Annotated in this window: 102 protein-coding genes, 5 tRNA genes, 2 rRNA genes, 2 pseudogenes and 1 riboswitch (1 of these 112 running past the window's edge); of the genes and pseudogenes, 59 read left to right on the forward strand and 52 right to left on the reverse strand. The window is 42.4% G+C overall.

Features of this window, described 5'->3' with window-relative positions; translation table 11 throughout:
- The 6 genes from FTU64_RS01610 to FTU64_RS01635 form a co-directional block, all read left to right on the forward strand.
- Positions 1 to 106: ribosomal RNA gene (locus tag FTU64_RS01610) — 23S ribosomal RNA — on the forward strand; the annotation flags it as partial.
- Between the two features lie 254 nt (positions 107 to 360).
- A 5S ribosomal RNA gene (gene rrf, locus FTU64_RS01615) occupies positions 361 to 475 on the forward strand.
- Positions 476 to 630: 155 nt separating this feature from the next.
- Positions 631 to 1,830 carry an MFS transporter gene (locus FTU64_RS01620; protein WP_180055483.1) on the forward strand — a complete coding sequence of 400 codons (1,200 nt, stop codon included), beginning with the start codon at positions 631 to 633 and terminating at the stop codon, positions 1,828 to 1,830.
- A gap of 315 nt (positions 1,831 to 2,145) precedes the next feature.
- A complete protein-coding gene (locus tag FTU64_RS01625) occupies positions 2,146 to 2,958 on the forward strand; it encodes a M48 family metallopeptidase (RefSeq protein WP_180055482.1) in 813 nt (270 codons plus the stop codon).
- A gap of 247 nt (positions 2,959 to 3,205) precedes the next feature.
- Complete coding sequence (locus tag FTU64_RS01630) at positions 3,206 to 5,617, forward strand: YgiQ family radical SAM protein (RefSeq protein WP_180055481.1); 2,412 nt, start codon at positions 3,206 to 3,208, stop codon at positions 5,615 to 5,617.
- Between the two features lie 434 nt (positions 5,618 to 6,051).
- Positions 6,052 to 6,594, forward strand: a complete 543-nt coding sequence (locus tag FTU64_RS01635) for a DUF2726 domain-containing protein (protein WP_078189487.1) — start codon at positions 6,052 to 6,054, stop codon at positions 6,592 to 6,594.
- 81 nt (positions 6,595 to 6,675) lie between these two features.
- Here FTU64_RS01635 and FTU64_RS01640 read toward each other — a convergent pair whose 3' ends face one another.
- From FTU64_RS01640 to mdtD, 6 genes are all read right to left on the reverse strand, one after another.
- Positions 6,676 to 7,032: a RidA family protein gene (locus FTU64_RS01640; protein WP_180055480.1), complete on the reverse strand. Its 357-nt coding sequence runs from the start codon at positions 7,030 to 7,032 to the stop codon at positions 6,676 to 6,678.
- A 29-nt stretch (positions 7,033 to 7,061) separates the two neighbouring features.
- Positions 7,062 to 8,378: a shikimate transporter gene (gene shiA / locus FTU64_RS01645; protein WP_180055491.1), complete on the reverse strand. Its 1,317-nt coding sequence runs from the start codon at positions 8,376 to 8,378 to the stop codon at positions 7,062 to 7,064.
- A 235-nt stretch (positions 8,379 to 8,613) separates the two neighbouring features.
- The gene (dinB, locus tag FTU64_RS01650) at positions 8,614 to 9,669 is read right to left on the reverse strand and encodes a DNA polymerase IV (RefSeq protein ID WP_180055479.1); all 1,056 of its coding nucleotides are present in this window, start codon (positions 9,667 to 9,669) and stop codon (positions 8,614 to 8,616) included.
- A gap of 63 nt (positions 9,670 to 9,732) precedes the next feature.
- Positions 9,733 to 10,746, reverse strand: coding sequence for an MBL fold metallo-hydrolase (locus FTU64_RS01655; protein WP_180059108.1), 1,014 nt, complete (start codon positions 10,744 to 10,746; stop codon positions 9,733 to 9,735).
- A 59-nt stretch (positions 10,747 to 10,805) separates the two neighbouring features.
- Positions 10,806 to 11,591, reverse strand: coding sequence for a GH25 family lysozyme (locus FTU64_RS01660; RefSeq protein ID WP_180059109.1), 786 nt, complete (start codon positions 11,589 to 11,591; stop codon positions 10,806 to 10,808).
- Between the two features lie 77 nt (positions 11,592 to 11,668).
- Positions 11,669 to 13,060, reverse strand: a complete 1,392-nt coding sequence (gene mdtD / locus FTU64_RS01665) for a multidrug transporter subunit MdtD (RefSeq protein ID WP_180059110.1) — start codon at positions 13,058 to 13,060, stop codon at positions 11,669 to 11,671.
- Positions 13,061 to 13,555: 495 nt separating this feature from the next.
- Between mdtD and FTU64_RS01670 the strand changes: the two genes are divergently transcribed.
- Positions 13,556 to 14,521: a hypothetical protein gene (locus FTU64_RS01670; RefSeq protein ID WP_180010710.1), complete on the forward strand. Its 966-nt coding sequence runs from the start codon at positions 13,556 to 13,558 to the stop codon at positions 14,519 to 14,521.
- A gap of 84 nt (positions 14,522 to 14,605) precedes the next feature.
- Here the strand turns inward: FTU64_RS01670 and FTU64_RS01675 are convergent, their stop codons facing one another.
- Positions 14,606 to 15,226 (reverse strand): TIGR00730 family Rossman fold protein, encoded by a 621-nt coding sequence (locus FTU64_RS01675; protein WP_078192607.1) that lies wholly within the window; start codon positions 15,224 to 15,226, stop codon positions 14,606 to 14,608.
- A 320-nt stretch (positions 15,227 to 15,546) separates the two neighbouring features.
- On the opposite strand from FTU64_RS01675, the gene FTU64_RS01680 reads away from it, so the two are divergent.
- The 6 genes from FTU64_RS01680 (at position 15,547) to FTU64_RS01705 (ending at position 24,354) form a co-directional block, all read left to right on the forward strand.
- Positions 15,547 to 17,118: a TerC family protein gene (locus FTU64_RS01680; RefSeq protein WP_168378245.1), complete on the forward strand. Its 1,572-nt coding sequence runs from the start codon at positions 15,547 to 15,549 to the stop codon at positions 17,116 to 17,118.
- Positions 17,119 to 17,506: 388 nt separating this feature from the next.
- On the forward strand, positions 17,507 to 17,974 hold the full coding sequence (locus FTU64_RS01685) for a YchJ family protein (RefSeq protein WP_180059111.1): 468 nt from the start codon (positions 17,507 to 17,509) through the stop codon (positions 17,972 to 17,974).
- Between the two features lie 59 nt (positions 17,975 to 18,033).
- Positions 18,034 to 18,678 (forward strand): trimeric intracellular cation channel family protein, encoded by a 645-nt coding sequence (locus tag FTU64_RS01690; protein WP_078189475.1) that lies wholly within the window; start codon positions 18,034 to 18,036, stop codon positions 18,676 to 18,678.
- A gap of 144 nt (positions 18,679 to 18,822) precedes the next feature.
- Positions 18,823 to 20,142: an MFS transporter gene (locus FTU64_RS01695; RefSeq protein WP_078189474.1), complete on the forward strand. Its 1,320-nt coding sequence runs from the start codon at positions 18,823 to 18,825 to the stop codon at positions 20,140 to 20,142.
- A gap of 163 nt (positions 20,143 to 20,305) precedes the next feature.
- On the forward strand, positions 20,306 to 22,525 hold the full coding sequence (parC, locus tag FTU64_RS01700) for a DNA topoisomerase IV subunit A (protein WP_180005204.1): 2,220 nt from the start codon (positions 20,306 to 20,308) through the stop codon (positions 22,523 to 22,525).
- A 149-nt stretch (positions 22,526 to 22,674) separates the two neighbouring features.
- Positions 22,675 to 24,354, forward strand: coding sequence for a long-chain-fatty-acid--CoA ligase (locus tag FTU64_RS01705; protein ID WP_180059112.1), 1,680 nt, complete (start codon positions 22,675 to 22,677; stop codon positions 24,352 to 24,354).
- A gap of 58 nt (positions 24,355 to 24,412) precedes the next feature.
- Here the strand turns inward: FTU64_RS01705 and FTU64_RS01710 are convergent, their stop codons facing one another.
- A complete protein-coding gene (locus FTU64_RS01710) occupies positions 24,413 to 24,802 on the reverse strand; it encodes a hypothetical protein (RefSeq protein WP_078189471.1) in 390 nt (129 codons plus the stop codon).
- Positions 24,803 to 24,910: 108 nt separating this feature from the next.
- On the opposite strand from FTU64_RS01710, the gene FTU64_RS01715 reads away from it, so the two are divergent.
- The gene (locus tag FTU64_RS01715; RefSeq protein ID WP_078189470.1) at positions 24,911 to 25,309 is read left to right on the forward strand and encodes an MAPEG family protein; all 399 of its coding nucleotides are present in this window, start codon (positions 24,911 to 24,913) and stop codon (positions 25,307 to 25,309) included.
- Positions 25,310 to 25,424: 115 nt separating this feature from the next.
- Positions 25,425 to 25,961, forward strand: coding sequence for an inorganic diphosphatase (ppa, locus tag FTU64_RS01720; protein WP_078189469.1), 537 nt, complete (start codon positions 25,425 to 25,427; stop codon positions 25,959 to 25,961).
- A 102-nt stretch (positions 25,962 to 26,063) separates the two neighbouring features.
- On the opposite strand, the gene FTU64_RS01725 is transcribed toward ppa, so the two are convergent.
- A complete protein-coding gene (locus tag FTU64_RS01725) occupies positions 26,064 to 27,359 on the reverse strand; it encodes an OprD family outer membrane porin (RefSeq protein WP_180059113.1) in 1,296 nt (431 codons plus the stop codon).
- A 716-nt stretch (positions 27,360 to 28,075) separates the two neighbouring features.
- On the opposite strand from FTU64_RS01725, the gene FTU64_RS01730 reads away from it, so the two are divergent.
- The gene (locus tag FTU64_RS01730; protein WP_180059114.1) at positions 28,076 to 28,852 is read left to right on the forward strand and encodes a TorF family putative porin; all 777 of its coding nucleotides are present in this window, start codon (positions 28,076 to 28,078) and stop codon (positions 28,850 to 28,852) included.
- A gap of 396 nt (positions 28,853 to 29,248) precedes the next feature.
- Positions 29,249 to 29,986 carry a TorF family putative porin gene (locus FTU64_RS01735; RefSeq protein WP_180059115.1) on the forward strand — a complete coding sequence of 246 codons (738 nt, stop codon included), beginning with the start codon at positions 29,249 to 29,251 and terminating at the stop codon, positions 29,984 to 29,986.
- 43 nt (positions 29,987 to 30,029) lie between these two features.
- Here the strand turns inward: FTU64_RS01735 and FTU64_RS01740 are convergent, their stop codons facing one another.
- Together FTU64_RS01740 and FTU64_RS01745 are read right to left on the reverse strand one after the other, a co-directional pair.
- The gene (locus FTU64_RS01740; RefSeq protein WP_180059116.1) at positions 30,030 to 31,520 is read right to left on the reverse strand and encodes a YifB family Mg chelatase-like AAA ATPase; all 1,491 of its coding nucleotides are present in this window, start codon (positions 31,518 to 31,520) and stop codon (positions 30,030 to 30,032) included.
- Positions 31,521 to 31,586: 66 nt separating this feature from the next.
- Positions 31,587 to 31,814 (reverse strand): accessory factor UbiK family protein, encoded by a 228-nt coding sequence (locus FTU64_RS01745; RefSeq protein ID WP_168378234.1) that lies wholly within the window; start codon positions 31,812 to 31,814, stop codon positions 31,587 to 31,589.
- A 278-nt stretch (positions 31,815 to 32,092) separates the two neighbouring features.
- On the opposite strand from FTU64_RS01745, the gene glnK reads away from it, so the two are divergent.
- The 7 genes from glnK (at position 32,093) to FTU64_RS01780 (ending at position 38,276) form a co-directional block, all read left to right on the forward strand.
- Positions 32,093 to 32,431, forward strand: a complete 339-nt coding sequence (gene glnK, locus FTU64_RS01750) for a P-II family nitrogen regulator (RefSeq protein ID WP_067763174.1) — start codon at positions 32,093 to 32,095, stop codon at positions 32,429 to 32,431.
- A 61-nt stretch (positions 32,432 to 32,492) separates the two neighbouring features.
- Positions 32,493 to 33,899 carry an ammonium transporter gene (locus FTU64_RS01755; RefSeq protein WP_180004703.1) on the forward strand — a complete coding sequence of 469 codons (1,407 nt, stop codon included), beginning with the start codon at positions 32,493 to 32,495 and terminating at the stop codon, positions 33,897 to 33,899.
- Positions 33,900 to 34,037: 138 nt separating this feature from the next.
- On the forward strand, positions 34,038 to 34,496 hold the full coding sequence (nrdR, locus tag FTU64_RS01760) for a transcriptional regulator NrdR (RefSeq protein WP_067763170.1): 459 nt from the start codon (positions 34,038 to 34,040) through the stop codon (positions 34,494 to 34,496).
- 36 nt (positions 34,497 to 34,532) lie between these two features.
- A complete protein-coding gene (ribD, locus tag FTU64_RS01765; protein WP_180059117.1) occupies positions 34,533 to 35,636 on the forward strand; it encodes a bifunctional diaminohydroxyphosphoribosylaminopyrimidine deaminase/5-amino-6-(5-phosphoribosylamino)uracil reductase RibD in 1,104 nt (367 codons plus the stop codon).
- Positions 35,633 to 36,925 carry a DNA adenine methylase gene (locus tag FTU64_RS01770; RefSeq protein ID WP_078189462.1) on the forward strand — a complete coding sequence of 431 codons (1,293 nt, stop codon included), beginning with the start codon at positions 35,633 to 35,635 and terminating at the stop codon, positions 36,923 to 36,925. The genes ribD and FTU64_RS01770 overlap by 4 nt, the downstream gene beginning before the upstream one ends.
- Before the next feature lie 33 nt (positions 36,926 to 36,958).
- Positions 36,959 to 37,618, forward strand: coding sequence for a riboflavin synthase (locus FTU64_RS01775; protein WP_078192598.1), 660 nt, complete (start codon positions 36,959 to 36,961; stop codon positions 37,616 to 37,618).
- A gap of 112 nt (positions 37,619 to 37,730) precedes the next feature.
- Positions 37,731 to 38,276, forward strand: coding sequence for a VTT domain-containing protein (locus FTU64_RS01780; protein ID WP_078189460.1), 546 nt, complete (start codon positions 37,731 to 37,733; stop codon positions 38,274 to 38,276).
- A 62-nt stretch (positions 38,277 to 38,338) separates the two neighbouring features.
- Here the strand turns inward: FTU64_RS01780 and FTU64_RS01785 are convergent, their stop codons facing one another.
- The 4 genes from FTU64_RS01785 to FTU64_RS01800 form a co-directional block, all read right to left on the reverse strand.
- The gene (locus FTU64_RS01785; RefSeq protein WP_180055472.1) at positions 38,339 to 38,557 is read right to left on the reverse strand and encodes a hypothetical protein; all 219 of its coding nucleotides are present in this window, start codon (positions 38,555 to 38,557) and stop codon (positions 38,339 to 38,341) included.
- Positions 38,558 to 38,699: 142 nt separating this feature from the next.
- Positions 38,700 to 39,338 carry a hypothetical protein gene (locus FTU64_RS01790; protein ID WP_180059118.1) on the reverse strand — a complete coding sequence of 213 codons (639 nt, stop codon included), beginning with the start codon at positions 39,336 to 39,338 and terminating at the stop codon, positions 38,700 to 38,702.
- 39 nt (positions 39,339 to 39,377) lie between these two features.
- Positions 39,378 to 39,785, reverse strand: coding sequence for a DNA polymerase III subunit chi (locus FTU64_RS01795; RefSeq protein WP_078189457.1), 408 nt, complete (start codon positions 39,783 to 39,785; stop codon positions 39,378 to 39,380).
- Positions 39,778 to 41,226 carry a leucyl aminopeptidase gene (locus FTU64_RS01800; protein WP_180055470.1) on the reverse strand — a complete coding sequence of 483 codons (1,449 nt, stop codon included), beginning with the start codon at positions 41,224 to 41,226 and terminating at the stop codon, positions 39,778 to 39,780. The genes FTU64_RS01795 and FTU64_RS01800 overlap by 8 nt, the downstream gene beginning before the upstream one ends.
- A 159-nt stretch (positions 41,227 to 41,385) precedes the next feature.
- On the opposite strand from FTU64_RS01800, the gene lptF reads away from it, so the two are divergent.
- The 4 genes from lptF to FTU64_RS01820 all read left to right on the forward strand — a co-directional run bounded on the left by lptF (position 41,386) and on the right by FTU64_RS01820 (position 46,421).
- The gene (gene lptF / locus FTU64_RS01805) at positions 41,386 to 42,486 is read left to right on the forward strand and encodes an LPS export ABC transporter permease LptF (RefSeq protein WP_180022073.1); all 1,101 of its coding nucleotides are present in this window, start codon (positions 41,386 to 41,388) and stop codon (positions 42,484 to 42,486) included.
- A 1-nt stretch (position 42,487) separates the two neighbouring features.
- Entirely contained in the window at positions 42,488 to 43,558 is a 1,071-nt protein-coding gene (gene lptG / locus FTU64_RS01810) for an LPS export ABC transporter permease LptG (RefSeq protein ID WP_180039929.1), read from the forward strand.
- Between the two features lie 122 nt (positions 43,559 to 43,680).
- Positions 43,681 to 45,228, forward strand: a complete 1,548-nt coding sequence (gene gpmI, locus FTU64_RS01815) for a 2,3-bisphosphoglycerate-independent phosphoglycerate mutase (RefSeq protein ID WP_180059119.1) — start codon at positions 43,681 to 43,683, stop codon at positions 45,226 to 45,228.
- 17 nt (positions 45,229 to 45,245) lie between these two features.
- The gene (locus tag FTU64_RS01820; protein WP_180059120.1) at positions 45,246 to 46,421 is read left to right on the forward strand and encodes a S41 family peptidase; all 1,176 of its coding nucleotides are present in this window, start codon (positions 45,246 to 45,248) and stop codon (positions 46,419 to 46,421) included.
- Positions 46,422 to 46,443: 22 nt separating this feature from the next.
- Here the strand turns inward: FTU64_RS01820 and FTU64_RS01825 are convergent, their stop codons facing one another.
- Genes FTU64_RS01825 through FTU64_RS01835 form a run of 3 tightly spaced genes read right to left on the reverse strand, consistent with a single transcriptional unit; the run spans position 46,444 to position 50,114 of the window.
- On the reverse strand, positions 46,444 to 47,871 hold the full coding sequence (locus FTU64_RS01825; RefSeq protein WP_180059121.1) for a sigma-54 dependent transcriptional regulator: 1,428 nt from the start codon (positions 47,869 to 47,871) through the stop codon (positions 46,444 to 46,446).
- A gap of 19 nt (positions 47,872 to 47,890) precedes the next feature.
- Positions 47,891 to 49,456, reverse strand: coding sequence for a PAS domain-containing sensor histidine kinase (locus FTU64_RS01830; protein ID WP_180059122.1), 1,566 nt, complete (start codon positions 49,454 to 49,456; stop codon positions 47,891 to 47,893).
- 22 nt (positions 49,457 to 49,478) lie between these two features.
- Positions 49,479 to 50,114: a response regulator gene (locus tag FTU64_RS01835; protein WP_078189449.1), complete on the reverse strand. Its 636-nt coding sequence runs from the start codon at positions 50,112 to 50,114 to the stop codon at positions 49,479 to 49,481.
- A 212-nt stretch (positions 50,115 to 50,326) separates the two neighbouring features.
- Here FTU64_RS01835 and FTU64_RS01840 point away from each other — a divergent pair, with 212 nt between their 5' ends.
- On the forward strand, positions 50,327 to 51,376 hold the full coding sequence (locus FTU64_RS01840) for a serine hydrolase (RefSeq protein ID WP_180059189.1): 1,050 nt from the start codon (positions 50,327 to 50,329) through the stop codon (positions 51,374 to 51,376).
- 126 nt (positions 51,377 to 51,502) lie between these two features.
- Here the strand turns inward: FTU64_RS01840 and thrC are convergent, their stop codons facing one another.
- The 4 genes from thrC to xerD form a co-directional block, all read right to left on the reverse strand.
- Positions 51,503 to 52,642 carry a threonine synthase gene (gene thrC, locus FTU64_RS01845; RefSeq protein ID WP_078192584.1) on the reverse strand — a complete coding sequence of 380 codons (1,140 nt, stop codon included), beginning with the start codon at positions 52,640 to 52,642 and terminating at the stop codon, positions 51,503 to 51,505.
- A gap of 62 nt (positions 52,643 to 52,704) precedes the next feature.
- Positions 52,705 to 54,009 carry a homoserine dehydrogenase gene (locus FTU64_RS01850; protein ID WP_180008061.1) on the reverse strand — a complete coding sequence of 435 codons (1,305 nt, stop codon included), beginning with the start codon at positions 54,007 to 54,009 and terminating at the stop codon, positions 52,705 to 52,707.
- A 130-nt stretch (positions 54,010 to 54,139) separates the two neighbouring features.
- Positions 54,140 to 54,952, reverse strand: coding sequence for a DsbC family protein (locus tag FTU64_RS01855; RefSeq protein ID WP_180010679.1), 813 nt, complete (start codon positions 54,950 to 54,952; stop codon positions 54,140 to 54,142).
- 96 nt (positions 54,953 to 55,048) lie between these two features.
- Positions 55,049 to 55,966: a site-specific tyrosine recombinase XerD gene (gene xerD / locus FTU64_RS01860; RefSeq protein WP_180008059.1), complete on the reverse strand. Its 918-nt coding sequence runs from the start codon at positions 55,964 to 55,966 to the stop codon at positions 55,049 to 55,051.
- Positions 55,967 to 56,138: 172 nt separating this feature from the next.
- Between xerD and FTU64_RS01865 the strand changes: the two genes are divergently transcribed.
- The 5 genes from FTU64_RS01865 to ftsW all read left to right on the forward strand — a co-directional run bounded on the left by FTU64_RS01865 (position 56,139) and on the right by ftsW (position 61,275).
- Entirely contained in the window at positions 56,139 to 56,402 is a 264-nt protein-coding gene (locus tag FTU64_RS01865) for a FeoA family protein (protein ID WP_078189444.1), read from the forward strand.
- Positions 56,399 to 58,264 carry a ferrous iron transport protein B gene (gene feoB / locus FTU64_RS01870; protein WP_180055464.1) on the forward strand — a complete coding sequence of 622 codons (1,866 nt, stop codon included), beginning with the start codon at positions 56,399 to 56,401 and terminating at the stop codon, positions 58,262 to 58,264. Before FTU64_RS01865 ends, feoB begins: the two co-directional genes overlap by 4 nt.
- A gap of 36 nt (positions 58,265 to 58,300) precedes the next feature.
- Positions 58,301 to 58,552: a DUF6587 family protein gene (locus FTU64_RS01875; protein WP_180008057.1), complete on the forward strand. Its 252-nt coding sequence runs from the start codon at positions 58,301 to 58,303 to the stop codon at positions 58,550 to 58,552.
- A 158-nt stretch (positions 58,553 to 58,710) separates the two neighbouring features.
- Positions 58,711 to 60,057 (forward strand): UDP-N-acetylmuramoyl-L-alanine--D-glutamate ligase, encoded by a 1,347-nt coding sequence (murD, locus tag FTU64_RS01880; protein ID WP_180059123.1) that lies wholly within the window; start codon positions 58,711 to 58,713, stop codon positions 60,055 to 60,057.
- 21 nt (positions 60,058 to 60,078) lie between these two features.
- A complete protein-coding gene (gene ftsW / locus FTU64_RS01885; RefSeq protein ID WP_078189440.1) occupies positions 60,079 to 61,275 on the forward strand; it encodes a putative lipid II flippase FtsW in 1,197 nt (398 codons plus the stop codon).
- On the opposite strand, the gene FTU64_RS01890 is transcribed toward ftsW, so the two are convergent.
- From FTU64_RS01890 to FTU64_RS01920, 7 genes are all read right to left on the reverse strand, one after another.
- Positions 61,264 to 61,524, reverse strand: coding sequence for a zinc-ribbon domain-containing protein (locus FTU64_RS01890; protein ID WP_078189439.1), 261 nt, complete (start codon positions 61,522 to 61,524; stop codon positions 61,264 to 61,266). The two genes, ftsW and FTU64_RS01890, sit on opposite strands and share 12 nt — an antisense overlap.
- 85 nt (positions 61,525 to 61,609) lie before the next feature.
- The gene (gluQRS, locus tag FTU64_RS01895; RefSeq protein ID WP_373886556.1) at positions 61,610 to 62,527 is read right to left on the reverse strand and encodes a tRNA glutamyl-Q(34) synthetase GluQRS; all 918 of its coding nucleotides are present in this window, start codon (positions 62,525 to 62,527) and stop codon (positions 61,610 to 61,612) included.
- Between the two features lie 4 nt (positions 62,528 to 62,531).
- Positions 62,532 to 63,059: an RNA polymerase-binding protein DksA gene (dksA, locus tag FTU64_RS01900; RefSeq protein ID WP_078189438.1), complete on the reverse strand. Its 528-nt coding sequence runs from the start codon at positions 63,057 to 63,059 to the stop codon at positions 62,532 to 62,534.
- A 209-nt stretch (positions 63,060 to 63,268) separates the two neighbouring features.
- Positions 63,269 to 64,072, reverse strand: a complete 804-nt coding sequence (gene cpdA / locus FTU64_RS01905) for a 3',5'-cyclic-AMP phosphodiesterase (RefSeq protein WP_180059125.1) — start codon at positions 64,070 to 64,072, stop codon at positions 63,269 to 63,271.
- 10 nt (positions 64,073 to 64,082) lie between these two features.
- Complete coding sequence (locus tag FTU64_RS01910; protein ID WP_180059126.1) at positions 64,083 to 64,703, reverse strand: NUDIX domain-containing protein; 621 nt, start codon at positions 64,701 to 64,703, stop codon at positions 64,083 to 64,085.
- A gap of 76 nt (positions 64,704 to 64,779) precedes the next feature.
- Complete coding sequence (gene thiC, locus FTU64_RS01915) at positions 64,780 to 66,675, reverse strand: phosphomethylpyrimidine synthase ThiC (RefSeq protein WP_078189435.1); 1,896 nt, start codon at positions 66,673 to 66,675, stop codon at positions 64,780 to 64,782.
- A gap of 116 nt (positions 66,676 to 66,791) precedes the next feature.
- Positions 66,792 to 66,918, reverse strand: a riboswitch (TPP riboswitch).
- A gap of 102 nt (positions 66,919 to 67,020) precedes the next feature.
- On the reverse strand, positions 67,021 to 68,007 hold the full coding sequence (locus tag FTU64_RS01920; protein ID WP_180059190.1) for a hypothetical protein: 987 nt from the start codon (positions 68,005 to 68,007) through the stop codon (positions 67,021 to 67,023).
- A 314-nt stretch (positions 68,008 to 68,321) separates the two neighbouring features.
- On the opposite strand from FTU64_RS01920, the gene FTU64_RS01925 reads away from it, so the two are divergent.
- Positions 68,322 to 69,677, forward strand: a complete 1,356-nt coding sequence (locus FTU64_RS01925) for a TolC family outer membrane protein (RefSeq protein ID WP_180059127.1) — start codon at positions 68,322 to 68,324, stop codon at positions 69,675 to 69,677.
- An 83-nt stretch (positions 69,678 to 69,760) separates the two neighbouring features.
- Positions 69,761 to 70,477, forward strand: a complete 717-nt coding sequence (phoU, locus tag FTU64_RS01930; protein WP_078189433.1) for a phosphate signaling complex protein PhoU — start codon at positions 69,761 to 69,763, stop codon at positions 70,475 to 70,477.
- Positions 70,478 to 70,534: 57 nt separating this feature from the next.
- On the opposite strand, the gene FTU64_RS01935 is transcribed toward phoU, so the two are convergent.
- Entirely contained in the window at positions 70,535 to 72,331 is a 1,797-nt protein-coding gene (locus tag FTU64_RS01935; RefSeq protein ID WP_078189432.1) for an ABC transporter ATP-binding protein, read from the reverse strand.
- A gap of 172 nt (positions 72,332 to 72,503) precedes the next feature.
- On the opposite strand from FTU64_RS01935, the gene FTU64_RS01940 reads away from it, so the two are divergent.
- On the forward strand, positions 72,504 to 73,130 hold the full coding sequence (locus FTU64_RS01940) for an alpha-ketoglutarate-dependent dioxygenase AlkB (protein WP_180059128.1): 627 nt from the start codon (positions 72,504 to 72,506) through the stop codon (positions 73,128 to 73,130).
- Positions 73,131 to 73,360: 230 nt separating this feature from the next.
- Here FTU64_RS01940 and FTU64_RS01945 read toward each other — a convergent pair whose 3' ends face one another.
- The gene (locus tag FTU64_RS01945; RefSeq protein ID WP_180026532.1) at positions 73,361 to 74,137 is read right to left on the reverse strand and encodes an IclR family transcriptional regulator; all 777 of its coding nucleotides are present in this window, start codon (positions 74,135 to 74,137) and stop codon (positions 73,361 to 73,363) included.
- Positions 74,138 to 74,601: 464 nt separating this feature from the next.
- Between FTU64_RS01945 and FTU64_RS01950 the strand changes: the two are divergent.
- The 3 genes and pseudogenes from FTU64_RS01950 to FTU64_RS01960 all read left to right on the forward strand — a co-directional run bounded on the left by FTU64_RS01950 (position 74,602) and on the right by FTU64_RS01960 (position 77,939).
- Positions 74,602 to 76,702, forward strand: a pseudogene (locus FTU64_RS01950) (FUSC family protein).
- Complete coding sequence (locus FTU64_RS01955) at positions 76,695 to 76,901, forward strand: DUF1656 domain-containing protein (protein ID WP_078189428.1); 207 nt, start codon at positions 76,695 to 76,697, stop codon at positions 76,899 to 76,901. The pseudogene FTU64_RS01950 and the gene FTU64_RS01955 overlap by 8 nt, the downstream one beginning before the upstream one ends.
- A gap of 33 nt (positions 76,902 to 76,934) precedes the next feature.
- Positions 76,935 to 77,939, forward strand: a complete 1,005-nt coding sequence (locus FTU64_RS01960; RefSeq protein ID WP_180059129.1) for an HlyD family secretion protein — start codon at positions 76,935 to 76,937, stop codon at positions 77,937 to 77,939.
- Positions 77,940 to 78,044: 105 nt separating this feature from the next.
- Here FTU64_RS01960 and ruvX read toward each other — a convergent pair whose 3' ends face one another.
- Positions 78,045 to 78,488 carry a Holliday junction resolvase RuvX gene (gene ruvX, locus FTU64_RS01965; protein ID WP_078192570.1) on the reverse strand — a complete coding sequence of 148 codons (444 nt, stop codon included), beginning with the start codon at positions 78,486 to 78,488 and terminating at the stop codon, positions 78,045 to 78,047.
- Positions 78,481 to 79,035, reverse strand: coding sequence for a YqgE/AlgH family protein (locus FTU64_RS01970; protein WP_078189425.1), 555 nt, complete (start codon positions 79,033 to 79,035; stop codon positions 78,481 to 78,483). Before FTU64_RS01970 ends, ruvX begins: the two co-directional genes overlap by 8 nt.
- Positions 79,036 to 79,343: 308 nt before the next feature.
- Here FTU64_RS01970 and FTU64_RS01975 point away from each other — a divergent pair, with 308 nt between their 5' ends.
- Positions 79,344 to 80,069, forward strand: coding sequence for a hypothetical protein (locus FTU64_RS01975; RefSeq protein WP_180059130.1), 726 nt, complete (start codon positions 79,344 to 79,346; stop codon positions 80,067 to 80,069).
- Between the two features lie 62 nt (positions 80,070 to 80,131).
- On the opposite strand, the gene recN is transcribed toward FTU64_RS01975, so the two are convergent.
- Positions 80,132 to 81,793 carry a DNA repair protein RecN gene (gene recN, locus FTU64_RS01980; RefSeq protein WP_180059131.1) on the reverse strand — a complete coding sequence of 554 codons (1,662 nt, stop codon included), beginning with the start codon at positions 81,791 to 81,793 and terminating at the stop codon, positions 80,132 to 80,134.
- A gap of 598 nt (positions 81,794 to 82,391) precedes the next feature.
- Between recN and FTU64_RS01985 the strand changes: the two genes are divergently transcribed.
- From FTU64_RS01985 to FTU64_RS01995, 3 genes are all read left to right on the forward strand, one after another.
- A complete protein-coding gene (locus tag FTU64_RS01985; protein WP_067763086.1) occupies positions 82,392 to 82,715 on the forward strand; it encodes a pyrimidine/purine nucleoside phosphorylase in 324 nt (107 codons plus the stop codon).
- 177 nt (positions 82,716 to 82,892) lie between these two features.
- Positions 82,893 to 83,651 carry a 23S rRNA (guanosine(2251)-2'-O)-methyltransferase RlmB gene (rlmB, locus tag FTU64_RS01990; RefSeq protein WP_168378207.1) on the forward strand — a complete coding sequence of 253 codons (759 nt, stop codon included), beginning with the start codon at positions 82,893 to 82,895 and terminating at the stop codon, positions 83,649 to 83,651.
- A gap of 8 nt (positions 83,652 to 83,659) precedes the next feature.
- On the forward strand, positions 83,660 to 84,580 hold the full coding sequence (locus FTU64_RS01995; protein ID WP_168378261.1) for a DMT family transporter: 921 nt from the start codon (positions 83,660 to 83,662) through the stop codon (positions 84,578 to 84,580).
- 14 nt (positions 84,581 to 84,594) lie between these two features.
- Here FTU64_RS01995 and coaE read toward each other — a convergent pair whose 3' ends face one another.
- The 4 genes from coaE to pilB form a co-directional block, all read right to left on the reverse strand.
- A complete protein-coding gene (gene coaE / locus FTU64_RS02000) occupies positions 84,595 to 85,197 on the reverse strand; it encodes a dephospho-CoA kinase (protein WP_168378206.1) in 603 nt (200 codons plus the stop codon).
- Positions 85,198 to 85,206: 9 nt separating this feature from the next.
- The gene (locus FTU64_RS02005) at positions 85,207 to 86,025 is read right to left on the reverse strand and encodes an A24 family peptidase (protein WP_180055490.1); all 819 of its coding nucleotides are present in this window, start codon (positions 86,023 to 86,025) and stop codon (positions 85,207 to 85,209) included.
- A 65-nt stretch (positions 86,026 to 86,090) separates the two neighbouring features.
- Positions 86,091 to 87,320, reverse strand: a complete 1,230-nt coding sequence (locus tag FTU64_RS02010) for a type II secretion system F family protein (RefSeq protein WP_180059132.1) — start codon at positions 87,318 to 87,320, stop codon at positions 86,091 to 86,093.
- 32 nt (positions 87,321 to 87,352) lie between these two features.
- Positions 87,353 to 89,062, reverse strand: coding sequence for a type IV-A pilus assembly ATPase PilB (gene pilB, locus FTU64_RS02015; protein WP_180055454.1), 1,710 nt, complete (start codon positions 89,060 to 89,062; stop codon positions 87,353 to 87,355).
- Positions 89,063 to 89,337: 275 nt separating this feature from the next.
- On the opposite strand from pilB, the gene tpiA reads away from it, so the two are divergent.
- From tpiA to FTU64_RS02080, 13 genes are all read left to right on the forward strand, one after another.
- Complete coding sequence (gene tpiA, locus FTU64_RS02020) at positions 89,338 to 90,129, forward strand: triose-phosphate isomerase (protein ID WP_180004673.1); 792 nt, start codon at positions 89,338 to 89,340, stop codon at positions 90,127 to 90,129.
- A gap of 13 nt (positions 90,130 to 90,142) precedes the next feature.
- Positions 90,143 to 90,472, forward strand: a complete 330-nt coding sequence (secG, locus tag FTU64_RS02025) for a preprotein translocase subunit SecG (RefSeq protein WP_078189417.1) — start codon at positions 90,143 to 90,145, stop codon at positions 90,470 to 90,472.
- Between the two features lie 52 nt (positions 90,473 to 90,524).
- A tRNA-Leu gene (locus FTU64_RS02030) sits at positions 90,525 to 90,609 on the forward strand.
- 48 nt (positions 90,610 to 90,657) lie between these two features.
- A tRNA-Met gene (locus tag FTU64_RS02035) sits at positions 90,658 to 90,734 on the forward strand.
- A 73-nt stretch (positions 90,735 to 90,807) separates the two neighbouring features.
- Positions 90,808 to 90,884: transfer RNA gene (locus FTU64_RS02040), tRNA-Met, on the forward strand.
- A 58-nt stretch (positions 90,885 to 90,942) separates the two neighbouring features.
- Positions 90,943 to 91,019 (forward strand) — tRNA-Met (locus tag FTU64_RS02045).
- Between the two features lie 90 nt (positions 91,020 to 91,109).
- Positions 91,110 to 91,186, forward strand: a tRNA-Met gene (locus FTU64_RS02050).
- A gap of 216 nt (positions 91,187 to 91,402) precedes the next feature.
- On the forward strand, positions 91,403 to 91,927 hold the full coding sequence (gene rimP / locus FTU64_RS02055; RefSeq protein ID WP_078189416.1) for a ribosome maturation factor RimP: 525 nt from the start codon (positions 91,403 to 91,405) through the stop codon (positions 91,925 to 91,927).
- Positions 91,928 to 91,962: 35 nt separating this feature from the next.
- Complete coding sequence (gene nusA / locus FTU64_RS02060) at positions 91,963 to 93,447, forward strand: transcription termination factor NusA (RefSeq protein ID WP_078192558.1); 1,485 nt, start codon at positions 91,963 to 91,965, stop codon at positions 93,445 to 93,447.
- A 10-nt stretch (positions 93,448 to 93,457) separates the two neighbouring features.
- Positions 93,458 to 96,151 carry a translation initiation factor IF-2 gene (infB, locus tag FTU64_RS02065; RefSeq protein WP_180004671.1) on the forward strand — a complete coding sequence of 898 codons (2,694 nt, stop codon included), beginning with the start codon at positions 93,458 to 93,460 and terminating at the stop codon, positions 96,149 to 96,151.
- On the forward strand, positions 96,151 to 96,558 hold the full coding sequence (locus FTU64_RS02070; RefSeq protein WP_078189413.1) for a ribosome-binding factor A: 408 nt from the start codon (positions 96,151 to 96,153) through the stop codon (positions 96,556 to 96,558). Before infB ends, FTU64_RS02070 begins: the two co-directional genes overlap by 1 nt.
- Before the next feature lie 169 nt (positions 96,559 to 96,727).
- The gene (locus tag FTU64_RS02075) at positions 96,728 to 97,114 is read left to right on the forward strand and encodes a type IV pilus biogenesis/stability protein PilW (RefSeq protein ID WP_180055453.1); all 387 of its coding nucleotides are present in this window, start codon (positions 96,728 to 96,730) and stop codon (positions 97,112 to 97,114) included.
- Positions 97,115 to 97,180: 66 nt separating this feature from the next.
- Entirely contained in the window at positions 97,181 to 97,564 is a 384-nt protein-coding gene (locus FTU64_RS02080; RefSeq protein ID WP_180059133.1) for a hypothetical protein, read from the forward strand.
- 18 nt (positions 97,565 to 97,582) lie between these two features.
- On the opposite strand, the gene FTU64_RS02085 is transcribed toward FTU64_RS02080, so the two are convergent.
- The 11 genes from FTU64_RS02085 to tnpA form a co-directional block, all read right to left on the reverse strand.
- Positions 97,583 to 97,984, reverse strand: a complete 402-nt coding sequence (locus FTU64_RS02085) for a Na+/H+ antiporter subunit G (protein WP_168378199.1) — start codon at positions 97,982 to 97,984, stop codon at positions 97,583 to 97,585.
- A 12-nt stretch (positions 97,985 to 97,996) separates the two neighbouring features.
- Entirely contained in the window at positions 97,997 to 98,272 is a 276-nt protein-coding gene (locus tag FTU64_RS02090; protein ID WP_078189410.1) for a monovalent cation/H+ antiporter subunit F, read from the reverse strand.
- Entirely contained in the window at positions 98,269 to 98,790 is a 522-nt protein-coding gene (locus FTU64_RS02095) for a Na+/H+ antiporter subunit E (RefSeq protein ID WP_168378198.1), read from the reverse strand. The genes FTU64_RS02090 and FTU64_RS02095 overlap by 4 nt, the downstream gene beginning before the upstream one ends.
- Before the next feature lies 1 nt (position 98,791).
- Positions 98,792 to 100,600: a monovalent cation/H+ antiporter subunit D gene (locus tag FTU64_RS02100; protein WP_180055451.1), complete on the reverse strand. Its 1,809-nt coding sequence runs from the start codon at positions 100,598 to 100,600 to the stop codon at positions 98,792 to 98,794.
- Positions 100,600 to 100,965, reverse strand: a complete 366-nt coding sequence (locus FTU64_RS02105; protein ID WP_078189407.1) for a Na+/H+ antiporter subunit C — start codon at positions 100,963 to 100,965, stop codon at positions 100,600 to 100,602. Before FTU64_RS02105 ends, FTU64_RS02100 begins: the two co-directional genes overlap by 1 nt.
- 1 nt (position 100,966) lies before the next feature.
- Entirely contained in the window at positions 100,967 to 103,807 is a 2,841-nt protein-coding gene (locus FTU64_RS02110; protein ID WP_180059191.1) for a monovalent cation/H+ antiporter subunit A, read from the reverse strand.
- Between the two features lie 342 nt (positions 103,808 to 104,149).
- Positions 104,150 to 105,553: an AAA family ATPase gene (locus tag FTU64_RS02115; RefSeq protein ID WP_180059134.1), complete on the reverse strand. Its 1,404-nt coding sequence runs from the start codon at positions 105,551 to 105,553 to the stop codon at positions 104,150 to 104,152.
- A gap of 46 nt (positions 105,554 to 105,599) precedes the next feature.
- Positions 105,600 to 107,102, reverse strand: coding sequence for a UvrD-helicase domain-containing protein (locus tag FTU64_RS02120; RefSeq protein WP_180055449.1), 1,503 nt, complete (start codon positions 107,100 to 107,102; stop codon positions 105,600 to 105,602).
- 11 nt (positions 107,103 to 107,113) lie between these two features.
- Positions 107,114 to 107,896 (reverse strand): bifunctional phosphoribosyl-AMP cyclohydrolase/phosphoribosyl-ATP diphosphatase HisIE, encoded by a 783-nt coding sequence (gene hisIE / locus FTU64_RS02125; protein WP_180055448.1) that lies wholly within the window; start codon positions 107,894 to 107,896, stop codon positions 107,114 to 107,116.
- Positions 107,897 to 107,992: 96 nt separating this feature from the next.
- On the reverse strand, positions 107,993 to 108,541 hold the full coding sequence (locus FTU64_RS02130; protein ID WP_180055447.1) for an FAD-dependent monooxygenase: 549 nt from the start codon (positions 108,539 to 108,541) through the stop codon (positions 107,993 to 107,995).
- Between the two features lie 93 nt (positions 108,542 to 108,634).
- Positions 108,635 to 109,033: an IS200/IS605 family transposase gene (gene tnpA / locus FTU64_RS16465; protein ID WP_152873595.1), complete on the reverse strand. Its 399-nt coding sequence runs from the start codon at positions 109,031 to 109,033 to the stop codon at positions 108,635 to 108,637.
- A gap of 39 nt (positions 109,034 to 109,072) precedes the next feature.
- On the opposite strand from tnpA, the gene FTU64_RS02140 reads away from it, so the two are divergent.
- A complete protein-coding gene (locus FTU64_RS02140) occupies positions 109,073 to 110,290 on the forward strand; it encodes an RNA-guided endonuclease TnpB family protein (protein WP_180055446.1) in 1,218 nt (405 codons plus the stop codon).
- A 119-nt stretch (positions 110,291 to 110,409) separates the two neighbouring features.
- Here FTU64_RS02140 and FTU64_RS02145 read toward each other — a convergent pair.
- The 3 genes and pseudogenes from FTU64_RS02145 to FTU64_RS02155 form a co-directional block, all read right to left on the reverse strand.
- Positions 110,410 to 111,135, reverse strand: a pseudogene (locus FTU64_RS02145) (FAD-dependent oxidoreductase); the annotation flags it as partial.
- Positions 111,136 to 111,237: 102 nt separating this feature from the next.
- Positions 111,238 to 112,125, reverse strand: coding sequence for an SDR family NAD(P)-dependent oxidoreductase (locus FTU64_RS02150; protein WP_078189400.1), 888 nt, complete (start codon positions 112,123 to 112,125; stop codon positions 111,238 to 111,240).
- 401 nt (positions 112,126 to 112,526) lie between these two features.
- On the reverse strand, positions 112,527 to 113,804 hold the full coding sequence (locus FTU64_RS02155) for an O-acetylhomoserine aminocarboxypropyltransferase/cysteine synthase family protein (RefSeq protein WP_180055444.1): 1,278 nt from the start codon (positions 113,802 to 113,804) through the stop codon (positions 112,527 to 112,529).
- A 319-nt stretch (positions 113,805 to 114,123) separates the two neighbouring features.
- Between FTU64_RS02155 and ettA the strand changes: the two genes are divergently transcribed.
- Positions 114,124 to 115,343, forward strand: partial view of an energy-dependent translational throttle protein EttA gene (gene ettA / locus FTU64_RS02160; protein WP_180055443.1) — the 5' portion only. It continues 442 nt past the right edge of the window; the window shows 1,220 of its 1,662 coding nt (coding positions 1-1,220); its start codon is at positions 114,124 to 114,126; its stop codon lies beyond the right edge, outside the window.

Consider the following 115,343-nt stretch of genomic DNA (forward strand, 5'->3'; position numbering starts at 1 on the left):
ATGTCCACTAAAGAGCCGTTGAAGACTACGACGTTGATAGGTTGGATGTGGAAGTGCGGTGACGCATGAAGCTGACCAATACTAATTGCTCGTGAGGCTTGACTATACAACACCCAAACAGTTGTATGTAAAGCATCAATTGATTCACATATAATCAATCAAACTTGATTTAGTTGAAAAGCTAGATACATGAGCGAGGAATAAACAAACATTAATTATGTTTGTCCGAGCGCAAGACATAAAGCTATGCTTTATGTTAAAATCAACTCAAATATACCTGTTAATAACTCATTTGGTAGAAAACTTAGCACGAAGAGCACTGCTCTGAGATTAGACTAAGCAAGTATCCATAACAGTTGTGCTGGCGACAATAGCAAGAGTGAACCACCTGATCCCTTCCCGAACTCAGAAGTGAAACCTCTTAGCGCTGATGGTAGTGTGGGGTTACCCATGTGAGAGTAAGTCATCGCCAGCTCATTATTCGAAACACCCCCTGACTAGTGCAGGGGGTGTTTTTTTATGCGGGGAGAAAAGGGGCGGAAAAAACAAAGAATTCTTCATTCATTTTTATGTGATTTTTAAATTAAAGGCTGAAAGGCGTATACTATCCGTGTCATTGATGGAAAGCTCATGTCTGATTTAGCCACAAATTCTCCTTATATTGAATATGGCACACGACCATTTCTTGCCATTTTATTTTCTTTATTTTTAGCGGGCTTCGCAATTTTTTCATCGTTGTATTGTGTACAACCGATGATGCCCATTTTTGCTGATTATTTTCATGTCAGTCCGACAGATAGCAGTTTTCCTTTATCTTTTTCAACCATTGCCTTAGCGGTAGGGCTGCTGTTCACTGGTTTGATTTCAGATCGATTCGGACGCAAGCCTGTGATGGTCACCGCTTTATTTTTGGCAGCGTCACTTTCAATCATTAGTTCTATATTTCCGCTTTGGGAAATATTTTTGCTGAATCGCGTGCTGATCGGATTAAGTGTTAGCGGTGTTGCTGCTGTTGCAATGACTTATATTGGAGAGGAAATTGCGCAAAAAGATATAGGCTTTGCAATGGGCCTGTATATTTCAGGGACCGCAATTGGCGGAATGGGGGGGCGTCTCATTGCTGGGGTATTGATTGATTATATTAGTTGGCAAAATGCCATGATGATTATCGGCATCATTAACCTCTGTATAGCCACAGCGTTCTTCTTATTACTTCCAGCATCTCAACATTTTCAAGCTTATCCCATTCTTTTCAACCGATTTTATGAATCTTTCGTTAAAAATTTAGTAGATCCTAAGCTTAGAATCTTATTCCTTCAAGGTTTTATCCTCATGGGATGTTTTGTCTCTATATTTAATTATATGAGCTACCACCTATTAGAAGAACCTTATCAACTTTCTCAAACTTGGATTGGCCTAATCTCCATAGCTTATTTGGCAGGAATATATAGTTCACCTCGGGCTGCAAGTTGGGGGAAACGCTTTGGACGGGCAAAAGTTTTACCTTCGATGCTGATCATGATGTTGTTGGGGCTGCTGATCATGCTCATTCCGGCATTTTGGTCAGTCATTTTGGGGCTGATTGTATTCACTTTCGCTTTTTTTGCAGCGCATTCCACGGCAAGTAGTTGGGTTTCGGTTCAATCCCTGCAGTACCGTGCCGTAGGTTCATCCCTGTATTTATTTTGCTACTACTTAGGTTCCAGTATTTTGGGTAGCAGTAGTGGTTTGGTTTGGGAGATGTCTGGTTGGATTGGGTTGACGGGCTTTATTGCTGTTATCTTGATGATCGGTTTATTTTTAGCAATACAATTGAATAAATTAAAATAGAAATATGTGAATAAGCTATTATTTAATATTCGTTTTACATCTATTTTTTAATATAAATAACGCTATAAAAATGGCGGAATTTACTATTTTTATGATTATACAACTTTGGTCTAATATGCCTTTTAAAAGGTGCCTCATAATAATGAAACGCATCACAATATAATAAATAAAATATTTTTGTTTATCATTTTTAAAATTTATTATATTTTTAAGTAATTGATATTTAATGTTTATGTGTATATTCTGAATGTTTTTGCATTTATTTTTGGTTGGAATTATAAATAGATCATCATTAGTTTTAAACTGAAGGTGATTATGAAAAATATAACTATTTTAATGATGGCTTTGGTTTTTATCTTAATTTCAGCTTGTGCAAATACCACGAATTTAGGGACAGCAGGCGCAGAGCGTAGACAGTTTTTTATCGTTCCTCAAAAGTTATTAACTAAACAGGCAGATAGAACCTATCAACAATTTATTCATCAGGCGAAAGACAAGAAACTTTTGATCATCGATCCGAAATTGGATCAAGTTTTAAATAAACTCAAGCAAAATGCGGAGTTTTACCGCCATGGTTCGAGTCAATGGGATTGGCAAGTCAGTGGGAATCTCAATAAAGATTTAAATGCACATGGTTTTCCAAGTGGGAAAATTGTCATTAATACGGGTTTGTACTGGAGTTTAAAGCTGACTGAAGATGAATTGGCATTTGTGATGGCGCATGAAATGGCACATGCATTGCGTGATCATCATCGTGAGAAGATTTCCTTGCTGTTTGCTAGTCAGGTGGCGATGATTTCTTCAACTGCAGGTATCGGCGCGCTTGCTACTGCGGCCAGTAGTGTGACTGGGCAAGCTGTTTTTTTGCCTAAAGTTTCAAAATTTGAACTGGAAGCAGATGTCCTTGCACTTGATCTGATGTCGAAAGCGGGTTTTGATCCAAATGCAGCATTGAGTTTTTGGCATAAATATCAGCAGGAAACGACACGCCGTCAAATGCTTGATGTAAAACCATTAATGACTCAAGACAGTATAGATAAACGTAAGATTTATATTGAAAAATATTTACCTGAAATGCACATTCAATTTCAACAGGCGCAGGCCGTAATGTTGAATAAAATGCGATAACTCATGGCACATTCTAGATTGATTTTAGGCTGAAGCCATGTTGCTCATGAACTATTTAAATCTGGTTTTTAGATGCTGCTATCGCACTGTTAAATCTGATGACTATATAAAACAAATCAATGATTCTGTAGCTATTGTATAAATTATAATCAAGCATGATGAATGGAATTCATGGTAAAATGATCGGCTTTCATCTTCTTTGATCTTTTTTCAGATCATTCCATCTGCCAGCCGAGAATTGCTAGCCATGTCTACTGCTTATACTATGCAGACTGCGCCAAAAGCGTTGTTTGATTACGACAAATATTGGGCGTCATGTTTTGACCCTGCGCCATTTTTGCCGATGTCACGCGAAGAAATGGATCAACTCGGTTGGGACAGCTGCGACTTTATTTTGGTTTGCGGTGATGCGTATATCGATCATCCATCATTCTGTTCAGGGATCATCGGCCGTACCCTTGAAGCACAAGGTTTCCGTGTCGGGATTATTGCTCAGCCAGACTGGACCAATGTAGAAGCGTTCCGTGTATTAGGTAAACCGAATATTGCTTGGGGCGTGACAGCCGGCAACATGGATTCGATGATCAACCGTTATACAGCTGACCGTAAAATCCGTTCAGATGATGCGTATTCTCCGGATAATCAGCCGAATAAACGTCCAGACCGCGCAGCAACAGTCTATTGCCAGCGTGTGCGTGAAGCTTATCCAGATGTGCCTGTATTATTGGGCGGTATTGAAGCCTCGCTGCGCCGTATTGCACATTATGATTATTGGTCAGACAAAGTCCGCCGTTCAGTATTGATGGACTCGAAAGCCGATCTATTGATGTATGGTAATGGTGAACGTTCAATCACGGAAATCATGCATCGTTTGGCCCGCGGTGAAAAAATCCAAGAGATTACGGATGTCCGCGGTACAGCATTTATTGTGAATAAAAATAACAGGGCTTCAAAAGCGAAGTTTGTTGAAATCGCATCGAATGATGTCGATGCGATTGGCCGTGTCGATCCGATCATTAATCCTTATGTGATGACCGAAGACCTTGAAGGCTGTGAAATCGAAAAAGGCAAAGACAGCGTTACGCAATATCAAGGCTTCCAAAAAGAAGCGGTAGCAAATCCGATTGTTCGTGAAGGTGATAACTTAGACGCCGATACGCAAATCGTGCAGCTGCAGCCTGCATCAAAAGCTATTAAGCATAAATTGCCGCCGCGTGAATTGGCGGTGATTCGTTTGCCTGCCTATGAAGATGTGGCGAATGATCCTGTGCTGTATGCACATGCCAACCGTATTTTGCATTTGGAAACCAATCCGGGCAATGCGCGCGCGATGGTGCAAAAGCATGGTGAACGTGATGTTTGGCTGAATGCACCGCCGATTCCATTGACTACAGAAGAAATGGATTATGTGTTTGACTTGCCATATGCACGTCTGCCACATCCTGCGTATGGTGAAGCGCGTTTTCCTGCCTTTGACATGATTAAGTTCTCTGTAAACATTATGCGTGGTTGTTTTGGCGGCTGTACCTTCTGCTCAATTACAGAGCATGAAGGGCGTATCATTCAAAACCGTTCTGAAGAATCGATTTTACGTGAAGTTGAAAAAATTCGTGATACTGCACCAGGCTTTACTGGGATCATTTCTGACTTAGGCGGCCCAACGGCCAATATGTACCGCTTGGCATGTAAAGATCCTGAGATTGAAAAGAACTGCCGTAAGCCGTCGTGTGTATTCCCAGGTGTATGTCAAAACTTGCACACCGATCATGCGCCTTTAACCCAGTTATACCGTAAAGCGCGTTCATTGCCGGGGATTAAAAAGATTCTAATTGGTTCTGGTTTACGCTATGACCTTGCGGTGTTAAACCCAGAATATGTCAAAGAATTGGTGACACATCACGTCGGCGGTTACTTGAAGATTGCGCCTGAACATACCGAAAAAGGTCCATTATCGAAGATGATGAAACCGGGGATCGGGACCTATGACCGTTTCAAACAAATGTTTGATCGTTTTAGTAAGGAAGCAGGGAAAGAGCAGTATCTCATTCCTTACTTTATTGCAGCGCATCCGGGTACGACGGACTATGACATGATGAACTTGGCGATTTGGCTGAAAAAGAATGGTTTCCGTGCCGATCAGGTGCAAACCTTCTATCCATCACCAATGGCGACTGCAACAACCATGTACTACACAGGTAAAAACCCGCTGGCTAAAGTGGCGCGTTATACCGAAAATGTCGATATCGTGAAAGGTGAAAAACGCCGTCGTTTGCATAAAGCCTTCTTGCGTTACCATGATCCAAACAACTGGCCATTGCTACGTGAAGCGCTCAAAGAAATGGGGCGTCAGGATCTGATAGGGAACTCAAAACAGCATTTGATTCCGACGTATCAGCCTGCGGGTAGTGCTGAGGGTCAATACCAGTCTGCGCGTAAAAAGAACTCAAGTATTGCGGGTGATTCACAAAAACGTACAGGTGAACAAGGTAATCGGACGAAGGCTGCTCAATCGCGTCCTTCAAATACCAAGAAGCGTCCTGAGCGTGGTCAAATTTTGACGCAGCATACTGGTCTGCCGCCGCGTGAAACGGGTGAAGCGAAAAAACCTTTTGGCGGTTCGAAACCCAAAGGAAAATCGAAGCCTAAATCACGCGCTTAAAATGATGAAATAAAAAAAGACACTTCGGTGTCTTTTTTTATGGCTGATATGCTCGGCAGCATCAGACAGTTTGCATTTTTATATGTTGTTACAAGCTTAATGCCATATGTGCGTCGGTTATCTCAATGAAATACGAGCAAAATTTGACAGCTTATCGGAATTGTCAGACAGTGAGAGGAAATGCACTTGCTGTCGTTTTAGCGAATGATCTAAAGTATCAATATATAGCAATGGATGCTATTACTCTGAACGAAGTGGCATGTGATGTTTGACGCTTTAAGTTTGCAACTTTTTGTCAGTTTAAATACGTATTGTGTGAAAGTTAGAGTTATTTTTTTTAATAGGAAATTAAAAAAATAATACTGGTTGTATACTTCGTATTCATAAGAAGTATGTCAAAAACCAAAAATATAAGAAATATAAAGGATTATGAGATGACTATATACATAGTAATAGGGAGTATTTTACTCTTCTGTGTGCTCATAATGGCTTGGAAAAGTTTAGAAGGTGATTCTAAGCAACAAGATAGCGCATTGAAACAACGTGCTATTTTCAACATTAATGAGCAATTAACCTACACGCGTTTAAAAGAAATTTTGCCTAAGCATACGATCCTCGCGCATGTGTCTTTTGATGCACTGTTGACCACGAAATATTATCGTACGCGGAACAAGTATCGAAATATGGTGGCGGACTTTGTCGTCTTAGATGAACAGCATCAGATCTTGGCGATCGTCGCTTTAGATGATCCAATGGTGCTAAAACGGATGCAGCAGTCGCAATATCAAGATGCTTTGCTTGCTTTGGCAGGCTATCGGGTCATTCGTTATGATGATGTGCCTGAGTACGTTCAATTACGCGAAGATTTCTTAAATGAGCAGCGTGTACAAGCGCCATTTGTACCGGTTAATGATTTGAAAAAATATCATTTATATTCAGATTTGGAACGTAAAAAGATCAAAATTATTGGATCTTAGGGATTCAAAGAGCAAAGCCTTTTGCAAAAAAAAGCGTGTCTTTAGACATGCTTTTTTTTAATGGTTATTTAGGCTTAATGATTATTCAGGCTTAACGGCTACGACGGTTAATTCTACCAGTACACGCGGGTCGTATAATTTGGCTTCAACACAAGTTCTGGGTAATGCTTCAATGTCTGACACCCACGCATCCCATACTTCATTAAATGCTGCATAATCCTGTTCAATATCTTTCAGATAAATGGTCACTGACATAATCTTGCTTTTATCTGTACCGGCATCTGCAAGAAATTGATCAATGATCTCAAATGTTTGCTGTGTTTGTCCTTTGATGTCTAAATCAAGGTCTGTTGCCAATTGACCTGCCAAATGGACCAATTGACCAGAAATAGCGATTTCGGAAAAGCGTTTTGAAACATGCAGGCGTTGGATGGTCATGTGGAATATCCTGAAAGCAAAAAGGTCACTTAATCTTGAGTTTTAGGCATTGTAGCGGCAACAAAGGCCGTCAATAAACAGCCGACAGCAAGGTAGATTGCCACATAATGCCATGAACCATCACCCAAAATCACCAAAGCTGCTGCAATCATTGGGGTAAAGCCACCACCGATAATACTGGCCACTTGATAGCCGACACCTGCGCCACTATAGCGATAGGCGGTACCAAACAGGGAGGTGAAAATCGGTTGGTGTACACTCACCACCATATCATGGGCAATATTGGCAAGGAAAATCGCACCGACAATAATTAGCCAAGTATTTTGTGCATCAAGGGCCATGAAGAAGGGAAAAGCTGAAAGCGCACCAATCAATCCACCCAGCACGCACATTTTACGATGATCAAATCGATCTGCTAGCCACGCAAAGAGGGGAATGCTGAAACAGCTAATGGCACCAACCATTAAGGTGATATTGAGGAAGAACTGTTTGTCCATGCCCAATTGAGCGGTGGAATAATTCAGTGCAAAGTTCGTCACCAAATACATGGTGAGTAACTCGGTCAGGCGCAGCGCAATAATGTAGAAAAAGGCTTTGGGGTGTTGGCTAATTGCTTGCAGAATCGGTAATTTTTGCGGCGTTTGTTGAGCTTTGACCACATGGTCGACGAATTCTTGAGATTCGTCTTGATCACGTCGAATCCACATCGCGATAGCCAGCAAGATAATACTGGCAATAAAGGGAATTCGCCATGCCCAATCAGCAAAAGCATCTTCGCCCAAAGTGGCAATAATCAAAGACACAGCGCCTGTTGCAAGAACAAGTCCTACGCCATAGCCAATTTGTACACCACTGCTGTAAAAGGCTTTTTTGCCTTTCGGGGCATTTTCTACAGCCATCAGGGCAGCGCCGCCCCATTCTCCACCAACCGCAAAACCCTGTATTGCTCGAAGTGTCACGAGCAGGATCGGGGCCCACCAACCGATGGCCGCAAAATTGGGTAATAAACCAATGCCGACCGTCGAAATACCCATCAGGATGACGGTGAGCACCAACATTTTCTTACGACCCAGCTTGTCACCAAAATGTCCAAACACAATGCCGCCTAAGGGGCGGAACAAGAAGCCAACGCCAAAGGTCGCCAAGGCAGCAAGTGTGCCCATATTGTTGCCAATACTGGGGAAAAACTGATCTTTGAAAATGAGTGCGGCAACAATGCCATAAAGTAAAAAATCGTACCAATCGACTACGGCACCAATGAAGCTACTTAATGCGGCTTTACGAGCGCGTTGTTCTTGATTTTGTGAAATATTTTGAGGATTTGGAGCAGATTTTTCAGAAGGCATACAGCGGGGTATTCCATGATTGACAACAGAGTTGCCCTGTAATATTCGGATTTGATCGTCACGCCAATCACAGGACAGCATGCTGAAAGTAAAGGTGATTTTCAGCATCTCAGCGCATACACGGATAATGTAGTGCGCTGATAGAGTACTCTAATTTTAGGCTTTGTGAATAGCTAATTGCTTTAATTTTGTTCTTCTGCCTAAATCTTAAGCAAATATGATCTTCTTGAAGTTTTTAGAGCAGCGAAAGTTGTGCTTCTTGGTTTTGCGCACTTAATTGATAGACCCCTACGCCAATCAGGCGAAATTGATCTTCCTCAGAAATATGCATTTCATGCAGTAATTGCTGTAACACCTGCGCAAGGTCTTCACGATGATTCAGTGACGTTTTAAAACTCTTACTGTGCTGTAGCACTTGGAAATTCTTCAGTTTTAATTTGGCCGATACACCACGTGCGCTTAACTGCTTTTTTTCTAAACTAGACCAAACTTGGTCAATCAGTTTGGGCCAATAGGGCCGACATTGGCTCAGGGTGAGATCATCATCAAAAGTGGTTTCTTTGGAAATCTGTTGACGCTCGCGGCTAGATTGGACCGGTCGTTCATCAATCCCTTGCGCATACAGATAGAGTTGCCGTCCATATTTACCGAAATGATGAATCAGAACGGCTTCTTCAATTTGTTGTAAATCACCCAATGTATTGAGTTGCATGGCTTTTAATTTTTCTTGAGTGACTCTTCCCACACCGGGAATTTTTTTCAGTGCCAAGTTATGGATGAAATGCAGAACTTGTGATGGTTTGATAATACAAATGCCATTGGGTTTGTTCCAATCAGAAGCGACTTTAGCCAAAAATTTATTGGGCGCGACACCTGCGGAGGCAGTTAAACCAGTTCTTTGTAAAATCTCTGCCTGAATTCGCATAGCGACTTCGGTGGCGCTCGGAATGTGTTGTAAATTTTCTGTGACGTCCAAATAAGCTTCGTCTAAAGATAGCGGCTCAATCAGAGACGTATAGCGTTGAAAAATGGCATGAATTTGCGCCGAAACAGCACGATATTTTTCAAAATTAGGTTCGATCACCACGACCTGTGGACAGAGTTTACGGGCCTGTGCCATTGACATTGCTGAGCGTAAACCAAACTCACGTGCAGGATAGGACGCGGCACAGATGACTGCACGAGGGTGATGTGAAGACACAACAACAGGAAGCTGCTTGAGTTCTGGACGTTCCCGCAGCTCTACTGATGCAAAGAATGCATCCATGTCGATATGTATAATTTTCCTCATGCCTAGTTAGATCAGTGCCTAAAAATTGAATTTCAGTATCGCACAGTCAATCCAGCACTTTCCTCAATTTTTTAACTCGAACGACACAGGTTGACTGAGTAAAACCACCTTGGTGTTTTGAGTTGCTGCCGACTGTATTAATAGATTTAGGCTTTGAGGGGTGTCATCGGCAAAGCGGGGCAAAAATTCGAGCTCTGGATTCAGTGGTTTGAAAAAATTATCCCAATGAATTGGAATCACGGTACTGGGTTGAAGAATCGCTAAGGTTTCTTTGAAATATTGCTGTTGAAACGCTGCCGTTTGCTTGGAAAGTTGGGCAATGCCTAAAAATAAAGTATCGACTTTTAGTTTTTGCAACTGTTTGGGCACAGCACCAGTACTGGCTTTGACTAAACTGTAATGCGGCCCATGTTGGATGAGATAATCATACGATCCACCTTCTTTAAACGCACTAAAATGTGCAGGGAGTTGCAGTGGCTGCGAAATTTCTTCTCCCAAATCATCATTAACGGCCGTTGGCGGTGTATGTTGCGAGGGGATGGCAGTAATGGTGAATTTACCGATTTGCATCGGTTGCCAAGCTTGAACTTCGTGTAATTGTGATTCAGCGATTGGCATCGCCCGTGCGATATTTAAGGTACTTTTAGAGCCGATAATTATGGCCTTGGGGAGTTGGTGGGCCAACATTGGAATATCGAGCGCATGATCATAATGCGAATGAGTCACGAAAATAGCACGAGTGCGTTTTAAGTCGTATTGGTCGATATAGCTATGTAATAAAGGCTGATCACTTTGGATTTGAGTAAATACGGTCCGACTGAGTGAAGGTCGACTAAAGAAGCCGTCTATGAGAATTTGCTCTTGGCCATCGTCAAAAAGTAAGGTGGAAACGCCAAAGAATTTGACGTGATAGGGCGCCGCTGAGCGAGTATCTGTAGTGCTTTGTGTGGGAAGTTGATAATGCCACGTTTTAAACGCTGCCAAGGTCCCTGAAGGTTGGATCAAATATGCCAATATCCCGATGGCGAGGATCATAAAGACTGAAAATATAATAAGAAAAATTTTTAAAATACGCATCCTGCGACTCAGTTTTCATGGATTATTTTGTTCGATGTTGTCCTGAGTCGGTGAATAAATCAACGGGGTTTGATCGGGGAAACGCCATTTTTGTCTAAAAAATCAGTCCAAGCCTTATCATCACCTGAAAATACATTTAAATCGACGCTGGTCGAGATGCCTTGAATTTGTCCTTGATTGGTATGTTGCCAAATCAGCCATTTCGGATTGTTTTTTAGATCGGGCGGGCCTTTATATTCACGGACCCACAGCGGCGTCTGTTTAAACTCGCCAGCTAAAACAATATTATAAAAAGACTTCGAGGTATAAAAAATCGGTTGTTTGCCATAATGGCGGTGCAAGCGATCATGCATATAAGTGATTTCTTTGAGTAACTGCTCTTTGCTGTAGGTGTTAATGCAGTTGGTGTCATATTCCAAATCAATCACGGGAGGAAGGGCATCGGCTTTTTTCGGCACGGAAGCAATAAAATTTTCTGCCTGAATCTTGCCATCACGGCACAGACGATAAAAATGATAGGCCCCAACTAAAAAGCCGTTTTCCCGCGCTTGTAACCAGTTATCTTGAAATTTTCGATCTTTAAAATCACCACCTTCCGTAGCTTTGAGATAAACGAATTGGTATTTTTTAGGTGAAATTTTTGACCATTGAATATCTTTTTGATGATGAGAAACATCAAAGCCTTTGACGGGATATTCTTCTGCAGATGCAGGGCGATGTGGCATCACAGCTAAATAACCCAATCCAGCCACCACCATGACGCCGCTGATAGCGCTGAGTGCAATAATCGGGCTGTATTTTTTGAGTGAACTTTTTGTGGTACGTGATTTGGCTTTTTTAGGCATGAAAATGTATCCAAGTGTCCTTTTTATCATAACCCTTTAGGGGCTGAACTGTCATAGATTTGCCCGATGACACAGGTTTAGACATCCACATGTTTAGGAATTTGCCAAAAAATCGCTGCGGTAATCAGGTTAATGCAGCCGAGTAAAATCAAGGTGCTATGGAATGCCGTTTCGATTTGTGCAGGACCATAATAGGCCGTAAACACGTTGACTAAAGTCCCTGCCAAAGCCACACCGATACTCATCGACACCATCATAATCATCGACAAGAAACTGTTGCCACTGCTGGCATCTTGTTGGGGTAAATCTTTGAGGGTTAAGGTATTCATCGAAACGAATTGCAGCGAGTTTAAAATACCAAAAATAAAAAAGTGTAAGGCACGTAACCAAGTGGGGGTTTCAGCCGTAGAGAGTGCAAAACTGCAAATACAGGCACCGACCAAGAAAGTATTTACCAATAACACTTTACGATAGCCAAAGCGTTGAATAATTTGACGAATAATCGGTTTTGATGCCAATGAACCGAGTACCGTCGGTATCATCAATAAACCTGTGATAAATGGCTCAAAGCCAAAAGCCACTTGTAGCATTAAGGGAATCAAAAATGGCATGGCATTGCCGCCAAGGCGGGCAAAGAAGTTGCCGATAATACCGATGGCATAGATCCGATTTTGAAATAATTTACTGCGAAACAGCGCATTGGCGTGAGTATGTGCATGAAAGGCATAGATCAAACTGGCGATGATCCCCGCAGCGACTAATAGCAGGCTCCACCATAGCGGCAGATGCGGGCTAGCAAAGTTTTCAATGCCTAACGATAAACCCACCATGGCGATGACCAATAAGAAAAAGCCCATAAAGTCGAAGCGTTGTACGCTCGGTTCGGTCACATTGGGCATGGCTTTAAAGGTAATAAGTACTCCTAACAGTCCCATTGGAATGTTAATTAAAAAGATCCAATGCCATGTTGCGACTTCCACCATCCAACCGCCAAGGGTAGGGCCAATTAAGGGGCCCATTAAACCAGCAAGGCTCATCAGACTCATAGCCGATAAAAACTGTGTCCGAGGAATCACTTTGAGCATCGCCAAACGCCCAACAGGCAGCAGTAATGCGCCACCTATGCCCTGAATTACCCGATAAACCAGCAGCTCATTCAGGCTATTGGCCATGCCGCAGCCTAGCGATGCTAACGTAAAAATAATAATGGCTGTGAAATAAGTATTTCGTACGCCAAAACGATCGGCCAACCAACCACTTAAGGGAATACACGCCGCAACGGACAAGACATAGGCCACGACCACACTATGCATTTGAAGTGGGTCTTCACCTAGACTTCTCGCCATAGCAGGGATTGCTGTATTGACGATGGTCGTATCCAGCCCTTGCATAAAAAAGCCAATAGAGACCAATAGCACAAGAAGTCTAAATTCGGGTTGTAAAGCCTGATGTGTTGGCGTGCTATTCATAAGTCAATAAAGCTGAGATTTTTAAACAGTTTAAATGAATATTGCCATTCAGATGTAGTAAAAGCTTTGCATAATTGAGCCAAAAAATTGCAAGAAAAATGCAATGAAAGTTTCATCTCTATGCAACCTAATGTTTATAAATTGGTCATATTTTAATAAAAGACGAATGAAAACATGAAACTACAAATTTCGGCGCTGATGTGATTAAACAAGGCGATGTGGGACCTGAAGATCTGATTTTTATTGCCGCCAAAGATTTGCCCAATGCTTAACCTTTGTTGGTGGTTGGAAATGAAGTGAGCGGTAGCACGGCGGTTTATCAGATTAAATTGAAATAATTAAAGTTTAAAGCATTTGTTTTATTTGAGGTTTTTATTTTAGTGTCGAGAAAAGCATGGCACGAAATTGTATGAACGCCAGATAAACTGTCATAATGCGTTCAAGTCCTTCATTTATTGGAGGGCTTTTTCTTTATGGCAAAGGTGTTTTATTTTCATGACAATCGAAATTCTGATGGTCATAGGCTTCTGTCTCGCGGCCTATTCTATTGTCGGTAATGATGTGCCACAGACATTGGGAACCTTTATTTCATCCAATGCGCATCGCCCTTGGTGGCTGTTGTGGATCTATGTCAGCAGTATTTTAGCCATTGTATTGGTTTATGGTTGGTACAGTTCTGGCGTGGAGGATGCATCTTATGGTCGTTTAGAAACGATTCCATTTCCCGCAGAAGGGGTCACGTGGCTCTATATTGTGCCACCGATCTTACTGATCATTTTGACTCGCTACGGAATCCCAGTCAGCACCACATTCTTAGTGTTAACGATTTTCTCTCCGAGTAGTCTCGGCTCGATGTTAACCAAGTCCATGATGGGTTATGCGGTAGCTTTTGTTGTCGCAATTATTGTTTATCGTTTTGTAATTAAAGGCATCTCGGTTTATTTCAGTAAAACACGTGATGAAACCCCCTCGAATATTTGGGTGGGACTACAGTGGGTTTCGACGGCATTTTTATGGAGTCAGTGGCTGATTCAGGATTTGGCCAATATTTTTGTCTACGTCCCTCGTCAGGTGCCGCTGGAGTTCCTGATTTTTGCAATTGTGGTGTTTATCGTACTGCTTGGGATCATTTTGTACCAACGTGGTGGGGCGATTCAGGGCATTATCGACACCAAAACAGGTGTGGCTGATATCCGCTCGGCAACCATTATCGACTTTATGTATGCCTTGATTTTATTGGTGTTCAAAGAGTGGAGTAATATTCCAATGAGTACCACTTGGGTGTTCTTGGGCTTACTCGCAGGACGTGAATTTGCCATGTCCATGCATTTACATGAAGTGAATAAATATCGAACTTCACGAAATGTCAGCAAAGATGCGATGAAATTGATGCTTGGTTTGTTGATGAGTATTTTCTTAGCGACAACCTTGCCATGGTTCTATCGTGTGGTGTCAGGTTAAGTCGACACGATCTTGATTTGAAGTAACATCGAGCAATAAAAAAAGGGGAATACTTTATTCCCCTTTTTGACATCTAAAATACAGTTAGACCACGAAATTTTTCGGGCAATCTAAATTTTTCAGTGCGCTAAAGATCTGCTTCGAAGAATTACATACGATCAGTTTGGCACGATGCTGCGGCGGCAAGAAACCTTCAGCGACCGCATGGTCTAATTGTGCAATTAGTGCATCATAGAAGCCATTGACGTTATAAAGCATCATCGGTTTTTGGTGTTGATTCAACTGTCCCCAAGTGGCGATTTCTAAAATTTCTTCGAATGTACCGAGACCACCGGGCAGAGCAACAAAGGCACTGGCACGTTCTGCCATCATGGCTTTACGCTCATGCATACTGCGTACGACGTGTAATTCAGTCAAATGATTATGTGCAATTTCATAATCCAACATAAACTCAGGAATCACACCCACAGCTTCGCCGCCATGATCGACCACAGCGTCAGCAACTTGACCCATCAGGCCAATACTGGCGCCACCATAGACCAGACCAAAACCATGTTCAGCCAAGCCTTGCGCTAATGCGATGGCTTTTTCTTGATAAATTGGATTGTTACCAGAGCGGGAGCCGCAATACAGTGCGATTAAAGGTTGTGTTGTAGCAGGAGAAGGATTACCACGTTTTTCTGTCATTTTTAATCCGCTATTCATTACGTTTTAATTTTACCTTAGCATGTTATTTTTTATGACACTACATTGGCAGCTAAATATGACAATTTAATGTCATCATTGGGTTTAAATTCTTCCATACAGAGATTGTACTTTGGTAAAAAAGGGTGAATTTTTACCTTAACTTGCTATACTTAAAACTTCATTTTAAGCTAAAGAACCGTCATGGGTAGTGGTTGTTGTCACTCAGCACACATCAAAATATTAGAAAGAACGCCATTAAAAGCGTTTGCGCATGTCCAATGCATTTCATTTTCAAATCAGCATGATCTACGTGTGAATAACATTCAGGAGATACAACCATGATCTTTGAATGGATGTCCGATCCTTCTGCATGGGTGGGTTTATTAACACTGGTGGTGCTTGAGATTGTTTTAGGTATCGATAACCTGGTTTTTATTGCGATTCTTGCGGAAAAATTACCGCCAGAACAGCGTAATACCGCACGGATTGTCGGCTTATTGCTTGCACTGTGTATGCGATTGGTCTTACTGGCCTCAATTGCATGGGTGGTGACTCTAACCAACCCACTGTTCCATATTTTCGACCATCCATTTTCCGGTCGAGATCTAATTTTACTGTTTGGTGGGGTGTTCTTGCTATTTAAAGGCACCATGGAACTGCGTGAACGTCTTGAAAACAAGCCGATGCTAAAGGAAGAAAATCCTGTGCATGCGACGTTTTGGATGGTGATTGTGCAGATTGTGGTGCTCGATGCCGTGTTCTCGCTCGATAGCGTGATTACCGCTGTCGGGATGGTGAAACACCTTTCTGTCATGATGATTGCGGTCATTATTGCTGTCGGCATTATGCTGTGGGCATCTAAACCACTGATGAACTTCGTGAACCGTCACCCAACGGTGGTGATTCTGTGCCTGTGCTTCTTGATGATGATTGGTTTCTCGCTCTTAGTCGAAGGCTTTGGTTTCCACATTCCAAAAGGCTACTTATACGCAGCCATTGGTTTCTCCGTCCTGATTGAGTTCTTGAACCAAACCATGCGTCATAATCAGGAAAAAATGGTGACAACCACAGACTTACGTTATCGCACTGCCTCAGCGGTGATGCGTATGCTCGGTGGGAAAAATGTTGCAGACAATCAAAATGAAAATGAAGATGTGCTTGCAACACGTGCCTTTGCTGATGAAGTCTTTGATGAAGACAACGGTGTTTACCACAGTGTCATGGTGCAAGGTGTACTGGGTTTATCTGAACGTCCAGTGAAGTCGGTGATGACACCTCGTCCTGAACTGGAATGGATTGACTTGGATGAAGCGCCTGAGGCGATTCGTGCTCAATTACTCAGTACCACGCATTCACGTTTGATTGTGGCACACGGTGAGTTAGACAATATCGCGGGTGCGGTACTGACTCATAAAGTCATGAATGACTATATTGAAACAGGCGTACTCGATTTTGAAAAGCATCTCCGTGAGCCTGTGGTGGTACATGAAAATGCACAAGTCTTGATGGTGATGGAGCAACTGCGTCAAGCGCCGTTACAAATGGCCTTAGTGTTGAACGAATACGGTTCAATTGAAGGGATTGCTACACCGATTGATGTCTTAGAAGCGATTGCTGGTGAGTTCCCCGATGAAGATGAACCTGAGACGGCAGCAGAAAGTCTCGATGATGGTTCATTGTTACTCGATGGCTCAACCGACATTCGTCATGTGTCTTTATTGTTGGGTCGTGATTTGGTGGATGATGCTGAACAGTATTCAACTCTGTCCGGATATATCTTATTCCATTTGGGTCGTTTACCAGCCAATGGTGAAAAATTCAAAGCGGATGAACACATTTTTGAAGTGGTTACGATGGATGGTCATAAGATCGAAAAAGTGCATGTCATTCCCATGCCAACTGAAGATTAAGTTGCGTATCGGGGGGTAATCTATATAGATCACTGATGTTACGCACGTAAAAGTAATTACGCATTTTTAAAATGATTTTTAAGTCTATTCGACGGAGTCTTACATCTAGGGTTTAAATAAAGGGATTAGCCTTCGGCTGGAGGTACTTTTGTTTCGGCAAAAGTACCCAAAACCATTGTCATCCGCAAAACTCGTTCACTACCGTCAAATTATTCAAAGCATTGCAAAAACATTTTTGATTAGAAGTAGTCCTGTCTCAAACACTTGCGGATGACCTTACCGTGTATCATTCTTTTATTTGAATCGATACGGATCTACTGATGAAAATTGTGTGGAAAGATCCGTTAAAATAGCCTGCATTGTCAGGCTATTTTTTAGGGAAACAAATATGTCACAAGTCCAGTGTCCATGTGGCAAAGGTGAGTATGGTAGCTGTTGTCAGCCCTTACATACGGGGCGTGAAAATGCACAGACTGCAGAGCAATTGATGCGTTCACGTTATAGTGCATTTGCACAACATGAGATTGATTATATTGTACAAACAACTGCAATTGGACAGCAGCAAGCCTTGGATGTGAGTGCCATTGCAGCGTGGAGTCAGGCCAATCAATGGTTAAAGCTTGAGGTGGTACAAGCCCAAGAAAAACTCGATAAAAACCATGCTCGAGTTGAATTTAAAGCCCATTATCACGATGGGCAGCAAGCGCAGGTACATCATGAAATTTCACACTTTGTGAAGTTCGAGCAGCGCTGGTATTTCCTTGATCCGACCACAGAGATGCAAATCACCATGAAGCAACCATGTATTTGTGGCTCTGGACGAAAATTTAAACAATGTTGTGCGCAATTTTTATAACATTTGAGCAGATTTAGCTTAGAATAGCGCGCATCTCAACCCTCAGTGGAAGAAGGGCGATGTTACTTACCGTTATTTATATTATCGCAATCACGGCAGAAGCAATGACAGGTGCATTGTCTGCGGGTCGGCGGAGTATGGACTGGTTTGGGGTAACATTGATTGCCTGTGTCACGGCACTGGGGGGCGGTTCGGTTCGTGATGTGCTGCTTGGGCACTATCCACTGACTTGGGTTAAGCATCCAGAATATCTCATGCTGACCTGCTTTGCTGCATTTGTCACCATCCTGATTGCAAAGTGGATGCGTCATCTTCGTAATATCTTCTTGGTTCTCGATGCCTTGGGTCTCATTGGTTTTACCATTATTGGCTGTCAAATCGCTTTAGAAATGGGACATGGTTTTGTCGTTTCTGCGGTAGCAGGGGTGCTAACCGGAGTCTCTGGCGGTATTTTACGAGACATTCTATGTAACGATGTCCCGCTGGTGTTCCGTCGTGAACTTTATGCCAGTATTTCTTTTGTGTCCGTGATTTGTTATTGGCTCTGTATTGAGATTGGATTATCGCTAGAATTAACAGTCATTGCGACGCTCATTTTCGGTTTCACCTTACGTCTGATCGCCATTTACTTTGGCTTAGAAATGCCTAAATTTATTTATAAAGATGATGATGATCAGTCAGTATCTTCAAAAGATTTGTCGTAGCTGCATTGCTATAACATCACATTAAAATGCTAAAAAGACGGATCAATGGTCGGTCTTTTGCATGGATCTATACTAAAAAACGCAAAATCATACATCCTGTTGGGAAAGCAGTGTTCATCCTTCCACCAGTTCAGAGATCTTGTTATGGACTTAGTCTCACGTATACAACGCTTACCCATCGGTAAGTTTCACTACACTTTACTTTGGGTTATTGGCCTTGGCTGGATGTTTGATGCCATGGATACGGGGCTCATTTCCTTTATCTTAGCGAAAATGGCTGAAGATTGGGCCATGACGCCAAATGATAAAAGTTGGGTGGTCTCGATTGGTTTTGTTGGGATGGCGATTGGCGCGGTGTTTTCTGGAGGACTGGCAGATCGCTTCGGCCGAAAAACAGTGTTTGCATGGACATTGGTGATTTATAGCTTAGCCACTGCTGCATGTGCGTTTGCACCTAATCTAACTTGGTTATTGGTATTTCGTTTTATTGTCGGCTTAGGTTTAGGTGGACAACTCCCAGTCGCGGTGACTTTGGTCAGTGAATATATTCCGGCTCATGTACGTGGACGTTTTATTGTCTTACTAGAAAGTTTTTGGGGACTGGGCTGGTTGGTTGCGGCGTTAGTATCACGCTTTATTATTCCGGATTTTGGTTGGCATGCGGCTTTCCTGATTGGCGGTATTCCTGCGTTATATGCGATCGTGATTTGGAAAATGGTGCCCGAATCGGTGCCTTATTTGATTAACCGTGGACGTTTTGATGAAGCACATGCATTGGTGAAAAAGATTGAAGCCAAATGTGGTGTAGAAGTTGTTGAAATCTTTGAAGTCAAACCGGTTGCAGAAAAGCACAATATCAGTTTTTCACAGTTGTGGTCAGGGATTTTTGCACGTCGTACTTTAATGCTGTGGCTCATTTGGTTCGGTATCGTCTTTTCTTATTACGGTATTTTTACATGGTTACCAAGTTTATTGGTCAAAGAAGGCTACACCATTGTTCAATCCTTTGAATATGTTTTGGTCATGATTTTGGCACAATTACCGGGTTATATTGCAGCTGCATGGTTGGTCGAAAAATTAGGTCGTAAAGCTACGTTGGCGGGCTTCATTGGGATGTGTGCCATTTCGGCATATTTCTTCGGTCAGTCTGGCAGTGTGACAGAGATTGTGATTTGGGGCTGTTTAATGTCCTTCTTTAATCTCGGTGCTTGGGGCGTACTTTATACCTATACACCAGAACAATATCCGGCCAATATTCGTGCCTTTGGTTCGGGCTGGGCGGGTGCCATTGGTCGGATCGGGGGCATTGCCGCGCCTTTTGCTGTGACACATATGATGGATATGGATCATGGTTTTAGCTATGTATTTATGATGTTTACTGCAGTCTTAATTGCCGTTGCCGTGGTGATTTTGGTTTTAGGTGAAGAAACCAAGGGCAAAACTTTAGAATCCATCGGTCTATAAAGACTGTTGAATTTTTAGTTGATCATGGTGAATAAAATGGATATTTTTACGCCATAAGACACAATTTGTCGCAGAGTGTTAGATCATCCCCTTGTATAGGGGGCACCTGCGACATAGCATAAGAACCCAATAAAGAACGAACAATTTAGGATTACAGGTTGTTATGACAAGCCTTGCGCATCATGCGACAGAAAACCGTTCCGTAGCAGAATTTACCGAACAAGCATATCTCAACTACGCCATGTACGTGATTATGGATCGTGCATTGCCACATATCAGTGATGGTCTAAAACCCGTTCAGCGTCGTATCGTCTATGCGATGAGTGAACTCGGGTTAAAGCCAACGGGTAAGCCAAAAAAATCTGCACGTACGGTTGGTGATGTACTGGGTAAATACCATCCTCACGGTGACTTAGCTTGTTATGAAGCTATGGTACTCATGGCGCAGCCGTTTAGTTATCGCTATCCATTTATTGAAGGTCAGGGAAACTGGGGCTCACCAGATGATCCGAAATCCTTCGCAGCGATGCGATATACCGAAGCAAAACTGTCTGCTTATAGTGATTTATTATTGTCTGAGTTAGGACAAGGAACCTGTGATTGGCAGGATAACTTTGATGGTTCGATGAAAGAGCCAGTGAATTTACCGGCACGTGTTCCAAATATTTTACTCAACGGCACAACGGGTATTGCTGTGGGTATGGCAACGGATATTCCACCGCATAACTTACGTGAAGTGGTGAAGGGCACCATCGCCTTAATTCGCAATCCAAATTTAACCGATGAGAAAGTCGCAGAATATATTCCTGCGCCTGATTTGCCGACACGTGCGGAAATTATTACTTCTCCAGAAGAATTACTCAAAATTCAAACCACAGGTCGCGGTAGTTATCGAACTCGTGCGGTGTACAGTATTGAGAAAAATGAAATCGTGATTACGGAGCTGCCGTATCAGGTTTCAGGCTCAAAAGTGATCACGCAGATTGCAGATCAAATGCAGGCGAAGAAGTTGCCATTGGTCACGGACTTACGTGATGAGTCAGATCATAAAAACCCAACACGTTTAGTGATTGTCCTGCGCTCAAACCGTATTGATGCTGAATCGGTGATGAGTCATCTATTTGCAACCACTGACTTAGAGTCGAGCTATCGTGTCAATATGAACATGATTGGCGCAGACGGTCGTCCGCAAGTGAAATCGATCCGCCGTATTTTGTTGGAATGGATTGAAATCCGTAAAAATACCGTAACACGTCGTTTGACTTATCATCTGAATAAAATTGAAAAACGGTTACATATACTTGCAGGCTTGATCATTGCCTATCTGAATATTGATGAAGTAATTCGTATTATTCGTGAAGAAGATCAGCCTAAACCGGTGTTGATGACGCATTTTAATATCGATGAAATTCAAGCCGAAGCGATTTTAGAACTTAAGTTACGTCATTTGGCAAAACTTGAAGAAATGGAAATGCGCCGTGAACAAGAAGAATTGGAAGCCAAAGCAGCCATTATTCGTGAACAATTGGCGAACCCTGAATCATTAAAAGCATTGATCATTAATGAACTTAAAGAAGATGCGAAGAAATTTGGTGATGACCGCCGTTCTCCAATTGTGAAACGTGCAGAAGCCCATGCGATTAATGAACAGGATATGCTTCCTGCAGATCCTGTAACTGTCGTTTTGTCTGAAGCGGGTTGGATTCGCTCGGCGAAAGGTCATGAAGTCGATGCTGAGAACTTAAATTTCCGTGCAGGTGACCAATATCTCAGCCATGCGCAAGGTAAATCGAATCAACGTGTGTATGTATTAGATGATGCCGGTCGAAGCTATGCTTTGGGCATCAATACCTTGCCATCCGCGCGTGGTTTAGGTGAGCCTCTGAGTTCTAAACTTGCACCTGCAAGTGGTGTCGGCTTTAAACAAGTGTTTATTGCCGAAGATGAAACAGAAGTCTTGGCGATGAGTAGTAAAGGCTATGGCTTTAAAACCCAAGCCAAAAACCTCGATACCAATGCAAAAGCGGGTAAAGCCTTCCTTAGTTTATCTGAAGGCGCGGCGGTCATGAATTTGACGGCGATTGAAAATGCAACACATCTTGCACTCCTCAGTTCTGCGGGTCGTTTGCTGTTGGTTGAACTTGATGAATTACCAGTATTGAATAAGGGTAAAGGTAATAAATTGATACAACTTGAGGCAAAAGATCAAATTGTATCCATGACAACTTTGAATTTAGATGAAATAATTCAAGTGCTTGCAGGAAATCAACAATTAAAGCTTAAAGGCGACGATCTGCAAAAATATGTGGGCAAACGTGCATCGAAAGGTGTGTTGTTACCACGTGGATATCAAAAAGCAAATAAACTGTTCATTCAAAGATAATACTAGCATCCATGGAACGAAATACGTTATATATGCTGTTATTCGTGAAATGGATGCAATATTAAGCACAAACAAGTTAAATAATGACCGCTTAATATTGAAAAAAAACAGTTGGATTATTAAGGATTACGACAGGAGAATTGGGCGTTATGGAAAAGATTTGGTTCGCTGAATACCAAAAGACAGGGATTCCAGAAACTGTAGAATTACCCGCAGAAAATACCTCATTGGTCGATATTTTTGAGCGTAATTTCCAGAAGTTTGGCTCAAGAGATGCCTTTATCTTTATGGATAAAGTCTTAACTTTTAAAGAACTTGATGAAGCAAGCCGTAAATTTGCAACTTATTTGCAAAGTTTAGGTTTGGCTAAAGGTTCACGCGTTGCAGTTATGATGCCGAATGTTCTTCAATATCCTGTTGTTGCATTAGGTGTATTCCGTGCTGGACTGGTATTGGTCAACGTGAATCCACTGTATACCTCTCGTGAACTTGAGCATCAATTGAATGACTCTGGAACAGAAGCTCTAGTTATTATTGAAAACTTTGCATCTGTTTACCAAGCGATTATTGGTAAAACCCCAGTAAAACACGTGATCGTGGCATCTGTGGGCGACATGCTCGGTACACTGAAAGGTACATTGGTTAACTTTGTATTACGTTCAGTGCGTAAACAAATTCCAGCTTGGAACATCCCAGGTCATATTCGCTTTAATGCAGCAATGTCTAAAGTGAGTGCAAATAATTACAAGCGTCCAAACTTAACTTTAAGTGATACTGCGGTACTTCAGTATACTGGTGGTACAACTGGCGTATCTAAAGGCGCAGAATTGACTCATCGTAACCTTGTGTCAAACATGTTGCAGTGTGATGGTATTTTCCAAAGTAAATTTGGTCAGCAAGATGGTCAGCCAGATGATCGTATCTTCTGTGCATTACCGCTGTATCACATCTTTGCATTTATGGTGTGTGCACTTTACGGTATGTACAAAGGTCAGGCGAACGTATTGATTCCTAACCCGCGTGACCTACCTGCGGTAATGAAAGAATTACGTAAATACCAACCTTCATTCTTTCCAGCAGTGAACACTTTGTTTAATGCTTTGGTGAACAATGAAGAGTTCAAGCAACTTGACTACAGCAAGCTAAAAATGGCGATGGGTGGTGGTATGGCAGTACTTCCTTCGACTGCAGAAGCGTGGAAGAAAGTTACCGGTACCAATATCATCGAAGGTTATGGTTTATCAGAAACTTCACCTGTTGCAACCGCAAACCCTCCAGCATCAATGGAATTCAGCGGTACGATTGGTATTCCATTGCCACTGACTGAAGTTGCTATTTTAGATGATGATGGCAATGAAGTTGCTCAAGGTGAGCAAGGTGAAATTTCGATTCGCGGTCCTCAAGTCATGAAAGGCTATTGGAACCGTCCAGATGAAACTGCCAAAGTAATGACGGCGGACGGTTTCTTCCGTACAGGTGACATTGGTGTCATGGATCCACGCGGTTATGTGAAGATTGTAGACCGTAAAAAAGACATGATTTTGGTGTCTGGCTTCAACGTTTATCCTTCTGAAATTGAAGAAGTTGTTGCAAAACATCCAAAAGTGCTAGAAGTTGCTGCGATTGGTGTTCCTGATGAAAAATCAGGTGAAGTACCTAAATTATTCGTTGTGAAAAAAGATCCATCTTTAACGACTGAAGAAGTTTTGGCATTTGCAAAAGAAAACTTAACTGGCTATAAACGCCCACGTTATGTTGAATTTATGGATGAATTGCCAAAATCGAACGTCGGTAAAATTCTACGTAAAGATTTGCGTAAAACCGCATAATACGATGCATAAAAAAAGCGCCTTCGGGCGCTTTTTTTATCGCTTTAAATTTAGCTCATTAAAGCTTACCTTTATTCATCGACCAGCGATCAAAGTAGCGACGTCCTACTCCAAAAACACCTAAGAAAATAAACATCGCGCCGAACTGACGACTAAAGCCAGATTGGTTATAGCTGCCATAGGTTAAAATATTGTCGACTAAACAATATAGGGCAATGACAATGACCCAATGCCAAAGGGGAAGTTGCTTGATGGAAACTGCATAGAATGCAATCCACATGATGACAAAGCTGAAAACAGTCGACCAGACATTTAAGTTGGCGCAAATCACAGCAAGTAAAAATGCAGTCACTGGAATGACAATTTTTAAGACACGATCGACGCGAAGCTGATGGCGTTTTTGCTCTTCAAGAACTTCAAATAATTGATCTTGATCAGAAGTGCTCATAGAGGATCCTTTCATCTGCCGATTATAAAAACACTATATTTAACAAAAATTATTCACGAAATGCCATGGTATTATAGCAGCCATAAAAATCTTCCTGAGAAAAAACACATGCACAGCATCAGTGGGATCATCTATCTCATTTTGGCCGCTTGTTTATTGCCATATGTATTTACATTTATTGCGAAACGAGCTGCAGGCTTTAAGTCGAGTGATAATCAAAATCCACGTGAAGTTTTAGCGCGCTCTACAGGATTGGCGAGCCGCGCACATGCAGTGCAACAAAATAGTTTTGAAAGTTTACCTTTATTTATTGCGGCTATTCTAATGGCCGAATACATGGTGATTCATCAACAATACATCATGACCTTTGGGATTGCCTATCTCGTTTTACGCGTTATTTATGGGCTATGTTATTTAGCCAATTGGGCAACTTTACGTTCAATTATTTGGACCTTGTCGATGTTATGCCCAATTTGTCTGATGTTATTGGTCATTAAATTAAGCTAAATGTTCTGCTTGATGATTAAATTATCAGCATGATCGCTAAAATCACAAAAAAAGCGATAAAACCGTTATAATTGTGCCGGATTAAAAGATTTAACTTTGTTTAAAGAGTGATGCTATGAGCTACAGCAATATCCCAGCGGGTAAAGATGCACCAAACGACATCTATGTCATTATTGAAATTCCTGCAAATGCAGCACCAATCAAATACGAAATCGATAAAGATTCTGATGCGTTATTTGTAGACCGTTTCATGGGTACTGCAATGTTCTACCCAGCGAACTATGGTTATGTTCCAAATACATTATCTTTGGATGGTGACCCACTAGACGTACTTGTGGTAACTCCACATCCAGTAGAGCCAGGTTCTGTAATTCGTTGCCGTCCTGTTGGTAAATTGAACATGGAAGATGACGGTGGTGTTGATGCAAAACTCGTTGCGGTTCCACACGACAAATTGACTCCGCTTTATAAAGATGTTCAAGAATATACAGATCTTCCTGCATTATTGATCAATCAAATTGAACATTTCTTCCAACACTACAAAGACTTAGAACCTGGTAAATGGGTTAAGTTAAGTGGTTGGGAAGGTGCTGATGTTGCTAAACAAGAAGTACTTAGCTCAATTGAAGCTTACAAAGCTGCGAACAAATAATATTGTTTTAAGCTGAGCATCGTTTTTATATAAAAACGATGCTCATAAAAAAACCTGCACAGTGTGCAGGTTTTTTTTCGCTATCTTAGACTAGCTGCGAAATTAAAATAATTTCACAGGGATGTCTAAGAATACACGTAATTCATTGGTGTCAGCCATATATACGTCATTGTATGCTTGGTCTGCACGGTAGTGTGAATAACGTAAACGAAGGCTAGCATCTTTAGCAAAACCTGATTGAACAGTATATTTCACTTGGTTAAAGAATTCGCTTTCTTTAGCATCGTCTGATGTCTCTACACCATTTTTAATAGTTTTGATATCCCAGCCGTATACATAAGCAGTCGTCCAATTTAAACCTGGCACGCCGTAATCAGCAAAGTTTAAGTTGTATTGAACTTGTGCCGATTTCTCATGGTTACCAATAAAGTCAGAAAGGTACGAGTTGGCTACATAAATAGATTGCGCACCGTCAGCATTGCTACCATAGTCATAACCTGTGTTACCAGTATTTTGTTGGTAAGCCAGCATGACTGAGTGAGCGCCTTGATTTAATGTACCTGCCAATGACCATAGATTGTTGCTTCGGCCATCTACATTTGTATCACCAAGTGATGAAGAATAGGTTGAAGCTGCTTTGTCCCATTCTGTGTGATAACCACTAAAGTCTAAATTTAAAGAGCGTTTTTCAGCTAACGGAATAGTGTAATTAGCATTAATGTAATGACGATCCAACGCATTTTTGCTATCTAAGCCATAGTAAGATGCATTAAGTTGGTCGTTAAACTTATATTTTGCACCCCAAACCACAGCACGATCTAGATCGTTACCGTCAGAATTAATTTGGTCTGAATATTGGTTTTTAGTGAATTTACCAGCAATAACTTCTAGATTTTCAACTTCATGGCTTGTCGCTAAAACGCCTGTGAAGTATTCAGGTACCATACGTGCTGTGTTTGACGCAAGCACTGGAATATCAAGAACTTGGGTGCCATATTCAACAGTAGTATTTGATACTCGAGCTTTAACACTTGCGCCACCACGTGCCCAGTGATCATACGCTGAGCCGTCGTTATGTTGTGGAATCATGCCATTACCAGCATGTTTGTTTTCACCGATTTTAAATGAACCATCGCCTACAACATTGGCACCAAAGCCAACAACACCTTGAGTGAAGCCTGACTCTAATTTCACGATTGCTGATTGTGCAAAAGAACTTGTATCGTCACCGCGATTTACATCTTGTTTATCGCGTTTAATGTAACCTGTACGGAATAATACAGAGCCTTCGGCATCTTCCACAAAGCCTTTAGATTCGCTTTGTTCGCTAGCAAAAGCAGTAGAAATAAGAGCAGCGTTTACTAATACTGCAAGTGTTAGTTGTTGAGCTTTAAGCATTGGGAGAGAGCCTCATGCAAATTTGGTTAATATGTAGTGCGATTGTATATTTTTTCTTAAAAAAATCACTATTTTTAATGCGCTTATTACACTAAAGTTAGAAAACATTCAGATCATCGGTCAATCTGTAATAAGCAAATATTTCGTATGTTATTGTTGTTTAACAAATAGTTTATTTAAATTGAATATATATTAAGCTAAAGAGAAGTTTATTCATTGCTTATCATAAAAAAATATAAAAAATGATAAAAACTTTCATTTAACTTGCTGATTTATCATTACTCTTCGCGACAATTTGTGCTGAATCTAAATTGGTATTTTGATCAAAAAGTATAAAAACTGCTGAGGTGCATGGCATCAATGTTCAGGCTAAGTAAGCACTGTTGGCGTATTTTTAGTAAATAGAGAATGACTTTTAGCGAAGTCGTCAGAAATGTTTTCCTTAAAAATCTAGCTCAATAAAAGATGATAATAATCGTGATAAATACATATAAATTAAAACATTAAATCATTGTTAAAGACTGGAACACGATAAAAGATATTTTATGAATCAAAAGCTTATTTTTTACTATTTTATATAATCTTACCTTTGTTTTTAAATGATTTAATTGATCAAAATAAGAAAAAAGGGGCTATACAGTGCCGTAAAATCGATTAAAATCGGCGCTAAATTTTACTCAACCCAATCCACGATCGATCCGATGTGGGGACTAAACATGATTCAATTTTATAAAAAAGCAATTTTAAGTATTTTAGTGACCCTAGGTACAGTCCCTGCATTTGCAGAACAAACTGAACAAGCCACAACTGCACAAGGGAATTGGTCTGGAAGTTTGGGCGTGGTAAACAAATATGTGTACCGTGCGAGTGAAGAAAATGATCAAGCGGCATTACAAGCCGGACTTGAATATGCACACAACAGTGGGCTGTTCGCGGGCTATTGGGGTTCTACACTCAACTATGACCCTACGAACGACAGTCAGTCACATGGTTTTGAACATGATTTCTATGTTGGATATGGACGTGAACTGAATGAAGATTGGAGCTATAAGTCACAAGTGATGGCCTATGTCTATCAAGGTGGCGGTTCAGTGTATAACGACGACCGATCTGAAAAGCGTCGCACAACGGGCGTCGAATTTATTCAGGACATAAGTTATAAAGATTTAACTGCAAGCATGGCTGTATTGTTGTCTGATGTTAATTATGGCAACGCAGGTGATGTATATCTGAATGCTACTTATAGCTATGCATTACCTTATGATGTTTCATTAAATTCATCGCTTGGTGTTTCTGTTTTTAATGACAGTCGTGATGACAGCCTATTAACAACTACAGAAGATGTGGTGTTCACTGAAGCACGTTTGGGCTTAAGTAAACCGATTGCAGATACTGGATTTGAAATTGCTGCTGACTATGTATGGGGCGGTAAAGATCGTGAAGGCGAGGAATTAGACGATAACGTTGTGGTTGGATTGACCTATTCTTTCTAACATTAACGAGTTGATCGTATTCGGTCATATTTTTGAAAGTGCATAATGGTGATTGTGCACTTTTTTTATGCATTTTTGAGATCGGTGTTGAAAAAATATACTCAAAAAAGCGCATTTTTAAAATCCTGTTACAACTATCAACCTAAGGATTTAAATAATCTGAATAGTTGATAATCTGCATTCTAAAAAAAAATTTAGAGAAAAATAGTTAAATAGAGTAATTAAAAAATAACAAATAAAAACAGTATCTTATATGTTTTATGAAAGCCAAAATCGTGACCTTTATAAAAAAAATATGTGTATATTTTTAAACATGGCACAGCGCTTGCTAATACCTCATTGAGTTCAACGAAATAACCAAAAAATACGTCGTCGCACGATGTGGGGGAACAAACCATGAAATTTGCACTTAAAGCTTTATCAATCGCTGTACTAGGAGCAGCATCGACGTTTACATTTGCTGAAGCACCTGCTTCAGAGCATTCTGTATCTGGAAATATCGGCGTACTGTCTAGCTATAATTTACGTGGTATTACCAATGTGCCTGAAAATAAAGATGCGACAATCCAAGGTGGTTTGGATTATAGCCATGCATCAGGCTTCTATGCAGGTTGGTGGGGTTCAACATTAAACTATGTTGATGACCTACCGAATGGTTTTGAAAATGATTTTTATGCGGGCTATAACGGTTCAATTAATGATGATCTTGGTTACACAGCAGGTCTAACTTACTACTATTACTATGATATTGATACAAGTGATGCAAACGGTTTAGAAACAATGCTTGGGCTAAGCTATAAAGATTTTGGCTTAACAGCGCAAACTTTGCTTGAAGATGTTTCATGGGGTAATGCAGGTGATACTTATATCAAAGCATCATATAGCTATGCACTTCCTAAAGACTTCAGTCTAGATACCGCGCTTGGTTTATATGCATATCAAGATTCAGGTGATTTTGAAGATAATTTAGGAACAACAGAAAGCTTTGGTTTCCGTCACTTTGATATTGGTCTAAGCAAGCCTTTAGCAGATACAGGTGTTACCGCAAGCATGAATTACACAGTTGGTGGTTATGACCGTGCGGATGAAAAACAAAAGAATAAAGTCGTATTTGGTTTGAAATACGAATTCTAATTTTAAAGAGCATTAAAAATGGCGACCTTAGGTCGCCATTTTTTTAAGCATTGAGTTGGCTTCGATAGGACAGTGCTTCAGAAACGTGTTGAGCTTGAATGTGTTCACTTTGAGCCAAGTCGGCAATGGTTCTGGCAACACGTAACACCCGATGATAGGCACGCGCAGATAAATTCATTCTCTGCTGGGCTAACTGTAAAATATTCTGCGCAGTAGCATCCAAAACCGCTTGTTGCTCCAATTGCGTCGGCGTGAGCGCCATATTGGATTTTTGCTGACGTTCTATTTGTAACGCATAAGCTTGTATAACACGATGCCTAACCGCACTTGAACTTTCAACCTCTTGCGAACTTTGTAATTCATGCGCTGCCAGTGGCGGGACATCTATATGTAAATCAATACGATCTAATAATGGACCTGAAATACGGTTTTGATAGCGTTTAATACTTTCAGCACTACATTGACAGCGGCTGTCTTGGTTGAAGGCATAGCCACATGGGCAAGGATTCATCGCCGCAATCAGTTGAAAATTTGCAGGGAAAGTGATTTGACGAGAAGCCCTTGAAATCACAATTTCTTTGGATTCGAGTGGTTGCCGTAATACCTCCAACACTTTTCGATCAAATTCAGGCAGCTCATCTAAAAATAAAACCCCTAAATGTGCCAAGGTGATTTCACCCGGTTTAGGATTTGATCCTCCACCGACGAGGGCGATTGCAGACGCAGTATGGTGTGGCGCACGAAATGGACGTTGCCCAAAATGATGATTTGCACCTGCAATGGAATAAATACTCGCGACTTGCAAATTTTCTTGCATATCTAAGGGGGGCAGAATACTAGCCAAACGCGAGGCGAGTAGAGTTTTGCCTGTGCCCGGAGGGCCACGAAATAGTAGGGAGTGACCGCCTGCAGCCGCAATTTCTAAAGCACGACGTGGTCTGAGTTGACCTTTCACATCAGATAAATCAAAGGGATAACTGTGTTGATTGGCTGACGATGTCGAGGGATGGCTACTGATTAAGGCTGAACGACTTAAATGTTCACACACATCCTTAAGATGCTGTGCAGGAAAGACTTGGAACTCCGGCAGTTGTGCCGCTTCATCGGCATTGAGTGCCGGTAGAATCAGATGATGCCCGATATGCTGACAGGCAATGGCTATACTTAAGATGCCACTGACAGGTCGTAAATAACCATCGAGCGCTAATTCTCCAATAAATTCAAAACCATCTGCTGCATTTTCAGGAAGTTGTCCCGATGCGATCAGAATCCCTAAAGCAATGGCGAGATCTAAGCGAGAACCATCTTTGGGTAAATCTGCGGGTGCAAGATTAATGGTCAGGCGTTTGGTCGGGAACTGAAAACCACTATTAATAATCGCGGAGCGGACACGGTCTTTACTTTCACGGACGGCGGCCTCAGGTAGGCCCACAATGGTCAATGAAGGCAGACCTTGGCTGACATGAACTTCAACTTCAATTTGGGGTGCATTTAAGCCGAGCAAACCCCGAGTATAGATTTTGGCAAAAGACATATTATTGTTCCGTTATGGTGCATTATTTTTAATCGTTATGCGTCTTTTGTTGCACTAAAAAGGTGCTTATTTTTTGTTCTGAATTTTTTGTTCGAGTTCTTCGACGTGTTTCAACAATTCATTTAAACGTAAATTGGCATTATTCAGTGCAGTACGTTGGCGTTCGATTTCTTCTTTCGATACAAGATCCATTTTGCTCACAGCTTCGTTAAGTAAGCTGCGAAGGTTATGTTCGATGTCTTTTTTCGGTTGATCGATTTGTTCTAATATCGCTTGTAATAAGGTTTCAATCATTGTTTAGACCATCCTCAGTGAATTGGTGGCAGCAGTTTAACATCGCCACATTCATGACCATAGTGCTTTCATTTAAATATGCGTTTAATCGATCAGTAAAATCGTAATTCTTCTAGTAAAAACGTCTATTTTTATAAGCATACGCAAGATTATCCGTATAAAATAGGTTATAAAGAAATCTCATGCTGGGCTGACTATTTTCCCCCGACTGTAGTCATATTGGCATGAAAATTGAACATAAAACCTTACAGGTGAAATAAGCCGAAGGAAAACAAAACATGAAGCTCGTAACTGCAATTGTAAAACCTTTTAAATTAGATGACGTGCGTGAAGCACTCTCTGAAAATGGTGTTCAAGGGATCACTGTCACTGAAGTTAAAGGCTTCGGTCGCCAGAAAGGTCACACTGAACTTTATCGTGGTGCTGAATATGTGGTTGATTTCTTACCAAAAGTAAAAATCGAAATCGCAATCAGTGATGAAATGGTCGATACCGTAATTGAATCAATTACTCGTGTTGCAAGCACAGGAAAAATTGGCGACGGTAAAATTTTTGTAAGCAATCTGGAACAAGTCATCCGTATCCGTACTGGTGAAACAGGTGCAGATGCCGTTTAAAAAATTGGCATGAAGTTTGCTGAGTAGCTAATAACTCAGAAAATCAGGTCGGGGGATACGAATGAAAAAGATGCTAATTGCACTCGGCTTGTCCAGTGCACTTTTAGGTGGTTCTGTTGCGTGGGCTGAAGAAAGCGCAACAGCACCTACAGAAGAAGTCACAGTAGTTGATACTGCAAATACAACAACGCTAAATACAACAGAAGCTGCAGTTCCAGTTGAAGCAGCGCCAGCACCTGCAGAACCAGCACCTACAGAAGAAGAACCTAAGCTCGATACAGGTGATACAGCATGGATTTTAGTGTCCACTGCACTTGTTTTACTCATGACAATTCCCGGTTTAGCATTATTTTACGGCGGTATGGTCCGTAAGAAAAATGTACTCAGCACCATGGCACACAGTTTCGTTGCGGCAGGTGTTGTGAGCTTAACGTGGGTGATTGTGGGTTATACCTTAGCATTTGGTGAAGGCAATGCCTTTATCGGTAGCTTAGACAAATTTATGTTGTCGGGTATCACTACAGAAGCGTTGACGGGTACGATTCCAGAGATTCTTTTTGTTATTTTCCAAATGACATTTGCCATTATTACCGTTGCCATTATTAGTGGTTCGATTGCAGAACGTATGAAATTCGGTGCTTTTGTTGCGTTCATCGCAATTTGGAGTGTCGTGGTTTATGCACCAATTACTCACTGGGTATGGGGCGGTGGTTGGTTAGGTAACGACGGTGCGCTTGATTTTGCGGGTGGTACAGTAGTTCACATCAACTCGGGTGTTGCGGGTCTCGTTGCAGCGTACATGCTTGGTAAACGTATGGGGCTTGGCCGTGAATCTATGGCGCCACATAACCTAACTTTAACCGTCATCGGTGCAAGCCTTGTATGGGTAGGTTGGTTTGGTTTCAACGGTGGTTCTGCACTGGGTGCAAATGGTTCGGCTGGTTATGCATTGGTGGTAACACAAGTTGCAGCAGCGGCAGCAGCAGTGGCATGGTTAATTACTGAAAAAGTGGTTCGTGGTAAAGCGTCTGTCTTGGGTGGTGCTTCTGGTGCAGTAGCAGGTCTTGTGGTGATTACACCTGCGGCAGGTTTCGTAACAGTTGGTGGTGCTTTAGCGATGGGTCTGATCGGTGGTGTGGTTTGCTTCTGGGGGATTACTGCGCTGAAACGTGCGTTGAAAGCGGATGACTCTTTGGATGCGTTTGGTCTACATGGTGTCGGTGGTATCGTGGGTGCGATCCTTACAGCATTCTTTGCCAGCGAATTCATCATGGGTGATAAAGCACCGAGCGACTTAATGCATCAATTATGGGTTCAAGTCGAAGGCGTACTAGCGACTATTGCTTACTCAGCAGTGATGACATTCATTATCTTGAAAGTGATTGATCTAGTGATTGGCATCCGTGTTGAAGCTGATGACGAACGTATGGGTCTAGACTTAAGTCAACATGGTGAACGTGTAGAATAATAAGATCACAGTAAATCAATATATTGTGTAAAACAGCCCGAAAGGGCTGTTTTTTTTCCATATCTAGCGTAAAGCTCTACAAATTTCAAAATTTTTGCTACACTCTAAATCCATTCGGATTTGTTCAATTTAACCGCTATGCATTGTCCATTTTGCAACGCTGAAGACAGTAAAGTGATTGACTCACGTCTTGCTGCTGAAGGCTGTCAGATACGCCGCCGCCGTGAATGTATTAGTTGCGGTGAACGTTTTACAACTTTTGAAAGCTATGAAGTGGTGATGCCGCGTGTCATCAAGTCTGATTCAAAGAGTGAACCTTTTGATGAAGCCAAGCTCCGCCGCTCGCTCATGCATGCCTTGCAAAAGCGTCCAGTAACGCAAGAGCAAATTGAAACGGTACTCAGTGATATTCAATTGCAAATTCGCCGTTTGGGTGAACGTGACGTGAAATCACGCACCATTGGTGAAATTGTCATGCAGTCTTTGTTTGCTTTAGATCATGTGGCTTATGTACGTTTTGCTTCTGTGTATCAAGACTTCCAAGATGTAGAAGCTTTTCGTCGTCAAATTGAACAAATGCAGCAGCGTGAGCACTAATGCACATCTGCTTCCATTTTTATCATGAGTGATTACATGTCTGAGTTAGATCAAGTGCCTTTGCAGCAGCATCAACAGTGGATGCGGCGTGCAATTGCATTGGCACAGCAGGGGCAATACAGCACTCGTCCCAATCCCAATGTGGGCTGTGTAATTGTCAAAGACGGTCAATTGGTTGGTGAAGGCTTTCATCCCAAAGCGGGTCAGCCGCATGCCGAAGTCTTTGCAATGCGTGATGCAGGTGAGGCCGCACGTGGCGCAACCGCTTATGTGACTTTAGAGCCTTGCGCACACTATGGACGTACGCCACCTTGTGCCAAAGGTTTGGTAGAAGCAGGTGTTGCTCAAGTCGTTGTAGCATGTCCCGATCCGAATCCATTGGTTGCGGGTAAAGGTGTACAAATCCTACGTGATGCTGGCATTGAAGTGATCACAGGTATTTGTGAAGCAGAAGCGCATCAATTGAACTTGGGCTTTTTAAAAGCCATGGCGACGGGCATGCCTTATGTCCGGCTCAAAGTCGCATCGAGCCTGGATGGGCGTACTGCCATGGCCTCGGGTGAGTCTAAATGGATTACCGGTGCAATGGCGCGACAAGATGTACAGCATTGGCGTGCGATATCAGGTGCTGTGATTACTGGGATGGAAACAGTATTAGCAGATGATTGCTTACTCAACGTACGTCAACTCGATGATGCTGTTGATATGCGAAGCGTGGTTCAGCCGAAACGTATCGTGCTAGATCGCCAAGGCCGCTTGCCATTAAGCGCAAAAATATTGCAGCAACCTGAAACCGTGATGGTCATGGGGCCATATCGTCAGGAACTTGCTGACTTGGGCGTGGTACAATTTGAAATTCAGCCTTTGGCCGATCTGTTAGCAGCATGCGTTCAACAGTTCCAAATTTATGATGTCCTTGTGGAAGCCGGTGCGACACTTTCGACCGCTTTCTTACAAGAACATTTGATCGATGAAATGATCAGTTATGTTGCACCGACCTTGTTGGGTCAGTCAGCACGTGCGATGTTTAATGCGGAATTTGACCGCATGGCAGAGCAGCTTCGATTTAAGCTGAAAGATGTCACTCAATTGGGTGATGACATTCGCTTAAGGTTAATCCCTTCTCAAGAGACGCTATGAATTCAGAGTCTACGGTTTATCACAAACGTCGTCATGCGGCTCGTACCACAGACGAATATCTTTTCCATCAGTTGGTTCCTTATTTGGGAAACAAACGCCGCCTATTACATCTGATTTTAGAAGCACTTGAGCAAACGGGAACCTTAAAACGCGAAGATGGTCGTGCGCCGATATTTGCTGACTTTTTTGCAGGTTCGGGTGTGGTGTCACGGTTGGCACGTCAAAACGGCTATCGTGTTATTGCCAATGACTGGGAACCTTACAGTCATGCCTTGAACAGCGCAATTCTCTCTTGTGTTGAAGCACCAGCTTTTAAAGAGTTGGGTGGCTATCAGAAAGCGATTGATTATCTGAACCGTTTGCCAGAAGTTAAAGGTTGGGTGACCCATAACTTGTGTCCACGTAATGATGAAATCTACGATCCTGCACGTGACCGTTTATTCTTTAAACGTCGTAACGGCATGCGTATCGATGCGATTCGTCAGCAAATTGCAACTTGGCAGGCTCAAGGCGCGATTGATGATGTGGAAATGAGTGCTTTATTAGCGCCGTTATTGTATTCAGCAAGTTTTGTCAGCAATACCAGCGGTGTATTCAAAAGTTTCCATCATGGTTGGGGCGGTAAAACCCAAGCAGCCTTGGATCGTATCGGTTCTTTGTTATGGCTGACTCCAAGTCGTTTTTGTGAAATTGGTGATCCGAAAAAACCCGCCGCTGAAATGTGGTGTGTCGACGCACAGCATTTGGCTAATCAAATGAGTGGCTTTGAAGTGGATGTGGCTTATCTCGATCCACCGTATAACCAGCACGCTTACAGCAGTAACTACCATGTGTTGAATGCTTTAACGTTATGGGATCAGGTGGATTTACCAACACCAGACACCAAAGGCTTTAAGAGCGGAATCGATCGTGCATGGCGTAAAGAACGTCCAAGTCCATATAATTCTTCGAAGCATGCGAAAGAAGCTTATGAAAAATTATTAGAAACCATCAATGCACGTTACATCCTGACGAGCTATTCAACCGATGGTAATATCAGCGCCACAGATTTGTTACAAGCCAATTTAAAACGTGGCCGAGTAAGCTTATTGACGCAAGATGTACCACGTTACCGCGTGAGTAAGCAGCGTCAGTCTGAACGTGCACGCGTACTAGAGTTTATTGTCATCACGGATACGCATGCCAAATCAGGTCCACCGATCCGTCAGTTGTTGAGTCAATTGCACCATTTTGCAGAATTGGGTGGTGTCGATACCTCTGGTGTGAGTACGCAACTTGATTTGTGGTAAAAATCATCGCCCCATATTTTTCAGGGATTGAACATGTTTACAGGCATTATTGAAAGTCTAGGTAAAGTTGAAAGCATTCAAAACGTGGGTGGCGATGTCCGCTTACGTATCCAGACAGATTTAGACATGTCGGATGTGCATTTGGGGGATTCTATTGCCACCAATGGCATTTGCTTAACCGTGATTGACTTTGGCAGTAATTGGTATGCAGCCGATGTTTCACGTGAAAGTTTAAATCGGACCACCTTGGAGCACTGGAAAGCAGGGCAGGCGGTGAATGTGGAAAAAGCCATGTTGCCGACTACGCGTTTTGGTGGACATATTGTCAGTGGTCATGTCGATGCCGTGGGTGAAATCACTCAAGTTCGTTCAGATGCGCGTTCTATTTATTTTGAAGTGACCGCACCGAAAGAAATTGCACGCTATTTAGCGGAAAAAGGCTCTGTGACCGTGGATGGTATTAGCCTGACAATTAACCATTTACGTGGCAATGTGCTGAGCTTAAATTTAATTCCGCATACGGCGGAACGAACCAATATCGGTACGTGGAAGGCTGGGGCTAAAGTGAACTTAGAAGTGGATGTTTTAGCACGTTATATTGAGCGTTTATTGCTTGGTGATAAAGCCGCTGAGACCACAGCGCAATCTAAAATTAGCTTAGATTTTCTCGCTGAAAATGGCTTCTTGAAATAAGTTGATACCGAAGAAAACCAAACAGTCTGATTGAAAAATTAGACTGTTTTTTTATTTTTGGTGATAATGCGTCGCGGAATGACATATATGATGAATAATCAGACAGGTGATAATGATTGATTTCTTACTGAATCTGGAACAGTGGTTACCCATGTTATTGGAAAATTATGGTGTGTGGATTTATGCCATTTTATTTTTGGTGATATTTTCAGAAACGGGTTCAGTATTTATGTTCTTCCTGCCAGGAGACAGCCTGTTGCTTGCCATCGGCGCATTATGCTCAACAACGGAAGTGGTGCATTTACACACCATGGGGCTGATGTTATTTGTCGCATCGGTCTTGGGCTACTGCGTCAATTACTATACGGGCAGCGTGTTAGGTATTAAGTACTTTAATAAGCACACACGTTACTTTAAGCCCGAATATATGGTCAAAACCAATAAATATTTTATGAAGCATGGCGGTAAAACGATTTTAGTCGCACGCTTTGTACCTTTTGTACGTTCTTTTGCGCCTTTTGCCGCTGGGTCTGCGCGCATGAGCCTCGGTACATTTATGTTCTATAACGTGCTGGGTGGTTTCATCTGGATTGGATTATTACTTGGTATTGGTTATTTCCTAGGACATACCGTTTCTGCAGTTGCAGATTTGGTCTAAGCTAAACTTAGACATAAAAAAAGCCCACAGTTGTGGGCATTTTTTATGGAGTCGATGACGATTTAGTGTTTTGTAACGGTCACCACATCAAGGGTTTGAAAAAGCGAGCTGCGGGGCAGGTGCTGAATGCTAAAACCGCCTTTTTCTGATTCTCGGCTGAGATAAACCGAAATACTGTGAAAGTCTGAATGACTCAGCCAAAGATCTTTGGCACGAATGTCCCATTGTTCTCCAGCAGATAGAGAGGATATTTTCTGGGTAATCTGGTGAATGATGTCCATATTGAATTCCCATCTGGATGCATGATTATATTTTTAGGATGCCTGAAGCATTGTATTTTGAGGGACAATGCTTCAGCCATATGAACATCATGTTGCAAATACATGTCAGTTTAATGACAGTGACCAGATTTCGATCGACAGCTTAAGATGCTTCGGACGATGTAGATTCTGTCGAAAAATTAGAGTTTTCTAAGATATAGTCAATTTCTTCTTGTGCGGCTGCTTTCAATTTTGCACGGAAATCACTGACGGCCATCTCGATTTGCGTTTCTGCTTCAAGTTCCAAACGCACGCGTACACTTTCGAGTTCTGACAACATCTGTCCTTCGCTGACCGATAAGCTTTGACTTAATCCCGCTAAACTCGTTTCAGGGTTTTTATGATAGCGAGCGGCATAGTGTTGTACTTCACGATCAAGATTATGCTGCATCATGGTGAGCGCTTGCGTTTGTGCAGCAAAGCGTAACTCTTCGTCGCGTCTCAGTTGTTCTGCATAGGCTTGTTCAGCTTCACGTTTTTCTTCTAAGGCTTTTTCTAAAGCCAAGTGTTTGCGAATACGAGCATCTTCAATCAGCTGTGCTTTCAAATCTTCATAAGCAGACTCAATTTTGTCAAAAGACACTTGCTGTTGCTGTTGGTCATTGACCAGCCATTGTTGAATGTCTGTACTGGGATTGAGTACATCGCAAACGCGACCAAGGTCATCAATAAAGGTCTGACGAATAGCTTCAGGTACTTTTAACCAGCGCTGTTTAAAGTCTGGACCGACATTCAATGCCATGGTGCATCTCCTTGCAAATAGGGTAAAACCAATATCACGTTAAAGTTTATGGGTCTGTGGTTGAACGCCCAAACGTCGATATTGTTTATATTTTTCACGCCCGATAATTTTAGCGGGTTCGTTATTTTCAATAATTTCGATAATGTGACTAAAACTCGCGAACTGTTCAAGTGCTTGATCGTTAAAATTAAACACAATCCAGTCGGCTTGCTCAGGCAATTGGGCAGAAATACAGACCGTTGCCTCGGCTTGATCGATACCATGGGGAATGAAACCTGTGTGATCGAAACTCCACAGGCGTTCATCAAGTTGTTGCTGTAAGTCTGGGTCAGCACAATGTAGCCAAATACGTACAGGCTGACGCAGGATCTTACGGCATAAACGACAAGTGCTTTCGACTTGTCGTTCAGGACTTTTTTCAAATAAATAAAAGCTAACTTTAGCCATTCGCTTGAGCACGATTCGCTAAGAATTGCATTAATAATGGCACAGGACGACCTGTTGCGCCTTTATTTGCACCTGAGTTCCATGCAGTACCAGCAATGTCTAAATGCGCCCAACGATATTCACGCGTAAAGCGTTGAAGGAAACATGCAGCTGTTACAGAACCTGCTTTTGGACCACCAATGTTGGCAATATCTGCAAATGGAGAATCAAGTTGTTCTTGATAATCTTCAATTACGGGCATGCGCCATACGCGGTCAAAGCTATGTTGACCTGCAGCAGTCAATTCAGCCGCAAGTTCATCATCCGGAGTGAACATACCAGTAAGGACTGAACCCAATGCCACAACACATGCACCAGTGAGGGTTGCAATATCAATCACCAGTGCAGGGTTAAAGCGTTTTACATAGGTCAAGGTATCGCACAGAACCAAACGACCTTCGGCATCGGTATTTAAAATTTCAACGGTTTGACCGCTCATGGTTGTCACGATGTCGCCCGGGCGAGTGGCATGACCAGACGGCATGTTTTCTGCAGCAGCAATTGCGCCGACCACATGAATCGGTAATTTCGCTTCACACAGCGCACGGATGGTACCCAAAACTGATGCAGAACCGCACATGTCGAATTTCATTTCGTCCATGCCCGCACCTGGTTTAAGTGAGATACCACCAGTATCAAAAGTCACGCCTTTACCAACAAGCACCACTGGCGCTTCTTCACGGTTTGAGAGGTATTCGATGGTAATAATACGGCCTGGACGGTCAGAACCTTTGCTCACAGCAAGGAAAGCACCCATACCGAGATCAGCCATTTGCTGTTCATCGAGTACAGTCACTTTGAGTTGATCTGGGAATTCAGCTGCAAGTGCATGAGCTTGTTCGGCTAAATATTCAGGAAAACAGATATTGCCCGGACGGTTACCTAAGTCACGAGTAAAACTTTGACCTGATTGCACTGCAGAAATTAATTCAAGCTGTGCAGTGGTTAATGGGCTTTCAGTAGCGATTAAATGGATCTGCTCCAAAACAAATTCATTTTTTTTAGACTTGTATTCATCAAACGCATAAGCCGCTTGGGTCAGGCTAAGTGCAAATAAATAATGTTGTTCTTGTGGTAGAGCAGAGATATCGACACTGATCTGTTTGAATTTTTTTTGTGACGCTTTAATAATGGTTTGTGCAATTTTTGCAAATTTATTGACCTGTAATTCAGCAACTTTGCCGAGGCCTAAAAGTGCGCTATTGCGACAAGCGGCAATGTTCGCCACCAAAGGCAGGCTTTCATTGAGTGCCGCTTTAAATTGAGTCGCGTCAATTAAATTATCTAAATCATTGATTTGATATGAAGTAGCTGCATTTTTAACGTGCTCAGAATCTACTAATATCAATAAATATTGGCTGGACGCATTCGCTTGGAATGACGTATTAATAGAAAGTTTCATGTGCGGTATTTATGCCTTTTTAAATTTATAAACCATTAAACCATTGAAACATTTATATGAATAGAGTTTCAATGAGCAACAAGGGTATAGGTTTTATATTTTCTACATTCGGGTAAACTAACGCTAGTTTTTATTGGCCCTATTTTTGGAAGAATTAATTTGATTATTCGGCGTTATCTGGTCAAGCAAGTGGTGTCGACATCACTGGTTGTGATTGCCTTATTGACCTTGATCATGATGGGTGGTCGTTTGATCAAGTACTTTGGTGTGGCGGCGCAAGGTCGTTTAGATGCAAGTATTTTATTTAGCATTATTGGCTACCGTTTGCCTGAATTTTTAACCTTAATTCTTCCGCTCGGTTTCTTTATTGGTCTGATGTTGGTCTTTGGTCGTCTGTATGTCGATCATGAAATGGCTGTGCTCAATGGTAGTGGTGTCAGTCGAAATCAATTGTCACGTTTATTGGTGCCGATGACTGTGGTCTTTATGGCTGTTCAAGCATTTTTGATGCTGTGGGCTTCGCCTTGGGGCATCCGTCAGTTTGAAGCATTAACGACTTCGCAAGCGGTACGAACAGGCTTTGACTTGGTTCGACCCAAAGAGTTTATTTCCTCTGGGCCCTATACCATTTATGCAGGGGACTTGTCAGAAGACCGTAAAAACTTAAAAGATATTTTCTTCTATCAGCGTGCAGAAAAAGAGGGTAAGCCTGATGTCATTATTTTGGCGAAGGAAGCGACCCGCGTCGAAGTGCCCGATGATAATGCCAATGTGGTGGATTTGGTTGAAGGCCGCCGTTACGAAATCTATCCGGGGCAACCGCGTTATTCTCAAGCTGAATTCCAAAGTTATCGTTTACGTTTAGAAAATGATAAAGAAGCAAAATTTGAAAGTACCGAAGTAGAAGCTTTACCAACCTCGAAGTTATGGGATAACCGTCATGATCCTGTGGTTGCCAGTGAACTCGGTTGGCGAATCTTTGTGCCGTTCGCTATTTTGGTAGCGTTATTGCTTGCAACCGCTTTGTCTGAGGTAAGTCCTCGTCAAGGGCGTTACCTGAAACTGTTTCCTGCATTACTTATTTTTGCCAGTTTAATCGTGGCTTTAATGGCGATCAAAACGCGGATCAGTAAAGATGAAATGGGGATTTGGGCTTATCCACTGGTCTTAGTGATTTACGGCATTGCAGCGGCATTGTTCTCGCGTAAACAAAAATTAGCGCCCAAAATTAAGAAACAAATTCAGCGAGTGAGGTCTTAAAATGTTGGCACGTCGTATAGTTGCAAAACATGTGACCAAAACTACTGCTTTAGCCATGCTTGGTGCGACCGCGGTATTGGCTGGCTTACAAGTGCTTTTTACTTATTTAGGTGAATTGGGCTCGCTGAAAGAAGGCTATAACGCATGGAATGCTTTGCAGTATGTATTATGGAGTTCACCGAATTATTTATATGAAATTTTGCCGATTTCAGCCTTGATTGGTGCAGTACTGGGTTTAGGGACTCTAGCTTCAAACAGTGAATTGATTGTGATGCGTTCGGTCGGCATCAGCCTATGGCGGATTGTGGGCTGGGTGATTCGTTCGGCACTCATTTTGGTGGTTTTATCCTTTGCATTAAGCGAATGGGTCATTCCCTATACCAATGAACAAGCCAAAAGCGTCAAAAGTCACCGCACTGCGGCTGAACTGGGCGAAGTCAAAGGCTATTGGTCACGTGAAGGCCAGCGCTTTATTTATATTGACTATGCCAATTCACAAGGTCAAATTAAAGATGTTCAGGTTGTTGATTTTGATGAAAAATATCGTTTGCGAGGCACTTTGGATGCGGAGCAAGGGAATTTTGTCAAAAATGGCTCTTGGTCGCTGCAAAATTCAACCCAAGTCGATCTCTTAGCGACGGGTGATGCCGTGGCGAAGCAAAATGCTGAACAGCCGCTTTCATTGGCCTTGCAACCCAAATATGTGCATATGGTTACCATTGATCCTGAAGACCTATCACCGAGTCAATTGGTGAGCTTTATGAGCTATATGCATGAATATAGCCAAGTCCCGAAGACTTACCAATTGGCGTTTTGGCAAAAGTTTGGTTCACCCTTTGCTTTAATTGCCTTGGTGGTGATCGCGTGTTCTTTTATTTTTGGACCTTTACGTCAACAGTCGATGGGTTTCCGCTTGGTGATTGCCTTATTTGCTGGACTGGGCTTTTACTACTTACAAGATTTCTTAGGTTATGCAAGTTTGGTGTACGCACCATCGCCTGCATGGTTCGTCTTTATACCAATTATTTTGATGTTTGTAGCGGGTGGCTATCTGCTGCACCGCGCACGTTAAGTGCATGCAAGATTGAGTAAAACAATGTTGATGACCTAGATAAACCATGGTTGTCACATAGAGTCTTCACCGAAAATTCGGTAAGATAGTATGATTAATTTATAAACGAAAGAGTGTTCATTATGACGGATGCAACTGCTGGCAAAATCCCACACGTATTGGTAATTATGGATGGTGTGGGTCATCGCGAAGCGGTCGAGGACAATGCCTTTTTAGCAGCAAAACGACCTAACTTGACTGCAATGCAGGAAAAGCATCCGCATGGATTGATTTCAGGCTCTGGCGAAGACGTTGGTTTACCTGATGGACAAATGGGTAACTCTGAAGTGGGCCACATGAACCTTGGTGCAGGACGTGTGCTGTATCAAGACTTTACTCGTATTACCAAAGATATTCGTACCGGTGCATTCTTTGAACATGATGTTTTAGTTGATGCGGTTGAAAAAGCCAAAGCTGCCAATGGTGCAGTGCACATCATGGGCTTATTGTCTGAAGGTGGCGTGCATTCACATGAAGATCACATTGTGGCGATGGCTGAATTGGCATTAAAACGCGGTGCAAAAGTTTATCTTCATGCATTCCTTGATGGTCGTGATACACCGCCAAAAAGTGCACAACCTTCGCTTGAAAAATTAGATGCACTGTTTGCTCAGTATCCGGGTCAAGGTCGTATTGCCACCATGATTGGTCGTTACTTTGCAATGGATCGTGACAACCGTTGGGATCGTGTTGAGCAAGCTTATCGTCTTTTAACTGAAGGTGAAGCTGTGCGTACAGCAGCGACTGCTGTTGAAGGTCTAGAGCAGGCTTATGCAGCTGAAGAATCAGATGAGTTTGTGAAAGCGACGCGTATTGGTGATTTAGCACCGATCCAAGATGGTGATAGCGTTGTCTTTATGAACTTCCGTGCTGACCGTGCGCGTGAAATTACCAAAGCTTTTGTGGAAAAAGATTTTGCAGGTTTTGAACGTAAAGTGGTTCCCGCTTTATCAAAATTTGTCATGTTGACACGTTACCAAGCAACAATTGATGCACCTGTGGCTTATATGCCAGAAGCGTTGCATAACTCGATTGGTGAATACCTGTCTAATTTGGGTAAAACACAACTGCGTATTGCTGAAACTGAAAAATATGCACACGTTACTTTCTTCTTCAGTGGTGGTCGTGAAGATGAATATCCGGGTGAAAAACGTATTTTAATTCCATCACCAAACGTTGCGACTTATGACTTAAAACCAGAAATGAGTGCTTATGAAGTCACTGATGAGTTGGTTGCCGCAATTAACTCAGGTGAGTACGACTTACTCGTGGTGAACTATGCCAATGGTGATATGGTTGGTCATACTGGTGTGTTTGATGCAGCAGTCAAAGCAGTTGAGGCCGTAGACACGTGCTTAGGTCGTGTATATGAAGCTGTGATGGCAAATAAAGGTCACATGTTAGTGACCGCCGATCATGGTAACGTAGAGCAAATGCAAGATTACCAAAGTGGTCAGGTGCATACTCAACATACCACTGAACTTGTGCCGTTTATCTATGTTGGCCCGACCAATGCAACAATTACAGAAGGTGGTGTTTTGGCTGACGTAGCGCCGACACTTTTAACGCTTATGCACATTCCTGTACCAACAGAAATGCAAGGTCGTAACTTGATTACTCTTGAATCTTAAAATGTAAGGAAGCATGAATGACTAAAGCACACTGGACGTCAGTTGTAAGCCTTACAGCCTTGCTGCTGTGTTCTAGTCATTCGACATGGGGAGCCGACAAAGCAAAGTCGGCTTTCGATGAATTTGATGGCAGCTATGAACAAAGTTATGCCGAAGTACCTGTCGAATCGATCCAACAATTTGTTCAGATCTATGGCATTGTCAAAGAAAATTATGTAGTTGAAAAAAATGACGATGCATTATTCCAACAAGCCATCAAAGGCATGGTCAGTGGTTTAGACCGCTATTCACGATATCTTTCACCTGAAGACTATAAGCAGCTTTTGCAATACACTGAAGGGGATATTGCGAGTGTCGATTTCAATTTGCGCTTTGATGTAGGTTTACAGCAATGGGTCATCACCAATTTAAAGCCTGATGCCGATTCAGCAAAGCTAGGTCTGAAAAATGGCGCGGCGGTGTTTAAAATTGATGATCAAGAACTCAAAAAACTTAATCAAGATCAAGTGCGACACCTGCTCACAGGCAGTATCGGATCGACGCTGAATCTACAGTTGATAACTGCAAGTCAACCGGTTAATTTGGTCAGAAACACTAAAGTTGAAACAGATATAGAATCTAAATTATTAAATAATCAGGTTTTAGTTTTACACGTAAAAGTTTTTCAACAAGATACAGCCAATGAAATAAAGCGTTTAATTGAAAGTCACGGTTCACGTGTCAAAGCTGTATTGTTTGATTTAAGAAATAACCCCGGTGGGTTATTGTCCGCAGCAGTGGAGTCTGCCGATTTATTTTTGAATCAGGGCATTATTGTGTCGACTCGAAGTCGATCTGAGGGTGACCAACAGTTTCAGGCTTTACCGAGTTTTGAATTTCAAAATATGAAAGTTGGTATTTTAATCAACAATCGTTCTGCTTCTGCCGCAGAGGTCTTTACCGCAGCATTAAAAGAGCATAAACGTGCATGGGTAGCGGGTGAGAAAAGTTATGGTAAAGGTGTGGTTCAAAAACTATTTCCATTGAGTAATGGTGCGGCTTTACAAATGACTGTGTCGCAATATCTGACACCGAATGGCAAAATGATTGAAGGAATTGGGGTGCAGCCAGACTATAACTATCCGCTGCAACATGATGCACGTGAAGATCACTATGTCGATCATGTTGCAGAGTTATTGCTGAATCAAAAATAAACAGCAATACGCTGGAAAACTTTTACTCTTCGTCTTCGGTATCTAAACCGAATTTTTTCAAACGATAGCGCAATGAACGGAATGACATGCCTAATTTTTTTGCGGCAAGGGTTCGGTTCCAGTGGGTGATGTTCAACGCATTCATGAGCACTTCTTTTTCGATATTTTCTAAAAAGAGCTCTAAGCCTTCTTCAGGTAGTTTGCGAGGGACCACACTCTGTTCGTTGCTGTTTGCACCTAGCTGAGCGGATTCATTCGTTGTTGGAGCGGAATTGAACTGAGCACTTGGTTGTCTTAATGGCGCACTTTGCAGATGTTGAAGATCAATCTGATCATCATCGCAGAGGGTCATAGCGCGTTCGATAATATTGCGGAGTTCACGCACATTACCTGGATAATATTGGCTGAGCAGGAAACTCTTCGCACGTTCAGTTAGAGGCTTAGTAGCAATTTCCCATTCATGGCTAATTTTTTGAATAAAATGTTGAGCCAATAAGAGGATATCGTCGCCACGTTCACGTAAGGCAGGCAACACTAAATCCATCACATGGATGCGGAAGAATAAATCTTGGCGGAAGCGACCTTGTTGGACGAGTGCTTCTAAGTCCTGATGGCTGGCGCTGATCACACGGAAGTCGACATCAATTTCACAGTCTGAACCTACAGGACGAATACGTTTTTCCTGTACTGCGCGTAGCAATTTAACTTGCATGGCTAAAGGTAGTTCGGCAATTTCATCCAGAAATAAGCTACCGCCATGTGCAGATTGAATCAGACCTTGTTTGTCTTGGGTGGCACCACTAAAGCTGCCTTTTTTATGGCCAAAAAGTTCACTTTCCATTAACTCTGTGGGAATTGCCCCACAGTTAATGGCAATAAAGGGCCCTTCATTACGGTTGCTTAAACGGTGAACCAGATTGGCTACGACCTCTTTACCCGTACCAGATTCACCCGTAATAAAAACAGGTGCTTGTGAACGTGCAATTTTCTTTAAGGTTCGACGCAATTGCTGGATTGGAAGCGATTCACCAATCAACATTTTATGTTCTAAAGCATCTTGCGAAGTAATGTCTTCAGCCAATGGCTTATTCAGGGCTTTTTGTAGCAGTTGTTCAAGATGTTTGGGATTGATCGGTTTGCTGACAAAATCGAATGCTCCCGCCTTTAATGCGGCAATGGCAATGTCCATGTTGCCATAGGCTGTTAGCACAGCAACAGGAAGTGTAGGACAGTGTTCATTCATCCAATCTAAGAGCTGTAGACCATTACCATCGGGTAAGTTGAGATCGGTTAGGCAGGCATCGTAGCTATAGGTAGACAAGGCTTTTTTAGCTTCGTCGAGGCGATGTGCAACATGCGTTTTAACCCCCATCCTTGATAAAGACATCTGCATCAGCATACATAAGTCTTCTTCGTCATCAACTAACAATACCAGTGGTTGTGAATCCACAGTTTTCCCCTAAAAACAATTAAATAACAGCTTGTAAGCACTCAATCCTAAAGCAAGCTCCCTGTTTTTGTTCTACATAGGAAAGCTGTGCTTGATTCGCTTCACAGAAGCTATGAGCAAGATATAATCCTAAACCAGTTCCAGTGATTTCGGTACTAAAAAATGGCTGAAATAACTGTGCGCGGTTTTGTAAAGCAACCCCATGACCGAAATCTCGGACATCGATCTGGACTTTTTTCTGATCCGTACGCGCCACCACTTCGATATACGACATGTCCGGATTGTTATGGCGAATCGCATTACGAATTAGGTTGATTAAAATTTGTCTGAACTGTGCCTCATCAAAATCGATCAAAGTTTTGGCTTGTACATTGAGCCGAATGTTCTGTTGAATATCTGCCAGATCTTCTTGCAGGAACAACGGTAAAAATTTTTCTAGATTCAGACGAGTCGGATGGGTTTCCTTATTGCGCACCATATTTAGGGTGTCTTGAATAATCCGGTCAATCCGCACCGCTTGACGTGAAATCATATGATTCAACATGTGCTGTTGTTCGGTATCACTTTGCGGATATAAATCATTGGCATGCACAATTGCCGCTAAAGGATTACGAATTTCGTGAGCAATACTGGCGGAGAGTTGCCCTAAAGCGGCTAATTTTAGTTGTTGCACTTGCTGATTGAGTTTTTGTGCATCTTGTAAAATCAGCAAGGTCAGCATTTGATGCGGCACAACGAGTTTTTGTACGAGTACCTGAATGTGGTATTGGCTTTGTTGGGATTCAAATTGGAATTTTTCACCGCTTTTTAAATCTTCAAATTTGAGTAATTCAAATAAATCTGGCTGCGTGGTATACAGCGGATATTGGTCATGATGATAAGAATTTGGCATGCCGAGTAAATGGCAAGCAGCAGGATTACTCAGCACCACATGACAGTTTTCATCCAACACCAAATAGCCCGTATCAATCTGCTCCAAGATATAGCGGTTAATGTTTTGTAGTCGATGGAGCTCTAAGGATTGCGAAAAATTCAGATTTTCTAGTAATTGGAAACGTTTCACGGCAATTTGCGCACTGCCATACACCACACAAAATAAAAAAGCCAAAATCGCACTGTTGGTTAAATTTTTGAGTGAGGTAAATTCAAGAATTGAACCTAAAAACAGTTGATACACCACGCAAATCACAGCGATGAGGGTGATGACCAAAGCTTTTTGGGCATCTAATAACAGGGATGCTGCAAAAATCGTAATCACAAACAGCAAACTCAAATGTAAATTGGGTCCATCGATGGCTAAGGTCAGTAAGCTCAGCGAAATGACATCTACAATGAATAACAGTAGTAACTGGTTTGGGATCCGGACTTTGAAACGTCCAAGTGACATGAATTGAATGCTGGTAAACAGCAAATAAATCGTCAATACATATAGGTATAAACGTGGGTATTCATAATCTGAACTGAATTGAGTGTAGGTCAGTAAAAAGACCAGTAACAGACAGGCACTGATGATAAAGCGATAAGCACTGTACCAAAGGCCCAAATGATACTGGTTCAATTCACTATGAATTGAACGCTGTGTCATAAGTAACAGGATGTACGTTGTGTTAAGGTTTGATTAACCCGTAGCGAATCGCCAAGTGAGTTAGTTTGACATCACTATCAATATTCAGTTTTTCAAAAATGCGGTAACGGTAGGTATTCACCGTTTTAACGCTAACAAATAATTTATCGGAAATTTCTTGTGCACTAATACAATTGACCACCATCATGGCAACTTGCATTTCACGCTCAGACAGGGCGTCAAAAGGTGATTGTTGTGTATCAGACAAATATGAGCTAGCCAGTTGTTCCGCAATGTCTGCACTGAAATATTTGCCACCTTGCATCACTTTATTAATCGCACGGACCATTTCAGTAACTGGTGCACCTTTGGTGATATAGCCTTTGGCACCTGCTTTTAACAATAAAGACGGGTAGGGTTCTTCAGCAAGTCCACTGACTGCGAGGACTTTTGTATCTGGCGCTGTTTGAAGTAGGCGACGTGTGGTTTCTACACCTCCGATCCCCGGCATATTGACATCTAATAGAACGACATTTGGATGGTGTTGGCGAACAAGTGTAATCGCATCTTCACCCGATTCGGCTTGTCCAATGACTTGGACATCTGCATGGTCTTCGAGCATACGGCAAATACCAGTACGGACTAATTCATGGTCATCTACCACCAAAACTGTGATCACCTACACTCTCCCTCAAATCAAAATCTGTTTTTTTTGTTACATAAAGCAAAATAAGCTTGCAATGAAACGACAAAATTAGCAATCCTATTCTTATATGAAATGAAAAACTTCATACACAATGTGTGAGCAAAAAATGTTCGTAGTTGTGACCAATGTACGGCATATTGCTGGTCTTGCGCAAATGTTTAGTATCCTGAGTTGAGTGAGCAATGGTGAAAAAATTAAATAAATCCTTGATGCACGTTTTGGGCATGTCAATTTTATTCAGTATGAGCAGTTTCAGTTCTGCTGAAATTGTGATGAATAGTGCTGCAAATCAGCAGTCAAATATTAGCTGGTCATCTGAAGATGCAAACCAGTTACTCAACGGTGACGTGTCTTATAGCGCTGAAGAACCATCTCCTCAAGGGTCAACGAAAGTGACTACTTCTGTACGTAGTACAGGCGGTGTGGTACAGACAGCACCATCGAAAACGGTCCGTATTATTGATACCAATCAATACGCAGGACAGCCCTCTGTAAATGCGCGTGCAGCACTGGTTATGGATGGTCAAACTGGTGAAGTGCTATATAGCAAAAATAGCAATACCGCTTTACCGATTGCATCAATTACCAAACTCATGACAGCAGTAGTGATTTCAGATGCCCGATTAAACATGTCTGAAAAGATTACCTTACAACAGTCTGATTTCTCATGTTCAGGCTGTAAAAGCTCAAGTTCAACGCTGCGTGCTGGCGACAGTATGAACCGCGCAGAAGCTTTGCTATTTGCTTTGATGAAATCTGAAAACCCAGCGGCTTCGGCATTAGCACGTACTTATCCAGGTGGTCGTTCTGCATTTATTTCAGCGATGAATGCGAAAGCACGCTCATTAGGGATGAATTCGACACATTATATGGAATCGACAGGTTTGCACCCTGGTAATGTCGCTTCGGCACGTGACTTGGGGATTTTGGTGAATACCGCTTCGCAGTATGGTTTGATTCGTCAATTTTCAACCACACCAAGTTATGACTTTAATTTGGGTTACCGCGTATTGAAATCAAACAATACCAATGCGTTAGTGCGTAATGGTGGTTGGAATATTAATATTTCAAAAACAGGATTTATTAATGAAGCAGGGCGCTGTGTTGTGATGCATACCACACTGAATAACCGTCCAGCGGTGGTGGTGTTATTGGGTGCGGATTCTTCAGTGGCACGAACCAATGATGCGACTCGTTTAATGAACTGGGCGAGCCAGTTACCAAAACGTATTTAACAAGATTTCAGATTTTTCATTCTTTCAGTATTTAGATTTACTCAACGTTTAAATGCTGAAGTGAATGCAAGATATAAAAAAAGCCCTGCAAGAGCAGGGCTTTTTTTTATTCAGTCAGCATATAAATTACATATTTGACAGAATTGAATCACGAACTTGATCCATAGTTGCATCAATCGACAACATTACGGCATCTTGGCATTGCTTGATGGCAGTGTCAGGATCTTTTAAACCGTTACCTGTTACAGTACATACGATCACAGAACCTTCAGCAATTTTACCTGCTTTGATGTCACGAATCGCGCCACCGATAGAAGCTGCAGAAGCAGGTTCTACGAATACACCTTCGTACATAGATAGTAGACGCTGTGCTTCTAAGATTTCAGCATCTTGCAGTTCGTCAAACCAACCTTCTGAGTCGCGGACTACGGCTTTAGCATGGTTCCAGCTTTGTGGATTACCAATACGGATCGCAGTTGCTACAGTTTCAGGGTTTTCTACAGGTGCGCCGCGTAGGAATGGTGCCGCGCCAGCAGCTTGGTAACCCACCATTGTTGGTAGACCCGCAGGTTTTGGACCTGTGAATTGATCAGTTTCAGGATCATAAACTACTTGTACAAATTCTTCTTTAGGCTGATTCGCCACAGCTTCGGTATAACCCATCCAGTGTGCTGTGATGTTACCCGCATTACCTACAGGTAGGCAGTGGTAGTCTGGTGCACGACCTAATTCGTCAACGATTTCGTAAGCAATGGTTTTTTGACCTTGCAGACGGTATGGGTTGATTGAGTTTACAATCGTAACTGGTGCTTGATCCGCAACTTCTTTTACAAGACGCATACCGTCATCGAAGTTACCGTGGATTTGCATTGTTACTGCGCCATACATCATCGCTTGTGCCATTTTACCCATGGCAATTTTGCCTTCTGGGATGAGCACAAAGGCTTTAATGCCTGCACGTGCAGCATAAGCAGCCGCTGCAGCAGATGTATTACCTGTAGATGCACAGATAATTGCTTTAGAGCCTTCTTCCACTGCTTTTGTTACAGCCATGGTCATACCACGGTCTTTAAATGAACCAGTCGGGTTTAAGCCCTCGTACTTCACATAAATTTCAACATTTTTGCCAATAATGCGTGGAATGTTCTCAAGCTTAATCAGTGGCGTATTACCTTCGCCCAAAGAAATTGCGCGAGTAGTTGCAGATACGGGTAAACGGTCGCGATAGCGGTCAACTAAACCAGTATAACGATTGGCATTAGACATGATGATGTTCCAATTGTGTGTAGAGCTTGGCGAGAGGAACTGAAATATTCCCCTCGACCCGATTAATTATCAAGCGATTCTAAACGAATTCGTACAATTTCGCCATGAATGACAGGCAATGCTTGAATTTGTTGAAGGGCTTCATCCATTTTAGATTCTTTGACTGGATCAGTCAGAATCACGATAGGAATAAGGTCTTTTAAGCGCGGCTGTTGCATGATCGCATCGATGCTGATTCCTGCACGGCTTAAAATCGTAGTGACATCAGCAAGAACGCCAGTTTGATCTTCGGCATTAATACGGATGTAGTATCCTGTGGTCATTTCTTCACGTGGAAGAATTGGTAAATCGGTCAGTGCTTCAAAAGCAAGCTGTGGAATTGTACCAGCGCCATCTTCGGTATATGAGATGTCACGGACAATATCGACAACGTCAGCAACCACCGCTGATGCTGTCGGGCCTGCACCTGCGCCTGCGCCATAGTAAAGCGTTGGACCAACAGCATTGGCTTGAACCAATACAGCATTTTTAACGCCATTTACATTGGCAATCAGTTGGTCTTCAGGGATCAGCGTTGGATGAACACGAAGCTCAATACCCGTTGCAGCACGACGTGCAATACCTAAATGTTTAATACGGAAACCAAGGTCTTCTGCATATTTGACATCTTGCGCAGTGACTTTGCTGATGCCTTCAGTGAAGACTTTGTTAAACTGGAGTGGGATACCAAAAGCAATAGAAGCCAGCAATGTTAACTTGTGCGCTGCATCGATTCCTTCGACGTCGAAGGTTGGATCTGCTTCGGCATAACCGAGTTCTTGCGCTTCTTTGAGAACGTCTGCAAAGGCACGACCTTTTTCACGCATTTCAGTCAGGATAAAGTTACCTGTACCGTTAATGATGCCAGCCAGCCAGTCAATTTTATTCGCCGCCAAACCTTCACGGAGGACTTTAATAATTGGGATACCGCCTGCGACAGCTGCTTCATAGGCAATCTGAACGTGATGATCATCGGCCAATTTAAATAATTCATTGCCGTGTTCAGCCAATAAAGCTTTGTTGGCTGTAACCACTTGTTTGCCATGAACGATTGCTTCACGAATTACTTCATACGCAGGGTGAATGCCGCCCATAACTTCAACCACAACGTCTACATCGGGTTGACGGACGATATCTAATAAATCAGCACTTTGCTTCACTGAAGCAGGTAGTTCTAAATCAGGACGAGGGCGACGCGTACCCACATGGGTAATTTCAATTTCACGACCGGTGCGACGTTTAATCTCAGCAGCATTTTCTTTTAGTAGTTTAAGGGCACCACCACCCACAGTACCAAGACCGAGGATTGCCAGACGAACTGGTTTCACGTCACACTCCATTTATTTCATCATTGCTTTAAGTGAGTTTAGATCATAGCTAAAAAAACGTTCGGACTCTAGGGTAGAAATCACTTTATTCCCACCCATAAAAAACATTCATTTAGCCTATAAAAATTAGTTATTTAAGCGCACTTTCAAGTTCGGAAGCCGACATGTAAGCACCGATGTGTTTGCCTTCTGCGTTATAGATCGCTGGCGTACCATTCACACCAATATTTAGACCCATTTCATACATGCTGCGCACTGGGTTTTTACATGATGCTGGCTCGATTTGCTCACCGGCAATGGCTTTATCAAATGCGGCACGACGGTCTTTGCTACACCAGATAGTTTCCATCATTGGCATGTGTTGTTCACCACGTGGCCAAGCGATGTAACGGACTTCAATGCCACGGGCATTAATATCATCCATTTGTTCATGTAACTTATGGCAATAAGGACAGCTGACATCGGTAAACACATAAACCACGTGTTTGGTTTTACCTTTGGCTTTATAGATTAGTAAGTCTTCGGTTTTTAATTGATCAAATAGTTTTTTGTTGGCGTCTGCTTGTAGCGTATCGCCTACATTAAAGAGTTGTTTTTCACCCAAACGAACCACGTCGCCTTGGAAAATGTATTTACCATCAGCTGTAGCATAGACTGCAGGCATGCCTTCAAAACTCACCCAAAACAAATTAGGAACTTCAGTCGCTTTCACCCCAGTGACTTTGGCATTGATATTGGCTTTTTGCAAATTGGATTGCAAAGTATCAATTAAACGCTGCTGAGCATTACGTTCAGATAAATTCGAAGCTTCACCAGTTGCAGGTGTACTTGCCGTTAATGTCGCGTCTTTCTTTTCGTCATTATTTGAATTAGAACAAGCCACTAACGCCATACTGGCAACAAGTGTCGATGCGAGAAAAATTTTTGAACGGGTAAATAACATAAACAACCCTTTTCTTTTAGCTTTATCAAACAGGTGAGTAAGCATAGCAAAAAATATCGGCCACGATAGAACTTCTTGGTCTGATATTTCCTGCCGTTAAGCTCTCGGATGATAGTCTGCATGTAATTTTTGCATACGAATCTGCGCGACATGGGTATAAATTTGCGTGGTAGACAAGTCACTGTGGCCGAGCAGCATCTGCACGACACGTAAGTCGGCACCGTGGTTGAGCAAATGCGTGGCAAAGGCGTGGCGTAAGGTATGTGGTGATAATTCGGCTTGAATGCCTGCAATGAGCGCATAGCGTTTAATCGCGTACCAAAAGTTTTGGCGACTCATCATTCCACCGAGTTGAGTGAGAAATAAAGCATCGGTTGCGCTTTTGTATAAGACGGGACGTGCTTCAGCTAAATATTTCTCGATCCATTCCACCGCCATTTGACCTAAAGGAACTAAGCGCTCTTTATTGCCTTTACCGGTAATCCGTAAATAGCCTTGTTTCAGATTGATCAGTTCTAATCTTAAATTTAATAACTCAGAGACACGTAAACCACAGGCATACAGCACTTCGAGCATGGCACGATCACGTAGACCCAATGCGGTGTTGAGGTCTGGGGCATTAATCAGGGCTTCAACATCTGCTTCAGATAAATCCTTTGGTAGGGCACGACCCAATTTGGGTGTTTTGTGGATTGCAACTGGATTGTCGCTGCGTATTTTTTGTTCGCGTAAGAACTTGAAAAATGAACGCAGTGCAGAAAGTGAGCGGGCGATCGAGCGTGGACTTTTTCCTTGTTTAGTCAGGCTGAGCAAGACATCTGAAATGTCGTCACTGCTCCAATCAGTCATGACATGCGTATGACACTCACTGCATTGAATTAAATCAGATAAATATGCATTTCGAGTGTGTGGACTGACGGTTTGAGCTATTAAATCATCACGATATCCGTGTAAAAAACTGAGTGTTTCTGGAATTTGGACTGGGGTCGGGATTCGTGGTTTTTTATTTAACATGTGCCGCTCATTTTTGAAATTAAACCAAGAAATCACAATGGTTTAATGCAATGTAATTTAAAAAAATAGTCGTGTCGATGCTAGATTGTTAAATGAGAATTGAAATCGAATCCGATTTGTTAATTATTCTCATTTGTTTGTATAATGTTCAAAATTTTTTAGGGTTAGTTGCGTGCGATTATCTGATTTGAAAGTGAAACAAAGCGCAGTCATTCATAAGGTACATCGTAACCAGAATGGCAACAATGCTCCGGCTGATTTAGTCGCTAGCCGTTTAGAGACTTTGGGTTTTGTTCCCGGAACAAAAGTACAGGTGATTACCAAAGGTATTTTTGGTGGTGACCCGATTTTAATTCAAGTTGGGTTTACTCGCTTCGCACTGCGAAAAGTAGAAGCTGAAAAAGTGGAAATAGCAATGGAAGGGGCATCAGCATGAGTGATGCGTTACGTATTGCCCTCGTTGGTAATCCAAACTGTGGTAAAACTTCATTATTCAATCATTTAACGGGCACACGTCAGAAAGTTGCAAACTATGCTGGGGTAACGGTTGAGCGAAAGGTGGGTCAATTTACTTTGCCATCGGGTAAATCTGTTCGAGTTTTGGATTTGCCGGGGACATATAGCTTAGAAGCGACGAGTCCTGATGAAGCCATTACGCGTGATGTCGTGCAAGGTAAAATTGCAGAAGAAGGGCATCAAGATGTCTTTTTATGTGTAGTTGATGCGACAAACTTAAAATTGCACCTCGGTTTGGTCATGGAAATGATCGATTTGGGTCGTCCAATTTTACTTGTCCTCAACATGATGGATGAAGCACGCCGTCGTGGCATGCAAATCAATACCCAAAAGCTGTCTCAGCGTTTGGGTGTGCCTGTTGTAGAAACAGTTGCTGTGCGTAATGCGGGTATTGAAAACTTAATGGGCGCGTTAGATGCTGAAGGTTTCAGAAAACCTGATGCGTCATTAAGTGATACCAATCTTTCTGGGACTAACCACGAAAAAATTGAACAAATTTTAAAAGACGTGGTGGTGTTTGTTGATCATGAAGATAAACGCTCAGACTTCCTCGATAAAATTTTTCTACATCCAGTCTTTGGTTTAATTACCTTAGCGGTGATGATGTTTATTATTTTCCAAGCGGTGTTTGCATGGGCTGCGCCGTTTATGGATGGTATTGAAACCTTCTTCGGTTGGTTTGGTGAATTGGTCGGTGAACACATTTCACATCCACTCCTGAACAGCTTGGTGGTTGATGGGATCATTGCTGGTGCAGGCGGTGTAGTGGTGTTCTTGCCGCAGATTTTAATTTTATTCTTCTTTATTTTGGTTTTAGAAGAATCAGGTTATTTACCACGTGCAGCATTCTTACTAGATAAGCTGATGTTTAAAGCGGGTCTGAGTGGACGTGCTTTTATTCCTTTGCTGTCGAGCTTTGCCTGTGCTGTACCGGGCATCATGGCAACCCGGAGTATTCAAGACCCCCGAGATCGTCTGGTAACGATTTTAGTTGCGCCATTGATGACCTGTTCGGCACGTTTACCGGTTTATGCCTTGCTGATCTCAGCATTTATTCCACAGCAAATGGTCTGGGGCGTCTTTAACTTACAAGGCTTGGTGCTATTTGCATTATATGCAGCAGGGATTGTGAGTGCCTTAATTGTGGCAACAGTGCTGAAATTCTTCCAAAAAGATAAATCACAGCATGCCTTATTGATGGAACTTCCAAGCTACCGTTTCCCAGATATTAAGAGTGTTTGGATTGGTTTACTGGACCGTGCCAAGATTTTCTTGAAACGTGTCGGTGGCATCATTTTCGCTTTATCGATTTTGTTATGGTTCTTGTGTACCTTCCCGCAACCGCCAGAAGGCGCAACCTTGCCGGATATTGATTATTCATTGGCAGGTATGCTTGGGCATGTATTACAACCGATTTTTGCACCATTAGGGTTTAACTGGCAGATCTGTATTGCCTTAATTCCAGCGATGGCGGCACGTGAAGTTGTTGTAGCGGCATTGGGTACGGTGTATGCCTTGTCTGCAACAGATGACGATGCCATGTCTCAAGGCCTGGCAAATTTAATTAGTAGTGATGGGTCATTGGGTTGGTCATTGGCAACCGGTTTATCATTATTGGTGTGGTTTATTTATGCGCCACATTGCTTGGCGACACTGGCGACAGTTAAACGTGAAACTGGCTCCTTGAAAACGGTGAGTTTCATGACCATCTATTTATTTGGTTTGGCTTATTTAATGGCATTCATCACGTATCAATTTGCAACACGCTATTTTGGATTCTGAATTGTGAATGGCAAAAGCTGAACAAAGGAGAGAGACATGCTTGAATCAATAATTATTGCGGTATTGGTGATTTGGAGTGCTGTCGTGGTGTTTAAGAAGGTATTTCCAAAAACATCGAACTCAGTCTTCACAACTTTATCTGAGCACTGTGCAAACCGTGGTTGGAACAGTCTAGCCAAATGGTTAAAGCCAAAAATGGCAGCAGGCTGTGCAGGCGGTTGTGGATGTTCAGCTTCGGATAATTCATCTGCAAAAAAAGCTGAAGTACAAGCGGTGAAGTGGAAATAAGCTCACCGCCCGTTGCGTGAAGAAACCGCCCGAGATGGGCGGTTTTTTACGAGCGGACACAAAAAAACTGCGAGAAAGTGAAAACATAAAAAGCATTCAAAACAGCAAAGTGCTAACATTTTGTCAGATTTAAAAACCGACCAAAAAATGGGGCGAAAATGTTAATACAGCGTGGTGGATTGAAGGTTGTTGCCGGATTAGGGATTTCTGGTGTTTCCGCAGTGAATTTCTTACATAGCCATGGCTACCGCGTTGCAGTCACCGATTCACGAGCAGTCCCACCGGGTCATGATCAAATTCCAAGTGATGTACAAACCAGTTTTGGTCAGTTGGATCAAGATTTATTACTCCAAGCAGAAGAAATTATTATCAGCCCGGGGCTAGATCCAAAATTACCGCAAATTCAGGCGGCCATTGCAGCCAATATTCCTGTGGTTTCTGAAATTCAAATTTTACGTCGTGCGACGGATAAGCCAATTGTCGCGATTACAGGTTCGAATGCGAAAAGTACCGTAACGACTTTATTTGGTCTTATGGCAGCAGATGCAGGCAAAAAAGTGGCAGTGGGTGGCAACTTGGGTCGTCCAGCTTTGGATCTCACCAAAGATGATCCTGAACTTTATGTTTTAGAGCTTTCAAGTTTTCAATTAGAAACCACGTCGAACTTGGCAGCAGAAGTGGCTGTGGTGTTGAACATGAGTGAAGACCATTTGGACCGTCATGGCGATATGATGGGTTATCACACTGCGAAGCATCGTATTTTCCAAGCGGTGAAAAAAGTGGTGTATAACCGTGATGACTCATTAACACGCCCATTGGTTCCAGATGTCACCCCAATGCAAAGCTTTGGCTTAAATGCACCAGATATGAATCAGTTCGGTATTTTACGCGATACTGATGGCACAATTTGGTTGGCACGTGGTCGTGAGCGTTTACTGAAAAGTGCAGACATGTATATTCAAGGCACTCATAATGTGGCAAATGCCTTGGCATGTTTGGCTTTGGGTGAAGCGATTGGTTTACCACTCGAAGGCATGTTGAAAACCTTGAAAACCTTTAAAGGCTTAGAGCACCGCTGTGAATTTGTCAAAGAAGTGCATGGTGTTCGTTATTATAACGATTCTAAAGGCACCAATATTGGTGCGACTTTAGCTGCGATTGATGGTCTAGGTGCCGCGATTGAAGCCAAAGGCGGTAAAGTGGCGATTATTTTAGGTGGTCAAGGCAAAGGGCAGGACTTTACTGCGCTGCGTGATTCACTTTCAAAATATGCCAAAGTTGCGGTGTTGATTGGTGAAGATCGTCCAATTATTGAAAAAGCGATTGAAGGGACAACCACGCTGATTCATGCTGAAAGTTTGAAACAAGCGGTTGAGCTGTGCCAACAAAATGCGGTAGCCAATGATGTGGTGTTATTGTCTCCAGCGTGCGCAAGTTTTGATATGTTTAAAGGCTACAGTGAGCGTGGACACCAATTTGTTGATTGTGTGAATGCACTCGTTTAAAAGAACGATAAGGAAAGTTGTATGGCTGGGTTAGCTCAGACGACCATAAATAGAATAAATGAAGTTGTAGAGCGTTGGATTCCTCGGTTACCTGCCGAGGTCAACGTGCGCAATGTTTTAATGTTCTGTGTTTTGGCATTGTTGTGTATTGGTTCGATCATGGTGGCATCTGCGTCGATGCCTTATGCAGAACGCATGCATGAAAATGCCTTCCATTACATTTCACGACACGGGATTTCGATTGCCGCTGCCGCCATGGCTGCGTATATCGCCTATAAAGTGCCGTTAAATGTCTGGTTTAACAACACCTTCTTTTTATGGATTGTGACCATTGTCCTGTTAGCTGCCGTATTGGCGGTGGGTACTGAAGTCAATGGTTCTAAGCGTTGGATTCGGATTGCTGGTTTCACCTTACAGGCTTCGGAAGTCGCCAAAGTCATGATGGCGATATTTACCGCGGACTATGTGGTACGGCGTGCCGAAGAAGTCCGCAATAACATCAAGGGCTTGGTACGATTGGCAGTGATTATGGCTGCAACTGTCGGTTTAGTCATGGCAGAGCCAGATTTAGGGGCGACGGTGGTGATTGCCTTAACTATGCTAGGGGTATTCTTCCTCGCAGGTGCACCGTTGATTCAGTTCGCAATTGCCTTTGGTGCGATCATCATGGCCTTTGTGTTCTTGATTTTATTTGAACCTTATCGTTTAGAGCGTTTGATGTCCTTCTCAAATCCATGGAATGATCCATTAGGCGCAGGCTACCAGTTGTCGAATGCATTAATGGCTTTTGGTCGCGGTGAATGGTTTGGTGTCGGCTTAGGTCATAGTATTCAAAAAATGTCGTATTTACCTGAGGCACATACCGACTTCATGTTGGCGGTTTTGGGTGAAGAATTTGGCTTCTTTGGAATTTTGACCGTATTGACGCTATCATTTGTGATGTTGGTCTGCTGTATTCGCATTGGTCATCGTGCCTTGCGTCATCAGTATTTACGCGCAGGCTACTTGGCTTATGGCATTAGTATTATCTTCTTGCTGCAAATTTTGGTGAATGCAGGCATGAACATGGGCATGCTTCCAACCAAGGGTTTGACCTTACCGTTTATTAGTTATGGGGGGTCTTCTTTGATTATCTGTGCGGTTATGGTGAGTCTGATCTTAAAGATCGATGCGACGACCAAAGAAGTGAACCCAAGTAAAGAAGAATCAAGCTTCTAAATTCGTATCTCGTTGCGGATCGGGAGATGCATGGTGCAGTACACTCGCCGGCATCTCCGTTCCACAATGGAGACATTTGACCAAGCTCGCCTTGGCTTTAGATAGTGGAATCAATGGAATAAAAAATAAAGAAAAATAATTACGTTGCTGTTTCAACTCATACTGAGTTCTGCTGCGGCAGACAGGGCAAGTAAATTGGCTCTTTTCAATGACTTTGGTTTTCGGACCAACTCCAAAAATAAAAAACATTAGGCTCTCCAATGGTCAATTGATCACTTTATTAAAGCATAATTCAATTGAAAATCGAGTGATTGGCTTAGATCCATATTTGGGTTTATTGATAGATTTGAGGCAATGCTGTGCCATGGGGAATATGTTGAAAATCCCACTGCGCAATCGCCTGTTGTAGCATAATACGTGGCGTGTCTAAGTCGACTGGCGGTTGATGTAGGGCCTGCAATGCTTGTTGCAATAAAGGTGCTGCTTGGTTTAAATCAAGAGCTTGAGCCATATTCTGTTTTGACAGTTTTTGTCCCTGATTATTCATTGCTAATGGCAAGTGCATGTATTCAAGGCGTGGATAACCCAAAACCTGTCCGAGCCAAATTTGACGTTCGGTATTGTCCAAAAGATCAGCTCCACGTACGACATGGGTCATCCCTTGTAGGTAGTCATCCACCACGACAGCAAGTTGATAATTGATAATGCCATCACGGCGTTTTAAGACAAAGTCACCCAAATCCTGTTGCAGATTGGAGCAATGCATCCCTTGTAAGCGGTCGGTAAAACAAATGTTCTGTGCATCGACTTTGATTCGAATAGCCTGATCCTGAAGGGGAAGGCCAAGATTACGACATGTGCCTTGATAGATATGATTCGAACCAAGCATTTTTCGGGTGCATTGACAGGCATAGACCAAGTCTTGGGCATGCAAATGCGCAATGACTTCCTCATAGATTTCTAGGCGGTCTTTTTGGAAAATGATCTCGGCATCTGGTTCGAATTGAAATGCATCAATACAACGTAAGATATGTTCTTCGCTACCGGGAAATATGCGTGGAATGTCGGTATCTTCGATACGAACCAACCATTGCCCCTGATGGGCACGGGCATCGCAGTAGCTTGCGACTGCTGTAATTAAAGAGCCAAAATGCAAAGGGCCGGTTGGCGATGGCGCAAACCGGCCCACGTAATGCTCTGTAGCTTTCCCTTCCTTATCTAAAGGGAGGGCTAGAGAGGAATTACTCAACACAGAATTAACCGTTATTTTGCTTCTCTTTGATCTCTGCAAGTGTTTTGCAGTCGATACATAAAGTCGCTGTTGGACGCGCTTCTAGGCGACGTAAGCCAATTTCGATACCACACGTTTCACAGAAACCGTAGTCATCATTTTTGATCGCTTCAATTGATTGTTCAATTTTACGGATCAGTTTACGTTCACGGTCACGTGTACGAAGTTCAATCGCAAATTCTTCTTCTTGCGTTGCACGGTCGTTCACATCTGGAAGTGCAGTATTTTCGTCTTGCATGGTATTCAAAGTACGGTCTACTTCAGACATTAACTCAGCTTTCCACGCCAATAAGATGTGACGGAAATGCTCAAGTTGCCCTTCAGACATGTATTCTTCATTCTTTTTAGGCTGATAAGGTTCAATACCAAATAAGCTTGCAGTAGAACCACCTTCAGTCGCCTTTGGCTTTGATTTGCGCACGCGTTTGGTAGACTTTTCGTCTACTACATCAGTTTGTTCGTCTAAGACTTGATTTTGGTTGTCATTCGCCATGTAGGGCATTCCTCATCATATGCATATATCTATACGCAAAAAATATGGTGATATGCAAGTTTTTTATCCACCCAACACAGAGTTTCCTTCTGTGGGGGTCGTCATCATATAGACTTTTTCTGCTTATTGATAGTCTTTGATGTTTGGATTCTAACTATCACTTTTCCTTTAGAAGCCATAAAGTAAAGCAAAAGAATCAAATTGAAAAGTTAATAACCTGAAATTTCAACATTAATTTGAGGTTGTTTTAATTTGACCCGAACAACTTCAGTTTTAAATTCACCATTATCATTCAGATAGAGTGCACGATACCCTGGTAAAGCCTCATCTAAGGCAAAATTTTCACTATGTGGTTTGAACTGAACACTGGTCGAAGGCGTCGATAAAAACTGAATATTGTGCCATTGATTAGATGAGTCTTGATGCACGTGTCCGCACAGTACAATTTTGACATTGTCGTGACGTGAAAGCACATCCATCAGATGTTCAGCGTTCTTTAGTTTATGCTGATCTATCCAATGCGATTGCATGGCAAAAGGGTGGTGGTGGCATGCCACAATGATGTGTTGCTGTGGGTGTGCTGTGAGTAACTGATCTAATTGTTCCAACTGCTGTTGTGATACCCAACCATCCACTTTTCCTTTAACCGCACTGTTCAGTAAAATCAGACACCAATTGCCTAATGCGATGCAGTGAGCACGATCTTCCTGTTGATGAAATGGGAAGCAAGACGCTTCGTCATGGTTCCCCGGAATCTGATAAAACGGAAACGGCTGCTGTTGCATATATTCGAGATAACGCGCATAGGTACGCTCTACCGGCACTTGTGCAAGATCGCCAGTATGGACAAGCGTATCGATGTGATGATGGTTCAACTGAATTTGTTGAATCACATCGTGAAAACTCTGCTCTGGATTCATGCGGACAAATTCAAGATCTTCCTGATCCATTAAATGTGTGTCCGAGATCTGGATCAGTGTCCAGTCGTATTGTGGTGTATCCCTTAAAGTCATGTCCTTCCCCTTAGACATTCCTTGTAGTATGTATTTGTTGTTGTAACCATTGCAAGGCCATAATGACAGGTGCGTTTTTTAGCCGACCATTGGTTAATAATTCAGGAATATCAGCATAATCTAAGATATGCAATTGAATATTCTCTCCTTCATCAGGCATGCCAAAGACTCCGCCATGTTCGGGAAGTTCAGATTCAGCACTATAAAGGTGGAATAATTCCGCGCAGGCACCCGCAGAGGGATAAAAACTAAATAAATGCTGTAGTGCATCTAATTCACAGCCTGATTCTTCCAAACTTTCACGGCGGATGCAGCTTTCAGCAGATTCATCACCATCGAGCACGCCGGCAATAATCTCTAGTTGCCATGGCGAAGTTTCATCATCAATCGCCCCAATGCGGAATTGTTCAATTAAGGCAAATTTTTGTTGTTGATGACTATAGATCAGCACACCTGCTGCTTCAGGACGATGAATCAATTCACGCTGAATGGTTGGAATCATGCTGTCTTGATGGAATAAGCGGTGTCGAAGCTGAACTTTTTCAACTTGAATAAAGCCTTTATAAAGATGTTCACGCCCTTCAATGCTGTAATCTTTTTTGTTATATGTGGCCTGTTTAATAATATTCATAAGCGCTAATTAGGATGAAATCTTCCATTTCATCCTAACCGAGATTTTGTTGAATACAAAAGATTTTTTTTAAGCTTTACACTTTGTGGTACAACTTTTGACCATGTTCATGATAGGCCGCTTTCATGCTTTGTAAACCTGTCTCAATTTCAGGATTAGATTCTGAAGAAAGCTGCATATCTTGCTGATTTTTTGCATAATCTCTCACATTTTGTGTGATTTTCATCGAGCAAAATTTAGGTCCACACATTGAACAAAAATGGGCCGATTTATGTGCTTCTTTCGGCATAGTTTCATCATGCATGCTGCGTGCTGTATCAGGGTCTAAGCTCAGATTAAATTGGTCTTCCCAGCGGAATTCAAAGCGTGCTTTGGATAATGCATTATCACGAGCCTGCGCACCGGGATGACCTTTGGCAAGGTCTGCCGCATGGGCTGCAATTTTGTAGGTGATAATGCCATCTTTGACGTCTTTTTTATCTGGTAGACCAAGGTGCTCTTTCGGGGTCACATAACACAGCATCGCGGTGCCGTACCAACCAATCATTGCTGCACCTATCGCAGAGGTAATGTGGTCATAGCCCGGGGCAATATCGGTTGTGAGTGGTCCAAGGGTATAGAAAGGCGCTTCTTTGCAAACCTCGAGTTGTAGATCCATATTTTCTTTGATCATGTGCATTGGTACATGGCCTGGGCCTTCAATCATGACTTGTACATCATGCTCCCATGCCCGGTGAGTCAATTCACCTAAGGTGCGTAATTCACTAAATTGGGCTTCATCGTTGGCATCTTGAATACATCCCGGACGTAAACCATCACCTAAACTGAATGACACATCATAGGCTTTCATGATTTCGCAGATTTCATCAAAATGTGTATACAGGAAGTTTTCTTCATGATGCGCTAAGCACCACTGCGCCATGATGGATCCGCCACGTGACACAATACCAGTTAAACGGTTGGCGGTGAGTGGAACATAACGAAGCAGCACGCCTGCGTGAATCGTAAAGTAATCGACACCTTGCTCGGCTTGTTCAATCAGTGTGTCTTTGAAAATTTCCCAGGTTAAGTCCTCTGCGACACCATCAACTTTTTCTAAAGCTTGGTAAATCGGCACGGTGCCAATCGGTACAGGGGAGTTGCGAATAATCCATTCGCGGGTTTCATGGATATTTTTACCTGTCGATAAATCCATGATGGTGTCAGCACCCCAACGAGTTGCCCAAGTCATTTTTGCCACTTCTTCATCGATGCTTGAACCAAGTGCTGAGTTACCAATGTTGGCATTGATTTTCACCAAGAAGTTACGACCAATAATCATCGGTTCACATTCAGGGTGGTTAATGTTGGCAGGGATAATGGCACGACCTTCAGCCACTTCTTGACGTACAAATTCTGGGGTGATTTCAGTTAAATTGCGTGCGCCAAAATTTTGACCGGCATGTTGGCGCATATCAACACCTTCACGCTGGCGCTGATTTTCACGAATCGCAATGTATTCCATTTCAGGGGTGATGATGCCTTGTTTGGCATAGTGCATTTGAGACACATTGTGTCCACGACGAGCGCGACGGGGTTTTGAAATATGCGCAAAACGAATCTCTGCAGTGCGGATGTCTCGAAGACGCTCTTGTCCAAATTTTGAAGTCAAGGTATCGAGTATTTCCGTATCATTACGTGACTCAATCCAAGATTCACGGACATTGGGCAGGCCTTGATTCAGGTCAATTTGAATATTGGGGTCGGTATAAGCACCAGAGGTGTCATAGACCATAATCGGTAGATTTTTTTCTCCACCCAGACCTGTAGGCGTATCTGTAAGACTGATCTCACGCATTGGTACGCGAATATCTGGACGTGAGCCTTGGATATAGACTTTCTTTGACGCTGGGAGAATTCGAGTGAGATCTTTAGCATCTTGTTCATGTTGAGCAGCGCGATCTGAAGCGGTGAGATTCGTTAATTGGTTCATTGCAATGATCCTTATGAATGACATCAACGAATCAAGCACGACCAAAAACGTGGCAGTTTATCTGATGGATTCACCTGAAAATAAAGGCGTAAAACCAAGAGATAAGAAGGGCTTAAGTTTTTAGATGGCTTGATTCCTACGCAGGTATTAACCTGATCAGGTTCAACGGTACTCATCCTTAAATTTAGCGAACTAAATTTAGATGATCTCAGCAGGAAATTACCTGCGCTCCGTCAAGCTTTGTGCGGATATTAGCATGAAGGCTGTTTTAAAACAGTGTTATTTTTCATCGATTTTGCAGTGCAGAATTTTGGCTAGGTACATGTGCAATTGAACTTGCATTGGCTAAGTAGAGGACTGATTTACACAGATGGCGTCACTAAAACAGTCTTTCTTATAATGCGGATCAGGATTGCGGACACCAATTAAATTCAACAGCTGCGCTTCTGATCGCTGATTAGATGCAGCAGCATTTTGATCTAATAATTTTAAAAATAAACGCGCCTGATCTGCCAATTTGGAGTTTTTTAATTGAGCCAAGCGTTCAATTTCTTCTAAAGAACTGGCTTGAATACTGAGGCGGTCTGAAAAGTCATTGGAAACTGGACTATGTGCCGAACCAATAAATAACAACTGGCTATATTGATATAGTAATTGTTGTGCATCTTTTTTGTAGGGGCTATCTGGATATTGTTTGAGATAGTGTTCCCAAAAAATTGCACGTGTCGCAATCTCTTGTGGCTCAATGGCTAAACTTTTTTGTAGCAAGGCGGGTTGTGCATTTTGTTCAGCCAGTTTTTCAATGAAGACCTGCTCAGATTCTTCCATATAAGGCGCAAAAATTTTGGCTAAATATTCAGGACTGCGGCGATAGCGTAATTGTCCTTCACCTGCATCGAACAACTCCACATAAGCTTGGCCTTTATGTTTCAGTAAATACTGATCTCGGGCAGTGAGCTGCTCATAATGATTTTGTTGAATGGTGGGATGCTGAGCCATATCAAAGGCAAATTGTTCGAACGCCATTTGCTGTTGAGCTGTACGTTCAACATGTAAAAAGTTGCGATACATTTGATTGGACAAACGCAGTAATTTTTTTTGTTCGTCCGCTTTTAATAGCGGTAAGCAGACTTTGAGATCTTGGTTGATTTGTTCTAAAGCGAAAGTTGTTCGTTGATCGTCTATTTCCAGCATGTTTTTTTCAAGTTTTTTGCACAGCAAAGACAAATCGACTGCTTCTTTTTGAACAGTCTTATTGTTGGGAAACTCTGGTGCAGGTTGAGGTTCAGGCTGTTGTTGGCATCCATTCAACATACTGAAACATAAAAACATTGCACTAAACTTTGCAGGCAGCTGAAAAAATTTTGACACAGGAACTCGATGCGCTATAGAAGTGGTATTGTCCGATGGAATGCCGACTATTTTATAGATGAAACACGTGCAATATGTGTACTATTGTACAGTTCTTTGTTATAGCGTTGTGAGTAGTGTCCGAAAACGACTGAAATTATCCGGTTTTGTCGCATTTGATATAAAAAATTAATAAAAATCATACGGAAATTTGCAAGGATATGATTAGTATCTGCTTAGTTTTAGGCTTGAATATTCAATCTCGGGTATTTGAATATTAGGAATATACAAAAAAAATGAACAAAAAAGTTGTGGTGGGTCTTTGTTTGCTTTTCATGAGTCAATGGGCGTGTGCGCTAGATCTTGTGCAAGCTTATGAACGTGCAAAACAAGAAGACCCCAATTGGCAAGCCAATAAACTACAATATGAAGCGGATAAATTGAATTTGGGGATTGCCAATGGGAACTTACTCCCGACGGTAACAATCTCCGGAAATGTGACCCGAAAAAATCAAAATTCCAACCAAAGCGGCGCTCAAGCCGGGCTGATCATGCCAGACAGCACCACAACAAGACAAATTGCGCTCACTGCCCGTCAGCCCATTTTTCGTTGGGATGCATGGGAAGGGCTGAAGCAAGTCAAGACCTCGATTAATTTAAGTGAAATCAATCTGCGGATTCAAAAACAAGATCATATTTTAAATGTCTCTGAAGCTTATTTTAATGTCCTACGCCAACAGGCATTAACGGTTGCCAACCTACAAGAAGAACAGGCGCTATCAGAACAGCTGCGCATGATGAATGCTAAATTAAAAGAAGGTTTGGTGGCAAAAAGTGATGTCAGCGAAGCCAATGCTCAATATCAAAATGCTCGGGCCAACCGCATGGCGACTAATGTTCAATTGGTTTTGGCGCAGGAACAATTACAACAGTTGATTGGGCCATATCGAGAAAATTTGGCGGTGTTACGTGAAGATTTTCAGTTTGAAAAACCGATTCCAAACAATGTACAAGCGTGGGAAGAACTGGCTCAGGAGCAGAACCTAGGCATTTTACAAGCGCGTATGCAACAACGTTATGCGGAAGATGGCAAACGCGTCGAAAAAGCTGCCTTATATCCTCAGATTGAAGCGGTAGGGACCTATGGTTATAACAAGCAAAGTCCACAATCCATCATGTCGCAAGATGGTCAATTTGATCAGGTGGGGATTGAAATGAACTGGAATGTGTTTAATGGTGGACGGACACAGAAATCCATTAAGCAAGCGGCGATCAATGTTGAAAAAAGCCAAGCACAGGTGGATGCAGCAATTCGAAAAGCACAAACCGATGTAAAAAAATCTTATATGCAAGTCGAAACGGATCAAAGTAAATTACAGGCACGTAAAGCCGCGATGGATTCTTCCGCGCAAGTGTCTTTGGCCTCACAAGCCCAGTACCAAGAAGGCCTGAAAACCATGGTTGATGTGCTACTGGCACAGCGTAATGCCTTTTCAGCCCGTCAAGATTATCTGAATTCTAAGTACGATTATTTAATACATGTACTGCAACTCAAAGCCTCCGTTGGGAAATTAACGGAAGCTGATTTAGTGGAAATGAATGCATGGTTGGTCGATCAGAAAAATCAGCCATCGATCCTACTAAAGAAATAGGCCATGGTCATAAAAGTTTCACAATCAATATGCTTTAATATGGCACTAAAATCTGCCGATTCACGTTGTAGTGGAGACTCGCTTTGCCTAATAATCCTGTTTTAAACCATCACATTTCTTCGCAATTCAATGAAGAGTTGCAGGATGTGCATACCAAATTTATGACCATGGGTGGTTTGGTGGAGCAGCAGGTTGCAAATGCCATTCATGCCTTATTGGATACGGATGCAACAATGGCGATTGATGTTCAATTTCAAGACAATACGGTGAACCGTATGGAAACTGAAATTGATGAAGCGCTTACCCTGATTTTGGCGCGTCGTCATCCTGCTGCGATTGATCTACGCATGGTGATTGCGATGTCGAAAGCCAACACCGATTTAGAACGGATTGGTGATGAAGCGGCAAAAATTGCCCGTATTGCACAAAGTTTGTGTGAAGAAGGTGGTTCACCGCGTGGCTATATGGAAACACGGCATATTGGCAACCAAGTTCGCGTGATGATTCATGATGCGCTCGATGCCTTTGCACGTTTGGATGTAGATCAGGCTTTACGTGTCCTTTTGGCCGATGCTGATATTGACCGCGAGTACCAATCGGCAACCCGTACCCTCATGACGTATATGATAGAAGATCCACGCCACATTACTCGGGTGATGAATGTACTTTGGGTGCTGCGTTCACTTGAACGTATTGGTGACCATGCTCGAAATATTTCTGAACAAGTGATTTATATGGTGAAAGGTCTAGATGTCCGTCACACCAGTGTTGAAGAAATTGAGCAAAAAGTTCAGCGTTAATGGATTAGCATCAAGATGAACGAAGCCCATCAAACGATGGGCTTTTTTCGGTCTAAATTAACTATGTGTTTCTTCGTCTTCCTCAAAAGTTCGGGCAATTTTGTCAATATTTAAACTTTTCGCCATCGCATCGAAGATTTGCTTATAAGCACCTTCTTGATGGTACAAATCATGATGCTCCCCGTGTTCTACGATTTGTCCATCTTTCATGACGTAGGTGTAATCGGCATCGATAATTTGCGACAAACTATGCGAAATCATGATGACGGTACGCCCTTGCTTAATTTGATCCAGACTATTTTTAATTTGTTCAGCAGCGATCGCATCTAAACTAGCCGTCGGTTCGTCCAAGAAAATAATCGGCGGATTTTTTAGAAACATGCGTGCCAAGGCAATGCGCTGTTGCTGTCCACCTGAGAGCAGTAAAGCATCGGCTTCATAGGCATGCGGAAGTTTTAAGATCTGATCATGGATCGAGGCTTTCCGTGCTGCATCAAAGACTTCTTGCTCTGTAGCTGTACTTTTGCCATAGCGAATATTTTCAAAAATTGAACCTGGGAAAATATGATTTTTTTGCAATACCAAACCAATATTTTCACGTAAATACTGTGTATCAATCTGTTCTAAATCGATGCCATCGAGTTTGATATTGCCCGCTTGAGGATGATAAAACTTATCCAGTAAGCTAATTAATGTCGATTTTCCAGCCCCAGATAAACCAACCAAGGCGGTGATTTTGTTCGGTTGGATGGTCATGTTGATGCGGTGCAATGCCTGAAAGCCATTGGGATAGCTAAAGTCGACATTGCTTAATTCAAACTGACCTTGAATCGGAGGCTGGGCAGTGCCACTGGTTTCAATTTCATGATCCGCTTCTAAGATGTTAAAGAAGCTTTCCGAATAAATCATCGCAGAGTTAATTTCATCATAGATACGATGTAGCGAGCGAATCGGGGCAGAGACATTATTAAATAACAACACGTGATACATAATCATCCCGATACTCATTTGCCCATCCAAAACAAAATAGGCTGTCAGAATGATGATCAGTACCACACCGACCTGTTCAATAAAGGTTTTGAGTCCGTCAAAGATATAACTGGTTTGCCGTGTCTGCATCTGGTTTTCAGTCAGCGACTTTTGCAGATTTAATTGTTTTTTCGATTCGACGGCTTCTTTGTTAAAAGATTTAATGACCGTTATCGAATTGATAATACTCAGAATACCCTGATTTTTCTTTTCAAAATTATCGCGTAGGGCACGGCGTTTGCCTGCCAGTTTTTGTGATTGTTTGAAAGTTAGCCAAAAATAAATCGGCACAATAATTGTGGCCACCACGCCAACCCAAACATTGGCATAATACATTAAGCCCAGTGCAATAATAGCACTGGTAAATAGCGGTAAAATATCAATAAAAAAGATTTGAACCAGTCGTGTGAGCGAGCTAACCCCCCGATCAATTCGAGTTTGGAGTTTGCCTGCTTGGTTGTCTTGTTGATCGAAGAATGCCAATCGATAGGTGATAAATTTTTCAATAATGCCTTGGGACAAATCCTGAGAAATTAAAATACGTAACTTTTCACCAAACGATTTTTGTCCAAATTGCACGATGGCATTGATGACTTCTTTTCCCAATAAGACTACGGTGATGGTGATTAATATATGCCAACCATTGGCTAGACCGAGGCCTTGTTGTAAAAGCTGATTGATGCTGTCTACGGCATATTTGAGTGTCAGGGCATTCACCTGTGCCGTGAGTGAGCCAATTAAGGTCAAGATCAGCGTCACGACCACCAGCCAGCGGTATGGCTGTACAAATGGACGTAATTTTTGGAAAAGCTGCCACAGGTTCATAAGCAATTATTTTTATTGTGAATATGAGCTTTAGTCTAAGACTGAAAATTCTATGCGACAAGTAATGACAATGTTTTGATTTGTGACGAGAGTTTTTCGGCTAAGATATTTTTTAAATGTGCTCACGACATCAGCATTACGCTGCTGTGCCAAACAGTGTTGAGTTGAACCGATGAATTTTGAATTATTTACGCCTGAACCGCATGCAAATCTGTTGCCCTATGATGGTGAAGTTGAAGATTATGGATTGATCTTCAATGCTGAAGACAGTGAAAAATATTTACACTATTTCCTCACGCAGTTGGCTTGGCAGCATGATGAAGTCATTTTGCATGGACAGTATTTTCAAACGGAACGAAAAGTGGTTTGGTATGGAGATGCTCATTATGAGTATCACTATTCAGGCATGCAAAAGCAGGCATTGATCTGGAATCCAGCTTTACTGCGCTTAAAGCAACATATTGAGCAACGGGTGGGTCAGACGTTTAATTCCTGTTTGGCCAATTTATACGAAAATGGTACGCAAGCGGTGGGGTGGCATAGTGATGATGAGCCATCTTTGCTTTCACCCACACAGCAGGTGGTGATCGCATCTTTGAGTTTTGGGGCAAGCCGAAAGTTCTGCTTTAAACATAAAAGCACTCAAGAGAAAGTACAGCTTTTACTGCAAAGTGGACAGTTGATCGTGATGCGTGGGCAAACCCAACGATATTGGAAGCATGCCCTAATGAAGTCGATGAAAGTGACCGAGCCGAGGGTGAATTTAACCTTTCGTTATTTCTATGATCAACAGCCGTAAAAAAAGCCCATATCTAGATGAGCTTTTTTCTTTCTCTGAGGAAGAGTATAGCGACAATCAACTGAAATCATGGAACACATGGTTGAGATGACTGCTAAAGAACAATAATCATATTATGATAATTTATCCAATATTTATAATTAATAAATTCAATTAATAGTATAAATTTATCAGATTAATTAAATATCATCTTTACAACATCGCATCAGTTGTGCGCAAACTGATCAGATTTAAATGGCGTCCGATTCTTCCATCATACTGCTGTATTTTTTCTCAATACGCGCTGTACAGTCTTGCATCATTTCTACGACTTTTTGAAAATTCATAAATTCAAAACGATTTTTAGACGCCAATAGGGTCAAAGCAAGTGGGGGTTCTTTACTGGAAAATTTAATCGGAATCGATAGGCTCGACATATTCGGGTCAACTTCACCATTGGAAAAATAATAACCCTGCTTTTTAATCTTTTTCATTTGCAGCATAAATTCTTCTTCATTATGCGCAAAACCAACTTGAGATAACTCGTCCGCAAAACGGTGGTAATAATCTAAAATCCGTTGCTTAGGTAACTGCGACAAAATCACTTTAGACGATGAGCCTTTGTACATTGGACGTGGGCTACCTCGACCATATGCCAAGGCTGCATAGTCTTTATAAAGTTCATGATGTACATCAATGCAAGAGTCGATATTCAGATGCGTCAATAAGCAACAAGACTCTGTGCGTTCCACAATTTCTTTCATGAAGGGAATGCTAATTTGCACCAATGGATCGGTGGTGCGAGAAATAAAATCAAGCACAGCAATTTTTGAACCCAGTGTGTAATCGCCAGAAGTCCCACTGAGGCGCTGCAATAATTCAGCAGAAACCAGTTCTTTTAAATAGCGATAGCTCGTTGGTTTAGATAAGCCTAATTCTTCACTAATAATGTCGACATTGATGATGGGACGAGCAACTGAAAATAAGTCGAGTACGGTGAGAATTTTACCAAAACTGGAAAGCGCCATAAGAACCTGCTTGGTCACAATAAAAAATGAATCGTTAAGTTACTTTATAACAAATTGCTCGGCCTGATGTTGCGCTTTTCTACATTGAAAATGAAACAAATCTGAAATATCACAGGGTTTCTTGGGTTATTCTGATAAAAGCATAATAAAAAATTGAAATACGCACTTAAAATATAGGTCAATTATCAAAATAAGATATTAATATTGACTTTAATTTGTTTTTTTAGCAAAATTGTTGTGAAAATATCCTATATTGAATAAATATTGCCCATTCTTTCGATGCGCAGGCAATGTTGCACATTACTTTTTGTATTCAAATGGTTTGAAACACGATTTGAATCGCTTCTTTACTTATTGAAATTTCTAGTCATTCCTGTGCCGTGATACAGGTTGTGCTGTCGAATGTTTAAGCATTCGATACGAGGTCGTTTTCACTAAAAAAAAGCAAACCACCGAGATCCATCATGCTGCTGACGAAACAAATACTCGCTTTTCGGCCCAATAAAATGGACTGGATTTTTGCGACCAAAACGTTCATCGCGGGCATGTTGGCATTGTATGTGGCCTTTGTACTGAATTTGGCTTATCCGATTTGGGCGATTGGCACCGTTTTCGTGATCGCGAATCCATATTCAGGGATGACGTCTTCAAAAAGTTTGTATCGTGTATTAGGGACGTTCTTAGGGGCGGCCGTGTCGGTGGTGGCACTGCCACATCTCATTCACATGCCTGTACTGTTTACGGTGTTTTTAGCGGTTTGGGTTGGGTTTTGCCTGTATTTGTCACTGCTAGACCGTACGCCTCGTAGTTATGTTTCCATGTTGGCGGGTTATACCACGGTCATTATCTGTTTTAACGTCGTGTATTTTATTGATACCGCTTCGATCTTCGATATGGCCTTGGGGCGTTTTCTCGAAATTACGGTGGGTGTGGTATGTAGTGCCATCGTGACCACGACATTATTTCCAATGCATATTGGCCCTGCAGTCGAAACACGCGTGAGCAAAACCTTTGCCGATACCAAAGAAATATTTGATCAGATTTTATTAGAGCCTGCCGAACTAGAAAATTATTCAAAAAACCTCGGCAATATTGCGCGAGATATCGCGGATATACATGTCATGGCGGTGCATTTGTCATATGAAAAATCCACCTTAAAAGGCATGACACGTCCATTGCAGGAAATCTTGCATCAGTTGAGTTTGTTGGTCAGTAACTTGGTGGCCATGTCTGAACGGATGAAACAATTAGATGGTCTGGACACACATTATCGGACGGCACTCAAGCAAGCCCATGAACATATTGCCGCGTTTTTATTAGATCAACATCAGATTGAGGAAAGTGAACTTAATCAATTACCTGAACAATTTGAGCAAGATTTTCAACACATTCAGACACAGGCATTGCCATCACAGCAGGTGATTTTGGGTAGTCTAAAAATGGATATTCGCCATTTTATTCAGAATATCCGTGCGATTCGCTTGCTTTGGCAGCGGGTACAGCAAGGCGACTCCACTTTACCAACCACACTGACCGCCTTGAGCAATAGTCATTATCCGACTTTGCACCGTGATGCGGGGGTTGCTATTCGTGGCGGAGTGTCTGCGTGTCTGATTATTTTAATTTCTACGGGTTTTTGGATCGTTAGTGGTTGGAAAGCTGGATTTATGATGGCTGAAATGGCTGCGATCAGTGCCTGTATTTTAACGGCAATGGATAACCCTGTTCCTGCATTGAAAATGTTTATTCGAGCCAATATGTATGCGGCTTTCATGGTGTTTATCTACGCCTATGGCATTTTCCCGCATGTGACCGCCTTTTGGCAGTTGATCGTGGTGTTAGCACCGTTTGTGATGTTCTGTCTGATGCTGTTTTTACATCCACCTTTAATTGGAATTAGCTTGCCATTACTGATGGGGGCGATTATGGGACTGAATATTCAAAACCGCTTTAGCCTCGATCAGGTGTTTTTCTTCGATGCATCGATTGGGACGGTTTTGGGACCCATTATTTCGGTGTTTATTATTCATTTAGTGCGTGCAATGTCACCAGATATGACGGCCCAACGCATCCTTTCTCAGCATTATAAGGCACTGCGTCAGGCTTTATATCTGCCGTACGGCTTACCGTTTCGGGTGCATTTACGCAGTATGTTGGACCGAATTGGCATCCTAAACAGCAAAATGGTGCAATCAGGAAATTTGAAACAACAGATCGAGTGGGGCTTTGGTGGAAGCCAGTGCGGTGATTGATTTGACCCGCTTACAAGAACTCATGAATAAACTCGATCCGAATGATGCACTGGTCAGTGAACTTGAAGAGTTACAACAAGATTTAGATGACTATTTTCGGGCCATGGAACAAGGGCAAAAGAATGTGTATATGAGTTTGAAACAGCAAATTGTAGAGCGAATTCAACGATTGAATCAGGCCGTTCAGGGTCTTGAAAACGACGATGTTATGCATCGAATTCAGTATTCACTGAACAATATTCAAAGCAGTTTGTGTCATGTCCTAACACAGCAGACTCCAAATCATTTACAGGTCGAGGCACAACATGGGTGAGCTAAATGTGTATGGCGTCTATGTGCCCATTCTATTGATTCAAGCGGTATTGGCCTATCTGTTATTGCGGGTCATCATGCGTTTGCTTGACCGATGGATGGCGCCAGATTGGGTGCCGATGCCCAATATTTTTTATTTGGGTGTATTTGTGATGTTGCTTTGGCTGGTGCATGAAATCTTTATTTTCTGCCAGTTCTAAGCCCCTAAAAAATGAAATGATTGAGGTAATCGTATGACCAATTTGAATGTCCGAAAATATGTTCGGCCTGTATTGTTGATAATCGTGCTATGTGGCGCATTACTTGCGCTGAAACATATTTGGGACTATTACAATTCGGAACCTTGGACGCGTGATGGACGGGTACGTGGTGACGTGATTCAAGTGTCATCGGATGTTTCAGGTTTGGTCACAGACGTTTTGGTGCAAGACAATCAGCAAGTGAAAAAAGGCCAAGTGCTGTTTCGTATAGATGTGGCACGTCAAGCCTTGGACGTTGAGCAAGCCAAATCTGACTTGGCGAAAGCCAAAGCAGGACTGGCAGGGGTTGAAGCGCAGCTTGCTGAAGCCAAAGCGAATTTAGTGAAGTCACAAGCCAATATTAATCTTGCAGATAAAAATGCAAATCGTTATGCAAGTTTGATGGACGGTGCGATTTCAAAACAAGAACAAGATCAAATGTTTGCAGTACGTGATCAATCACATGCAGAGCATGAACAAACTCAGGCCGCGATTGAGCAAGCCAAAGCCAGTGTGGTGCAGCAAAAAGCCCTGATTGAAGCGGCGAATAGCAGTTTGCATTTGGCAGAATTGAATTTAAAACGTTCGGAAGTGGTTGCACCGACTGATGGAACATTGTCTAACTTTGAACTCAAAGCAGGGAATTACGTCAAAGTTGGCCAAGCCGTAGCGGCCTTAATTGACCGTCAACAATTGTATGTTGTGGGATATTTTGAAGAAACCAAACTAGATAAAATCTATGTTGGCGCACCTGCAACAATCCAACTGATGGGAAGTTCTGAAGTTTATAAGGGGCATGTACAAGGCGTTGCAACAGGGATTGAAGACCGTGAACGTACATCGACTGATAGTTTACTGGCCAATGTCAATCCAACCTTTAGTTGGGTTCGTTTGGCACAGCGTGTACCAGTGAAAATTGTACTGGATGAAGTGCCGCATGATCAGTTGGCTTTTGTCGCGGGTCGAACCACCACGATTCATATTGTGGATAAAAACTAAGTTATCCCCAATCATTTCATTTGCGCAGCATTGAGTGATCAATCTTGCGCATAAAAAAGCATCCTTTTTCGGATGCTTTTTTATTTGCCTGTTTGTTGAAAGCGCTTAAGGTTTCAGTCCCACTGGATTTCGATACCAACTTTCAATAAATAATGCTGCAGCAAGGCTGTCGGCAGAAAGATTCTTCGCACGGCCTTGGGCTTGATAATGATCTAATTCATCACGCGCTTCACGTGTAGTTAAGCGTTCATCGACCATCAAGGTTTCAATATTGGTTTGGTGGCGAAGGCGTCGTGCAAATTTACGCGCACGTGTGGAGAGTTCAGATTCGCTATCATCCATATTGAGCGGTAGACCCACGATAAACAAATCCGGCTGATACTGTTTCACAATCTTGAGTAGATTATCCCAATTGGGAATGCCATCTTTCATGGGAAAGAGTGGTAGAGGATTTGCACTTTCAATCAGGGCTTGTCCCACAGCCATTCCTGTTTTTTGTGTGCCAAAGTCAAAAGCCATAATCATTTGATATTGTGGTAAATCAGGCATGTCCAATCTCAGATGATAACCACATGCGGTCTACCCCCATTTTTTTATAGGCAGCGTCCCAGCGGTCGTCATAAGGTAAGTTAAATATTAAATCCATGTCTGAGTCACAAATGAGCCAATCACCCCGAGCAATTTCTTCTTCTAATTGGCTTTTACCCCAACTGGCATAGCCTAGGGCCACCTGATAGCGACCCACACCTTCATTGTGTGCGATCGCATCTAAAATATCTTTAGAGGTGGTAATACAAACATTTTCACCTACAGCAATAGACGAATGCCATGTCGGTTGACCGGTATGAAGAACAAAACCTGCCTCTGGGCGCAAAGGTCCACCTTGCAACACTTCATGAGGATGCACATTATCTGCCTCAATTTCCAAATCATTCAAGAGTTCTTTGATCTGTAAACCTGATGGACGATTAATAATGATGCCTTGAGCGCCATCTTCATCATGTCGAGCCAAATAAATCACCGTATTGGCAAAGAATTCATCGTTCATTTCGGGTGGAGCAATCAGGCAGCGGTGTGTGAGGTATTGTTTAGTCACCTAATGGCTTCTCCTTATTGGGGTAAGTTTAATTTTTGGGGTGAATTGCATTCGAATAACGTTGTATTTATCAACATACTAGACTCACAAGTTTTCAACAATGAGTTTTTCTGCAAATTCAATATTTGTCATGCTCGACCGGTGAGGGGCATGATCAAAATCGTCATCGTGCAGGCAGGTCTGCAATGTGGTGAATTGTGAAGAGATGATTGGTAATTTGAACAACAGCAGTACAAAAGCGAGGAGAAGTTATACGTGATGGATGACTGAGATTGCTTAAAATAGCAGGATAAACTGAGGGTGCAACAATGACACATTTTTCAAAAATAATAGGGATGGCACTCTGTGCAAGCCTACCTATTTCAGGCTTTGCAGGAAGCGCTGACTTACAAAAACATGAATCTCAGGTGATTAAAAAATATAAAAACTTAAATTTTTATGAGGTCAATGAAGCGCTAGAACGTGAAATTGTGGATGTTATTGCGGCAGATCCGAGCAGTTTGCACTACGGATTTACGCAACTGGAAAAGCAAGGTTTTGTTCATGTGCAATATTCTCCGGATAAAAAACTAAAATTTTATAGTTTTGATGTGTCTGGCGGAGGCACCATGGGGGAGTGGAGCAGCTATGTGCAATATTCAACGGGAAAAACGCAACATTTAGATCAATTTGACTCAGGCTATATCAATCAAATTTTGCCGGTCAACATCCAAAATAAAACCGTATATTTGGTGAAGAGTTATTATAAAGGTGATAATTGCAGTGGATTACATCATCTAAGAGCCGTTGAAGTTGGACCAAAACAGTTACTTAAATCTTATGTCTTTAAAACCAAGCAAAAGAAACTAGATCAAATTTCGGTAGATTATGACTGCCATTATGAAACCGATCGTCGTAGCGGGAATGAATATCTGAAAATCAGTCCGAAACACGTGGATGTAATGTTGCTCAATCAACAACATCAGCCGCAGCAAAAATATTTACGCTATACCTTGGGCTCGAAAGCCTTTGTGTATCAGGGGATTGTCAAATAGTGTGTTTAAGAAAAAAGCCTGTGTTGTTTTTAATCCACAGGCTTTTTTGAAAGCATCAAAAATTAACTATGTTGAAATTTTAATTGTCGCAACTGTTTTGCGTGTTGTAAGGTCGTTTGACTAATCTCCACACCACCGGTCATTCGAGCCAGCTCTTGAATCCGATCATCTTCTTCTAATTCGATAATGGTACTGCTTGCAGGATCCGTTTGACGTTTTTTCACCAAAAGATGTTGGTCAGATTGAGCAGCGACTTGGGCTTGGTGAGTAATACATAAAATTTGAACATGCTGCGCCAAATCAGCCAACAAACGTCCGACAATTTCTGCTGTTCCGCCACTGATCCCGACATCAATTTCATCAAAGACTAACACTTCTGATTCAGTTTTTTCAGCATTCATCACTTGCATGACTAAGGCAATACGTGACAATTCACCCCCCGATGCCACGCGTGCTAAAGGCTGAGCAGGAATCCCTTTGTTTGCGGTGAACAGCAGTTGAATAAAGCTCAAACCTTCACTTGAAGCTTGTTCTAGAGGCTCAAATTTAAATTCAAAATGTGCTTCTGGGAGCGCGAGCTGCTTCACTTGTTCAGTCAATTGCTTCGCCAATGGGGTAGATGCTTCACGACGAATATCATCCAAATGCTGTGCTTTGGCTAAAAAGTCTTGATGAGACACTTCCACTTGTTCAGCTAGGGTTTCAGGATCTTCAAGTTGATGTAATTGTTCTAGCTCAAGTTGCCACGCATCATAATCATTTTTTAAATCTTCAGGCTGAGTACGATATTTACGCGCTAAGCGATGAAAAACTTCGAGTTTAGTGTTTAATTCGTCCATACGTTCAGGATCGAAACTTTGACGATCAATAAACTGACGTAAATTTGCGGTGGCATCTTCAATTTCACTTTGAGCGTTCAGTAGCGACGTATAAATTTCAGAAAGTTGTTCACTACGTCCTGCATGCGATTCAATCCGACGAATGATCGCGCCCATTTCTTGATTGATATTTTGCTCGGCGTCATCGAGGGCATTTAGACCATAGCTACAATCCTGCATGATATGTTCATGATGACTGAGACGGTCAAATTCTTGCTCGATTTCTTTGTAGTCCGTTTGCACAACGTCTTCAAGTTCTTCCAATTGAAGTTCAAGCGTTTCTATCCGTTGCTTACGTGTGGCTTGGGCGTCGAGTGCTGCTTGGTGCTGACGAATATCCTTTTGCCATTTGCTATAGGCATCACGCACGGCTTGAGCAGGCTGATAAAAATTGTAATAACGATCCAGCCAATGTTTTGGATAGGGCGGTTCTAAGAGTTGTTGTTGGCTGTGTTGGCTATAGAGTTGTACCAATAAGCGGCCAATTTCTTTTAACTCAGATAAGCTGCTCGGACGTCCATTAATCCATGCTTTGCTGCGACCTGTTGCAAAAATTACGCGACGTAAATGGATCTCGCCAGACTCATCATCCAATTCGTGTTCTTTGAGCCAAAGCGCTTCAGGACTGTACTCTTGATAGCTAAAGGTCGCTGTTACATCGGCTTTGTCTGATCCATAGCGCACATAGTTGGTGTCTGTACGTTCACCTAAGCAAGCTGATAATGCGTCTAGAAGTAAAGATTTACCTGCACCCGTTTCACCCGTCAGGACATTAAAGCCTTGTTCAATGTCGATGGCTAAATGGTCGGCTAATGCAAAATTGATCAGAGTTAAATGTGTCAGCATAAACGCATCCGAGCTGCGAAAAGTTCTAGTTAAAGATAATTAAGTTTTGTTTTAGTCACAAGATAAGTTTTATTTTAAGATGACGAAAAACCTCATAATTCTATCTTAAATTTCAGTTTAATAAGAAATTAGTTTCGTATCCGCTGTATGCACGTAGTGTTGTGATGCAAAGAGTAGATGATCTTGCATAACGTGAGCTTAAACCATCAAATGTCCTGCCAATTCCTCACAAAACACGTTTGTGTATGTATTCTTGTATTTAATCTAGCGTGTTATTGCCATAAAACGTCATGATTTGGTCACTCAAATCTACCAATATGATTCATCACGCTGCTATTTTTTTGAAAAGAGTTTTCAGCGTTTCGATCAACCCTAACTAGGACTTTAGTGGATGAAACAAAAAAGTATTTTGTACAACAGCACAGCTTGTTTTAGACTCTAAATGTTGAGGTAGTGGGATGAAATTGGGGCACATCCAGTACTCAGATTTTTGTAATTATCTATCGCACAGTTTTCAACACAGATTGATTAGTTTTTGCAGCACAATTAAACTACATCGATCAAAATATTATAAATATGCTTTATCTGGAGAAAACGCATGTCAGCACAGTTTGATCATGTATCGGTAATCAAAAAATCAAATGTTTATTTTGGCGGTCTATGCATCAGCCATACTGTGCAATTTGAAGATGGAACAAAGAAAACACTGGGTGTGTTGCTTCCAACTGAACAAGCGCTGACTTTTGAAACCCATGTACCTGAACGTATGGAAATTATTTCAGGTGAATGTCGTGTTCAAATTGCAGATAGCGAAGAAAGCGAATTATTCCGTGCGGGTCAATCATTCTACGTGCCAGGTAATAGCCGATTTAAAATTGAAACAGACGAAGTGTTGGATTATGTGTGCCACTTAGAAGGCTAATGATTCAATCAATTTAGGCACAGTTTTTTAACCTCAAATCGGTTAAACTATGTGTCATAGCATAAATCCTGTAAAGCTTGCTTTGCAGGATTTTTCTTTTTGGCAGCCTATGCTGTGCTCTAGGGATATCATACCCTGTTCAAAAGTTTATCGAAGTTTGCAATTTAGAGGTCGTTCATGGCGAAACCGGAATATTATTATGGCGTTCATTCAGTGGAGTCATTACTGGAACTTGAGCCAGAACGCGTTTTAACTTTATTTGCGTTAAAAGGACGTGATGATCAGCGTTTAAAACGTATTTTTGAGCTTGCAGAACCGTTTGGTGTCAGCATTCAAAAAGCTAGTCGTGATAGTTTGGAAAAACTTGCGGGACAACCGTTCCATCAAGGTGTGGTTGCTGCTGTACGTCCACATCCAGTTTTGAACGAAAAAGATTTAGAGGCTTTATTACAAGCCAATCCAAATGCGTTGCTATTGGCATTAGATCATATTACAGATCCACATAACCTTGGTGCATGCATTCGTACAGCGGCAGCCATGGGTGTTGAAGCTGTGATTGCACCGCGTGATCGTTCAGCGACGCTTACCCCAACAGCCCGTAAAGTTGCTGCAGGTGGTGCTGAAAAAGTGAAGTTTATTCAGGTGACGAACTTGGCACGTACCTTGGCTCAAATCAAAGAAGACTTTAATGTACGTGTGGTCGGCACTATGCTAGATGAAAAAGCATTGCCGATTCAAAATTTTGACTTCACAGGTACGGGTGTATGTGTGGTGATGGGCGCTGAAGATACAGGTTTACGTCCTATTACGCAGGCGCAATGTGATCAAACTGTTTACATTCCAATGGCTGGTAATTTGCAAAGCTTAAATGTCAGTGTCGCGACAGGTATGGCATTGTATGAAGCATGCCGTCAACGTAATAATGAATTGAAATAGCAGTGATGATGTCTCCTCAAAAGCAAGGTTATTTATATGTGTTCATTACCATGTGTATTTGGGGTGGATTTACCTTAACGGCGCGTTTAAGCGCCAATTGGGGAATCAGTGCTTGGGATATCACGGCGCTCAGGTTTGCTTTGGCATTTTGCATCTTAATGCCAATTTTGATTTATAAAAAAGATACGGCTTTTTTATGGAAAAAAGAGCCTTTTATCCTTGCTATGCTCGGTGGGGTGACCTATTGTTTAACGGCCTATAGCGCATTTCATTATGCTCCTGCGGCCCATGCTGCAATTTTCCTCAATGGTTGTATTCCCTTATGTACGGCCATAGCCGCATTTCTGATCTTCAAACAGCCGCTCGATAAGCATACCTGGATCAGTGTGGTCATTATGGTTTCTGCTATTAGCTTAATGAGCTATCTGATGTATGTGGAAACCGGTGTAGCGTTTGGTTTGGGTGATTTGCTGTTTTTTATCAGTGCCATTTGGTGGGGGATATTTACGGTATTGCTTAAGCAATGGAAGCTCTCTGCTTGGCATGCCATGGCGGGGGTTGCGATTTGGTCTGCCGTGGTATTTGTACCAATTTACCTACTATTTTTCCCTAAACATTGGTCCGATCCTGAGCCGCTGCAGCTCATTGGGCAAGTCATCTTTCACGGTATTTTTGTGGTGATTATTGCGACTTTAACGTATGTAGAGGCGATCAAGCGCTTAGGTGCATTTAAAGCCGGAAGTATCGTAACTTTGGCACCTTTTATTGCTGCGATTTTAGCGGTGCCGCTGCTAAATGAACCCTTAAGTTTTGCAATTGTGTGCGGATTGGTCGGGATGGGGATTGGAGCGATTCAACCGTGGAAATGGTTGGGACGAAAGGATAGTCTAGAGCAGCAACTCGAACAACAAAAAAAGCAGTCTGAGTAAGACTGCTTTTTTCTTTAGCTTTTTTCAGCGTGCGCTAAGTACTTGAGATGTAAGGGTCGAAGCTGCGCATAAAGATGATCTAAATGACCATCATTCAGCACGATATCATCTGCAATTTTTTGCTTTTCCTGACGTGACATTTGAACTTGAATAATTTTTTGGATTTGCTCGATATTTTGACCATCACGCTGTGATGCACGCTGAATTTGCAATTGTTCTGTGGCATCAATCAGCAAGGTGTGATTGGCCAATTCATGTTGATTGGTTTCAAATAATAACGGCGAAACCAAGATGACATAGGGGCTAGTGGCTTCGTTTAATTGTTGGATAATGGACTGGCGTATTGCTGGATGGGTAATGGCTTCAAGTGCTTGACGTGCTGTAGGATCTTTAAAGATATGCTCGCGTAATGCACGCCGATTTAACTCACCATTTGCAAGTAAAACCCAATCACCAAATTGTTGCTGAATTTGATTCAGTGCGGGTTGACCAGGTTCGACAACTTCCCGTGCAACGATATCAGCATCGACGACTTGAATGCCTTGGAGTTCAAACCAATTGCTTGCAGCAGATTTACCGCTACCAATACCACCTGTTAAACCCAAGACAAATGTCATACAACGACCTTACTGACCCAAATAAATTTTCATAATTTGATCACCCCATAAAAAGGCGATCCATCCGGCGATGGCAATATAGGGACCAAATGCAAAAGGTTGGTTATCTTTACGAACTTTGAGCAAAATAATGCCAATGATTGCACCCACTAGTGAAGAGAGTAATACAATCAGTGGAAGCAGGAAAGGGCCCATCCATGCACCCAAGGCAGCTAAAAGCTTAAAGTCACCATAGCCCATGCCTTCTTTGCCAGTGATAATTTTAAATAAATAGTAAACGATCCATAGGCATAAGAAGCCGATGATATATCCCCAAATGGCTGAGGTTGCAGAGGTATAAATGGCATAGCTATTCACGCCAAGTCCGAGTGCAGCCAAAGGAAGGGTATAACGGTCAGGTAAAAGTTGGGTGTCAAAGTCAATAAATGTTAAGGCAATCAATACATAAGTCAGCACCAAACCAAACAGCATCTGGATGGTTGGACCAAAAACTGCAACAACAATCAGCGCACAGACCATGGTGAGTAGCTCGATCAGTGGATAACGGCTACTGATCGGGTTTTGGCAACTTCCACATTTTCCACGTAACACAATCCAACTGATGACAGGAATGTTTTGATACCAACGAATGGGCGTTTTACATTTTGGACAGGTTGAAGCAGGGGTACTCAGGGTAATCTTGGTTTCATCAATAATCGGTTGGTCTGGATGCAAAAATAGTTGGCAATCTGTGCGCCATTCTTGTTCCATCATCTTCGGCGTGCGGTAAATCACCACATTCAAAAAACTACCGATGCAAAGACTAAAAATCCCAACTGCGATATACATCGCAGTTAGGTTGTTGATTAAGTAGCTAAAATAATCAGTAAACAAAATATTTCCTTTTCTTGGTTTTAACCAACCACTGAACCCATTTGGAAGATTGGAAGGTACATTGCGACAACAAGCCCCCCTACTAAAATCCCGAGAATAGCCATAATTAAGGGTTCCATCATAGAGGTTAAACCATCTACAGCATTATCTACTTCATTCTCATAATGTGTCGCCACTTTATCTAGCATGGCATCTAAAGCACCAGACTCTTCACCAATAGCGACCATTTGGACTGCCATAGGTGGAAATTTATCGGTAACACGCATGGCGAATTGCAATTGCTGACCAGTCGCGACATCTTCACGAATTTTCATGACCGCTGTTTCATAGACCACGTTGTTGGTTGCACCTGCAGTCGATTCTAGCGCATCGATTAAAGGTACACCTGCGGCAAAGGTGGTTGCCAAGGTACGGCTATAGCGGGCAATAATCGCTTTATAAACCAAATCACCAAAAATTGGTGCTTTTAGTGCAGCTTTGTCTAAGAAGTCTCGGAAAGCTTTGCTACGTTTTTTTGCTTCTAGAAACCCACCAATTAATATTGCAATAACCACGAGCATGATAAACCAATAATCTTTAGTCCAATTTGACATATTGACAACCATCTTAGTAAAAGCTGGCAGTTCTGCACCAAATGAACTGAAAAGGCCTTCAAATACGGGTACAACTTTCACCATCAAAATAATGGTCACAATTATCGCGACCACAATAACTGTGGCTGGGTATTTCATGGCCTTTTTGATTTTTTGCTTAAGCAATTCACTTTTTTCTTTGTAAATGGCAACACGGTCTAGCATGGTTTCCAATGCACCCGACTGTTCACCTGATTCAACCAAGGAGCAAAATAGGTTATCGAAATACTGCGGATATTTGCGCAGCGCACCAGCAAAGGTATTACCGCCTTCAACTTCACCTTTGATCCCCAAGACCACTTCACGCATGGCTGGGTTTTCTAGGCCTTCCGCCACGATTTCAAAACCCTGAACGAGCGGTACACCGGCTTTCATCATGGTTGCAAGTTGGCGCGTGAATACCGTGATATCCAAAGTGGATACTTTCTTTTTCATCAAGCCTTCGAGAATATTTTTGCGTTTTTCTCGAATGGTTTTAATGGTGATGCCTTGCTTACGTAAAGTGACTTTGGCTAAAGCCATATTACGCGAAGGCATTTCCCCTTTGATTTTCGCCCCTTTGCGATCCACGCCTTCATAACTGAAGGTTGGCATCATCTGCGCTTTTTTTACAGCCATGAATTTATCCTTATTTTTAAATACTAATTCACTTACTCACTGGTCACACGATTGACTTCTTGAAGTGAAGTCACCCCCTGCATGACCTTAATTAAGCCTGAACGGCGTAAATTGTTAAAACCTGCTTGATTTGAAGCTTCGGCAATTTGTAAGGCATTGCCATCTTCCATAATAATTCTTGAAATTTCAGGTGTCACTTTCATGACTTCATATATACCGACACGACCTTTATAGCCTTCACGGCATTCGGCACAACCAACAGGTTGGTATATTTGAAATTCTGGTGTATTTAAATCGTCTTCAGTAAAACCAAGTTCCAGTAGACTTTGTTTTGGTACCTCTACTGTTTCTTTACATTGTGAACATAGGCGACGCGCAAGTCGCTGCGCAATGACAAGGTTCACGGATGTCGCAATGTTAAATGAGGGCACGCCCATATTGCGTAAGCGTGTCAATGTTTCAGGTGCACTATTGGTATGTAGTGTAGACATCACCATATGACCCGTTTGAGCTGCTTTAATGGCAATTTCAGCCGTTTCTAAATCTCGAATCTCACCGACCATCACAATATCAGGGTCTTGACGTAAGAATGACTTCAATGCTGCAGAGAAGGTGAGGCCGACTTTATTATTTACGTTGACCTGATTGATCCCTTCTAAGTTAATTTCCACAGGGTCTTCGGCCGTTGAAATGTTGGTATCTTCACGGTTAAGAATGTTTAGACCTGTATATAAAGATACGGTTTTACCGGAACCCGTTGGACCGGTAATGAGCAACATGCCTTGCGGTTTTTCTAAAGCCTGCATGAACAGTTCTTTTTGATCCGGTTCATAACCCAACGCATCAATCCCTAACATCGCACTAGAAGGGTCAAGGATACGCAGTACAAGTTTTTCACCAAACAAGGTCGGCAAAGAGTTCACACGGAAGTCGATGGCTTTGTTCTTTGACAGCTTTAACTTAATACGACCGTCTTGAGGTATACGTTTTTCAGAGATGTCCATTTGTGACATGACTTTTAAACGCGAAGCAAGTCGAGTAGCGAGCTGCAAGGGCGGATTGGTAATTGTTCTTAATACGCCATCGACACGGTAGCGGACGCGGTAAGACTTTTCATAGGGTTCGAAATGTAAGTCGGATGCACCCATGCGAATGGCGTCGACTAGTAGTTTATTGATGTACTTAACAATCGGTGCTTCATCACCCGTTGCTTCATCTTCATCTTCTTGAGATGGATCGGGTGTTTCACTATCTAAATCAAGATCAAAGTCATCATCAAAGTCAAAAGTACTTTCTTCAGCGAAGTTCTGTTCAATTAACTTTTCAAGTTTGTCATGTTCAACAATAATGGTTTCGGTATTGAGCTTACTACCAAATCGGATAGCATCTACAGCTTCAATATTGGTGGGATTACTGATCGCAACGAATAACAAATTGCCATGTTTAAAAATGGGCAAAATACGATGCTTGGTAATTAACTTATCTTCAAACTCATCACGAATGATTAAAGACGTGTCATAAGTTGAAATATCAAAAACCGGTTCACCGAACTCTATCGAGATGGTTTCTGCAATCAGGCGTGCTGAAAGTTGATATTCCTGAATCAAATGCGGCACGATATCTTGATGAGCCTTTTTTGAATTTTGCAGCGCTGTTTGCATTTTTTCGGCAGACAGATGCCCTTCGTCAACTAAGCGACGAATAAACCCCGTAAATCTTGAAGAACCTTGAACTGCTGTCATGCTTTTACTTGCCTATGCTTCAGTCTGTTTATAATTGGTATAGCAAAATTATACTTTTGTTGCACAAAAATACCATATCTTAAAGTGTTGTCACTAGCTAAGAATTGGTAAAAAGCATGAACCAGTCCTTAAATCTGCTTAATTTTTTTACAGAAAAGTGAAGATCTTGGAATGACTAGAGTCATTCGAACACGCAAATGTGTTGAAATTTATCTTCAAAATTATGAATTACGTGTAGAATGTGCCCGATTTCATCTTTGTCATGTGGGATAAATATGTCGGGTTCGACGATTACGCCTTGGGTAGTGGGTAACTGGAAAATGAACCCATTGCAAGCCGATGCTGGCGCACTTCTTAAGAATTTTAAGCAATTATTAGATGAACAAAATATTGCTGAAGCGGCATGCCATATTGGGGTTGCACCAACAGCTATTGCTCTGACCACGGTGCAAAATGAATTAGCACAGGCTAGCCGTCATATTATGACTGTTGCACAAGATGTTTCTCGCGTCGCAGGTACAGGTGCATATACGGGTGAGCTCAGTGCTGAGCTATTAAAAGATTATGGTGTTGAATTTGTACTGATTGGTCATTCAGAACGCCGTGAAATTTTTGCTGATCAACCGCATATCATTAATGAAAAAGTAAAAAATGCATTAAACGCGGGTTTGACTGTGATTTATTGCGTGGGTGAAAGCTTAGAACAACGTGAAAGCGGCCAAGCAGAACAAGTTGTGTTACAACAAATATGTGATATTGCTGCTGTCGTACAAGCAGAGCAGTGGAAACAAATTGTGGTGGCTTATGAGCCAATTTGGGCCATTGGCACAGGGAAAACAGCGTCACCTGAAGATGCACAAGCGATGCATGCTAAAATTCGTGAAGGTTTAAGCCAAATCACCCCAATGGGACTTCATACTGCAATTCTTTATGGTGGTAGTGTAAAACCTGAAAATGCAGTAGAGTTGGCAGCTTGTCCAGATATCAATGGTGCGCTCGTCGGTGGTGCATCATTAAATGCAGAGTCGTTTTATAAAATTGCTCAAGCATTTGCAAATACAAAATAATTAGGAGTTCAGCATGCATACGTTTGTGCTGGTGGTACATATTATCTTAGCGATTTTAATGATCGTGCTGATTTTAGTTCAGCATGGTAAAGGCGCAGATGCGGGTGCATCTTTTGGTGGCGGCGGTGCTGCAACTGTATTTGGTGCATCTGGTTCGGGTAACTTTATGACCCGTTTGACTGCGATTTTAACGGCTTTGTTCTTTGTTACGAGCTTGACACTTGCTGTGTTTGCAAAGAAACAAACGACAGATGCTTATAGTCTGAATGCGATTTCTTCAGTACCGACTGCGCCAGCAAAATCGGCTGAAACTTCGCCAACTGCACCAAAAAGCTCTGAATAATTTATTTAACGCTTTCTTTTTTGATGTGTTGCGACTAGAATGCGTCACAGCTGCGGTGGTGGTGGAATTGGTAGACACGCTACCTTGAGGTGGTAGTGCTTTCGGGCGTGGGGGTTCAAGTCCCCCCTTCCGCACCAACTTATAATCCAGAACATAAGTTGGTGTATGCAGCAAAACTCTGTTGATGCGGGATGGAGCAGTCTGGTAGCTCGTCGGGCTCATAACCCGAAGGTCGTTGGTTCAAATCCAGCTCCCGCTACCAATCAATTCTATTTTTAAGATGCAAACTTTTAAATGGACAGCTTTTAAAGCTGAGAGAACTATTTGCATATTGATGCGGGGTGGAGCAGTCTGGTAGCTCGTCGGGCTCATAACCCGAAGGTCGTTGGTTCAAATCCAGCCCCCGCTACCAATCTTATATAGCACACAATCTATATAAGCAGTTTATCTGAAAGCCATTGTGATGTTGATGCGGGATGGAGCAGTCTGGTAGCTCGTCGGGCTCATAACCCGAAGGTCGTTGGTTCAAATCCAGCTCCCGCTACCAATCCTCTGAGATGCAACTCAGTAGGGCAATTCTTCAGGTTGTTTTAGATTGAAAATGACCAAGAAATTGTATATAATTTTTGCATGTTGATGCGGGATGGAGCAGTCTGGTAGCTCGTCGGGCTCATAACCCGAAGGTCGTTGGTTCAAATCCAGCTCCCGCTACCAAGTTTCTAAAAGAGGCTCACAACTAGGTGGGCCTTTTTGCACAGTGGACTATGGTTTTCTGTGTAATAATGGGGCGATTTACGCCCTTTTTTATTGGCTATCGTGTAGTGTCGACAGTATTTTGGTCAAACCGTCATGTTTCACTACTACTATAGTTTTGCATTGGTCTGTAGTGGTCATTTCGACCATCGAATCGCACAAATTTGACGAGAGTAAATGAAGCTATCAAATAAAACTCAAGCACTTCAGGACTTAATTGCCCCAGCGGTGCAAGCATGTGATGTAGAACTTTGGGGGATTGATTTCCAACCTCAAGGAAAACGTTCACTGTTACGTATTTATATCGACCGTGAAGTTGATGAAAATGCAGAACCTGTCATCAATGAAGATGGTGAAGTTGAGCAAGGCCGTGGTATCGGCGTGCAGGACTGTGTTCGTGTCACTCAGCAAGTGGGTGCGATGTTGGATGTACATGATCCAATTTCAGGCGAATATGCATTGGAAGTGTCATCTCCAGGTTGGGATCGTCAGTTCTTTAAATTGGAACAAATGACGGCATACATTGGTCAGCAAGTCGCTTTGCGTTTGATCAGTGCTGTGGATAATCGTCGTAAATTCCAAGCCAAACTTGTAAGCGTAGACCTTGAAAGCGAAATGATTCAGGTTGAAGTTGAAAAGCAACAAGTGTTGGATATTGACAGCCACAATATTGATAAAGCAAATCTGGTTTTCCAAGATTAATTTAATAAATAAGAATCTGAACGAATAGGTGACTTATGGCTCGTGAAATTCTTACCGTAGTAGAAACGGTTAGTAACGAAAAAGGTGTAAGTCGTGATGCAATTTTTGAAGCGCTTGAACAAGCTTTAGTTGCAGCGACTAAGAAGAAATTCTACGAGGGAACTCACTCGGAAGAAGCTCGTCTACGTGTAGAAATCGACCGTCGTACTGGTGATTACCGTACTTTCCGTCAATGGGAAGTGGTTGCCGACGAAGATCACGAAATGCCAGCATGCCAAGATGCGATCTCTGATGTAGATCCTGCAAAATGGGCAATTGGTGATATTCGTGAACTTGAAGTTGAATCGATTGATTTCGGTCGTATTGCGGCACAAATTGCGAAACAAGTGATTGTTCAAAAAATTCGTGAAGCAGAACGTGCATTAATTGCAGATGCTTACGAGTCTAAAGTTGGTGAACTCATCTACGGTGAAGTGAAAAAACAAACCAAAGATGGCTTTATCATTGATTTAGGTGACAATGCAGAAGCATATCTTGCGCGTGAAGAAATGATCGCTAAAGAAATTCTACGTCCTAAACAACGTGTAAACGCGATTTTGTTTAACGTAAACCGTGAAGGCCGTGGTGCTCAGTTATTACTTTCTCGTTCTAAACCAGAAATGCTCATCGCATTGATGAAGAAAGAAATTCCTGAAATTGCTGAAGAAATCATTGAGATTAAGGCAGCTGCACGCCAACCTGGCGTTCGTGCTAAAATCGCTGTGAAAACAAACGATCACCGTATTGATCCTGTAGGTGCATGTATTGGTATGCGTGGTACACGTATCCAAGCGGTTCAGTCAGAGTTAAATGGTGAGCGTATTGATGTAGTCGTTTGGTCGGATGACGCGGCACAGTACATTGCAAGTGCTTTAGAGCCTGCTGATGTATCAGGTATCGTGATTGATGAAGAAGAACGTACTGCAGATATTATTTTTGCAACGAGTGATCAGTTAGCGCGTGCAATTGGCTCTCAAGGTCAAAACGTACGCTTAGCATCTGAATTGACTGGTTACAAGCTCAATATGATGCTTGAAGAAGAATATCACGCACGCCAACAAAACGAAGCGCAACAATATTTAGATATGTTTGTTACACGTCTAGATATTGATGAAGACTTAGCGATGGCGTTAGTTGAAATGGGTTTCACATCATTAGAAGAAATCGCGTATGTTCCTGCGGAAACATTCGATGAGATCGAACTTGATGCTGAAACTGTTGAAATGCTGCAAGGTCGTGCAAAAGAAATTGCATTGGCTGATGCATTGAAGCAACAAGAAAACATCCAAGAGCCAAGCGAAGAGCTTGCTGCAATGGAAGGCGTGACTAAAGAAATCGCATATGCGCTTGCCGCTCGCGGTGTGGTAACTGTAGATGATCTTGCAGATCAAGCCACTGACGATATCTCTGATATCGAAGGTTTAGGTGCTGAAAAAGCAGGTCAACTTATTATGAAAGCGCGCGAATCATGGTTTAACTAGGAGGTAATATATGACGGACAAGTCGATTAAGGAGTTAGCTCTCAACGTGGGTCGTCCAGTTGAGAAGCTACTGGAACAGGTTCGTGATGCGGGTTTACCACAAACTAAACCTGACGATATTATCTCCACTGAACAACAAAATGCCCTCGTTAACCATTTGAAAAAAGTTCATGGTCAGGATGCGGGCAATGCAGGACAAATCACGTTGAAACGTAAAACTACCAGTACTGCTAAAGTGGCGAGTACATCGGGCAAGGCAAAAACGATTAATGTAGAAGTTCGTAAGAAACATACATTTGTTAAACCGGATCCTGAGCAAATTAAAGCTGAAGCATTAGCGAAAGCACAAGCTGACCAACAAGCACGTAAACAGGAACCTAAGGTTGAAGCGAAAGCTGAAGAACCGAAGCAACAACCAGTATCTAAAGCGAAACAAGCTTTAGAAGCAATGCGCGCTGCTGCGAAGCAAGAACATGCGAAGCAAGAAACACCGAAAGCTGCGGTTGTTGTAAAACGTAAGTCAAACAACAAGCCAATTACAAAACCTGTTGAAACTCTAGAACAGAAAAAAGCACGTGAAGCTCAAGCAGCACAATTGAAAGCTGTAGAAGAAGCGGCGCGTCGTAAAGCCGCTGAAGAAGCGCAACAACGTACGCTTGAGCAAATGCGTCAAATGGCGTCTAAGTATTCTAACGAAGACACTACTGCGACCATTCGTGTTGTAGATGATTCTCCGCTTGCTGCCGGCCTTGTAGGTCAGGCATATGAAGATTCATTTGCGAAAGAAGACCGTGAAATTAAACGTGGTACCAATACCAACAATTCACGTTCACCTAAAAAAGGTGGTCGTCGTGGCGAAGAGCAATCTTTCCGTGATAACTCACATAAACGTGGTTTAAAAACAAGTCAAGCGAACAAGCATGGCTTTGAAAAACCAGTTAAAAAACAAGTTTATGATGTTGAAATTGGTGAAACAATTGTTGTTGCTGACTTGGCTGCGAAAATGGCGGTTAAAGTTCGCGAAGTTATCAAATCACTCATGAAAATGGGCGAATTGGTTACTCAAAACCAAGCGATTGATCAAGAAATTGCAGCACTTGTTGTTGAAGAAATGGGTCATAACCCAGTATTGGTTTCTGATACTCAAGCAGAAGACAACTTACTTGAAGCAGCTGAAGAAGCGCGTGGTGTCCAAACCACTCGTCCGCCAGTTGTGACAATTATGGGTCACGTTGACCATGGTAAAACATCACTTCTTGACCGTATTCGTCGCTCTAAAGTGGCTGCAGGTGAAGCAGGTGGTATCACACAGCATATTGGTGCTTACCATGTGAAAACTGAAAAAGGTATTATTACTTTCTTAGATACACCGGGACACGCAGCATTTACTGCAATGCGTTCACGTGGTGCGAAATCTACAGATATCGTAGTGTTGGTTGTTGCAGCAGATGATGGTGTTATGCCACAAACTGCGGAAGCGATTGACCATGCACGTGCAGCAGGTACGCCAATTATTGTTGCTATCAACAAAATGGATAAAGAGTCTGCTGATCCAGATCGCGTATTGAATGAGTTGACGACGAAAGAAATCGTACCTGAGCAATGGGGCGGTGACGTTCCAGTGGCAATGGTTTCTGCGCACAGCGGTGCAGGTATCGACGAACTTCTTGACTTGATCTCAATTCAAGCCGAACTTCTTGAGCTTAAAGCATCTGAAGAGGGTGCAGCACAAGGTGTTGTAATTGAAGCACGTGTAGACAAAGGGCGTGGTGCGGTAACATCGATTCTTGTTCAAAACGGTACATTGAAAGTGGGTGACCTTGTTCTTGCAGGTTCGTCATACGGTCGTGTACGTGCGATGACAGATGAAAATGGTCAACGTATTAAATCTGCTGGTCCTTCGATTCCTGTGGAAATCTTGGGTCTACCAGAAGCGCCAATGGCAGGTGATGAAGTTCTTGTTGTAAATGACGAGAAAAAAGCACGTGAAGTTGCTGATGCGCGTATGGATCGTGAACGTCAAAAACGTCTTGAACGTCAATCTGCGATGCGTCTTGAAAATATCATGGCGTCTATGGGTAAGAAAGATGTGCCTATTGTCAACGTGGTATTGAAAACAGACGTACGTGGTACTTTAGAAGCATTACACGTTGCACTTGCTGAACTTGCAACTGATGAAGTGAAAGTACGTATTATTGGTTCAGGTGTTGGTGCGATCACTGAGTCTGACGTAACACTTGCTGAATCTTCAGAAGCGGTTCTTCTCGGCTTTAACGTACGTGCTGATAATACTGCACGTCAAAAAGCTGATGCTGATGGTATCGACATTCGTTACTACTCGATCATCTATCAATTAATTGATGATGTGAAAGATGCGATGAGCGGTAAATTGGCGCCTGAACACCGTGAAACAATTCTGGGTGTGGCTGAAGTACGTGAAGTGTTCCACTCAAGTAAATTCGGTGCTGCTGCAGGTTGTATGGTACTTGAAGGTACATTACACCGTAATAAACCGATTCGCGTATTACGTGATGACGTGGTGGTATTCCAAGGTGAGCTTGAATCTCTTCGTCGCTACAAAGATGTGGTTGAAGAAGTTCGTGCCGGTATGGAATGTGGTCTTGCGGTGAAAGGCTATAAAGACATCAAAGCACAAGATAAGATTGAAGTGTACGATGTTCAATTAATTAAACGGAGTCTTTAATGGCGGGTAGTCAACGTCTGAAGCGTATGGCGGATACAGTACAACGTGAGTTGTCAGAACTGATCCGTCAGGAGCTGAAAGATCCACGCTTAGGTGGTCTCGTGACCATCTCTGCCGTGAAGGTGAGCCCAGACTTAGGATATGCCGAAGTTTATGTGACTGTAATGGGGCGTGAGCTAGGCGATGAGCAAAGTGAAGCTGCAAATAAAGAAACTTTAGATGTTTTAAATAAAGCATCTGGCTTCTTGCGTCATGAACTGAGTCGTCGTATCAAAACACGTATTACGCCACGTTTGCGTTTCCATTACGACAAAACAAATGCTTATGGCAACTATATGTTTGGTCTAATTGCGGAAGCGGTCAAGGACTTACCTCCTACTGACGAAGCAAAAAAAGATGATGAATAATTCAGTTCGCTGAATGAAAAAAGCCACCTTCGGGTGGCTTTTTTATGTTTGAATAGTCATCACGTTAAAAATACCCAATAACACACATAATTATAACTAGATGATAAAACTCAGGTTGAAAATGACATTGGATAGTCCAGTCTGTACAAACAATATAATGAAAAAAATCATGTTATTGAGCAGCATATTACTCATCACTATGCCAAGTTGGGCATGTCTAAATACCTATGTAGAAGATTTTTATACATTTGATTCAGAAAAAGAAAATCAACGCGAAGAACATCATGACGAAAATTTGAAGAACTTTGTCTCAAGGCATCCTAGCCCAATAGACTATCAGGCAGAAAATGATTATGCCGTACATCAGATCTACGCAGGCCGTTATGATTTAGCCATTAAGGTTTTACGTGCAATTGAAAATGAGCATCCAGGTTTACCGAAGACGGCAGTGAATTTAGGCACCGCTTATGAGTTGATCGGCAATATTTCACAGGCCAAAAAATGGATTGCTGAAGGTATGAAGCGTGATCCATCGATACATCTTGGCAGTGAATAGATTCATCTGAATATTTTAACAGTCAAAGAAAAACGTGCGACGGCAAAATATTTTCATGAATATCTATTGTTGAATGTACATTATGGAACAGGTTATGTACCTGATGCGCACTGGAAGAATCAGCAAAAACTCACAACAGCAGAATATGATGCTATACGAGAGCAGGCCAGTTTACAGATTAATGAGCGGAAAAATTTTGTTTCAAGACAGGATGCCGTGATGGCGCAGTTGTTTTATGAATTGGCGAATCTTGAGATGAGTCAATATCAGCCTAATTGGTCTGATCATTTTCAAAGTCGTTATGAAACAAATATACTGATTGATTTAGCAGAAAAATATGGATTAAAGACGACGCCATATAACCAAAAGCGTTTGCAATATATGGCTCAAAGCAGCGTATTTGAAAAAATGTGGATGCGAATCAAAGATTTTTTTAGCTCGAAGGCATAATCAAAACTAGATCTGGATTTAATCCAGATCTTCCGGTTTTGAATGGACTTTAGAGTGAAAGGCACGGCGGCGAGTTCGTTGCCAAGGAAGAGGGCGATTGAGCGCTTCTGGTGCATCACCACTCATCGAGCGAAGTCTTAAATGTAAGGCTGCTTGCGCCATAAGGTTTGCAGAAACCGGTGCTGTAATAAAGGCAAAGAGCGTGATCAAGATCTCTGCAAAACCAAAACGGCCTTGAAATGCCGCATAAATAATTGCAGCGATTAGAAAACTTCCTAATCCTAAGGTGCTCGATTTGGTCGGTGCGTGCAGACGCATAAATAAGTCGGGTAGGCGAACCATGCCAATACCGCCGACCAACATGAAAAAAGCGCCAATAACCAAAAAAATCGAGACCAAAATTTCCATGACTAATTGCATATTAATGGACTCCTAGTCGATCACGTGGCCAGTGGTGAAATAGCGTGCTAAAGCGGCTGTAGACACAAACCCAAGCATGGCAACCAATAATGCCCCTTCAAACATTGATGTACTTGCCCAATAAATACCTAAAATGACAATTAAACAGGTAGCATTTAAGAATAAGGTATCTAAAGCAAGTAGCCGGTCTACGATTGAGGGTCCCATCACCAAGCGGATGAGGCACAGTAACATCGAGATCGTCACAGCAACTAAACAGATGCCAAGCGCATACGGTAAAATTGTCATGCGGATTCTCCTGTATCAGCGCCAAAAATGAGGATGAGAGGGCGTTCATAGCGCTCTTTAATGGTTTGAATTTCCGCTTCAGGATCATCCGTGCTCAGCGCATGGACCAAAATATCACCACGATCTTGGTCAATCCCGGCAGACACCGTACCGGGTGTGGTGGTGATGATCATCGCAAGTAAAGAATTGACTTCCTCATGCTGTGTATCGAGAGGGACACGGAACCATTTCGGGTGCAGTTTATGTGTCGGACCAAGGACGAGTTTTGCAACATGGATATTACTGACAATAATATCCCATAACACCACAAAGAATAATTTACATGCTGCCAGCCAGTTGATATTCGGCGTTCGGTCAATAAAAGGGCGAACCAATCGCGGAATAACAATGGCTAAAACCAAGGCCATGCAGAGTGTGGCCGCATCTAGACTGTGCGCTAACATGACCCAGCTCAGGCCAACCATGACTGAAACCAATGGATGCGGAAACCAGCGATTTAATACAGATGTTTTCGCCATGTTAAGGTGCCTCCATCGGTTTTAGTTGGGTCTCTTCAGGTAGTTTTTCTTCTTGTTGCTGTCCCTGAATTTGGCGTTGCTTGTACTCAGAAATATGCTCGCCATGTAGAGTTTCAGGTGCGATCAATGCAGGAATGAGGTGTGCATTTGGATCGGCTGATTCACCACCATATTTGGTTTCAGGTAAATTTTCAGGATCATAAGGTTGAACACTGATGATTTGGCCTTCTTCATCCTTTTTCAGTAGCAACGATTCATATAATGGATTGTCTTGAATTTGCTGTGCAGTTTTGTAGGTATAGTCATAGATCGGCGCAGCAAAAACCATATATCCCACAAGCGCTGTTAACAGCAGATAAATGGTTTTGTCATTACGAAGCGGTGCCTTATTCGGCAAAGCCTGATAACGCTGATATTCTTCAGTATCAATATCATCTTCTGGGCGAGATGAACGCCAGAAAAACACAAAACCAACTCGGGTGAATGCGATAATACTGAGTAAACTCACCAACAATACAATCAAAATAATCATGATTTGGTAAGGTGAGTTGGCCGTTGCTTGTAAGAGAAATACTTTACCTAAAAAGCCGCTAAAGGGCGGTAGACCAGCCATCATCAACGCAATGATGAAATAGCAAACAGCAACGGTATTATGCTGTTTCATACGGGGCGCAATTTTAAAATGATCTTTAAATTCGCCACGTTGTGAGGTAATCCAACCCGAGAGAATATAAAAAGCTGCACCAATGATGGTACTGTGAATCAGGTAATAAAGTCCCGCAGCCCATGCATCCGTATTAAAGAGTGAAATCGCAACCAATATTGTCCCGATAGAAGACAAAATCATAAAACCGACAAAACGACGTAAACGATCCGTTCCGATTGCGCCATAAGCACCATAGAGCGAGGTTACTAAGCCAATCGGTAACAGCCACTGTTGTAAGATTTCACGGCTAATCCCATCGTCAAACACAGTGCCATTGACACGGAGAATGGCATAGATGCCGACCTTGGTCATGATGGTGAATAAGGCTGCGACAGGCGTGGTTGCCACAGCATAGGTCTTCGGTAACCAGAACCCTACAGGCAGCATTGCAGCTTTGATGCCAAAGACAGTGAATAGTAACAATGCACCAGCCACAGCAATACGATGTTGATCCGCTTCAAGCAAAGGCATAAGTCGTGCAACATCTGCCATATTTAAGCTACCTACACTGCCATAAATCATCCCGAGTCCAATCAGGAAGAGGGCAGAGGCAAATAGGTTAATGGTGACGTAATGAATACCCAATTGAAAACGTGCTTTGCCTTGGCCGTGTAAGAGCAAAACGTACGATGCCATCAACAGGATTTCAAAGAAGACAAATAGGTTAAATAAATCGCCTGTTAGGAACGCACCACACAAACCCATCAGTAAGAAATGGCACATGGCATGGAAATAACGACCACGTTCATCCCATTCTTTGCTGGCAAACCACATCACAGGCACAGCAAGACCATAAGTCAGTACCAACATGAATGCTGAGAGTCGATCTAGAACTAAGACAATACCAAACGGTGCGGCCCATTCACTCAGGTTATAAACCAAGACTTGGCCAGAGCTGGCGATCATCAAATAACTGATAGATGTGATCAGCCCAAGGATGCCAGAAACATAGCTGATTCCACGACGCCAAGGTTGTCGCCAGTCATGCGCCAATGAGCCAGAGCCGGGGTTGCCCAGCAGGACTAAAATAAATGCAGTAATTGCAGGAATTAAAATACTGAAAATCGGGCTATGCGTAGTCCAAAATTGGATGAAGTCATGCATTATGGCTCATCCTCCCGCGGGTCAATTTGCGGTATTTCTTCTTTGGAGTCCACATGATCTGTTCCGGTTTCATAGCGGCTACGCAGAGCCAATTGTACGATAAAGGCAGTGGTCGCAAAGCCAATCACAATGGCTGTCAGGACCAAGGCTTGTGGTAAAGGATCGGTCGCTTTGGTGGTTTCAGTTAACACGGCAGGTGCGTTGACATGAATACGCCCCATGACAAATAAAAATAAGTTCACGGCATAGCCAATCATGGCTAAACCCAACACGACAGGAAAGGTACGTGCCCGCAAAATCAGGTAGACCCCTGTTGCAGTCAGTAAGCCAATGGCTGAAGCGAGTAAAAATTCTAAACTAATCATCTTATTCGCCTCTTGGAACTGGACCAGACATACTCGAGTGACGCGAGTCGCCTAAGACGGAAATCATTAACATCGTCGCGCCCACAACGGTGATGTAGACACCTGTGTCGAAGAGGGCAGCGGAGGCAAGGTGCATTTCACCTAAAATGGGTGGCGATACATAGATATGAGCACTGGTCAGGAATGGACGCCCCCATAGCCAAGCCGCGATACCTGTCAGCCCCGCAATGGTTAAACCAATACCAATCCAAACTTCATATAAGCGACCTGATTTTGCACCAATCAGTTGTTCAGCACGGTCTTGGCCGAGCGCAATATATTGAATCACTAAGGCTAAAGAGGTAATTAAGCCTGCAATAAAGCCACCGCCTGGTAAATTATGACCCCGTAGGAAAATATATAAGCTGATGACGAGTGCTAAAGGCAAAATCCATGATGATGTAATACGGAACATCAGTGGTGACGGATTAAAACGATAGGTCAGACCTTGCGTAATGGTGGTACCATGAGCACGCATACCATCCATCATGCACAGCGTACCAATTGCGGCAATTCCCAGTACGGTAATTTCACCAAAGGTATCGAAGCCACGGAAGTCGACCAAGATCACGTTGACCACATTGGTACCACCACCAAGTGGGATGGATTGCTGCATAAAGAACCATGAGATGGAATTATGATCGCGGGTCATGATCAGCCATGAAATCCATGCGATCCCTAAACCTGCAATAATCGCAATTATTGCATCTCGCCAACGACGAGACACACTCGACTCATAAGGTGTGAGCTGTGGTAATAATGATAAGCTCATGAGTAAGAGCACGGTGGTCACCACGTCAACAGTAATCTGCGTGAGCGCCAAATCTGGAGCGGAGAAACAGATAAACACCATAGTCACAACCAGACCGACTGCACCACTGATGAGGACGGCTTTAATCCGTTCATGGTGGAACCAAAGCATCATCCAACATGCAGAGAATAATAATAGCCACAGAACGATTGCGATGATTGGTGCATGTATCAGTTCACGGCTGCCTGTGCCGATACCTTGCAGCCAAAATGGAACAATGACGATGGCTACACTAAAGATTAAAATCCACAATAAATAGCTTTGTAATTTGCCATTTTCAGTAAAGCGACGGAACTTTCTTGAGCTGAGTAAAAGATGCTTTAAAAATAAGTCGAACAGGATTTTGCCTTGCAAACGGCCCAAAAGAGGATCCAAATCGATACGGCGTAATTTGCCGCCCTTTGCCAATGCGAAATAGAAAACTAAACCACCCAATAGTGCTATTACACTCATCAAAAGGGGTGCATTTAAACCATGCCAAATCGCTAAATGTGTACCTTCAAACGCAGTATTTTGAATACTCGCACGCGCGGTACTATTGACAATATGCTCAACCAATAACGCAGGGAAGAGTCCAACTAAAATACATAAAGCAGCCAGTAAGGTTGCTGGAGCGCGCATGCCAAACGGTGGTTCATGCGCTTCTTTATTGGGAACATCTTTCCCTAGTGGACCATCAAAAAATACCCCATGAACCAAACGTACCGAATACGCGACAGCAAAGATACCGGCAAAGGTGGCAATGATGGCTGACACGATCATCACTGGCCCAGTCAGGTTGGCTAATAGTTCAGTAAAGAACATCTCTTTAGAAAGGAAACCATTGGTTAATGGGACGCCTGCCATAGAGGCCGCAGTGATCATGGTCAGCGTTGCTGTAAACGGAAGTAATTGCCATAAACCAGAGAGTTTTCGTAAATCACGTGTGCCTGATTCGTGGTCAATAATCCCTGCGATCATAAACAAGGCTGCTTTGAAGGTCGCATGGTTAATGATATGGAAAATGGCAGCGGAAACTGCGAGGGGAGAGCCGATCCCGAGTAAGCAAACAATCAGACCTAAATGACTGATGGTGGAATAGGCTAACAGCCCTTTTAAATCTTCTTTGAAAATGGCAAAGAAGGCCGCCATACATAAGGTAAATAAGCCAATAAAGGTGACCAAGTTGTGGTACAACGCCGCGCCTGCAAAGATCGGCAATAAGCGCGCAAGCAGGAAAATTCCGGCTTTCACCATCGTGGCAGAGTGAAGATAAGCCGAGACGGGGGTCGGTGCTGCCATGGCATTTGGCAACCAAAAATGGAAAGGGAACTGTGCACTTTTGGTAAATGCCCCCATTAAAATTAATAGCAGTGTGGGCACAAAAAGCGGATGCTGCTGAATTTGGCTACTCATCGTCAGGATTTGGTCAATCTGATAGGTGCCCGTGATTTGCGCCAACAGAACAAAACCACCCAACATACATAGACCACCCATGCCTGTAATGGTTAAAGCCATTCGAGAGCCACGCTGAGCAGCATCGTAATTACTCCAATAACCGACCAACAGGAAGGATGAAATACTGGTGAGTTCCCAGAAAATGAGTAATAAAATTAAATTATTAGACAATGAAATGCCGAGCATGGCAGCCATGAACAGCATCAATAAAACATACAGTTTACTGAGCGAGTTCTTTGGACTTAAATAATAGTAGGCATAGATATAAATTAAGGTGCCGATCCCCGTAATGAGCAGGGAAAACAACAAGCCCAGTGCATCGAGACGGAAACTGAAATCAATGCCAACTTGAGTGAGCCACGGCCAAGTTTGAATGATGGTTTTGCCATTAAAGACATCTGGGGCCTGACTCAATAATAAAACTAAACTGCTGAGGCTGACGCCAATCGCCCCTAAAGCTGTTACCCCGCGAGAGAATTGCTTCAACCACGAGACAAGTGTTGTGCCTAGTATTAACGGTAACAATATAATAATCGGTAGCACACTCGTATCCATTGTCATGATTAGGCGGTGAAACCTAGGTGTATTTCATCTTTCAAGGATTACAGGACAGCAAAGAGCAGTCCAAAAACTCAATCTTGAAAGCCATGTGTGTCAAAAAAATTAAAAACAAGCTGTGTTGCGCAACTCGTGAAGCGATAGCAATTTCCGATGTTACTATGAAAATTGCAAATAAAACCGATCATATTACATGCGTAAAACAACATCAATCTTTTTTATGAACCACTTACACATTATACGCCTGACGCAACTGACTCGACATTTATCGCGGCCTTGTTGCTGAATATTTAAACATCGAGGCTATGGATTACGCCCAGCCAATCAGCCTCGGTATTTTTAACTCAGCGGTTGGATCGTAACGTCCTGATCACCCCGCTGTGATAAAGCCCTAACCAATTCGTGTTGCTGTTGCTCGGTCAGTTGCGTCTGGATTAATTGCAACATGTGCTGGATGGTGTCTGGGCTGTTCAGTAGCTCATTTAATTCAGTCTCTTCAGTTTTAGGTGGAAGCGATGGCTTTGATCCGAGTTGCAACTGCTGATAAATCTGATCATAGGTTTCTTGTAATTTTTCAGGCTGAATCTCACTGAGCTTTTTATTCTGTAGTTGTAAGCACTGAAAACGAGAAGCATGTTCCAATAGTTCAGGACGGTTTCCGCTGGCAATAATTTGGAGTCGTGGAAACGCTTGATTTAAACGGGTCAAAATCACTTGAGTCATGTTTTGATCGAGTTGGTGGTCTATGGCGTCGATCAATAAAATACCGTCACCTTCTTGGCACGGATACAAGCTGTGAGGATTGAGTAGACAAAGGCGACGCACAATATCACCAATTAAGGCCACAAGGTTGCGCACACTATTCGACAACTGTTGAAACAACATGTCTTTGCCTTGGTAGCAGACCATTAATTGTAATTTGGGATGATATTGCAGATAAATATTGGTCACATCGGGCAATACGGTCTCTAAAGCTTGTTTTAATGATCTGAGTGACGGCGCGTATAGATCGGCCTGAGCTTGTGCTAGTTTTTGCCCAAAAATTGGCGTGTCTGATGCGTTGGATGTATCGGCTTGGGTTTTAGGATGTAATAAATTTTGAATTAATTCGGCACTTTGTGCATTTTCAATGTCGGATATTTCTCGAAACCACTCAAAAAAACGAATAAACGTGGTAAAGGGAATGGCCGATATTTCATAAGCATGCGAAGGCTGAAAAATAGCAGGATTATTTTTATTGAGAATATTCACATCGTTGACGAAACGTTCAGCAGGGTAATAGGCAATGAGTGGCAACCCTTGTAACGGATCGGCTTTGAGGGCTTTTTGATACAGCGCAACCATCGATTCTAATTGCTGTGTTTCGGCCTTACTGAGGCCGACGCCTTGACTGTTTAAGGTTTTGTACAATTGCCATGAACAACATTGTGGGTCTTGGTCTTGTTGATCACTTGAAAGCTGAAATGAGCCAATCTCTTCGGGAAAACTGACTTGAATATCAAGTTTCGATTGCAAGCGATTTAACATGATGTCTTGATCGAGCATTACCACGCCTGCGGTGCGTAAATCTTTATAACGTGCAGCGAACCAAGTGAGGGCCTGATAACTAAAGCGTAGTAGGGAGGTTTTTCCAGAACTTTGATCACCCAAAATTAAAGTGATCGGCAGATCGTGGTAATTAAAATTGAGGGTGATATCAGTAAAATGAAGGGTGTGCTTGAGTTGGATAGATTGTAATTTCATGGTGCACCTTTTACTGATTTATTGTTTATTCACCTTTTTCATCATACTAGCTGACCGCTTGTGCCAAAGATTTGGGCATTTGACGTTTTAAGTGCTGCATCAAGTCATAAATATGATGGATATTTAAACTTACTTTAGCACGTGTGCAAGCCACGTAAAGTAACCGTAACTCTTCGTCACTAATTTTATAATCTTTATCGTTGAGTTTAAATTGGTAGTCATCTTCTATATGTACCCGATCCCATTCTAAACCTTTGGCTTTATGGGCTGTCGAGATGATGTAGTCGGCTTGATCAATCGGGGTGATTTTCGCCAGCGCCTTTTTCAGCGGGTCAGTGCCGTGATCATCGACCAACTTCACCAGCGGTTTAATATCGCTGCCGTCATTGGTTTCACAATATTCATGTACATCATGCCATGAGTTAAACCATGCAAGCTCTGGGACATCGACCACGCGTTTGCCTTGTTTGAGCATGGCTGCAGCATCGACAAAACGATTGAGTCGCGCATGATCTGCTTGCAGGCTAACTTTTTCACCTTTGACCAAACCCGCCAATAACAGTTCCATCGCGCGTGCATTGGTACGACATAAAATGGCATCCCGCATCTTGGTATGAGGCTTATTAACCACTTTAGAGTTGAGTTGTGGATTACCCAATAACGGTACGGTTTCATTCAATGCGCCCAGCAGAGCATTGGCGTTCAAGGCAATGTCTTCACCAAAACGGAACGACGTGGTTAAACGTGATTCAGGTAATGGGAGTTGCTGCATGGCATTGACTGCGCCACGCCATGCATATATTTGCTGATGCGCATCGCCCACATAGATGACTTGAGTATTCCGCTGTTTCAGTAAAATCCCCAGCATTAGCGGGTCAGCATCTTGAGCTTCATCGAACAGCACATAATCCGCAGGAATATTGGGTTCAGACAAAGCCCAAAGTTTTAAATAAATATCGTGTCCAATCCCTGCAGCATGGTTCGGATCAATCGACTCTAACCAACGACGCTCAATGGCAGGATACAAATGCTTTTGTAAGCTTTCGATATCGTCAGGATGCAGCCAACTCGGTGCTTGTAGATGTCTTGGGGCAGGGTACTGTGAACTGGTCGAACAGAAATAACTAACAGCATTTGCTACTAGACTCGCCAAGCGCGAAGGCATGAGCACATATTTTTCATAACGACCGCCCATCATACGACGTAAGGTGATCGGTTCTAGTCGATACTCTTTGGCAATAAAACTCGGACTTAAACGCGGTAGACGCAGTTTGTCAGTCACTCCACGTGGAACACTACGATAAGCCAATGAGTGGAAGGTGCGACAGTCAACATTTTGATGAAAACGATTCTGTGCTTCAGTCGCAATGGCTTTGTTAAAGGCCAAGTACATGCCACGCCGCTGAGGCATGGCATCACTGATCATTTGGAGTGTGGTGGTTTTACCTGTGCCAGCATAGGCAATCACTTTAAATGATTTGCCAAGACGTGCGTTATCTATGGCAGTGGCCTGCTCATAGGTCGCGGTCGGTTTTTTAAGATCTGGCACGGTTGCGACTTTTAGTGCTGACGGTTGGCTTTTTCAACCAAACCAGAAAGGCCTTGGCGACGAGCGAGTTCGTTGAGTACCAATTGTGGATCAATATCGAAATAACCCAACATCACAATGGTATGGAACCAAAGGTCTGCCACTTCGTAAATTAAATCGTTTTTGTTGTCTTCATTGGCTTCGATTTTAAAATCTTTAGCGGCAATGATGGTTTCAACACTTTCTTCACCGATTTTTTCTAAAATTTTGTTGAGGCCTTTATGGTAAAGCTTCGCCACATAAGAGGATTCAGGATCAGCTTGTTTGCGTTCAGCCATCATTTTACCTAAGTAGTCGAGTACATCGACTTGCTCAGACTGTGCATTGGACGCATTCATCGCAAGGGTATGCGGATTTGCTGATTTTGCACCATAAATTGCAGCCGGATCTTTTAATTGCGCATCGACAATTTCCCAGCCATTGGCAGTAAGTTTACGGTAGAAACACGACTCACGGCCAGTATGGCAGGCAATGCCGCCATGTTGTTCAATTTGTAGCACAATCACGTCAGCATCACAGTCCAAACGGATTTCATGCACGGTTTGGAAATGGCCAGATTCTTCACCTTTATGCCATAACTTATTGCGTGAACGTGAAAAGTATACCGCTTGATTTTTTTCTGCAGTTTGCGCCAACGCTTCACGGTTCATCCATGCCACCATCAATACGCGCCCGCTTTGATGATGCTGTGCAATAGCAGGCACTAAGCCTTGTTCGTTAAATTTTACTTCATCGAGCCATTGCAGGTTGTTCATGAGGATTTCACCAATTCAAAAATCAAAAAATAAATGCCGCAGCATTTGAGCAGCACTATAGTGTAAGCCATCAAGAGAATGATGGGGAGTTAATTCTTAATCAAATTTTAAATTGCGCAGTTCAGCCGCAGAATCATCTGCAGGCTTTCGGGCAATGTCAGCATAATTCATGTGCCCAAATGCACCTGTTTTTAAGCCGGAAATCGTAATCGCCATTTCTTTGCGGAAAAACGGCAGCTGATACATAGCACGAAATGAAAAATCACGGAGCGGCGCTGTCCAGCGATGATGTGATTGATAAAAAGGAGTCAGCAAGCGACTAAAAAATTGGTAAAATCGTACGGAGGACAACCGTAGCTGATGATACTCCTGCCAGAGGTTTTCCAGTGAGGAGTCCTGTTGATATTGGAGCAGGGCCTGACTGATGGCCCATGCATCGAGCAAAGCCATGTTGGCGCCTTGTCCAAGCTGTGGACTCATGGCATGAGCCGCATCTCCTAAGATACCGATACGACCTTCACCAAGTTTGCTCAGCACCACATCACGATAGTTGGCAGACAGCCATTGCTGCGGATCATCTGGATGTGGAATCACATGCGCTAACCATTCTGCAACACTCAGCCAGCGTTTCGAAACTTCAAGCAACCATTGCTGCTGTGCGCTTTTGGTTTTTAACTAAATGTGCGGAATTCTCCATCTATAATCTGTGATTTAGATGGAGATGGATAGCACGCCTTTTCAGTCGGGTCTCTCTTGGTTTTGGATGTATTCTCGAATTACATCAATTGTCGCTCCACCTGTTGTAAGTAGACAGTATGCCCTCGTCCAAAGCACAGGTTTCCAATAATAAGGTTTTAGTTCTTCACCGAACTCCTTGCGTATCAGTCTGCTTGATACAGTTTTTAGATTATTGATGAATTTACTTGGCATGATGTTCGGGTGCATATCTAACAATAAGTGAATATGATCAGCTTCACCATTGAACTCAATCAAGTCAATCTCCCAATCAGCACAGTTCTTTTTTACAATTTCTTCAAGCCGATTGATCATCTCATTTGAAAGGCATTTCTTGCGATATTTTGTTACCAACACTAAATGATATGTAAGTTTATAAACACAGTGATAATGTGACTTCATTACATTTACACTAAGCAATTAATTTGCTAAATTATAACCATGAAACAACCTTTTTTGAAAACGTATAAATATCGCATCTATCCTACTTCTGAGCAGAAAGTGCAATTTGAAAAGCACTTCGGATGCACTCGCTTTATTTTCAATTGGGCTTTAGCACTTCAAACTAAAGCTCATTCTGAAACTCAAAAATTATTATCAAAAAAGGATATTCAAGACCAATTAGTTGCCATGAAAAAACAACCTGAATTCGAATGGTTGAACGAGGTGAATAGTCAATCACTTCTTAGTGGGTTACTTCACCTACACACTGCTTACAACAACTTTTTTCAGCGATTAAAGAAAGGCAAGGTTGAATTCAGAAAGATCAAAGGATATAAACCAAATCCTGATGAAAAACGCCCATTAAGTCATCTTGTCGGCTACCCACGGTTCAAATCCAAGAAAATACCGCAACGGTCTTATCAATGCCCTCAGCACGCAACAGTGAGCTTTGAGAACGGATTACTTCATCTACCTAAAATTAAAGGGATAAAAACTGTATTTAGTCGGGTATTTAATGGGAAAATCAAAACTGTCACCATTAGCAAAACAGCGACAGGTAAGTATTATGCTTCGATTTTGGTCGAGTCAGAGTTAGAACTTGTTGCATCAACAACAATTCAAGCTGATCAAACCATCGGAATTGATATGGGTTTGAATCACATGCTCATTCAATCCGATGGTAATAAGGTTGAAAATCCAAAATACTTGCGACAGGCTCAAAACCGACTATCCATACAGCAGAAGATATTTGCTCGAAAGAAGAAAGAATCAAAGAATTATCAACGTCAAAAATTAAGTGTTGCATTCATCCATGAAAAAGTGCGCCTGCAACGCTTAGACCTACATCACAAACTCACGCATTACTTGATCTGTGAAAACCAAGCGACCACGTATGCTGTAGAAGATTTAGGGATAAAAAACATGGTAAGAAATCGAAAATTAGCCAAGTCCATTTCGGATGTGGCTTGGGGTCAATTTCTTACGATATTGCAATACAAGGCAAAATGGTTCGGTAAGAATGTGCTACAAATTGGAAGATTCGTTCCAAGTTCTAAAGCATGTTCATGTTGTGGTTATACTATGACAAAATTGCCACTAAGCATAAGAGAATGGCAATGTCCTGACTGTGAAACAGTGCATGATCGTGATTTGAATGCAAGCTTGAATATACGCAATTTCGCTTTAGCTGATGCACTAGGACATAGTACTGTATAAAGAGTTCCTGTACCGCCATACTGTCAGCGCAGTGCGGTATCGAAAGGTGCAATCTCTAAGATTGCATGGGTCGCAAAGATTCCCCCACCATAGCTCTTAGCTTGGTGGTGGGAGTATGTCAAGAATCCTTCTAAATCTTCTGTAGGTAGACTCCAGAAAATGCTCGAAAGGCGCTGTTCAGGCTGTGTTGGAATTGCTCCCGTTGGCATCACACCCATCATGATATTGGAACGGTCATAGAACTGATGCAAGATCTGCGGATTCAGCACTTCGCATTCAGGCACGATGATCCACTTCGCCCCCCAAGGATAAGCTTGGTTGAGCTTTTCCCACGCTTTAGGACGTAAATGGCTGCGTGCACCATTGGCAATCAGCACGAGATCAAACTGACGTTGAAAAGATTGATCTGCGAACTGCCCAATTACGTTTATACCCTCACTGGATTCTTGAAGTTCATGCACTTCATGCGCCATGCACCATTCAACGTGTTGAGGATATTCACCGACTTTGGATGCGAGGGCATGACAGAGTGTGGCACGGTGAATGCCGAGCCCATATGAACGGTCATCGGCTTGTCGATAATGACTGTTTATCAGCAAGTCGCCGCCAGCCAGTTGACCTTCAAGACCAGTTACCACAGCGCCAAGGCTTAAGGCATGTTCCAAAATGCCTAAATGTTCGAAAACTGCCAGTCCGGCAGGTTGTAATAATAATCCTGCACCCACAGGTTCAAGTTGTGAGACTTTTTCATATAAGCAGATCTGATGGCCTTGAGCAGCAAGCATTGCTGCAGCAGCTAATCCTGCTGTACCTGCACCGATGATGGCAATATTTTGAGTTTTCATTATTATAAAAGTTGATTTTATCTCACCCCAATGTAGCAAAGTTGTCGTATAAAACCCAATAAAAAAGCCCTCATAAGGGCTTTTTTAGGGATGCATCAGGTCTTACCAATGTTCACCAGGGAATAGGCGAGCATATGCTTTTTGTACCCAATTGAGTTTTTCTTGCTTACCAATAGACGCTGAAGAGCTTGGGAACAGGTTATAACCAATCGACATGAGTTTGTTGTTAATGTCAGGAGCAATGGAGTAAGTGATCGAAGCCAAACGGCCCAAATTGGTCGCCACTTTCTTCGGACGTTTCACGATGGCATAGGCAATCAGGTCGGTTGCTTGTTCTGGAGAAAGGGTTGGTACGTATTTATAAATTTTGGTTGGGGCGATCATTGGCGTGCGCACCAATGGCATGTAGACCGACGTGATGGCAATATTATGCGAGTGAACTTCAGCGCTCAGGCAACGGCTAAAAGCATCTAATGCGGCTTTAGACGCAACATAGGCAGAGAAGCGTGTTGCATTGGCCAATACACCAATCGAACTGATGTTGATGATATGACCTTCACGACGAATCATCATTTTCGGCAGTAAATTCATCACCAAACGTACCGCGCCAAAATAGTTCAACTGCATAGTACGTTCAAAATCATGGAAACGATCGGTTGATTCATGTACGGCACGACGAATAGAACGGCCAGCGTTATTAATTAAGATATCAATATGATCGACGGAAGCGAGGATTTGTTGTGCCACAGCATCAATGGAGTCCATATCATTGAGGTCACATGGGAAAACATCGGCTTTACCGCCAGTGGCTTCAATTTCAGCTTTTACGGCATCAAGAGTTTCTTTGGTACGTGCAACCAGTAGAACATGTGCGCCTGCGTTGGCAAGGCGATGCGCTGTGGTTAAACCGATACCACTTGATGCACCGGTGATTAAAATGGTCTTACCGTTGACACGGTCAACGAAACGTTTCTCAAGTCTTGAATTCACGATGAGGTTCCCTGTTAAATCAGTTTTATTGTATTCATTTATCGGCCCGACAACGCTATGTGCAGGGCTGTTTTAAGTCAGCGGTATGATAGCGTTTTATTCAAAAAAAGCCATATGATAAGTAATTGATAATAAAATAATATTTAGAGTTTTTACTCTAAATTAAAATCCCTATTTACTCAATTTTTAACACATAAATATGTGAAAGAGAAGTGCTTTTATCAACATCGTTGCAACCTAAAAAAGTCGATTTTCAAGATAAATAAAATTGTAAATAAATATAGAAGCAGGGCCATAGATGCCCAAAGTTGGAAGGCGGATTATGTGGGAGTGGTTATTTAAATGAAATGGAAATAAAAACAGGCCTTAAAAATAAGACCTGTGGATTGTGCAATTATGGTTTAAACAGCAGCTAAGGCTTGATCTAAGTCGGCAATCAAGTCATCTGCATGTTCGATCCCAATCGATAAACGAACCATATCAATGCTGACACCGGCGGCTTTGAGTTCATCTTCATTGAGCTGACGATGTGTCGTGGTCGCGGGATGGCAGGCTAAACTTTTGGCATCACCAATATTCACCAGGCGAGTAAACAACTGCAAGGCATCGATGAAACGTGTGCCACCTGCAAGGCCGTCTTGAACCCCAAAGGAAAGAATTGCCGACGGTTTTCCTTTGACATATTTTTGCGCCAAAGCATGCTGTGGATGGTCTTTTAAGCCAGCGTAGTTGACCCATTTTACTTTTGGATGCGCTTGTAAATATTCAGCCACTTTTTGCGCATTTTCGGTATGACGTTCCATGCGCAGGCTTAAGGTTTCCAAACCTTGTAAGATCAAAAACACATTGTGTGGGCTGATCGCAGCGCCTGTATTACGTAGTGGTACCACGCGCGCACGGGCAATGTAGGCGGCTTCACCTAAAGCTTCGACATAATTCACCCCGTGGTAGCTTGGATCAGGGGTATTGAGTGATTTAAAGCGTTCAGGGTATTTGCCCCATGGGAACTTGCCGCTGTCGACGATGATGCCGCCTATCGAATTACCATGACCGCCAATATATTTTGTGAGTGAATGCACCACAATGTCGGCACCAAATTCAAAAGATTTTTGCAGGACAGGGGTGGCCACAGTATTGTCCACCACCACAGGTATGCCATATTCATGCGCAATTTTCGAAATTGCTTCGAGGTCAATAATATTGCCCAATGGGTTACCAATAGATTCGACAAAGACCAGCTTGGTTTTGTCATCGATGAGGCTACGCAGCGCTTCAGGGTTCTGATAATCAAAGAAGCGAACTTCAATGCCTTGTTTCGGCAGAGTGTGGGCAAACAGGTTATATGTGCCGCCGTACAGGGTCGAAACTGAAGCGATATTGTCGCCTGCTTCAGCAATGGTTTGAATCGCATATGTAATGGCCGCCATACCTGATGCCAACGCCAGTGCGCCTATACCGCCTTCGAGTGCTGCAACACGCTGTTCAAGTACCGCCGTGGTTGGATTCATAATGCGGGTATAAATATTACCCTGAACTTTTAAGTCAAATAAATCAGCACCATGCTGTGTGTTATCAAAGGAATATGAGGTGGTTTGATAAATCGGCACCGCAACCGCTTTGGTGGTTGGCTCCGGGGTATACCCCGCGTGAATTGCTAAAGTTTCGTCTTTATAGGTCATGATTACATCATCTAAGTGAGCTAATTTTTTAAACAGTCTATCACTTATATATATGAATAAAAGTGCTTTATTTATAAAACTAATATCATAATTATTCATATTATTGAAAAATTTTCAGCTAAAGATGAGCGAAATTATGCTTAAAAACGCATGTTTAAATTTTGTTCGCCATTAAACTTGTAACAATGCATTGAAGGCGTGTGCGAAACCTTATTTTTTCACGACTTTATGCGTATAATAGCCGATTATTTTTTCGCTCAATTGAGCAGGGGCAACTTTGTGTTGCTCCGTATATGTTTTGACTATTGAGGAGTCCTAAGTGGCCCAATATATTTACACGATGAACCGTGTGTCGAAGATGGTTCCGCCTAAGCGCGAAATCCTGAAAGACATCTCTTTATCATTTTTCCCAGGCGCAAAAATTGGTGTGCTTGGTCTAAACGGTGCAGGTAAATCTACCTTGCTTCGTATTATGGCGGGCGTAGATAAAGATTTCTCAGGTGAAGCACGTGCTCAACCGGGTATCAAAATTGGTTACCTTGAACAAGAGCCGCCATTGGATGAAAGCAAAGACGTTCGTGGTAACGTTGAAGACGGTTTACGTGAACCGTTGGATGCTTTGGCGCGTCTTGATGAAGTATTTGCAGAATATGCAGCAGAAGATGCTGACTTTGATGCACTTGCAAAAGAACAAGAGAAGTTAGAAGCAGTTATCCATTCATGGGATGCACATAACATTGTCAACCAAATGGATCAGGCTGCTGCTGCGTTGAACCTTCCAGCTTGGGATGCAGATGTATCTAAGTTGTCTGGTGGTGAGCGCCGTCGTGTTGCACTTTGCCGTTTGTTATTGTCTAAACCAGACATGCTGCTTCTAGACGAACCGACGAACCATTTGGATGCTTCATCAGTCTCTTGGTTAGAACGTTTCTTGAAAGACTTCCCAGGCACCATCGTTGCGATTACCCATGACCGTTACTTCTTGGATAACGTGGCAGAGTGGATTCTTGAGCTTGACCGCGGCATGGGTATTCCATACCAAGGCAACTACTCTTCTTGGTTAGAGCAGAAAAATGCCCGTTTAGAGCAAGAGCAGAAGCAAGAAGAATCTTTTGCTAAAGCATTGAAAAAAGAACTTGAATGGGTTCGTTCAAATGCTAAAGGTCAGCAAAAGAAAAACAAAGCGCGTATGGAGCGTTTTGAAGAGCTTAACTCACGCGAATTCCAACAGCGTAACGAAACGTCTGAAATCTATATTCCACCTGGTCCACGTCTAGGTAATAAAGTTGTAGAAGTTGAAGGTATTAGTAAATCCTTTGGTGACCGTACACTTTATAAAGATTTATCGTTCGTTGTACCACCTGCTGCAATTGTAGGTATCGTGGGCGAAAACGGTGCGGGTAAAACCACATTATTCCGTATGATGACAGGCGAACAACAACCAGATACAGGTACAGTTACACTGGGTGAGTCTGTTAAAGTGGCTTATGTTGGTCAGATTCGTGACACCTTAGATGACAACAAAACTGTTTGGGAAGA

It is taken from the genome of Acinetobacter sp. YH12128, from assembly GCF_013418655.1.
GTDB classification, from domain to species: domain Bacteria; phylum Pseudomonadota; class Gammaproteobacteria; order Pseudomonadales; family Moraxellaceae; genus Acinetobacter; species Acinetobacter amyesii.

Coding starts and splice junctions, on each gene's coding strand:
- FTU64_RS01620 (WP_180055483.1), top strand. CDS start 631: ATGTCTGATTTAGCCACAAATTCTCCTTATATTGAATATGGCACACGA.
- FTU64_RS01625 (WP_180055482.1), top strand. CDS start 2,146: ATGAAAAATATAACTATTTTAATGATGGCTTTGGTTTTTATCTTAATT.
- FTU64_RS01630 (WP_180055481.1), top strand. CDS start 3,206: ATGTCTACTGCTTATACTATGCAGACTGCGCCAAAAGCGTTGTTTGAT.
- FTU64_RS01635 (WP_078189487.1), top strand. CDS start 6,052: ATGACTATATACATAGTAATAGGGAGTATTTTACTCTTCTGTGTGCTC.
- FTU64_RS01640 (WP_180055480.1), bottom strand. CDS start 7,032: ATGACCATCCAACGCCTGCATGTTTCAAAACGCTTTTCCGAAATCGCT.
- shiA (WP_180055491.1), bottom strand. CDS start 8,378: ATGCCTTCTGAAAAATCTGCTCCAAATCCTCAAAATATTTCACAAAAT.
- dinB (WP_180055479.1), bottom strand. CDS start 9,669: ATGAGGAAAATTATACATATCGACATGGATGCATTCTTTGCATCAGTA.
- FTU64_RS01655 (WP_180059108.1), bottom strand. CDS start 10,746: ATGCGTATTTTAAAAATTTTTCTTATTATATTTTCAGTCTTTATGATC.
- FTU64_RS01660 (WP_180059109.1), bottom strand. CDS start 11,591: ATGCCTAAAAAAGCCAAATCACGTACCACAAAAAGTTCACTCAAAAAA.
- mdtD (WP_180059110.1), bottom strand. CDS start 13,060: ATGAATAGCACGCCAACACATCAGGCTTTACAACCCGAATTTAGACTT.
- FTU64_RS01670 (WP_180010710.1), top strand. CDS start 13,556: ATGACAATCGAAATTCTGATGGTCATAGGCTTCTGTCTCGCGGCCTAT.
- FTU64_RS01675 (WP_078192607.1), bottom strand. CDS start 15,226: ATGAATAGCGGATTAAAAATGACAGAAAAACGTGGTAATCCTTCTCCT.
- FTU64_RS01680 (WP_168378245.1), top strand. CDS start 15,547: ATGATCTTTGAATGGATGTCCGATCCTTCTGCATGGGTGGGTTTATTA.
- FTU64_RS01685 (WP_180059111.1), top strand. CDS start 17,507: ATGTCACAAGTCCAGTGTCCATGTGGCAAAGGTGAGTATGGTAGCTGT.
- FTU64_RS01690 (WP_078189475.1), top strand. CDS start 18,034: ATGTTACTTACCGTTATTTATATTATCGCAATCACGGCAGAAGCAATG.
- FTU64_RS01695 (WP_078189474.1), top strand. CDS start 18,823: ATGGACTTAGTCTCACGTATACAACGCTTACCCATCGGTAAGTTTCAC.
- parC (WP_180005204.1), top strand. CDS start 20,306: ATGACAAGCCTTGCGCATCATGCGACAGAAAACCGTTCCGTAGCAGAA.
- FTU64_RS01705 (WP_180059112.1), top strand. CDS start 22,675: ATGGAAAAGATTTGGTTCGCTGAATACCAAAAGACAGGGATTCCAGAA.
- FTU64_RS01710 (WP_078189471.1), bottom strand. CDS start 24,802: ATGAGCACTTCTGATCAAGATCAATTATTTGAAGTTCTTGAAGAGCAA.
- FTU64_RS01715 (WP_078189470.1), top strand. CDS start 24,911: ATGCACAGCATCAGTGGGATCATCTATCTCATTTTGGCCGCTTGTTTA.
- ppa (WP_078189469.1), top strand. CDS start 25,425: ATGAGCTACAGCAATATCCCAGCGGGTAAAGATGCACCAAACGACATC.
- FTU64_RS01725 (WP_180059113.1), bottom strand. CDS start 27,359: ATGCTTAAAGCTCAACAACTAACACTTGCAGTATTAGTAAACGCTGCT.
- FTU64_RS01730 (WP_180059114.1), top strand. CDS start 28,076: ATGATTCAATTTTATAAAAAAGCAATTTTAAGTATTTTAGTGACCCTA.
- FTU64_RS01735 (WP_180059115.1), top strand. CDS start 29,249: ATGAAATTTGCACTTAAAGCTTTATCAATCGCTGTACTAGGAGCAGCA.
- FTU64_RS01740 (WP_180059116.1), bottom strand. CDS start 31,520: ATGTCTTTTGCCAAAATCTATACTCGGGGTTTGCTCGGCTTAAATGCA.
- FTU64_RS01745 (WP_168378234.1), bottom strand. CDS start 31,814: ATGATTGAAACCTTATTACAAGCGATATTAGAACAAATCGATCAACCG.
- glnK (WP_067763174.1), top strand. CDS start 32,093: ATGAAGCTCGTAACTGCAATTGTAAAACCTTTTAAATTAGATGACGTG.
- FTU64_RS01755 (WP_180004703.1), top strand. CDS start 32,493: ATGAAAAAGATGCTAATTGCACTCGGCTTGTCCAGTGCACTTTTAGGT.
- nrdR (WP_067763170.1), top strand. CDS start 34,038: ATGCATTGTCCATTTTGCAACGCTGAAGACAGTAAAGTGATTGACTCA.
- ribD (WP_180059117.1), top strand. CDS start 34,533: ATGTCTGAGTTAGATCAAGTGCCTTTGCAGCAGCATCAACAGTGGATG.
- FTU64_RS01770 (WP_078189462.1), top strand. CDS start 35,633: ATGAATTCAGAGTCTACGGTTTATCACAAACGTCGTCATGCGGCTCGT.
- FTU64_RS01775 (WP_078192598.1), top strand. CDS start 36,959: ATGTTTACAGGCATTATTGAAAGTCTAGGTAAAGTTGAAAGCATTCAA.
- FTU64_RS01780 (WP_078189460.1), top strand. CDS start 37,731: ATGATTGATTTCTTACTGAATCTGGAACAGTGGTTACCCATGTTATTG.
- FTU64_RS01785 (WP_180055472.1), bottom strand. CDS start 38,557: ATGGACATCATTCACCAGATTACCCAGAAAATATCCTCTCTATCTGCT.
- FTU64_RS01790 (WP_180059118.1), bottom strand. CDS start 39,338: ATGGCATTGAATGTCGGTCCAGACTTTAAACAGCGCTGGTTAAAAGTA.
- FTU64_RS01795 (WP_078189457.1), bottom strand. CDS start 39,785: ATGGCTAAAGTTAGCTTTTATTTATTTGAAAAAAGTCCTGAACGACAA.
- FTU64_RS01800 (WP_180055470.1), bottom strand. CDS start 41,226: ATGAAACTTTCTATTAATACGTCATTCCAAGCGAATGCGTCCAGCCAA.
- lptG (WP_180039929.1), top strand. CDS start 42,488: ATGTTGGCACGTCGTATAGTTGCAAAACATGTGACCAAAACTACTGCT.
- gpmI (WP_180059119.1), top strand. CDS start 43,681: ATGACGGATGCAACTGCTGGCAAAATCCCACACGTATTGGTAATTATG.
- FTU64_RS01820 (WP_180059120.1), top strand. CDS start 45,246: ATGACTAAAGCACACTGGACGTCAGTTGTAAGCCTTACAGCCTTGCTG.
- FTU64_RS01830 (WP_180059122.1), bottom strand. CDS start 49,456: ATGACACAGCGTTCAATTCATAGTGAATTGAACCAGTATCATTTGGGC.
- thrC (WP_078192584.1), bottom strand. CDS start 52,642: ATGTCTAATGCCAATCGTTATACTGGTTTAGTTGACCGCTATCGCGAC.
- FTU64_RS01855 (WP_180010679.1), bottom strand. CDS start 54,952: ATGTTATTTACCCGTTCAAAAATTTTTCTCGCATCGACACTTGTTGCC.
- xerD (WP_180008059.1), bottom strand. CDS start 55,966: ATGTTAAATAAAAAACCACGAATCCCGACCCCAGTCCAAATTCCAGAA.
- feoB (WP_180055464.1), top strand. CDS start 56,399: ATGAGTGATGCGTTACGTATTGCCCTCGTTGGTAATCCAAACTGTGGT.
- FTU64_RS01875 (WP_180008057.1), top strand. CDS start 58,301: ATGCTTGAATCAATAATTATTGCGGTATTGGTGATTTGGAGTGCTGTC.
- murD (WP_180059123.1), top strand. CDS start 58,711: ATGTTAATACAGCGTGGTGGATTGAAGGTTGTTGCCGGATTAGGGATT.
- ftsW (WP_078189440.1), top strand. CDS start 60,079: ATGGCTGGGTTAGCTCAGACGACCATAAATAGAATAAATGAAGTTGTA.
- FTU64_RS01890 (WP_078189439.1), bottom strand. CDS start 61,524: ATGTTTTTTATTTTTGGAGTTGGTCCGAAAACCAAAGTCATTGAAAAG.
- dksA (WP_078189438.1), bottom strand. CDS start 63,059: ATGGCGAATGACAACCAAAATCAAGTCTTAGACGAACAAACTGATGTA.
- cpdA (WP_180059125.1), bottom strand. CDS start 64,072: ATGACTTTAAGGGATACACCACAATACGACTGGACACTGATCCAGATC.
- FTU64_RS01910 (WP_180059126.1), bottom strand. CDS start 64,703: ATGAATATTATTAAACAGGCCACATATAACAAAAAAGATTACAGCATT.
- thiC (WP_078189435.1), bottom strand. CDS start 66,675: ATGAACCAATTAACGAATCTCACCGCTTCAGATCGCGCTGCTCAACAT.
- FTU64_RS01920 (WP_180059190.1), bottom strand. CDS start 68,007: ATGTTTTTATGTTTCAGTATGTTGAATGGATGCCAACAACAGCCTGAA.
- FTU64_RS01925 (WP_180059127.1), top strand. CDS start 68,322: ATGAACAAAAAAGTTGTGGTGGGTCTTTGTTTGCTTTTCATGAGTCAA.
- FTU64_RS01935 (WP_078189432.1), bottom strand. CDS start 72,331: ATGAACCTGTGGCAGCTTTTCCAAAAATTACGTCCATTTGTACAGCCA.
- FTU64_RS01940 (WP_180059128.1), top strand. CDS start 72,504: ATGAATTTTGAATTATTTACGCCTGAACCGCATGCAAATCTGTTGCCC.
- FTU64_RS01945 (WP_180026532.1), bottom strand. CDS start 74,137: ATGGCGCTTTCCAGTTTTGGTAAAATTCTCACCGTACTCGACTTATTT.
- FTU64_RS01955 (WP_078189428.1), top strand. CDS start 76,695: ATGGGTGAGCTAAATGTGTATGGCGTCTATGTGCCCATTCTATTGATT.
- FTU64_RS01960 (WP_180059129.1), top strand. CDS start 76,935: ATGACCAATTTGAATGTCCGAAAATATGTTCGGCCTGTATTGTTGATA.
- ruvX (WP_078192570.1), bottom strand. CDS start 78,488: ATGCCTGATTTACCACAATATCAAATGATTATGGCTTTTGACTTTGGC.
- FTU64_RS01975 (WP_180059130.1), top strand. CDS start 79,344: ATGACACATTTTTCAAAAATAATAGGGATGGCACTCTGTGCAAGCCTA.
- recN (WP_180059131.1), bottom strand. CDS start 81,793: ATGCTGACACATTTAACTCTGATCAATTTTGCATTAGCCGACCATTTA.
- FTU64_RS01985 (WP_067763086.1), top strand. CDS start 82,392: ATGTCAGCACAGTTTGATCATGTATCGGTAATCAAAAAATCAAATGTT.
- rlmB (WP_168378207.1), top strand. CDS start 82,893: ATGGCGAAACCGGAATATTATTATGGCGTTCATTCAGTGGAGTCATTA.
- FTU64_RS01995 (WP_168378261.1), top strand. CDS start 83,660: ATGTCTCCTCAAAAGCAAGGTTATTTATATGTGTTCATTACCATGTGT.
- coaE (WP_168378206.1), bottom strand. CDS start 85,197: ATGACATTTGTCTTGGGTTTAACAGGTGGTATTGGTAGCGGTAAATCT.
- FTU64_RS02005 (WP_180055490.1), bottom strand. CDS start 86,025: ATGTATATCGCAGTTGGGATTTTTAGTCTTTGCATCGGTAGTTTTTTG.
- FTU64_RS02010 (WP_180059132.1), bottom strand. CDS start 87,320: ATGGCTGTAAAAAAAGCGCAGATGATGCCAACCTTCAGTTATGAAGGC.
- pilB (WP_180055454.1), bottom strand. CDS start 89,062: ATGACAGCAGTTCAAGGTTCTTCAAGATTTACGGGGTTTATTCGTCGC.
- tpiA (WP_180004673.1), top strand. CDS start 89,338: ATGTCGGGTTCGACGATTACGCCTTGGGTAGTGGGTAACTGGAAAATG.
- secG (WP_078189417.1), top strand. CDS start 90,143: ATGCATACGTTTGTGCTGGTGGTACATATTATCTTAGCGATTTTAATG.
- rimP (WP_078189416.1), top strand. CDS start 91,403: ATGAAGCTATCAAATAAAACTCAAGCACTTCAGGACTTAATTGCCCCA.
- nusA (WP_078192558.1), top strand. CDS start 91,963: ATGGCTCGTGAAATTCTTACCGTAGTAGAAACGGTTAGTAACGAAAAA.
- infB (WP_180004671.1), top strand. CDS start 93,458: ATGACGGACAAGTCGATTAAGGAGTTAGCTCTCAACGTGGGTCGTCCA.
- FTU64_RS02070 (WP_078189413.1), top strand. CDS start 96,151: ATGGCGGGTAGTCAACGTCTGAAGCGTATGGCGGATACAGTACAACGT.
- FTU64_RS02075 (WP_180055453.1), top strand. CDS start 96,728: ATGTTATTGAGCAGCATATTACTCATCACTATGCCAAGTTGGGCATGT.
- FTU64_RS02085 (WP_168378199.1), bottom strand. CDS start 97,984: ATGCAATTAGTCATGGAAATTTTGGTCTCGATTTTTTTGGTTATTGGC.
- FTU64_RS02090 (WP_078189410.1), bottom strand. CDS start 98,272: ATGACAATTTTACCGTATGCGCTTGGCATCTGTTTAGTTGCTGTGACG.
- FTU64_RS02095 (WP_168378198.1), bottom strand. CDS start 98,790: ATGGCGAAAACATCTGTATTAAATCGCTGGTTTCCGCATCCATTGGTT.
- FTU64_RS02100 (WP_180055451.1), bottom strand. CDS start 100,600: ATGCATGACTTCATCCAATTTTGGACTACGCATAGCCCGATTTTCAGT.
- FTU64_RS02105 (WP_078189407.1), bottom strand. CDS start 100,965: ATGATTAGTTTAGAATTTTTACTCGCTTCAGCCATTGGCTTACTGACT.
- FTU64_RS02110 (WP_180059191.1), bottom strand. CDS start 103,807: ATGGATACGAGTGTGCTACCGATTATTATATTGTTACCGTTAATACTA.
- FTU64_RS02115 (WP_180059134.1), bottom strand. CDS start 105,553: ATGAAATTACAATCTATCCAACTCAAGCACACCCTTCATTTTACTGAT.
- hisIE (WP_180055448.1), bottom strand. CDS start 107,896: ATGAACAACCTGCAATGGCTCGATGAAGTAAAATTTAACGAACAAGGC.
- tnpA (WP_152873595.1), bottom strand. CDS start 109,033: ATGAAGTCACATTATCACTGTGTTTATAAACTTACATATCATTTAGTG.
- FTU64_RS02140 (WP_180055446.1), top strand. CDS start 109,073: ATGAAACAACCTTTTTTGAAAACGTATAAATATCGCATCTATCCTACT.
- FTU64_RS02155 (WP_180055444.1), bottom strand. CDS start 113,804: ATGACCTATAAAGACGAAACTTTAGCAATTCACGCGGGGTATACCCCG.